Origin of the sequence: Enterovibrio nigricans DSM 22720, from assembly GCF_900167155.1 — a bacterium.
Lineage (GTDB): Bacteria > Pseudomonadota > Gammaproteobacteria > Enterobacterales > Vibrionaceae > Enterovibrio > Enterovibrio nigricans.
Window position 1 is genome coordinate 1 of record NZ_FUXU01000007.1, and the last position, 115343, is coordinate 115343.

At 46.9% G+C, this 115343-nt stretch carries 109 protein-coding genes, 1 tRNA gene and 2 pseudogenes (1 of these 112 running past the window's edge); 90 read left to right on the forward strand and 22 right to left on the reverse strand.

Annotation, left to right across the window (positions count from 1 at the left end):
• Window positions 1-236 (reverse strand): annotated as a pseudogene (locus B5D35_RS04185) (IS4 family transposase); the annotation flags it as partial.
• A 106-nt stretch (window positions 237-342) separates the two neighbouring features.
• Window positions 343-780, reverse strand: coding sequence for a hypothetical protein (locus B5D35_RS04190; protein WP_078751341.1), 438 nt, complete (start codon window positions 778-780; stop codon window positions 343-345).
• Between the two features lie 105 nt (window positions 781-885).
• Between B5D35_RS04190 and B5D35_RS04195 the strand changes: the two are divergent.
• From B5D35_RS04195 to B5D35_RS04205, 3 genes and pseudogenes are all read left to right on the forward strand, one after another.
• Window positions 886-1314: pseudogene (locus tag B5D35_RS04195) on the forward strand (BRCT domain-containing protein); the annotation flags it as partial.
• Between the two features lie 531 nt (window positions 1315-1845).
• The gene (locus B5D35_RS04200; RefSeq protein WP_078751342.1) at window positions 1846-2850 is read left to right on the forward strand and encodes a porin; all 1005 of its coding nucleotides are present in this window, start codon (window positions 1846-1848) and stop codon (window positions 2848-2850) included.
• Between the two features lie 69 nt (window positions 2851-2919).
• The gene (locus B5D35_RS04205) at window positions 2920-3654 is read left to right on the forward strand and encodes a YccT family protein (RefSeq protein WP_078751343.1); all 735 of its coding nucleotides are present in this window, start codon (window positions 2920-2922) and stop codon (window positions 3652-3654) included.
• A 62-nt stretch (window positions 3655-3716) separates the two neighbouring features.
• Here B5D35_RS04205 and B5D35_RS04210 read toward each other — a convergent pair whose 3' ends face one another.
• Window positions 3717-3929, reverse strand: a complete 213-nt coding sequence (locus B5D35_RS04210) for a hypothetical protein (protein ID WP_078751344.1) — start codon at window positions 3927-3929, stop codon at window positions 3717-3719.
• A gap of 253 nt (window positions 3930-4182) precedes the next feature.
• Between B5D35_RS04210 and gltX the strand changes: the two genes are divergently transcribed.
• On the forward strand, window positions 4183-5604 hold the full coding sequence (gltX, locus tag B5D35_RS04215) for a glutamate--tRNA ligase (protein WP_078751345.1): 1422 nt from the start codon (window positions 4183-4185) through the stop codon (window positions 5602-5604).
• Between the two features lie 448 nt (window positions 5605-6052).
• Entirely contained in the window at window positions 6053-7144 is a 1092-nt protein-coding gene (locus B5D35_RS04220; protein ID WP_078751346.1) for a porin, read from the forward strand.
• Between the two features lie 540 nt (window positions 7145-7684).
• On the opposite strand, the gene B5D35_RS04225 is transcribed toward B5D35_RS04220, so the two are convergent.
• Window positions 7685-7760, reverse strand: a tRNA-Arg gene (locus B5D35_RS04225).
• 71 nt (window positions 7761-7831) lie between these two features.
• Entirely contained in the window at window positions 7832-8965 is a 1134-nt protein-coding gene (locus tag B5D35_RS04230; RefSeq protein ID WP_078751347.1) for a flagella assembly protein FlgT, read from the reverse strand.
• A 209-nt stretch (window positions 8966-9174) separates the two neighbouring features.
• Between B5D35_RS04230 and B5D35_RS04235 the strand changes: the two genes are divergently transcribed.
• Window positions 9175-9810 carry a FlgO family outer membrane protein gene (locus tag B5D35_RS04235; RefSeq protein ID WP_078751348.1) on the forward strand — a complete coding sequence of 212 codons (636 nt, stop codon included), beginning with the start codon at window positions 9175-9177 and terminating at the stop codon, window positions 9808-9810.
• Window positions 9811-9825: 15 nt separating this feature from the next.
• Window positions 9826-10254, forward strand: a complete 429-nt coding sequence (locus B5D35_RS04240; protein WP_078751349.1) for an LPP20 family lipoprotein — start codon at window positions 9826-9828, stop codon at window positions 10252-10254.
• Between the two features lie 77 nt (window positions 10255-10331).
• Here the strand turns inward: B5D35_RS04240 and B5D35_RS04245 are convergent, their stop codons facing one another.
• From B5D35_RS04245 to flgA, 3 genes are all read right to left on the reverse strand, one after another.
• Window positions 10332-10757 (reverse strand): flagella synthesis protein FlgN, encoded by a 426-nt coding sequence (locus B5D35_RS04245; RefSeq protein ID WP_078751350.1) that lies wholly within the window; start codon window positions 10755-10757, stop codon window positions 10332-10334.
• A gap of 6 nt (window positions 10758-10763) precedes the next feature.
• Window positions 10764-11081 carry a flagellar biosynthesis anti-sigma factor FlgM gene (flgM, locus tag B5D35_RS04250; protein WP_078751351.1) on the reverse strand — a complete coding sequence of 106 codons (318 nt, stop codon included), beginning with the start codon at window positions 11079-11081 and terminating at the stop codon, window positions 10764-10766.
• 86 nt (window positions 11082-11167) lie between these two features.
• Window positions 11168-11866, reverse strand: a complete 699-nt coding sequence (flgA, locus tag B5D35_RS04255; RefSeq protein ID WP_078751352.1) for a flagellar basal body P-ring formation chaperone FlgA — start codon at window positions 11864-11866, stop codon at window positions 11168-11170.
• 129 nt (window positions 11867-11995) lie between these two features.
• On the opposite strand from flgA, the gene B5D35_RS04260 reads away from it, so the two are divergent.
• The 14 genes from B5D35_RS04260 (at window position 11996) to flgL (ending at window position 25255) form a co-directional block, all read left to right on the forward strand.
• Window positions 11996-12931 (forward strand): chemotaxis protein CheV, encoded by a 936-nt coding sequence (locus B5D35_RS04260; protein ID WP_078751353.1) that lies wholly within the window; start codon window positions 11996-11998, stop codon window positions 12929-12931.
• A gap of 3 nt (window positions 12932-12934) precedes the next feature.
• Window positions 12935-13762: a CheR family methyltransferase gene (locus B5D35_RS04265; protein ID WP_078751354.1), complete on the forward strand. Its 828-nt coding sequence runs from the start codon at window positions 12935-12937 to the stop codon at window positions 13760-13762.
• Between the two features lie 199 nt (window positions 13763-13961).
• Complete coding sequence (gene flgB, locus B5D35_RS04270; RefSeq protein WP_078751355.1) at window positions 13962-14360, forward strand: flagellar basal body rod protein FlgB; 399 nt, start codon at window positions 13962-13964, stop codon at window positions 14358-14360.
• Window positions 14360-14776, forward strand: a complete 417-nt coding sequence (gene flgC / locus B5D35_RS04275; RefSeq protein WP_078751356.1) for a flagellar basal body rod protein FlgC — start codon at window positions 14360-14362, stop codon at window positions 14774-14776. Before flgB ends, flgC begins: the two co-directional genes overlap by 1 nt.
• Window positions 14777-14803: 27 nt before the next feature.
• Window positions 14804-15547, forward strand: coding sequence for a flagellar hook assembly protein FlgD (locus B5D35_RS04280; RefSeq protein ID WP_425291230.1), 744 nt, complete (start codon window positions 14804-14806; stop codon window positions 15545-15547).
• A gap of 21 nt (window positions 15548-15568) precedes the next feature.
• Complete coding sequence (gene flgE, locus B5D35_RS04285) at window positions 15569-16879, forward strand: flagellar hook protein FlgE (RefSeq protein ID WP_078751358.1); 1311 nt, start codon at window positions 15569-15571, stop codon at window positions 16877-16879.
• Window positions 16880-17060: 181 nt separating this feature from the next.
• Window positions 17061-17810 carry a flagellar basal body rod protein FlgF gene (locus B5D35_RS04290; protein WP_078751359.1) on the forward strand — a complete coding sequence of 250 codons (750 nt, stop codon included), beginning with the start codon at window positions 17061-17063 and terminating at the stop codon, window positions 17808-17810.
• Between the two features lie 16 nt (window positions 17811-17826).
• The gene (flgG, locus tag B5D35_RS04295) at window positions 17827-18615 is read left to right on the forward strand and encodes a flagellar basal-body rod protein FlgG (RefSeq protein WP_078751360.1); all 789 of its coding nucleotides are present in this window, start codon (window positions 17827-17829) and stop codon (window positions 18613-18615) included.
• 15 nt (window positions 18616-18630) lie between these two features.
• Window positions 18631-19416 carry a flagellar basal body L-ring protein FlgH gene (gene flgH / locus B5D35_RS04300; RefSeq protein ID WP_078751361.1) on the forward strand — a complete coding sequence of 262 codons (786 nt, stop codon included), beginning with the start codon at window positions 18631-18633 and terminating at the stop codon, window positions 19414-19416.
• Window positions 19417-19444: 28 nt separating this feature from the next.
• Window positions 19445-20536, forward strand: coding sequence for a flagellar basal body P-ring protein FlgI (locus B5D35_RS04305; RefSeq protein ID WP_078751362.1), 1092 nt, complete (start codon window positions 19445-19447; stop codon window positions 20534-20536).
• 3 nt (window positions 20537-20539) lie between these two features.
• Window positions 20540-21496, forward strand: a complete 957-nt coding sequence (flgJ, locus tag B5D35_RS04310) for a flagellar assembly peptidoglycan hydrolase FlgJ (protein ID WP_078751363.1) — start codon at window positions 20540-20542, stop codon at window positions 21494-21496.
• A 54-nt stretch (window positions 21497-21550) separates the two neighbouring features.
• Entirely contained in the window at window positions 21551-22009 is a 459-nt protein-coding gene (locus tag B5D35_RS04315) for a hypothetical protein (RefSeq protein WP_078751364.1), read from the forward strand.
• A gap of 162 nt (window positions 22010-22171) precedes the next feature.
• The gene (flgK, locus tag B5D35_RS04320) at window positions 22172-24049 is read left to right on the forward strand and encodes a flagellar hook-associated protein FlgK (protein WP_078751365.1); all 1878 of its coding nucleotides are present in this window, start codon (window positions 22172-22174) and stop codon (window positions 24047-24049) included.
• Between the two features lie 12 nt (window positions 24050-24061).
• Window positions 24062-25255, forward strand: coding sequence for a flagellar hook-associated protein FlgL (flgL, locus tag B5D35_RS04325; protein ID WP_078751366.1), 1194 nt, complete (start codon window positions 24062-24064; stop codon window positions 25253-25255).
• A gap of 44 nt (window positions 25256-25299) precedes the next feature.
• Here flgL and B5D35_RS04330 read toward each other — a convergent pair whose 3' ends face one another.
• On the reverse strand, window positions 25300-26175 hold the full coding sequence (locus B5D35_RS04330; protein WP_244556506.1) for an AraC family transcriptional regulator: 876 nt from the start codon (window positions 26173-26175) through the stop codon (window positions 25300-25302).
• Between the two features lie 204 nt (window positions 26176-26379).
• Between B5D35_RS04330 and B5D35_RS24760 the strand changes: the two genes are divergently transcribed.
• Together B5D35_RS24760 and B5D35_RS24765 are read left to right on the forward strand one after the other, a co-directional pair.
• Window positions 26380-26877 (forward strand): MFS transporter, encoded by a 498-nt coding sequence (locus B5D35_RS24760; RefSeq protein WP_244556503.1) that lies wholly within the window; start codon window positions 26380-26382, stop codon window positions 26875-26877.
• A complete protein-coding gene (locus B5D35_RS24765; RefSeq protein ID WP_244556504.1) occupies window positions 26843-27595 on the forward strand; it encodes an MFS transporter in 753 nt (250 codons plus the stop codon). Before B5D35_RS24760 ends, B5D35_RS24765 begins: the two co-directional genes overlap by 35 nt.
• 74 nt (window positions 27596-27669) lie before the next feature.
• Here B5D35_RS24765 and B5D35_RS04340 read toward each other — a convergent pair whose 3' ends face one another.
• On the reverse strand, window positions 27670-29769 hold the full coding sequence (locus B5D35_RS04340; protein WP_078751368.1) for a tetratricopeptide repeat protein: 2100 nt from the start codon (window positions 29767-29769) through the stop codon (window positions 27670-27672).
• Between the two features lie 465 nt (window positions 29770-30234).
• Between B5D35_RS04340 and B5D35_RS04345 the strand changes: the two genes are divergently transcribed.
• The 36 genes from B5D35_RS04345 to B5D35_RS04520 all read left to right on the forward strand — a co-directional run bounded on the left by B5D35_RS04345 (window position 30235) and on the right by B5D35_RS04520 (window position 66462).
• A complete protein-coding gene (locus B5D35_RS04345; protein WP_078751369.1) occupies window positions 30235-31377 on the forward strand; it encodes a flagellin in 1143 nt (380 codons plus the stop codon).
• 374 nt (window positions 31378-31751) lie between these two features.
• Entirely contained in the window at window positions 31752-32891 is a 1140-nt protein-coding gene (locus B5D35_RS04350) for a flagellin (protein WP_078751370.1), read from the forward strand.
• Between the two features lie 67 nt (window positions 32892-32958).
• Complete coding sequence (locus B5D35_RS04355; RefSeq protein ID WP_078751371.1) at window positions 32959-33381, forward strand: flagellar protein FlaG; 423 nt, start codon at window positions 32959-32961, stop codon at window positions 33379-33381.
• A 16-nt stretch (window positions 33382-33397) separates the two neighbouring features.
• Window positions 33398-34765 carry a flagellar filament capping protein FliD gene (gene fliD, locus B5D35_RS04360; RefSeq protein WP_078751372.1) on the forward strand — a complete coding sequence of 456 codons (1368 nt, stop codon included), beginning with the start codon at window positions 33398-33400 and terminating at the stop codon, window positions 34763-34765.
• Window positions 34766-34774: 9 nt separating this feature from the next.
• The gene (locus tag B5D35_RS04365; protein WP_078751373.1) at window positions 34775-35065 is read left to right on the forward strand and encodes a hypothetical protein; all 291 of its coding nucleotides are present in this window, start codon (window positions 34775-34777) and stop codon (window positions 35063-35065) included.
• 12 nt (window positions 35066-35077) lie between these two features.
• Window positions 35078-35482 (forward strand): flagellar export chaperone FliS, encoded by a 405-nt coding sequence (fliS, locus tag B5D35_RS04370; RefSeq protein WP_078751374.1) that lies wholly within the window; start codon window positions 35078-35080, stop codon window positions 35480-35482.
• A gap of 171 nt (window positions 35483-35653) precedes the next feature.
• Entirely contained in the window at window positions 35654-37129 is a 1476-nt protein-coding gene (locus B5D35_RS04375; protein ID WP_078751375.1) for a sigma-54 dependent transcriptional regulator, read from the forward strand.
• A gap of 162 nt (window positions 37130-37291) precedes the next feature.
• Window positions 37292-38338: a sensor histidine kinase gene (locus B5D35_RS04380; RefSeq protein WP_078751376.1), complete on the forward strand. Its 1047-nt coding sequence runs from the start codon at window positions 37292-37294 to the stop codon at window positions 38336-38338.
• Window positions 38338-39741, forward strand: a complete 1404-nt coding sequence (locus tag B5D35_RS04385) for a sigma-54-dependent transcriptional regulator (protein WP_078751377.1) — start codon at window positions 38338-38340, stop codon at window positions 39739-39741. Before B5D35_RS04380 ends, B5D35_RS04385 begins: the two co-directional genes overlap by 1 nt.
• Window positions 39742-39945: 204 nt before the next feature.
• Window positions 39946-40257 (forward strand): flagellar hook-basal body complex protein FliE, encoded by a 312-nt coding sequence (gene fliE, locus B5D35_RS04390; RefSeq protein ID WP_078751378.1) that lies wholly within the window; start codon window positions 39946-39948, stop codon window positions 40255-40257.
• A gap of 15 nt (window positions 40258-40272) precedes the next feature.
• The gene (gene fliF, locus B5D35_RS04395; RefSeq protein WP_078751379.1) at window positions 40273-42030 is read left to right on the forward strand and encodes a flagellar basal-body MS-ring/collar protein FliF; all 1758 of its coding nucleotides are present in this window, start codon (window positions 40273-40275) and stop codon (window positions 42028-42030) included.
• A complete protein-coding gene (fliG, locus tag B5D35_RS04400) occupies window positions 42023-43063 on the forward strand; it encodes a flagellar motor switch protein FliG (protein ID WP_078751380.1) in 1041 nt (346 codons plus the stop codon). Before fliF ends, fliG begins: the two co-directional genes overlap by 8 nt.
• A gap of 46 nt (window positions 43064-43109) precedes the next feature.
• On the forward strand, window positions 43110-44126 hold the full coding sequence (fliH, locus tag B5D35_RS04405; RefSeq protein ID WP_078751381.1) for a flagellar assembly protein FliH: 1017 nt from the start codon (window positions 43110-43112) through the stop codon (window positions 44124-44126).
• Complete coding sequence (gene fliI / locus B5D35_RS04410) at window positions 44110-45426, forward strand: flagellar protein export ATPase FliI (protein ID WP_078751382.1); 1317 nt, start codon at window positions 44110-44112, stop codon at window positions 45424-45426. The genes fliH and fliI overlap by 17 nt, the downstream gene beginning before the upstream one ends.
• 7 nt (window positions 45427-45433) lie before the next feature.
• Window positions 45434-45883 (forward strand): flagellar export protein FliJ, encoded by a 450-nt coding sequence (fliJ, locus tag B5D35_RS04415; RefSeq protein ID WP_078751383.1) that lies wholly within the window; start codon window positions 45434-45436, stop codon window positions 45881-45883.
• Between the two features lie 357 nt (window positions 45884-46240).
• Entirely contained in the window at window positions 46241-48151 is a 1911-nt protein-coding gene (locus tag B5D35_RS04420) for a flagellar hook-length control protein FliK (RefSeq protein ID WP_078751384.1), read from the forward strand.
• A 62-nt stretch (window positions 48152-48213) separates the two neighbouring features.
• Window positions 48214-48711 (forward strand): flagellar basal body-associated protein FliL, encoded by a 498-nt coding sequence (fliL, locus tag B5D35_RS04425; protein WP_078751385.1) that lies wholly within the window; start codon window positions 48214-48216, stop codon window positions 48709-48711.
• Window positions 48712-48718: 7 nt separating this feature from the next.
• The gene (gene fliM / locus B5D35_RS04430; RefSeq protein ID WP_078751386.1) at window positions 48719-49792 is read left to right on the forward strand and encodes a flagellar motor switch protein FliM; all 1074 of its coding nucleotides are present in this window, start codon (window positions 48719-48721) and stop codon (window positions 49790-49792) included.
• A gap of 21 nt (window positions 49793-49813) precedes the next feature.
• Window positions 49814-50203 (forward strand): flagellar motor switch protein FliN, encoded by a 390-nt coding sequence (gene fliN, locus B5D35_RS04435; protein ID WP_078751387.1) that lies wholly within the window; start codon window positions 49814-49816, stop codon window positions 50201-50203.
• Between the two features lie 115 nt (window positions 50204-50318).
• Window positions 50319-50711, forward strand: a complete 393-nt coding sequence (gene fliO / locus B5D35_RS04440; protein WP_078751453.1) for a flagellar biosynthetic protein FliO — start codon at window positions 50319-50321, stop codon at window positions 50709-50711.
• Window positions 50701-51534 carry a flagellar type III secretion system pore protein FliP gene (gene fliP, locus B5D35_RS04445; RefSeq protein ID WP_078751452.1) on the forward strand — a complete coding sequence of 278 codons (834 nt, stop codon included), beginning with the start codon at window positions 50701-50703 and terminating at the stop codon, window positions 51532-51534. Before fliO ends, fliP begins: the two co-directional genes overlap by 11 nt.
• A gap of 9 nt (window positions 51535-51543) precedes the next feature.
• Window positions 51544-51813, forward strand: coding sequence for a flagellar biosynthesis protein FliQ (gene fliQ, locus B5D35_RS04450; RefSeq protein ID WP_078751388.1), 270 nt, complete (start codon window positions 51544-51546; stop codon window positions 51811-51813).
• Between the two features lie 14 nt (window positions 51814-51827).
• A complete protein-coding gene (gene fliR / locus B5D35_RS04455; protein WP_078751389.1) occupies window positions 51828-52625 on the forward strand; it encodes a flagellar biosynthetic protein FliR in 798 nt (265 codons plus the stop codon).
• The gene (flhB, locus tag B5D35_RS04460; RefSeq protein WP_078751390.1) at window positions 52625-53758 is read left to right on the forward strand and encodes a flagellar biosynthesis protein FlhB; all 1134 of its coding nucleotides are present in this window, start codon (window positions 52625-52627) and stop codon (window positions 53756-53758) included. The genes fliR and flhB overlap by 1 nt, the downstream gene beginning before the upstream one ends.
• Before the next feature lie 104 nt (window positions 53759-53862).
• Window positions 53863-55968, forward strand: coding sequence for a flagellar biosynthesis protein FlhA (gene flhA / locus B5D35_RS04465; RefSeq protein ID WP_078751391.1), 2106 nt, complete (start codon window positions 53863-53865; stop codon window positions 55966-55968).
• Window positions 55969-55999: 31 nt separating this feature from the next.
• Window positions 56000-57631, forward strand: coding sequence for a flagellar biosynthesis GTPase FlhF (gene flhF, locus B5D35_RS04470; RefSeq protein WP_078751392.1), 1632 nt, complete (start codon window positions 56000-56002; stop codon window positions 57629-57631).
• Complete coding sequence (locus B5D35_RS04475) at window positions 57624-58511, forward strand: MinD/ParA family protein (RefSeq protein ID WP_078751393.1); 888 nt, start codon at window positions 57624-57626, stop codon at window positions 58509-58511. The genes flhF and B5D35_RS04475 overlap by 8 nt, the downstream gene beginning before the upstream one ends.
• The gene (locus B5D35_RS04480) at window positions 58504-59226 is read left to right on the forward strand and encodes an RNA polymerase sigma factor FliA (protein WP_078751394.1); all 723 of its coding nucleotides are present in this window, start codon (window positions 58504-58506) and stop codon (window positions 59224-59226) included. The genes B5D35_RS04475 and B5D35_RS04480 overlap by 8 nt, the downstream gene beginning before the upstream one ends.
• A 49-nt stretch (window positions 59227-59275) precedes the next feature.
• Window positions 59276-59644: a chemotaxis response regulator CheY gene (gene cheY, locus B5D35_RS04485; protein ID WP_078751395.1), complete on the forward strand. Its 369-nt coding sequence runs from the start codon at window positions 59276-59278 to the stop codon at window positions 59642-59644.
• 35 nt (window positions 59645-59679) lie between these two features.
• Window positions 59680-60402 carry a protein phosphatase CheZ gene (locus tag B5D35_RS04490; RefSeq protein ID WP_078751396.1) on the forward strand — a complete coding sequence of 241 codons (723 nt, stop codon included), beginning with the start codon at window positions 59680-59682 and terminating at the stop codon, window positions 60400-60402.
• Window positions 60403-60411: 9 nt separating this feature from the next.
• On the forward strand, window positions 60412-62559 hold the full coding sequence (locus B5D35_RS04495; protein WP_078751397.1) for a chemotaxis protein CheA: 2148 nt from the start codon (window positions 60412-60414) through the stop codon (window positions 62557-62559).
• Between the two features lie 15 nt (window positions 62560-62574).
• Entirely contained in the window at window positions 62575-63714 is a 1140-nt protein-coding gene (locus tag B5D35_RS04500; protein WP_078751398.1) for a protein-glutamate methylesterase/protein-glutamine glutaminase, read from the forward strand.
• 9 nt (window positions 63715-63723) lie between these two features.
• Window positions 63724-64503, forward strand: coding sequence for a ParA family protein (locus B5D35_RS04505; RefSeq protein WP_078751399.1), 780 nt, complete (start codon window positions 63724-63726; stop codon window positions 64501-64503).
• Window positions 64493-65524 carry a chemotaxis protein CheW gene (locus B5D35_RS04510; protein ID WP_078751400.1) on the forward strand — a complete coding sequence of 344 codons (1032 nt, stop codon included), beginning with the start codon at window positions 64493-64495 and terminating at the stop codon, window positions 65522-65524. Before B5D35_RS04505 ends, B5D35_RS04510 begins: the two co-directional genes overlap by 11 nt.
• A gap of 24 nt (window positions 65525-65548) precedes the next feature.
• The gene (locus B5D35_RS04515; protein WP_078751401.1) at window positions 65549-66037 is read left to right on the forward strand and encodes a chemotaxis protein CheW; all 489 of its coding nucleotides are present in this window, start codon (window positions 65549-65551) and stop codon (window positions 66035-66037) included.
• A complete protein-coding gene (locus tag B5D35_RS04520) occupies window positions 66037-66462 on the forward strand; it encodes a DUF2802 domain-containing protein (RefSeq protein ID WP_078751402.1) in 426 nt (141 codons plus the stop codon). Before B5D35_RS04515 ends, B5D35_RS04520 begins: the two co-directional genes overlap by 1 nt.
• A 16-nt stretch (window positions 66463-66478) precedes the next feature.
• Here the strand turns inward: B5D35_RS04520 and B5D35_RS04525 are convergent, their stop codons facing one another.
• Window positions 66479-66772 (reverse strand): EscU/YscU/HrcU family type III secretion system export apparatus switch protein, encoded by a 294-nt coding sequence (locus tag B5D35_RS04525; RefSeq protein WP_078751403.1) that lies wholly within the window; start codon window positions 66770-66772, stop codon window positions 66479-66481.
• Entirely contained in the window at window positions 66769-67536 is a 768-nt protein-coding gene (locus B5D35_RS04530; protein WP_078751404.1) for a flagellar hook-length control protein FliK, read from the reverse strand. The genes B5D35_RS04525 and B5D35_RS04530 overlap by 4 nt, the downstream gene beginning before the upstream one ends.
• A gap of 122 nt (window positions 67537-67658) precedes the next feature.
• Here B5D35_RS04530 and ccmA point away from each other — a divergent pair, with 122 nt between their 5' ends.
• From ccmA to B5D35_RS04580, 10 genes are all read left to right on the forward strand, one after another.
• The gene (gene ccmA / locus B5D35_RS04535; RefSeq protein ID WP_078751405.1) at window positions 67659-68273 is read left to right on the forward strand and encodes a cytochrome c biogenesis heme-transporting ATPase CcmA; all 615 of its coding nucleotides are present in this window, start codon (window positions 67659-67661) and stop codon (window positions 68271-68273) included.
• A complete protein-coding gene (gene ccmB, locus B5D35_RS04540) occupies window positions 68273-68941 on the forward strand; it encodes a heme exporter protein CcmB (RefSeq protein WP_078751406.1) in 669 nt (222 codons plus the stop codon). The genes ccmA and ccmB overlap by 1 nt, the downstream gene beginning before the upstream one ends.
• Window positions 68942-68972: 31 nt before the next feature.
• Entirely contained in the window at window positions 68973-69710 is a 738-nt protein-coding gene (locus tag B5D35_RS04545; protein WP_078751407.1) for a heme ABC transporter permease, read from the forward strand.
• Window positions 69711-69712: 2 nt separating this feature from the next.
• Window positions 69713-69919: a heme exporter protein CcmD gene (gene ccmD, locus B5D35_RS04550; RefSeq protein WP_078751408.1), complete on the forward strand. Its 207-nt coding sequence runs from the start codon at window positions 69713-69715 to the stop codon at window positions 69917-69919.
• Entirely contained in the window at window positions 69916-70398 is a 483-nt protein-coding gene (gene ccmE / locus B5D35_RS04555) for a cytochrome c maturation protein CcmE (RefSeq protein WP_078751409.1), read from the forward strand. Before ccmD ends, ccmE begins: the two co-directional genes overlap by 4 nt.
• Window positions 70398-72374, forward strand: a complete 1977-nt coding sequence (locus B5D35_RS04560) for a heme lyase CcmF/NrfE family subunit (RefSeq protein WP_078751410.1) — start codon at window positions 70398-70400, stop codon at window positions 72372-72374. The genes ccmE and B5D35_RS04560 overlap by 1 nt, the downstream gene beginning before the upstream one ends.
• Window positions 72375-72376: 2 nt before the next feature.
• On the forward strand, window positions 72377-72934 hold the full coding sequence (locus tag B5D35_RS04565) for a DsbE family thiol:disulfide interchange protein (protein WP_078751411.1): 558 nt from the start codon (window positions 72377-72379) through the stop codon (window positions 72932-72934).
• Window positions 72934-73428 carry a cytochrome c-type biogenesis protein gene (locus B5D35_RS04570; protein WP_078751454.1) on the forward strand — a complete coding sequence of 165 codons (495 nt, stop codon included), beginning with the start codon at window positions 72934-72936 and terminating at the stop codon, window positions 73426-73428. Before B5D35_RS04565 ends, B5D35_RS04570 begins: the two co-directional genes overlap by 1 nt.
• Complete coding sequence (gene ccmI, locus B5D35_RS04575; RefSeq protein WP_078751412.1) at window positions 73425-74639, forward strand: c-type cytochrome biogenesis protein CcmI; 1215 nt, start codon at window positions 73425-73427, stop codon at window positions 74637-74639. The genes B5D35_RS04570 and ccmI overlap by 4 nt, the downstream gene beginning before the upstream one ends.
• A gap of 74 nt (window positions 74640-74713) precedes the next feature.
• Window positions 74714-75502, forward strand: coding sequence for an MlaA family lipoprotein (locus tag B5D35_RS04580; protein ID WP_078751413.1), 789 nt, complete (start codon window positions 74714-74716; stop codon window positions 75500-75502).
• Window positions 75503-75576: 74 nt separating this feature from the next.
• Here the strand turns inward: B5D35_RS04580 and B5D35_RS04585 are convergent, their stop codons facing one another.
• The 4 genes from B5D35_RS04585 to B5D35_RS04600 all read right to left on the reverse strand — a co-directional run bounded on the left by B5D35_RS04585 (window position 75577) and on the right by B5D35_RS04600 (window position 79973).
• Window positions 75577-76875 (reverse strand): outer membrane protein transport protein, encoded by a 1299-nt coding sequence (locus tag B5D35_RS04585; protein ID WP_078751414.1) that lies wholly within the window; start codon window positions 76873-76875, stop codon window positions 75577-75579.
• A 323-nt stretch (window positions 76876-77198) separates the two neighbouring features.
• On the reverse strand, window positions 77199-78467 hold the full coding sequence (locus B5D35_RS04590) for an outer membrane protein transport protein (protein WP_078751415.1): 1269 nt from the start codon (window positions 78465-78467) through the stop codon (window positions 77199-77201).
• Window positions 78468-78688: 221 nt separating this feature from the next.
• Entirely contained in the window at window positions 78689-79411 is a 723-nt protein-coding gene (locus tag B5D35_RS04595) for a DUF3379 family protein (protein WP_078751416.1), read from the reverse strand.
• Complete coding sequence (locus B5D35_RS04600; protein ID WP_078751417.1) at window positions 79398-79973, reverse strand: sigma-70 family RNA polymerase sigma factor; 576 nt, start codon at window positions 79971-79973, stop codon at window positions 79398-79400. Before B5D35_RS04600 ends, B5D35_RS04595 begins: the two co-directional genes overlap by 14 nt.
• 705 nt (window positions 79974-80678) lie before the next feature.
• Here B5D35_RS04600 and fadI point away from each other — a divergent pair.
• Window positions 80679-81989 (forward strand): acetyl-CoA C-acyltransferase FadI, encoded by a 1311-nt coding sequence (gene fadI, locus B5D35_RS04605; protein WP_078751418.1) that lies wholly within the window; start codon window positions 80679-80681, stop codon window positions 81987-81989.
• Window positions 81989-84112, forward strand: coding sequence for a fatty acid oxidation complex subunit alpha FadJ (fadJ, locus tag B5D35_RS04610; RefSeq protein WP_078751419.1), 2124 nt, complete (start codon window positions 81989-81991; stop codon window positions 84110-84112). Before fadI ends, fadJ begins: the two co-directional genes overlap by 1 nt.
• A 115-nt stretch (window positions 84113-84227) precedes the next feature.
• On the opposite strand, the gene B5D35_RS04615 is transcribed toward fadJ, so the two are convergent.
• A complete protein-coding gene (locus B5D35_RS04615; protein ID WP_078751420.1) occupies window positions 84228-86999 on the reverse strand; it encodes an insulinase family protein in 2772 nt (923 codons plus the stop codon).
• 135 nt (window positions 87000-87134) lie between these two features.
• On the opposite strand from B5D35_RS04615, the gene sixA reads away from it, so the two are divergent.
• On the forward strand, window positions 87135-87626 hold the full coding sequence (sixA, locus tag B5D35_RS04620) for a phosphohistidine phosphatase SixA (RefSeq protein WP_078751421.1): 492 nt from the start codon (window positions 87135-87137) through the stop codon (window positions 87624-87626).
• A gap of 95 nt (window positions 87627-87721) precedes the next feature.
• On the opposite strand, the gene smrB is transcribed toward sixA, so the two are convergent.
• Entirely contained in the window at window positions 87722-88252 is a 531-nt protein-coding gene (gene smrB, locus B5D35_RS04625; RefSeq protein WP_078751422.1) for an endonuclease SmrB, read from the reverse strand.
• A gap of 133 nt (window positions 88253-88385) precedes the next feature.
• Here smrB and prmB point away from each other — a divergent pair, with 133 nt between their 5' ends.
• Window positions 88386-89318 (forward strand): 50S ribosomal protein L3 N(5)-glutamine methyltransferase, encoded by a 933-nt coding sequence (gene prmB / locus B5D35_RS04630; RefSeq protein WP_078751455.1) that lies wholly within the window; start codon window positions 88386-88388, stop codon window positions 89316-89318.
• Window positions 89319-89558: 240 nt separating this feature from the next.
• Complete coding sequence (gene aroC / locus B5D35_RS04635; protein WP_078751423.1) at window positions 89559-90644, forward strand: chorismate synthase; 1086 nt, start codon at window positions 89559-89561, stop codon at window positions 90642-90644.
• Window positions 90645-90722: 78 nt separating this feature from the next.
• Here aroC and B5D35_RS04640 read toward each other — a convergent pair whose 3' ends face one another.
• Window positions 90723-91373, reverse strand: coding sequence for a trimeric intracellular cation channel family protein (locus tag B5D35_RS04640; protein ID WP_078751424.1), 651 nt, complete (start codon window positions 91371-91373; stop codon window positions 90723-90725).
• 224 nt (window positions 91374-91597) lie between these two features.
• On the opposite strand from B5D35_RS04640, the gene B5D35_RS04645 reads away from it, so the two are divergent.
• Both B5D35_RS04645 and B5D35_RS04650 read left to right on the forward strand, forming a co-directional pair.
• Window positions 91598-92125: an elongation factor P hydroxylase gene (locus B5D35_RS04645; RefSeq protein ID WP_078751456.1), complete on the forward strand. Its 528-nt coding sequence runs from the start codon at window positions 91598-91600 to the stop codon at window positions 92123-92125.
• Between the two features lie 9 nt (window positions 92126-92134).
• On the forward strand, window positions 92135-92401 hold the full coding sequence (locus tag B5D35_RS04650) for a YfcL family protein (protein ID WP_078751425.1): 267 nt from the start codon (window positions 92135-92137) through the stop codon (window positions 92399-92401).
• Between the two features lie 57 nt (window positions 92402-92458).
• Here the strand turns inward: B5D35_RS04650 and mnmC are convergent, their stop codons facing one another.
• Complete coding sequence (gene mnmC / locus B5D35_RS04655; protein WP_078751426.1) at window positions 92459-94462, reverse strand: bifunctional tRNA (5-methylaminomethyl-2-thiouridine)(34)-methyltransferase MnmC2/FAD-dependent 5-carboxymethylaminomethyl-2-thiouridine(34) oxidoreductase MnmC1; 2004 nt, start codon at window positions 94460-94462, stop codon at window positions 92459-92461.
• 206 nt (window positions 94463-94668) lie between these two features.
• Between mnmC and fabB the strand changes: the two genes are divergently transcribed.
• The 10 genes from fabB to purF all read left to right on the forward strand — a co-directional run bounded on the left by fabB (window position 94669) and on the right by purF (window position 108766).
• Window positions 94669-95880: a beta-ketoacyl-ACP synthase I gene (fabB, locus tag B5D35_RS04660; RefSeq protein ID WP_078751427.1), complete on the forward strand. Its 1212-nt coding sequence runs from the start codon at window positions 94669-94671 to the stop codon at window positions 95878-95880.
• A gap of 207 nt (window positions 95881-96087) precedes the next feature.
• Window positions 96088-97227, forward strand: coding sequence for a 4-phosphoerythronate dehydrogenase (locus tag B5D35_RS04665; protein ID WP_078751428.1), 1140 nt, complete (start codon window positions 96088-96090; stop codon window positions 97225-97227).
• A 2-nt stretch (window positions 97228-97229) separates the two neighbouring features.
• Window positions 97230-98255 (forward strand): aspartate-semialdehyde dehydrogenase, encoded by a 1026-nt coding sequence (locus tag B5D35_RS04670; RefSeq protein ID WP_078751429.1) that lies wholly within the window; start codon window positions 97230-97232, stop codon window positions 98253-98255.
• A 197-nt stretch (window positions 98256-98452) separates the two neighbouring features.
• Entirely contained in the window at window positions 98453-102577 is a 4125-nt protein-coding gene (locus B5D35_RS04675; protein WP_078751430.1) for a FimV/HubP family polar landmark protein, read from the forward strand.
• A 159-nt stretch (window positions 102578-102736) separates the two neighbouring features.
• A complete protein-coding gene (gene truA, locus B5D35_RS04680) occupies window positions 102737-103525 on the forward strand; it encodes a tRNA pseudouridine(38-40) synthase TruA (protein ID WP_078751431.1) in 789 nt (262 codons plus the stop codon).
• 246 nt (window positions 103526-103771) lie between these two features.
• Window positions 103772-104698, forward strand: coding sequence for an acetyl-CoA carboxylase, carboxyltransferase subunit beta (accD, locus tag B5D35_RS04685; RefSeq protein ID WP_078751432.1), 927 nt, complete (start codon window positions 103772-103774; stop codon window positions 104696-104698).
• Window positions 104699-104793: 95 nt separating this feature from the next.
• A complete protein-coding gene (folC, locus tag B5D35_RS04690; RefSeq protein WP_078751433.1) occupies window positions 104794-106062 on the forward strand; it encodes a bifunctional tetrahydrofolate synthase/dihydrofolate synthase in 1269 nt (422 codons plus the stop codon).
• Window positions 106063-106064: 2 nt separating this feature from the next.
• Window positions 106065-106607: an SPOR domain-containing protein gene (locus B5D35_RS04695; protein WP_078751434.1), complete on the forward strand. Its 543-nt coding sequence runs from the start codon at window positions 106065-106067 to the stop codon at window positions 106605-106607.
• A 63-nt stretch (window positions 106608-106670) separates the two neighbouring features.
• Complete coding sequence (cvpA, locus tag B5D35_RS04700; protein ID WP_078751435.1) at window positions 106671-107162, forward strand: colicin V production protein; 492 nt, start codon at window positions 106671-106673, stop codon at window positions 107160-107162.
• Window positions 107163-107248: 86 nt separating this feature from the next.
• On the forward strand, window positions 107249-108766 hold the full coding sequence (gene purF / locus B5D35_RS04705) for an amidophosphoribosyltransferase (protein ID WP_078751436.1): 1518 nt from the start codon (window positions 107249-107251) through the stop codon (window positions 108764-108766).
• Between the two features lie 41 nt (window positions 108767-108807).
• Here purF and B5D35_RS04710 read toward each other — a convergent pair whose 3' ends face one another.
• Both B5D35_RS04710 and B5D35_RS04715 read right to left on the reverse strand, forming a co-directional pair.
• Window positions 108808-109407, reverse strand: coding sequence for a Yip1 family protein (locus B5D35_RS04710; protein WP_078751437.1), 600 nt, complete (start codon window positions 109405-109407; stop codon window positions 108808-108810).
• Window positions 109408-109586: 179 nt separating this feature from the next.
• Entirely contained in the window at window positions 109587-110477 is an 891-nt protein-coding gene (locus tag B5D35_RS04715; RefSeq protein ID WP_078751438.1) for a LysR family transcriptional regulator, read from the reverse strand.
• Between the two features lie 308 nt (window positions 110478-110785).
• On the opposite strand from B5D35_RS04715, the gene B5D35_RS04720 reads away from it, so the two are divergent.
• From B5D35_RS04720 to B5D35_RS04735, 4 genes are all read left to right on the forward strand, one after another.
• Window positions 110786-111841, forward strand: a complete 1056-nt coding sequence (locus tag B5D35_RS04720) for a response regulator (RefSeq protein WP_078751439.1) — start codon at window positions 110786-110788, stop codon at window positions 111839-111841.
• Between the two features lie 221 nt (window positions 111842-112062).
• Window positions 112063-112560, forward strand: a complete 498-nt coding sequence (rfaH, locus tag B5D35_RS04725) for a transcription/translation regulatory transformer protein RfaH (RefSeq protein ID WP_078751440.1) — start codon at window positions 112063-112065, stop codon at window positions 112558-112560.
• A gap of 275 nt (window positions 112561-112835) precedes the next feature.
• Window positions 112836-114074: a glycosyltransferase family 4 protein gene (locus B5D35_RS04730; RefSeq protein WP_078751441.1), complete on the forward strand. Its 1239-nt coding sequence runs from the start codon at window positions 112836-112838 to the stop codon at window positions 114072-114074.
• A 2-nt stretch (window positions 114075-114076) separates the two neighbouring features.
• A protein-coding gene (locus B5D35_RS04735) for a glycosyltransferase family protein (protein ID WP_078751442.1) crosses the window boundary here: on the forward strand, window positions 114077-115343 show its 5' portion. It continues 593 nt past the right edge of the window; only the first 1267 of its 1860 coding nucleotides appear in the window; the start codon lies at window positions 114077-114079; its stop codon lies beyond the right edge, outside the window.

Genomic DNA, 115343 nt, shown 5'->3' on the forward strand with positions numbered 1-115343 from the left:
TTATAGATATCGTCTTTTTCACGATGCAATTGCGTATTGCCAAGCAAACGGTCGACACGCTTGATGGCATGTTTAGCGGTGGTAATGACGTTCAGAGAGCGGCCAAGTTTAGTGAGCGTAAGGTCCGCCCCATCGAGTGAGGATTGCGTCGCAAGTATCAGAGAGTGAAGCCGTTTTTTATGAATAGTGGGACACTGATTTTGTAGAGTATCTTGTAGAATTTGAATATCGCGCATCGTTCATCCCTTTTGGTGGAATGTGGTTTTTGGCGAAATTCATTAGATCAAAAGGGTCGGTGCGCGTCTTTCTCATTGTTTAGAAAAGGAATTTTGAGGGGATTCGCTAGGTTTCTAGTAACTGGATAATTTGTTTTCGAGGAATTGGTAGAGTTCCAGTAACAGCGACTTTCAAGTTTTTTAAGTCGAAGGTTTCTAAAATCTCATCAAGTGTAGCAACTTCAAACGACTCTTCATCAGGAAGGAATTGCTGGGGCGCCGTTGGGGGAGCTTTCTTTCCCAGCTTACCTAATTTCCACTCTAAAAGGCTTTGCTTTATATGATCTATATCCCCTAATTTCGACTCTTCTCCTTTGCTGGTGAAAATAGTCCAATCTGCTCCTATGTAGCATATGTTGCCATAACGAGTATCTATAGCCCTGATTGAGATGCCGTTTTTTGATAGCCCTAATGGAACCACATCCCGAGGGCCGCTGTTTGACCGAGGGTTATCTACTGTTAGGTAATCTCCTGGACTTATTCTCAACATATCAAAAACGTTCATCTGATATACCCTTTGATTTGACCATTTTGGGTCAGAACCTTGAAATAAAACATTGGATAAACAATACAATACTTCGTATTTCGGAACTTGAATCTTCTTCTCAAAGCGAACCACTTCTTTACCTTTGAGGCAATCCGAGAAGCAACAGAAGAACAGCTTATCGAGGTACAAGATGTAGGCGTTATCGTTGCGAAGCACGTTGCTTCTTTCTTCAGTGAGGCGCACAACGTAGAAGTTATTGATGCGCTATTAGCCTGCGGCATTCACTGGGCAGCAATCGAGCAAAAAGATGAGAACGAGCCTCAGCCGCTGGCGGGAAAAACCGTTGTGCTTACGGGGACGCTTTCGCAAATGCCAAGAAATGATGCAAAAGCAGCACTTCAAGCATTAGGCGCGAAAGTAACGGGTAGCGTTTCAGCAAAGACGGACTTATTGATTGCCGGTGAAGCCGCAGGTTCTAAACTGGCTAAAGCGCAGGAGCTGGGTATCGATATTTTGGATGAAGAAGGGATGATTGCACTCCTAAAACGATAGATTATCCATAGAGTTCTAAATAAAAGCGTCGACGTTAAGTCGGCGCTTTTTTACATCTATAGTAAGTGGTTTGCGAGCCATCTCTAATAATTCTCGATTAAAAATTAGATGCCTATATCGTCGTTATTTTGCGTATGGAAGATAGAGTTGTTTGATGTGATGACGATCTCACTCGCTATTTTTTTGAGATTTCCAATGCGATGTCGGCGTGCAACATTATGTTTTTTATGAATTTATGTTTTTATTTTTACATAAAAACATAAATTAGCGATCTCGATCACGAACAATAATGGAACTTTGCACCGAGTCATATTTTTTTAATAGCAAATAAAGTTCTCATTGATGTTTTTTTATGTAGAAGTAGGCTGGGACATGTCGATTGAGGGAGAGTTCAATCGGTTTTAATAAATATCTAAAGCAATGAAGTCTAAATTGTTTTGGAGTTTCGAATCATCGGGCATCGTTTTCGGCGGCCAACCATTAAAGCGGTGTACGAACATTCTGAAAAATCCCTTTTAGGAGTTATTTTCCATGGAAAAAATGTTTAAACGTTCAGTATTGGGTGCAGCTGTAGCTCTTGCAGCTGTTGCAGGTAGTGCAAACGCAGCTATCGAGCTTGCTGGCGAAAACGTAGTACTTTACGGACAAGCTGCTGGTGCAATCATCGCAACTGACCCACAAGGTGAAGGCAAAGATGGCGTAATCGCAACAGACATCGAGTCTCGTTTTGGTTTCCGCGGTCGTGTTGAATTTGATAACTTTGCACCTGATTTTGTATGGCAGATGGAAGCTGGCAACGCGAACAGCGACGGCGGTAGCCTTGGTCAGCGTGACACTTACCTAGGTTTTGATTTTGACGGCGTTGGTTCGTTCAAATACGGTCGTCAGTTGGTAGCAGCATACAATTATGTTGACTGGCCACACACTAACCCAGGTCTGGGTGACGTGTTTGATAACACTTGGGGTGCAGGTAATGACACTGGCGCTTCTTTCGAAGGCCGTGCTAACAACGTTCTGCGTTTCGATTCTGCTTCTTTCAGCGGCTTCAACTTCCAAGCAACTTTGAGCGGTATGGGTTCAACCACTGACGCGCTGGTAACCAGTGTTGCAGGTTCTTACTCTCAATCTCTGTTCAGCGTACACGCTGGTTACTACAGCCAAGACAAGTACAAGGCTGATGGTGTCGATGCAGGTGATGCGTCTTACTACATCGTTGGTGGTAGTGTGTTCTTGGGTGACCTGACTGTGACTGCGGGTTACAAAAAGCAAGACAATGGTCTGACAAATGTTGACCAAGCGACTTACTCGTTCACTGCTGCGTACAATGTTGCTGACAATGTATTCGTGAAAGCGGGTTACGCGAAAGCTGCTGAGACTACTGGCCAAGACAACGATGACGTAGCAATGACTGCACGTGTTGGCTACTTGCTACCAAGCGCTGTTCTGTACTTCGATGTGCGTGACTACGATGTTGATGGCGCAACGAAAACAGATGACGTGACCAAGTTCATCTTTGGTACAGAATACTACTTCTAAGCCTTAATGCAGATGTAGTACTATTGAAGCGAGTGTCTCCGGACGCTCGCTTTTTTCATGGAGGACTATATGAAACGTATTTTGAAATCACTGTTTATCTTTTTTGGGTTCTTGCCATTGTTTGCACATGCTGCTGTAGATGTGAAACTGAGTACTGATGTTGAAGCTATAGTTGTAAATGGTGAGGAATTGCCACTTTCAGTGATGAGTAAAACACGTTTCTCTTTACCAAACGGCGTGAATCAAATTGTTGTTCGTGTATCTAAACTTGTTCAAACGGGTGGGTCAGAGTGGGACAAGTTCAAATCGGATCCTCTCGTACTTACATTTAATGTTAGTGATACTTCACTGGAAATCCGTCCGACGAAAAAAATCGCTGCTGAAAGAGAAATTGGCGATTTTAAAAAGAACCCTTCATTTGTGCTTTTAGCTAGTAACGGCAAAGAAATTCAAGCTAACCATATGCTTTTGCCTAAAGGCAAAGGATTGTTGCGCGATTATCAAGATGATATCGATGCGTTTAACAGAGCACACGGTATCGAGTTTAAAAAAGCGGAAGATGTGGAAGTGGTAACCAAGCCATTAGCCATTCCAACGAATGCTTCGTCTGTGGCAGTGCCTGTGGCTGTTACGCCGGAAGTGACGATAAGCCCTGTTAAAGCCGTCCTGTCGGTACCAGCAACTGAAAAAGTTAAAGTATCTTCTGGCAACTCAATGATTCTTATGCAGGCAGATTTTTTGCGAATGAGTATCGAAGAGCAACAGCAGTTTCTTCAATGGGCGGTAGAAAACGTTCGCTCATAACGTGTTAGAAAATAAAGGGCTCCAATTTTTGAAGCCCTTTATTTTGCGTTAATTTTATCCATTTACCACTGTTGCCCTACGTTGGGATCAAACGTACCGCCGTTGAATTTACAAATCATGCTTGGAATATAGTCTTTTGTACCGTTTGGGTAGTCACACATAACTAATGGACCCGCTTGCGTTGCACTGCCACTGTTGTTTCCATCTGCATTTGCAGAAAAGCTTATAACGGACGCGAAACTTACTGCTGCCACTAAAGCGATTAGCTTTTTCATCGTAACTCTCCTAGCTGTTTGTTATATGTTTCACGAATATGTTAGGACTTTTTTACAATTCTCGATGAAAAATAAGATTTAGATCCTAATTATGATACCAATCACCGGGTACTTTCAGGGGGGGTATCCAGCGTCTTGCTGCACCTCGAAAGCCATTGAATGATTGTTCAACGCCTCGTCAACGCATACAATACCCCCTTTCTCGGAGCTCAATCCGTGTCCTTAGAACTTTGCTGAACGTTATAGGATTAACATGACAGTTAAAACACGTTTTGCACCAAGCCCAACTGGCTTCTTGCATGTAGGTGGTGCCCGCACGGCACTGTATTCTAGGCTATACGCTAAACACACTGGCGGTGAATTTGTACTTCGAATTGAAGATACGGATATAGAACGCTCTACCCAAGAAGCTATTGATGCAATCATCGAGGGTATGGAGTGGCTTGGCCTGGATTGGGATGAAGGTCCTTACTACCAGACTAAGCGCTTTGACCGTTACAACGAAGTTGTTGACCAGCTTTTGGCGGAAGATAAAGCGTACAAATGTTACGCACCAAAAGAACTGCTCGACGAAATTCGTGAAGAGCAAATGGCGATGGGCGTTAAGCCTCGTTATGATGCAAATCATCCACGCATTATTGAAGCTAACAGCAACGTAGCAGAAGATGCACCGTTCTGTATTCGCTTCCGCAATCCGAAAGAAGGCTCTGTTGTTTTCAATGACTATGTGCGTGGTTGCATCGAATTTTCAAACAGCGAACTGGATGATTTGATCATTCGCCGTACGGACGGTAGCCCAACGTATAATTTCTGTGTGGTTATCGATGATATCGACATGGGTATTACCCAGGTTGTTCGCGGTGAAGACCATATCAATAATACACCTCGCCAGATCAACATCTACAAAGCATTAGGCGCAAACACTCCTGAATTTGCACACTGTTCAATGATCTTGGGTGACGATGGTGCAAAACTGTCTAAGCGCCATGGCGCAGTCAGTGTGATGCAATATCGTGATGAGGGCTATTTACCACAGGCGCTATTGAACTACTTAGTGCGCTTGGGTTGGTCCCATGGCGATCAGGAAATTTTCTCGATGGAAGAAATGATTGATTTGTTCCGTCTAGAATCAATTTCAAAATCTGCGTCCGCATTTAATACTGACAAGTTGCTTTGGCTGAACAACCATTACATCAAGACGGCTGAGCCAGAATATGTGGCAAAGTATCTCCAGTGGCATATGAATGCAAAAGAGATTTCACTCGACAATGGTCCTGCGCTTACCGAAGTGATCAAACTCGTTGGTGAACGTTGCAACACCTTGGTTGAACTTGCAGAACAAAGCCGTTACTTCTATCTAGACTTTGAAGAGTTCGAAGCAGGTGCAGCGAAGAAGCATCTTCGTCCTGTCGCGAAAGAAGCACTTGAACTGGCCAAAGCAAAAGTAGAAGCGGTTGAAGAATGGTCCACAGAAAATCTTCACACTGTCATTGCTGATGTTTGTGCTGAGCTTGAGCTTGGTATGGGTAAGGTTGGTATGCCGCTGCGCGTAGCGATTACTGGTCAAGGTCAGTCACCTTCCGTTGATGCAGTGATGCAACTTGTGGGCAAAGAACGTGTCATCAAGCGTATCGAACTTGCTCTCGACTATATTGCGAAACGCGAAGCGCAATAAGTAAAACCACATTGTGACTAAGCCCCGATATCGTTCGGGGTTTTTTTGCTCTATTGTCCCTAATTGAATAACCAATCAATAATAAACTGCGATTTACTTCACTATCCTGCCTCCCTAATTACCTCGGATTGGCTTTTGTGTTTTTTGTATTGTCATTTAATCGTGAGGTGTATCACTCGTGTGATGATAAATATGATATTTAGAACATTTTTTTGTATTTGATGGGTTATAACTGATTGTATTTAAAGGGTTAATAATATTTTAGATGCTAATTTTGAACTAATTCAAACTTCGTTCAGTTGTGGATTTTTTTTTTATCGATACGAATTAAGCTGCACAGCGTTGATAGTTTAAATCAATACAAAAACACCGATGTCGTTTGCTTTCGGCGGCCAACTTAAAGCAAGCGAAACTCTCTATCGGTTTAAACATTTTTAAGGAGTTTTCCATGGACAAGACTTTTAGACGTTCTCTTCTAGGCGCAGCAGTAGCAATGGCTGCTGTGTCTGGTTCTGCTAATGCAGCAATCGAGCTGGCTGGCGAAGCGGTACAAATTTACGGACAAGCGGCAGCTTCTTACCAATTCTGGGACCCAGCTGGCACCGGTAAAGAGCAGAGTGCTGGTGTTGAAGTTGAATCACGTATCGGCTTCCGTGGCGTAGTTGAGTTTGACAACTTTGCTCCAAACTTCGTATGGCAAATCGAATCTGGTAACGCGAACAACCGTGACAGCGGTACTGACCCTTGGAACAAATACCACGGTATCCTAGGCGGCCGTGACACTTACGTAGGTTTCCAATTTGAAGATGTAGGTACAGTTACTTTTGGTCGTCGCACTATCGCTGTATACGACTATGTTGACTGGCCACACACTAACCCAGGTCTAGGTAACGTATTCGATTGGAACAATGCTATCGGTGCTGACTACGAAACACGTGCAGACAACGTATTGCGTTTTGACTCGGCAAACTTTGGTGGTTTCAACTTCCAAGCAACCTTAAGCGGCATGGGTGCAGACACTGAGCAAGCAGTTGTTTCTGTTGCTGGTTCTTATACTGGTAGCAACTTCAGCGTCCACGGTGGTCACTATGCTCAAGGTGGTTGGACTGAGACTACTGAAGACTCTTACAAGTTTGATACAGAAACTGGTGAAAAAGAGTTGGTTGAAGGCGAAACAGCCAAAAAAGGTGACGTTAGTTACAGCTTGATCGGTGGTAGCGTATGGTTCGGTAAAGCAACCTTTACTGCTGGCTATAAGATGATGGATAACGATCGTGACAACACGTCTCAAAACGCGCTGTCTGTGACTGCAGCTTACTGGTTGAACGACCAATGGTTGGCGAAAGTAGGTTACGCACAATCAATGGATTCTAACGCTAGCGATAAAGATGACACCTCAACTGCGATGAGCGCACGTCTGCTGTACTCTCTGCCAAGCATGGTTATCTACTTCGACGCTCGTAACTACGAAATGTTGAACGACAAAGACCACGCTGACAGCGGTACACGCTTCATGCTGGGTACAGAGTACTACTTCTAATCTTTATTTAGATAAAAGTGACTCAAACAGAAGCGAGCCCTTAGGGCTCGCTTTTTCTTTTGCGTGAAACAAAAAATTATACGCATCAATGAAGCGAGAACACTGTGTGCATTAACAAACGGTTACCACTGGTTACCCCAATTTCGAACGAAAGTTCCACCGTTGTGAGAGCAAATAACGGAAGGGATGTAATTCGTGGAGCCGTCTGAGTAAGTGCATACTACCAATGGACCTGATTGCGTTACCATTTCCATCAGCATTGGCGCTAAATCCAATAAGAGACAGCAAGCATATTATTGCTGCAGATGACACATACCTTTTCATTGAACCTCTCCTAACTGTTTATTTTGTTTGGTGCACAATTAGATTAGGAAACCTTTACATTTTTTGTCGTGAAATAAGATCTACATCTCATAATTGAGGTGATTTACGGTTTGTTTCAAGGATTGCTATTGTAGGCAAGGCAAGAGGCTTAGGGGGAGAAGTGCTTGTGATGTTTTTAGCTCGATGAATGAGAGTGATTTAATACTTGTAAAAATATGGCGCTCCCACAGGGACTCGAACCCCGATCGATCGCTTAGGAGGCGACTGCTCTATCCTGTTGAGCTATGGGAGCAAAGGATGTTTTTGTAACACCCAGATGCTTAGTATACCGAATGAATAGAATAGGTTAAGAATAAAGTGACGTTATTGTGTTCCTTTGGTTGTTAAATCACCAATTTGAATGCTGGAGGCGAGTTCAACGGGTGCAACAGTAAACTCCGCAGAGCTTTCGTAAACACGACTTACTGTCAGCAACATCTCGCTTTTTTTCAATTGAGTGCGTAAAACACCAAATTGGTCAGTAAACGAAGCGTTATGCCATAGCGACAGTTCATCTCCGTGCTTCACGCCATGAATGCGCCCTGCATTGATCTGACCCTGTTGACCGTTGATAGAGATTATTTCAGGGGTCGACGCGCGGCAAGACAGGTTGCTTTCTAGGTCTAGAAGGATATTTCTACTTACACGTTGCGCCATTTCACCGTAGGGCGAGGTCCAAAAACGTGCGGTTTTTGTATCCACTTTACTGTGACGTTCAAAAGGCCAGGCGGCAATGTCTCGATAGCTGTTTTGATAGATAACCTCACCAGACTTTCCATCAATCACATCGACGGATAGCGCAAGCTGTCTATTAGTTTCGTCATCTTTGAATCGTTTTTCATCGATTGTTGCACTCATGTCAGTGATTGATCCAACCAGAACAAATTGTGCACCGGCATCTTCTGCAATCATTGTCGCAACTTCTGGAGAAGAGGGGGATACATGGTGTGGAGTGATCCCTTGTGCAACAAAGCTTTGTGCTTGGGTTTCAAATTGGCGTTGTAAGAGCACCGTAAAATCATCACCAAATTGAAAAACGCCACCAAGAGCAGCATGCTGAGGAGAGACAATATCAAATCGGCTCATCAGCAACCCTTTTTTGTATTGATTTATGTGGCAAGCTTTTGCCGAAGGGTAAATATCGATACGGGCAGTCAATTTCATGACGCCGCCTCTTTCTTTTGTGTCGATGATCTGAATATGCCTGATCTCGTTACCACTGAATTGATAATCGGTGCGCGGCGTTTTTAGGTAAGGGCGAATGTCTGCCAGACCGCCAATATCAGCCCCTGAGTATTTTAGTGCTTGAAAAATTGCATCTTCTAAAGCTCTATCTCTCGCTTGTTCTGCATTTTTTAAAACGGTGCTTGTTCCCGTCACCTCATACCACGCAGCCTGCGTCGACGTTGCTGCCAGCAGCAATCCTGTTGCGAGAGGGGTAAGAAATCTTTTACTCATAAGGCCCGTTTCCAATAATAGGTATAAAAATTGCTAGACCGATATACATCGCATAGAAAGCGGCAACGTGGTTAGCAGATACGGCAATTGTATGACCATGCTGATGCAAATAATGTTCCTAAAATTTGGAAAGATAAAGGTCTGATTAGGCGTTTGATTTTATAATGCTCGACCTAAATGACTGTGAACGTGCCCGGAGCCAGACAATAATGAAAAACTGGATAGTTATATTAATGAGTCTAGTAACCGCTTCCTGCGCTTATAACCCAATTTATAACGGCAAGGAGCCGTATTCGGGAAGCCAGTTTCTGTTGCAGCAAACACCTCGGCACACGCTAGATTATTTTCTTGATGGTCTTGCCGACGAACTGCTTGAAACCAACAACTACTTAACAGCACGAACCCCCATGGCCGTTGTGTCCTTCGTTGATGTTGAAGAGATGGATGAAACCAATTGGTTAGGCAATACAGTCACAGAAGGCATGATCTACCAGATGCAGCGTCGCGGATTCACTGTCATCGATTTTAAAAATACAGGTTCGATTCGCGTGACGAAGGAAGGGGACTTTACCCTCAGCCGCGATTGGAAAGAACTGCACCCAGAGCAGCAAATTGACTACGTACTGACTGGCACCATGCTCCGCCAAGGCGGTGGTGTGCTTGTCAATGCGCGTATAGTGGGCATGCGATCTCGCGTTGTTGTCGCTTCATCGCAAGGATTTTTGCCAGCGGACAGAATTGGCCGCGACATTGACACGCTAAGAAAAGTACGCATTGAAGATGGCGTTATCATTCGTGGTGACAAGCGCAAGCATTCGCTAGAGACGGTCATCCTTAAACCTTAATAGAACGGAGTTAACATGAAAATTTGGCTAACAACTGCATTGTTATTGGTGCTTACCGCTTGCCAGCCACTGATAACTATCCGTTCTGATGAATTGCTTACAGCTGTTGGGACCGCATCAATTAGTGCCCAGCGTGGAGACACGCAAGAAGAGAAACAATTTCGCGCTATGCGCGCATCAAAACTTGAAGCGTACAAAGAGCTGTCTGAGCAAGTGTATGGTATTCGTGTTAGTGGTTTGACAGAAGTTGATGACCAAAGCCTTGGCAATGACAGAACGCATGGTGCCTCTGACGGTATTATTCGTGCGGCCGAAGTGGTTTCAAGTTACAAAGTAGGTGACAGTTATGTGACTGAAATGGAGCTTAACCTGCGTAAAATGAATAAGATGAAAGAATATGGTGAATCCCACAACGTGCCATCAGACACCTCAATCATCTTCTAGTACCATTTGAACAGTGTCAAAAGTACCAACAAAAAAGCTGCCAATTTGGCAGCTTTTCGTTTTGTTTGGGGTCTCAATCAGGCTTTTACGTTAGTGCCGAGGGTTCGACTTCCGGATGCCTGTCCGTCGCTGTCATAGGTAAGTTCATTCTTACCTGCCGCTTCCTGGAAGAGGTTACGAAGTTTGTGCATGCTGAGGTGGGCGCGTTGAAGAGCGACACCATTACTGTCATTTAGAGAATGGCACTGTTCGAGCGTTTGTTTGATTTTATTTATTTGCTCTTTTACGTCATTCGTTGGCGATGCCAATTCACTGCACCGAGCCAGCTGCGCATCAGTGAGCTGGATGCGTTGAATGGTCGAAAGCTTTTTCTTCGCGCAGGATTCGATATTCGCAGCTTTGCGCGTTGCGATTGCCGTCGTTTCGCTTTCCATTACTTCCAGCAGCTCCATCACGTTCTCGGATTGAGCTTGAAGCAGTTGTTCAAACGTTGGCGTAAACATCAATAATTACTTAAGTCCACGAAGTTCATCTTCGTGTTTGAGTATGTTAGATGCCAAGCGATCAGCATCAACTTTATAAGAGCCATTCGCGATAGCTTCTTTGATCGCGGCAACTTTTGCGCTATCAAAATGTGCTTCACTGGCCATTTGTTGATTCATCGCGCCAATAGCACGACTTTGATCACTTAAAGAAAATGCATCACCACGGTGATTACGCACTTCGCCTGAACCGTTTGATTCAACGGGTGTATTTTGTGATTTGCTTTGGTTGCTTCTGCTCGTGTTTAACGGCTGACCAGAACGCAAATGATCGATACTTGCCATAACTAAGCCTTAATATCTGTCCGAACCTTCTGTTGCTCACAGTATCGGCAGCACATATGTGAACTTTAGCACTAAATTTCACTAAATCAGAATTTCACGTCTACACGTCCAACTGCTGTGATTGTAGCATCTACGATTCGGTTGGATTTACTGTTGCGAACCTTAATTTGCTCACCGAGAGCACCGTCACTCAATGCACTGCCTTTTGTAATGATATTCAATCCTGAACCTGAAGCCGTAATAATGACTTCATCATTGCGGCAGACCATACAAATATCGTTTCCCTGAACGGGCTCACCCATACCGACATTTCGCTTGATTCGGGATCCAACAATGATATCGGCATTCGTGTAGGTTTGCCCTCGTTGAAAACGCGCTTCGACCAATTGAATAATCAAATCATCGTTCGTCAGCGTGACACCACGATCGAGCGGTCTTTTGGCCACAATGATCGGTGTGAGCAATTTAATTTGGACCGGAACGTAGACCTGCCAATCATCTTCTTCACAGCGAATCATAACTGTTACGCTTTTGTTGAGAGACTGGCGCCCAGGAACCGTTGTTCTTAAGTCTGAAGGGCAGTTTGATAGCACGAGGCGGGAATCTAAATGGCCCGCCTGAACCTCGAGTTTCCCCTGTTCTGGCGCGGTAATCAGCGTTTCGACGAAACTTTCGGCAGCATCTTTTACTGCTTGGAGTTGATTTGCTGGAGCAGCGGCTATAATTGAGCTAAAGCCACTGACAAGTGTGCCGATAATGAAGCAAGCTAATCTTTGATAACACATAAGTCACAGAATGGTTAGTGAAAGTTAATATAGCTGCAGTGTTCTATCAATTCGCATGCCAGAATAGCGACTTGCGCAAATGTTTGCTGCAATACGATAACAAAAACAGGGCAATATGGAGTTTATCTTATGTCTGGGATTCTTGATACGGTCAATCAGCGTACGCAACTTGTCGGCCAAAACCGTCTAGAGCTATTGACCTTTCGTTTGATGCGTAGGCAACGCTACGGCATCAACGTGTTTAAAGTAAAGGAAGTGCTCCAGTGTCCAAAGCTGACCTCCATGCCCAACTTGCACCCACTTGTAAAGGGGGTTGCTCATATTCGTGGTCAGACAGTGTCTGTTATCGACATGAGTTTGGCGACAGGCGGAATGCCGATTAATGACCCTGAAAATCGCTTCATCATCATTTCTGAATTTAACCGTTCCACACAAGGTTTTTTGGTGGGGTCGGTAGAGCGCATTGTGAATATGCACTGGGAAGCCATTTTACCGCCACCAGAAGGCACGGGCAGTTCAAACTATTTGACGGCGGTGACGGAGATTGACGGCGAGCTGGTTGAAATTCTTGATGTGGAAAAGATTCTTAACGAAATCTCGCCAGTTAATGAAGAGATCAGTGAAGAAGTGTTGGCGCAAAAACCTGTGGTGGAAGAAGGCAGTTCGGCACCTAATGTCGTGTTGGTTGCTGATGACTCCAGTGTCGCCCGTCGACAGGTCAAACGTGCTGTTGAAACGATCGGCTACGACGTTATTCTTGCGTACGATGGTCGTGATGCATTGAACAAGCTTCAAGAGATGGTGGCAGAAGGCGATATTTACGACAGACTTGCGTTGGTGATTTCAGATATCGAAATGCCAGAAATGGATGGTTACACCTTAACCACTGAAATCAAAAAGGATGCGAATCTCAAAGATCTTCATGTAGTATTACACTCATCCCTCAGTGGGGTATTCAATGAAGCGATGGTTCAGCGTGTAGGTGCTGATGCATTTATTCCGAAATTCGATCCTGATGAATTGAGCGCAGCAGTCATCAAAGCGGTACAAGGCCAAGAAAGCTAATCAATGACAAATATAGCCATAACAGATCAAGAATATCGCGACTTTTGTAAGTATCTGGAAGCGAAGTGTGGAATCGTTCTTGGCGATAGCAAGCAATATCTCGTTAGAAGCCGGTTAAGCCCGTTGTTGACGCGGTTCAGTCTGTCATCTATGACTGAGCTGTTTCAACTTGTATTGTCTAATCGCAACCGAGATTTGGCGGTTGCGGCTATTGATGCAATGACGACAAATGAAACCTTGTGGTTTAGAGACGGGTACCCGTTTGAAGTCTTAGCGAATCGACTTCTCCCTGAATTGGCTGAGTCAAAGCGCCCTATTAAGATCTGGTCTGCAGCGAGCTCTTCTGGTCAAGAACCGTACTCAATGGCTATGACGATTCAAGAAGTTCATACCAAAAAGCCGGGAATGCTAGGGAATGTCTCGATTACGGCGACTGATATTTCGTCGACCATGCTCGAAAATTGCCGTGCAGGTGTGTATGACAATTTGGCATTAAGCCGTGGTTTGTCTCCAGAGCGCAAAAGACAGTTCTTTGAAGATGTCGGTGATGGCCGGATGAAAATCAAAGATCCTCTCAAACGCATGGTGACATTCAAGCCTCAGAATTTGATGGACAGCTATGGCATGTTGGGTAAGTTCGACATTATTTTTTGTCGCAACGTGTTGATTTATTTCTCACCAGAGATGAAGTCGAAAGTCCTCAATCAGATGGCTGGTAGCCTTAATCCCGGTGGTTACTTGTTGCTTGGCGCGTCAGAGTCATTGACGGGTTTGACAGATCGCTTTGAAATGATCCGTTGTAATCCAGGCATCATATACAAACTGAAATAAACACCATCGTGATGAGAAAAAGCGGCACAGAAGTTGCTGCTTTTTTTATGTTTGTACCTTTCTGTAAGCGTGATGATGGTTCGTCTGTTTGCTATGAAAATGAGTAATTACATTGGCATACGATTGAAATGTGGCATGCTTGATAAAGTTGGCATCTATATTGCAAATTCTGAGTTAGTGAATTTTAGGAGGTTGCCAGATGGCGATATCGTTCGACAAAGCATTGGGTGTACACCAACACACTGTTGGCGTACGTTCACAGCGCGCTGAGACCTTGGCGAGTAACTTAGCCAATGCCAACACGCCAGGGTATAAAGCCCAAGATGTTGACTTCGAGCGTGCGCTTCAAGCGGCAACTTCAGGGGCAAAAATTGGCCTTAGCAGAACCGATGGGCGGCACATAGATGCCTCCTCACAGGTGAATGGCCAGAAAATGTATCGTATCCCCAACCAGCCAGATACCGGCGATGGCAATACTGTTGATGCGCAAGTGGAGCGTAACCTGTTCATGCAAAACGCCCTTGAGTATCAGGCATCATTAGATTTTCTGGGTTCTAAGTTCAAGAACTTGTCCAAAGCTTTGAAAGGGGGTAACTGATGAGTCTGTTTAACGTCTTTAATGTTACTGGTTCTGCCATGAGTGCTGAGTCAGTAAGACTCAACACCACATCCAGTAACTTGGCGAACGCGAATTCCGTCAGTAGCTCAGCGGCTGAAACGTATAAAGCGCGCCACCCTGTCTTTGCTGCTGAGTTAAATAAAGCAACGTCACAAAACGGTTCAAGTGTACCGGTTCGCGTGGCGGGTATTGTTGAAAGCCAAAAGCCACTGCGTGCGGAGTACAACCCCGAACACCCAATGGCGAATGCTGAAGGTTATATCTTCAAACCGAATGTCAACGTGATGGAAGAGATGGCTAACATGATTTCAGCCTCCCGTTCCTATCAAACCAACGTAGAAGTGGCAGAAGCGAGCAAGCAGATGCTCATGCGCACGCTACAAATGGGCGAGTAAAGGTAGGAGACCGGCGTTATGAATCCTATAGATGGAGCGGGTGGCGTAGGTAGCGGAAGCTACATGGACCAGCTCAAAGCGTTACAAGAAAAACAACGCACAGAACGCGGTGATACCGGGGAGAAAGTGACGGGACAGGTTGACCTGAACCAAGAAGACTTTCTGTCATTGCTCACCAAGCAGTTAGCGAACCAGGACCCTTTTAAACCCGTAGATAACGAGCAGATGATTGCGCAGATGGCCTCGTTTGCAACGGTTGACGGCATTGGAAAGATGAATGAGCAATTTGGCTCTTTGAATGCAGCGATGACGTCCAGTCAGGCACTTCAGGCATCGTCACTCGTGGGTCAAGATGTGCTAGTACCTGGCAATGAAGGGTTTAAATCTGCCATGGGTGGCGTTGCCGCGATGGCGAAGTTACCTCAAGCTTTGAATGACGTTGTTGTCCGAGTTCAAAATGATCGCGGTGAGTTGCTACGTACCTTCAGTCTTGGTGCAAAGTCTCCCGGTGATCATCGCGTTGAGTGGGACGGAAAAGACGACAATGGCAACCTTCTGCCGGAAGGCACTTACTCAATGAACGTAAGCGGCAATGTAAACGGTAAATCCCAGGACTTTGAACTGTCGACGTATGCAAATGTAAACAGTGTTCTTCTTGGGAATGGTGACGGAAATGTGATGCTGAATATCGCGGGCTACACGTCGCCAATCAAGCTGTCTGAAGTGCTTGAAGTCGGCAAAGCCAACATTGGCGATGTAAGCCAGAGCTAAAAAGATTAAGGAGTTCCAGCAATGTCATCATTAAATATCGCATTGAGCGGCCTAGCTGCCGCTCAAAAAGACATGAACACCACCAGTAACAACATTGCGAACGCCAACACTTTTGGTTTTAAAGAGTCGCGAGCAGAATTCGGTGATGTCTATTCAGCATCGATTTTTTCCAACGCGAAAACCACAACAGGTAGTGGTGTGCAAACGTCCATTGTGGCGCAGCAATTCCATGAAGGCTCCAGTATCTATACCAATAACCCTCTTGATTTACGTATCAGTGGTAACGGTTACTTTGCTGTAGCAAACGACAACCTGGCGACACAAAATAATGCATTGACGCGAAACGGTGCATTCCATCTTGATAAGAACAACAATATTGTTAACTCTGAAGGTCAATTCCTTCTGGGTTACAACGTTGACACAGAGACACTTCAAGTCGGTTCGTTTGAACCTAAAGCGTTGAATGTGCCAGATCAGTTTGGTCAGCCTCGCGCGTCTGAGAACATAGACATAGGTCTGAACCTGCCTGCAGGTGGTGCTGAAAAAGACCCTGCGCTGTTTAATCCAGAAGACCCTGACACCTATAACAAAGCAACGTCAGCGACCATTTTTGACTCACTGGGTCAGCCATACAAACTGACGACTTACTATGTTAAAGACAACGTGACGCCAAACAAGTGGGCGGTCTACTACACGGCGACCGATCCAACTGGCGAGAAACCATTGAGCCTGACTGGCGGTGAATTTACCAATGCTACAGGCCAAGTAGGTCATGCTGTTGAGTTTAATTCTGATGGCTCCGTCAATTCAGTGAATGGTGGAGCACCTATCCAGACTGTCGAGTTCGGCCCGAATGGCGCGGGATTGGAAATGAACGGTGCTGATGGTTCGCAGGCCCTGACTATCAACTTTGAAGAGCCTACGCAATATGCTTCACCGTTTGAAATGCGCAAGTTTGCGGAAGATGGTGCAACAACGGGTTATTTGGCAAAAGTTGATATCGACTCGAAAGGCACCATCATGGCGACCTACAGTAACGGTGAAAACGTCGCACTTGGACGCGTCGCTATGGTACGTGTTTCCAACCAACAGGGCTTATCTCAAGCAGGTAATACTCAATGGAAAGTAACGCAGAACTCTGGCGAAGCGGTTTGGGGTGAAGCGATGCAGGGTGCTTTTGGTAAGGTAAAAAGCGGTACCATTGAGCAATCTAACATTGATATGACTCAAGAGCTGGTTGACCTTATTACTGCACAGCGCAACTTCCAAGCTAACTCGCGTTCATTGGAAGTAGGTAACCAGATGCAACAGACGATTCTTCAGATTCGTTAATTTCTGTGCATTCCGCTTTCATTGCCGCTCATCTTTTGGGCGGCAATTCATTTCCCAATCTGATTCTCACCTCTCTGCTATGATTGCTCATCTATTGAGCTAACTCTCTGTTAAATCAAAATTTAGCCAATTGGCATTCTTCTTGCTTAATACTTAGCATAAGCGACAGGAGAACGTCTTAATGGATCGCGCATTATTTCTCGCCATGAGTGGCGCAAAGCAAGATATGCAAGCCTTGCAATTACGAGCTAACAACTTGGCTAACGTAAGTACCACGGGCTTTCGTGCTGATTTAGAGCAAGCCAGAGCCATGCAGGCCTACGGTGAAGGTTTGCCGACGCGCGTGTTCAATATGACTGAACGCCCAGGGCATAGCTTTGCACAAGGTTCGACCATTACTACAGGTCGAGAGCTGGACGTTGCCGTGAAAAGTGACGGTTGGTTGGCGGTTTTAGACGGGACAGGCCAAGAAGGCTATACCCGTGTTGGTAATTTGAAAGTCGATCAGACAGGTTTACTGCAAAACGGCCACGGTCATTTGATCTTGGGCGAAGGTGGCGCACCAATTTTCCTGCCTCTTCCTGTTTCGAAAATTGAAATTGGTACGGACGGCACTGTCTCCGTGTTGCCACAAGGCGCTCCACCCGATGCGATGGAAGAAATAGATCGCATCAAATTGGTTCGCCCAAACAACCAAGATTTATTTAAAGATAAGAACGGTGTGTTTAAACCGATTAACCCTGGGACTGCCTATGAGGCAGATGCAGGTGTCACCCTTCTTACTGGCGCACTTGAAGGCAGTAACGTGAATGCAATTGGCGAAATGACAGGCCTGATTGATCTGCAGCGTCACTTCGAAATGCAAGTCAAACTAATGAAAACCGCAGAAGAGATGGATCAAGCATCCAGTTCTCTGCTGCGTATGGGTTAATTAAGAGGGATTAATCATGCATCCAGCTTTGTGGGTAAGTAAAACCGGCCTTGATGCCCAGCAAACCAATATTTCGACCATCTCGAACAACCTTGCGAATGCTTCCACGGTGGGCTTTAAGAAATCGCGTGCGGTATTTGAAGATTTGTTTTATCAAAACATCAACCAGCCGGGTGGTCAGTCATCGCAAAACACAGAATTGCCAAGTGGCTTGATGCTAGGTGCTGGTTCTAAAGTGGTTGCGACGCAACGCGTTCATACCAACGGTAACGCTCAGACGACTAATAATGCACTCGATCTGATGATCGAAGGCGACGGTTTTTTCCAAGTGTTATTGCCGGACGGAAATATTGGTTATCAGCGTAATGGTCAGTTCACACTGAATGATGAAGGTGTGCTTGTGACGACGGGCGCGGGTTATCCGGTTGAACCTGAAATTGTCGTGCCGCCTGATGCTATTCAAGTCACCATAGGTACGGATGGTGAAGTGTCCGCGCGCCTTCGTGGTCAGACAGCAAACGCTATCTTGGGTCAGCTTACGACCGTCGATTTTATTAACCCAGGTGGCCTTGAGCCTATCGGGCAGAACCTTTATTTACCAACTGGTGCAAGCGGTGACCCGCAAGAAGGTGTGCCAGGTCTTGATGGTTTGGGAAGTATTCGTCAATCAATGCTGGAAACCTCCAACGTTAACGTAACAGAAGAGCTGGTTAACATGATTGAAGCGCAGCGAGTTTACGAAATGAACTCCAAAGTGATTTCGTCTGTCGATCAGATGTTGAGTTACGTGAACCAAAACCTATAAGGGAGTAGCACGCGGATGAAAAAAATACTGCTAACAGGTCTGTTGTTGGCAACCATTTCGGGTTGCTCTATGTTGAGCCCAGAAGACCTGTTGCCTCAAGATGAAATCGTGCAGGGCACCACGGACACCGATGCGGTTGAAGGTTCAACAGATCGGGGCAGTGAAGGGCTAATTGGCCTGTTACGTCAGCGTGAAGATGCTATTGCAGGCGATCCTAACTGGACACCGCTTCATCCGACCTCTCAGCCAGAGCATTATGCGACAGCAACAGGCTCCCTATTTAGTGTTTCACAAGCGCAAGATTTGTATGACGACACCAAGCCAAGAGGCATTGGTGATATCGTCACTGTCTTGCTAGAAGAAAAGACACAAGCCAAAAAAAGCGCAAGCAGTGACGCGAATAAATCCAGTGACCTGAGTATGGACCCGATGGAAATGGGCGGTCAGGAAGTAACGATTGGTGAGTCAAACCTATCTTATGCAGCAAGTCACGATAACAAAACCAGTGGCTCAACCAGTGCAGACCAAAGCAACAGCATCAGCGGTTCTATTTCAGTTGAAGTGGTTGATGTGTTGGCAAACGGTAACTTGATGATCCGTGGTGAGAAGTGGCTAACCCTGAATACGGGTGACGAGTATATTCGCCTAAGTGGCACGATTCGTCCGGATGACATCAGCCAAGAGAATACGGTTGCGTCTACGCGTATCTCTAACGCACGAATTCAATACTCTGGTACTGGAGATCGTCAAGATACTCAAGATCAGGGATGGTTGGCACGATTCTTTAATGTCGTCCTTTAACGCGTATTAACGTTGCCGGAGATTTGACGTGAAGCATTGGCTAACGCTGTTTTTTATTGCCTTGGTAGCAAGCCCTGTGGCACAAGCAGCCCGAATTAAAGATGTATCGGAAGTTGCAGGTGTGCGCAGCAACCAGTTAGTGGGGTATGGGCTTGTTGTGGGTCTTGCCGGTACGGGTGAAAGTACACCCTTTACCGATCAAAGCTTTAACGCCATGCTGAAAAATTTTGGCATTCAATTGCCGCCAGGCACGAAGCCAAAGACAAAGAATGTCGCCGCTGTTGCAGTAAGTGCAGAACTTCCGCCGTTTTCAAAGCAGGGTCAAAAAATTGACGTCACGGTTTCGTCAATTGGTTCGGCAAAGAGCCTTCGTGGTGGAACCCTCGTTCAGACGTTTATGAAAGGTCTGGACGGCAAAACGTATGCGGTTGCTCAGGGTAACCTGATTGTTGGCGGCTTCAGTGCAGAAGGTGCTGATGGTTCGTCTATCGTTGGTAATACACCAACTGTCGGACGTATTACCAACGGAGCAACGGTTGAACAAGAAGTCCCCAGCCCGTTTGGGCGTGGCGACCACATTACCTTCAACCTGTTTGAGTCTGATTTCACGACTGCCCAGCGATTGGCTGACTCGATCAACAGCTTTCTTGGCCCGAACACGGCGTCTGCGCTTGATGCAACGTCTGTGCGTGTTCGTGCACCGCGCGACCTTTCTCAGCGTGTGGCATTTCTTTCTACCGTTGAAAACCTAGAGTTTGTGCCCGCTGATGCAGCTGCAAAAATTATTGTGAATAGCCGTACTGGCACCATTGTTGTGGGACAGAATGTGAGGCTGCGTCCTGCGGCTATCACGCACGGTGGCATGACAGTGACCATTAATGAAAATCCTCAGGTAAGCCAACCGGGCGCATTCTCGGGTGGTGAAACCGTTGTGGTGCCAGATTCTGGTGTTGAAGTGAAAGAAGAAGATGGGCGCATGTTTCACTTCAGGCCAGGGGTGACCTTGGACGATCTTGTTCGCGCGGTAAATGGAGTCGGTGCCGCACCTTCAGATCTCATGGCTATCTTGCAAGCGCTAAAGCAAGCTGGCGCGATCGATGGCCAACTGATAGTGATATAAGCCATGAAAGCACCGATTGATACCGGATTCATACATGATCTTAGCCGATTGGATCTACTGCGTCAGAAAGCGACAGGTGGAGAGCAATCAGACGATGCGATGCGTGCAGCCGCAGAGCAATTTGAAGCACTGTTCACGCAAATGCTATTCAAGTCTATGCGACAGGCAAATGAAGCATTTGAGTCGGAGCTAATTGATAACCGCACGTCCAAGTTTTATGAACAGATGGCAGATGAGCAATTATCCAGTGCGTTATCACGTGAGGGTTCTTTAGGGTTAGCAGATCTTATTGTGCAGCAGTTCAAAGGGCCACAAAACAGTGAGCCGATGGACGTGGCAGAAAGCGCGGCCAGTCACGGTGTTAAATTGGGTCAATTGGCACCGCTCAGTACTTCTGATCATGCCTCAGTGTTACCGGAAATGAAAAACGTGGCGGCGATGCCCATTGATGGACAGCGTACGCCTGAGCCAATGCCTCCAAAAGCGGCGCCGTTTGAATCACCGGACGAATTTGTAACTCGCTTAACACCTTATGCGAAAAAAGCCGCGAGAAGCCTAGGTACGGATCCTGCTCTTTTGATCGCCCAGGCCGCACTTGAAACGGGCTGGGGTAAAAAGGTGATTGCTAATGCGAGAGGCAGCAGTCATAACTTATTCAACATTAAAGCAGACCCGCGTTGGGACGGAAGCAAGGTAGCGACGCAAACCTTAGAATTCTATGAAGATATTCCGGTGCAGGAAATGGCATCATTTCGTGCCTATGCTTCCTATGAGGACAGCTTTGATGATTATGTCCGCTTTTTAAATCAAAACCCTCGCTATGCGACGGCCTTGCAACAGACAGCACAACCTGAGCAGTTTGTTAGCGGACTACAGCAAGCAGGATATGCAACTGACCCACAATACGCGAATAAAGTCATGAGCATATTTGGGCGAGTTAAAGGATTGATGGAGCCGTAAGTTTGTTGTGTGTTGGTTAGCTTTGGGCTTTGTATTACGCGTAGGTGGAATAAAATGGCAGAGCAACCCAATCAAGTCTCATCACAAGACACAGATCCGAAAATCAATCCGACAGGAAACATCAAGGGGTCTATTTACAATGACCCTTTTATCCGATCCTTCCTCGAAAAAGTCCCCAAGGATATTGCGAGTAGTTTTACCGAGTCGCAACTGCTACAACTTAAACTGATGTTTGGAACACGGGCAAAAGCGCAGCATATCGTCGATATTCGAACTGTGATGGGCAGTTTTAGCTGGAGCTATTATTTTGTGTTCTTGCTGGGTCGTAACCGTCGAGATTTGACCCGGGCGGAACAGAGAATGGCTTATGCAGGAAAAGTGTTCTTTTTATTACTGGGGAGTTTAGTGCTTTTCTCCGTCGCCATTATCTCTCTGTATTTGGTGAAATCTTTCCTAGGCATCGATCTCTTGCCACATTTCTCATTCGGTCTTTGGACATGGTTGTCGGAGTAACGGCAATCACTTGCCTATATCAAGCAGGCGCCCAAGCACGCTGTGTGTGATTTCATCAAAACACATTGAAAAACAACATAAAACCTCTATGGCACGATTCTTGTATCACTAAATTCAATAATTACGTTTAAACAGTGATGCAGAGTTGCACACGGGGGCAGAATGGGGTTTGATCTGCTGACGCTCGGTTCTCAGGGCGTTCTGACAGCACAGCGGCAACTGAATACAACGGGTCACAATATTTCAAATGTGAACACTGAAGGCTACAGCCGTCAGTCCGTTGAACAGCGCGCCAACGACTCCGCCTATTGGTCTGCGAACCAATGGGGCCACGGTGTGCATGCGGCATCTGTTCGCCGCAACTACGACAAATTTGCGGTCAATGAATTCAACATTGCCACTTCAGCATTGTCTCACTCGCAAACACGTAATAGCCAACTCACCATGCTCGACGACATGATGTCGCACTCAGCAAAAAAAATTCCTGAGAACATGAACGAATTTTACGGTGCGGTAAAAGGCTTGACCGATAGCCCAAGCGACATGGGGGCGCGTAAGGTTGTATTGGAAAAGTCGCGCATGGTGGCAGCGGGTCTTAATGACATCAATACTATGCTCCAAGCGCAAGAAGCAGACACCACCGTAGAGATTGACGCCACGCTGACCAGAATGAATGACATCGGTCGTGAGATCGTCGACATTCATAAAGCCCTGCTGAAAAGCCAAGCGGTAGACAATGATTTACTGGATAGGCATCAACGTCTTATTAATGAGCTGTCTGAATTTACTCAAGTGAGCATCAACCAACGTGATGATGGTCTTTATAACGTCATCATAGGCAGTGGTCATAACCTTGTTTCAGGTCTTAGCTCCAGTGAGTTAAAGACAGTTCCCGGTGTGCCAGATCATCAAAAGCGTCGTTTGGCGCTGGTGGAAGGGAAAACCCTAAAGCCGATCGATAACGCGGACATTCGCGGCAGATTGGGAGCGATGTTTGAATACCGTGACAGTACGTTGGGTCAGGCACGCGATGAATTAGGTCGACTGTCTGCTGGCTTTGCGTTGTCAATTAACGAATTGCAATCGCAAGGTTTTGATTTGGCGGGAAACGTTGGAACAGATATTTTTGTCGATTTTAACAGTGATAAAATTGCGGCAGACCGTGTCATTACCAGTCCGGATTCTACCGCTGATCTGAAAGTTTATATTGATGACTTATCTAAGCTGAAAATTGGCGACTATCAACTCAAATTTGACGGAAGCCAATACACGCTGGTGGATCCTGAGAAAAAAATGGTTGCAGTGACGCCATCAGGAACGCCGCCTTCAATCTCGCATGATGGACTTAGAATTCAAGTTGATGCAGGTTTAGCGGCAGGCGAGCGCGTTATTCTCCGTCCGGTTCGACAGGCTGCAGGTCAAATTGCGGTCACGATGGAAGATCCAGCAAAAATCGCCGCACAGAGCTATGTCAGTTCAAAATCAGTGTTAACTGGCGAAGGGAACCTGAAAGTACTGCAGTCGGGCGCGCAAGACGAATTTCAGGTAGCCATCTCTCCGGATGCTTCTCAATTTGCCGTGTTGGACATGAAGGGCAATATTCTTCTAGCTCCGCAAGCTTATCCGCCTAGTGTGCCAGTGAGTGTTAACGGTACTGTGTTTGAGTTAAGCGGTGGTGCAGCCCATGAAGATATATTTGCGGTGAGTTTAAAGCCGGCAGATGGTGAAAACGGTAACCTCATACGAATGCAAAAACTGCAAACAATGAAGCTGATGGACGGTGGCCGTTCCAGTCTCATTGATGTGTATGAAGGGCTAAATACCGACCTTGGTGTGCAAAAAGCGTCTTATGTTCGACTTGAAGACGTGAGTCGTGTTGAGCATGATGCGGCCGCCGGACGTGTGGCGGAAATTTCTGGGGTAAACCTGGATGAAGAAGCGGCCAATATGATGAAGTTTCAACAGGCCTACATGGCGTCATCGCGCATTATGACCGCGGCAAACGAAACCTTTGAAACTCTGCTAAATGCAACCCGATAAAGGATCTGAGTGATGATTAGCCGTATTGCCAGTTTTCACAATTACCAGTCAGTGTCCAATGACCTGATGCGTCAGCAGGTGAAGTTGCAGGACAACCAAGACCAACTTGCGACGGGAAAACGTGTATTGACCTCAGGGGATGATCCTGTGTCGTCAATTTACATCCAAAACTTCCGCCAGCAAGACAAGCAACTTGATCAATACATTGATTCGATTACGTTGGCGCGTAACCGTCAGACGCGTGCGGAAATCGCGGTTGATGATGCCGAGCAGTTGATCGACAGCGCCAAGCGAAAAAGCATGGAAATGATCAATGGTTCGTTGTCAGAAGATGACCGAACAGCCCACCGCCAAGATATGAAGGGCTTGTACGATAACTTCATGAATCTAGTGAATGCCAAAGATGAATCAGGCAATTTCTTGTTCTCTGGAACCCAATCCAGTAAGCAGCCATTTTATCGCGACAGTGCGCTGAATGTTCGCTATGCCGGTGATAGTTATCACCGAACGGCGCAGGTGGCACCTTCAGTAGAAGTGCAAACGAGCGACCCGGGCGATCAGGTTTTTATGGAGATCGAAAATCCATTTGGTGACTATCAACCCGATTACGACTTGCAAGACGGCTCCTTGCTCCTCATGGCACAGGCGACCAACACCAATAATGCCGATGCATCAGATTATGCTGTCAGCTTTAACGTTGATAATAATGGCCAGACGCAATACGAGCTGTCACAAAACGGTACCGTGGTGAGCACGGGTGTTTACGACCCACAAACGGGCGTGCAGTTTGGTACCTTAAGTGTGAGTTTTGAGGGCGAGATGATGGACGGCGATCGCATTGCGCTGGAGCGTCAAGATACCTTTAATGTGTTTGAAACGTTTAAAAACGGTATCGACTTGTCGCACGAAAGCATTTTCAATGCCTCGGCTACAGCGGAATTGCATCAAGTGACTGAGCAATTTTCTGCCGCCTTCAAGCACCTCAACAAAGCCCGCTCAGAGGTGGGTACGCGCTTAACCACGCTGGATCGTCAAGAAAGCATGCATCGTGATTTTAAGCTTGTGCTGAATCGTTCGCTCGGGACGATGGAAGATCTGGATTATTCGACCGCGGTTATCGACATGAACGAAAACATGTTGGCGTTACAAGCCTCTCAGCAAGCCTTCGCGAAAACCAAAGATCTGAGTCTGTTTAACTACATCTAAGTCTGGAGGAAGGGCAGATTTGTACTTTGCCCTCCTTTCCCCGCCTACCCAAACAATTGCCGAAACGCCGTTGGCGTCATGTTTTTAGCCGCTTTGAATTGCCGGTTAAAATTCGAGAGATTGCTGAATCCTACCCGTTCAGACACAACAGAAACGGGCGTTTTTGAGCGGATGAGCATCTCGCTCGCCTTACCCAGTCGATAGCGTTTTAGGTGTTCAGAACAGCTGTTTGAAAAGTGCTTTTCGAACATGCGGTACACGGAGCTCTCACTCATATGCAGATGCCGACAAATGTGTTGCACAGTGATGGCTTCGTTGTAATGTTCGGCGATAAATTGCTGCGCTTTTTCCAGCTTATCTAATATCGGGGTGTCTTTCGCGACATACAGGCAGTACGGCCGAGATGTCAGGCTTTTGGCATTCTTATCTTCGCTAAGCAGTAAAAGAATCTCGATAACACGCAGAAATTGTGCCGATGGCTTAAGCTGGCAGGCCCCGTTCATGAGAGTGAAAAGTTGCCGAGCAGTAGACGGCGAAAGCTTCAGCCCTTTATGGGCTCTGAGAAGTAAATCGCTGACGGAAGAAAGGGCAGGGACACTGTCGATCACTGTATGCAGCCAGTCCTGATCGAGCCACATAATATGGGAACTGCTTGCTTTGTCTTTCGTTGCGATAGAACTGCCTGTCAGCATGTGCGGGATACCAGAACCAATTAAGTAGGCGGTTTGGTCTGTAATATCGCCTACGTAATCATCCATGATGAGTTTTCCGGCACTGACACAGTGCGGATCAATGTAAATAACGAGCTCAATCTCATTGTGATAGTGCCAGTTGCAGTGAACAAAATCCTTCGAATGGTCACAATGGTAGTCTGCGAAATGCCAATTAGGGCTAACATTTTTGTCTATCCTCTCAATCATCGGCTTCACGGTAAACCTCCAAATGTCTTGTTTGAAACCCTATTTTTACACAGGATGTCAGAAGCTTGGTAGAAAATGACTGAATAGTATTAGTGGTTGCCCGATGCGCATCACACAAAACGAGATTTAGTTTTTACACTTCTCTCAATGAAATCTGAAGACCATTCAGGCCTGAGAGTGAAGCCTGATAATAGGGTGAGAGAAATGAAAAACTACTGGAATTTTTTAATCCAAAAAGAGCCCTTGTTTTACTTACTTGTCTGTTTATTTGCAGGGCTGGGAAGCGGTTTCTTTATGCCGTTATTAAGTCTTTTTGTGATTGACGGACTCGGCGCGTCGCCGTCTCAAATGGGCGTTTACCTTGCACTTTCTGTTGTTAGTGGCGTCTTTGTTTCTCAACTGTTGGCCACACTGTCAGATTATGGGTGGGAGCGTCGTCGTATTATTGCCCTCTCGCAGGGCGCATTTATTGTGACAATGCTGCTGTTTGTTTTTATCCGTAGCTACTATCTTGCACTGCTGGTCACTATTTTTGTTTTCAGTATATCTTCTGCTGCACTGTCGCAAACCTTTGCATTGGGACGAGAGTATGCGGATAGGGGGCTGAAAGAAAATCTTGTCTTTGATGCGTGCCATGATGTCTCTTGCGTGGGTGATTGGCCCTCCAATGGCATTTATCGTCAAGGACATGGTGGGTTTTAACGGCGCTTTTCTTTTTGCTGCTGCGGTTATGTCAGTGTCGGTGATCCTGGTTCTTAATATTTCGTCATCCTCAGAAAAAAATATCGAGAAGAAAACGGAGACACAAGAACTGGAGGTGAAAAAACCGTGGAGAAAGATTGCCGGTGTGCCGCTTTATCTGGGGTCTGTCCTTATGCTGTTCTGGGCTAACAGTATGTATGTAATCTCAATTCCACTCTATGTCACAAAAGAGCTGGGGCTTGCTGACCCTATTGCCGGCCAGTTACTGGGGCTAGCCGCGTTGCTAGAAATTCCAATCATGGTACTTGCAGGATTGTGGGCGGCAAAAATTGCGCCTCAAAAGTTGATGGTACTGAGTGCGACAGTCGCATGCCTGTTCTATGTACTGCTTTTTAATGCTGATGAGCTGTGGCAAATGTACGTACTGCAATTATTAAATGGTTTTGCTGTGGGGATCAGTGCCAGCTTGGGGATGGTGGTTATTCAAGACAAGATGCCGAATCAGATTGGTGTTGCCACTACATTGTTTAATAACAGTATTATGGTCGCCAGTTTGATGTCAGGACTGGCTGTTGGATTGATTGCTGAGTACATTAACTACCACTCCGTGATGATCGCGATGATGTTTGCGGGTACCGTTGCGCTGATGTTGTTGACCCTGTCATTGCGACGGGAAAGGTCGAGCGAAACCGCTCATCTTGCGGTAGAACGTTCATAAGAAAAGGCCAGCATTCGCTGGCCTTTTGCTGGAGAGACATACAATCCACAGCTGTAGACTGTATGGGCATTACATTACAGCTGATACTTTATGTTTGTCGCCATTGCTTCGAGCAACGGATATTTGTTCTCCATCATAGGTGGATAGAAATACCCAATTTCTTTTTTATTACTGAGTTCGCGAGGTTTGGTGTAATCGGATTCGTTGGTGCCAGCGAAATAGACGTGGCAAGGTGTACCGACAGCCGTGGTTAGTCGGTGAACGGCTGTGCCCGCCGTGATCACCGTATCCAGCTCAGCGATAACGGCGGCAGTGCCACAAAAATCATCACGGAGATCCAAACCGTCTAATTGAAGTATGCGAATACCGGTTAGCTTCGACATTTTGTCCAATTCTTTTTTGCATTCCCCGTACTGCAGATTAATAAAAACTGCATCCGGCAATTGTTTGAGCAAGTGCGCTGTTTCATCCGCAATTAAATAGTGCATGTTTCGTGATGCGGCAGCTAAGCCGCTTCGCCAGCATATGCCAATTAAAGGCTTACCTGGATTGGCGGCACGCACTTCATCCAGTTCCGATTTCCAATGCTGTTTGTGGGCGTCAGGTGTCGCAATGTAGCCAGTACGGTAAACATGTCGACCATATTCGCGATAACACAAGGCGGCAAGGCTGCCTCCGGCAATCCAAGAGTTGGCTTCATTGAGCACAGATTCTGGGATTTGAATATCTTGATGGTCTGAACGTGTGATAGGAATGGTTATCGCATCAGGGAACGAGGTATTCACCAGGGTTTCCAAACGAGGGTCACACGCCACGTAGGTTTTTTGACAGTTGTTCAGAACAATGTCGAGGTTGTGAAGGTAAAGCAGTTCGTCACCCACACCCTGCTCAGGCATCACCAACACAATGTCGTTTTTAGGCCTGTTGAGATCCCATTGAGGAATGTCACCTCGGTATTTCAAGCGCTTGCCGCTTTCAATTCCCAGTTCATTGGTACGGTAGTATTCATCCCATTCTTCAAGCGAGCGATAGACAAAGCTTGAGTTAAAGCCGGAATCGACATCATCAGGATATTGCGCCATGTAGGCTTCAAGTAGGGCTTTTGCTTCTCGGGCTTCACCTTTATACCAAAGCACTTCCGCCAGATAACGAGACAAGTCAAGCTTGCTTTTATTTTTTGCAATCTCGGTCGCCGACATGATGAGACGCTGACATTCTTTGATCGCTTCAGGCGTAAAGTTATGTCGAGATTTTAGTAGGTTAAAACTTGCATTGGCCAAGCGATAGCGAATGTCTGCATCATTTGGGAATTGGCGAATGTATTCTTTCGCTCTGCGATACGCTTCGAGCCATTTTTCTTCTTTTAAATAGCTAAGCAGCATCAGGCGGCAAAGAATCGGCTCTTCTGGCCACTGTTTCATCGAAAACTGACAATGCTCTCTGGCTGCGCGGTAATCTTCGATTTTGATTGCCGTGTGGCAAAGCAGAACCCAAATTTCTTTATTCGGTAATGCTTGGTCCGTTGCGCGGGCCAATGTTTGATAGGCCAATGCATGCTTGTCTTCTTGAATGTGTAAACGTGCCAGACCCAATAACGCCTCTGGAACATCGCCAGCAACACTAATGACAGCTTGATAAAGTTGCTTGCCTTGGTCGATGTTATTTGAGGCCACCATTTGTTTGGCAAGATCGAGCGTTTCTTGTACTTCACTGCTTAATGCACTGTTTTTATGTTCTTGGCTTGCTGCTTTGTACTTTGCCGTTCGGCGGCTTTCGCCCAATTTGCCGGATGCAGCGGTAACCTGTTGCCGCATGGTTAGAAGCTCTTGATGGGTAGGTGCAACGGCCAACAGGCTATCAATGATTTCAAGCGCTTCATTGTTGACGCCATATTGCGTCAGGATACTGGCCTTATCAAAAAGCAGAGAGGCGTTGCCGGGCTCCATCATCAGTGCATTGTCTAACTTGGCAATTGCCGCTTGCCATATGCCATCTTCTGCATCCATGACGGCAAGCACCTGCAGTACCGGCACAGCATTAGGTGCATGAGAAAGGATTTGCTCGAAAACCTCACGCGCCTCTTTTTTCTTTTGGTGCTGATAGAGAGAGATACCGTGCTCAAATGCCTGCTCTAATGTCATTGCATTTTCATTCGTCGGTGAGGGATTGGTCATAAAGAATCCGTTTTAAGTGGTGGCGTAAAGTTTGCTGTCAAATATCGCTGGAAAGCCAGCAAATACCGTGCCGCAATGCAGGATTACCGCATAGTTAGAGTCCCCCTCATTACAGCTTATCGGCAGACATTTTGTTTTATTTACCGTGCATCTCTCTAATTTTTGAGAACTAATGCTATGTTTAGGAATAGGTACGGTTCAGAGGATCCGATTTGCCGTCTTAAACAGCAATGTGGTGTTTTTTTTGCCGCTCTTGAAATCACCACTGCGCGTTAATGAGTTAACTTATTGTAATTAAACAAAAATAAAAATTGGCACGCTAATTGTATATATCTGGGCATGAGGTATCAGCAATATTAGATACTGACCCTGATAACGAACTGAAGGCTGGTCCCGCTTCGCAATCGGACATGTTTGTCGCGGGTAGGCTGTTTCGCAAAAACGCGAAAGTCAAAGGAGAGCAAAATGGGTGTAACAGTTAACACCAACGTGTCTGCGATGACTGCGCAGCGTTACCTGAACAAGTCGACAAACGATCTCAATACGTCGATGGAACGCTTGTCGTCTGGTAGTCGGATCAACAGCGCAAAAGACGATGCTGCTGGTCTACAGATCTCTAACCGACTCATTGCCCAAACGCGTGGTCTTGATGTCGCGATGCGTAATGCGAACGACGGTATTTCCATCGCACAGACTGCTGAAGGTGCAATGCAGGAATCCACCAATATCCTGCAACGTATGCGAGACCTGTCGCTTCAATCTGCGAACGGTGCAAATGGTCCTGGCGAGCGTGTGGCAATCCAAGAGGAAGTGGCTGCACTGCAAGACGAATTAAACCGTATTGCTGAAACGACAGCATTTGGTGGTCGTCGTCTTCTGAATGGATCGTTTGGTGAGGCTGCTTTCCAAATCGGTGCTGACTCGGGTGAAGCGATCATCATGGGTTTGACCAGTATTCGTGCCGATGATTTCCGCATGGGCGGTAAAGAGTTCGTTGGTACGGCGCAAATGTCAGCGTCATGGGAAGTGTCATCGGGTGCATCTACGTTAGGCATTCAGTTCGTAAACAAAGATGGTCAGACCGTCAATGTTGATATTGCTGCGAAAGCGGGTGACGACATCGAAGAACTGGCCACTTACATTAATGGTCAGTCTGACGAAGAAGTGACAGCATCAGTCACTGAAGACGGTCAATTGCAGGTGTTTGTTGCAGAAAACCGACTGGCAAGTAATGTTACCTTCTCTGGTGCCTTGGCGACCTCATTGGGAATTGTTTCAGGTGCCGGTGCAGACGTGACTGCTCAAGACATCAATGTGAGCGATGTTGGTGGTGCACAAATGGCGGTGGGTGTTATTGACTCTGCCATGCAGTACATCGATAGCCAGCGTGCTGATCTCGGTGCGAAGCAAAACCGACTGAGCCATACCATCAGTAACCTGTCGAACATCCAGGAAAATGTCTCCGCGTCTAATAGTCGAATTCGTGATACCGACTTTGCGAAAGAGACGACGGAACTTACGAAAGGTCAGATCTTGCAACAAGCAAGTACGTCGATATTGGCTCAGGCAAAACAGTTGCCACAATCAGCACTTAACTTGCTTCAGTAACCGATTAAAATATCGAAGAAAAGCGGCAACTCATTGCCGCTTTTTTTATGTTTGGAATTCCCCACGAACATCGCCGTTCTTCCTGTTTGGTCTCGCTTTTAAATACGTAGATATTTTTCAGGTCTCTCCCAATGAGGGCTTTTCGAAAGAAAAATGTCATTTCTCCCTAAAGTTTTTCTTTTCTAAGACGAAAACTACTCATAGCGCCTTGTAGCAACAGCAAAATTTTCAGTGAATTATGCGCTGTAAAAAAACGGGAAAAAAGTTGTAAAGGTTTTCCCAAAACTGCCGTTACATGGGTTGTGAGAGATTAATAACTGGTTTTCCCTGGTTTGCTGGGCGGAAGCCGGACTTAGTACCAAAGGAGAATAGTTATGGCTATTACAGTAAACACTAACGTGCCTGCAATGACCGCTCAGCGCTACCTAAACAGTTCAACGGATTCTTTGAATGCGTCGATGGAGCGTCTGTCTTCAGGCTTCCGCATTAACAGCGCAAAGGATGATGCAGCGGGTCTGCAAATCTCGAACCGCTTGATTTCACAAAGCCGTGGTCTGGACGTTGCAGTACGTAACGCAAACGACGGTATCTCAATGTCACAAACTGCTGAAGGTGCGATGGAAGAATCCACTAACATCCTACAGCGTATGCGTGACCTGTCTCTGCAATCAGCGAATGGTGCGAATGGCGACCAAGAGCGTGTGGCAATTCAAGAAGAAGTTGTTGCACTGCAAGACGAACTGAACCGTATCGCAGAAACCACCTCATTCGGTGGTGCAAAACTGCTGAATGGTTCATTTGGCACCAAAGCATTCCAAATCGGTGCGGATGCGGGTGAAGCCGTCATGATGGAATTCAAAAACATCCGTGCTGACGAAACCCAAATGGGTGGTGCAACCTATAAAGCCTCTGTAGCGGCAAGCCGTGATATGGCTGCATGGACTGCAACTGCTGGTGCGTCACTGGACATCAAAGTGGTTGATGCGGATGGTAACTCTCTTGACCTAAACATTGCAGCTAAAGGCGGGGATGATGTAGAAGAAGTTGCGACTTACATTAACGGTCAAGCGGATGGCAAAGTCTCAGCGTCTGTTACTGAAGACGGTGAATTGCAAGTTGTTGCCGCATCGGGTTCAACCGTAACGTTCGCAGGTGCGCTGGCAAACTCTCTGGGTATTGCGGGTGCAACCAAAGTTGATGAAACCATTCAAAACGTTGATGTAGGTACCGTGGGTGGTGCACAGAAAGCGGTTGGTTTGATTGATAACGCCATGCAGTACATCGACTCTCACCGTGCAGAGTTGGGTGCGAAGCAGAACCGTCTGAGCCACGCGATTGCGAACTTGGATAACGTTAACGAGAACGTTACAGCGTCTAATAGCCGAATCCGCGATGTGGATTTTGCGAAAGAGACGACTCAGTTCACTAAATCTCAGATCCTACAGCAGTCTGGTACGTCTATACTTGCACAAGCGAAGCAAGCACCGTCAGCTGCACTGAGCCTGTTAGGTTAATAGAGAATTAGCCATGTGACGGTGAGCTTGCCCCTCACCGTCAACAGCTAACAGGAGGTGAACAACAATGGACATAACATCCGTTTCAACGTCATCCCTGTCTCAAGTGACTCCACAGCCAGGCACGAAAGTTGCTAGCAGTAATCGTTCTGTGGAGGGGACTCAACCCGAAATCACACACCAGCAACGGATGGCAGAGAATGTTGAAAAGCTGTCTCAGCGTCGAGTAGAACAAGCGAATAGCTTGGACAATTCGAGAAAGATACAGCAAGAACAGCTCGAAGTGCTGGTGGAACGACTAGATGAGTTTGTGTCTACCTTTAACAAAGGCTTATCATTTCGACTCGACGAGGAATCAGGAAGAAATGTTGTTACTGTTTATGAAATGAGCAGTGGTGATATTATCCGCCAGATCCCAGAGAAAGAAATGCTTGAGCTAGCACAGCAATTGTCTCTTCATTCGAGGGGGCTTGTTGTAGAAAAGGTATAACTGAGGTGAAGATAACATGGGTTTGAGTGCAACGGGCCTTGGCAGTGGCATGGATATTACTTCCATGGTCAATAAAATTGTTGAGGCTGAGCGTGCGCCCAAGCAGGAGCGTATCGTTAAGAACATGAATGATGTTGAAACTAACATCAGTGCTTACGGTAGACTCAAAACTTCCCTCAATACGATGAAAGATCTGATGTATGACTTTCGTCGTGACAATACCTTCGCGGCGCGGAGTACGGTTTCCAGCAATGAAGAAACCGTCTCTGCATCCGCTACCCATCTTGCCGCAACTGGCGTTTATTCCATTGATGTTCAGCAACTAGCCCAGTCACACAAACTGGTTTCAGAAGGCTTAGATGCCGATGAAGACTTTGGTGCGGGACAAATTACGCTGAGCCTCGGCAGCCGATCTGCCACTATAGATATCGAAGCAGATAAAAGTTCGCTTCTTGATATCGTTCGTACGATCAATAGCAACCCGTCCAACCCTGGCGTGCAAGCCTCTGTGATCAATGATGACAGCGGGGCACGATTGATCCTAAGTGGTGACAAAACGGGTGAAAAGAATCAAATTAGTATTGGCGTCACAGCCTTGCCTGGGAGCCCGTTAGAGGCTCTTGCCTACGATCCTGTCAGCCCAACTAACAATATGAATGAAATGCAGGTGGCAAAAGATGCCCGCATTTTGATTGATGGGCTGGCCTCAGTATCGAGTGATTCCAATTCATTTTCTGACGCGATTCGTGGTGTAGATATCTCGGTATCAAAGCTGACGACGGCAGAATCTGGCCCAATTACGATCAAGGTTGATGAAGACCGAGACGCGGTCAAAGGGGCGTTAGAAGAGTTTGTCGATGCTTACAATGCGTTTTATCAAGTTATCAAAGCATTGTCTAAGTATGACCCTGATACCCAGCAAGGTGGCCCACTGATTGGCGACACCGTTATTCGATCCGCTGTCAGTCAAATGCGTACCTTGTTTTCCACCCCTATTGAAGGTGCATCTGATTCACTGAAAACTTTGAGTGAATTAGGGGTGGCAACCACGATGGAAGGTCGACTGGAAATTAACTACTCCTTGCTGGATAAGCAATTAAAGCAAAACTTCTCTGCTTTGGAAGGCTTCTTTGGTGGCAACCAAGGGTTTGCACGAAAAATTGAAGAAACGGTTCAAAACTTCACCGGGGCTGGTGGGGCTATTCGAAATAGAGAGTCGAGCCTCGGCGACCAGAAAATGCGATTGCAAGACGAGCAAGAGAAGCTGGATCGAAGAATGGAAGACATAGAAAATCGGACATTGAAACAATTCTCTGCGATGGATAATGCAATGGCAGAAATGCAATCTCAGTTGGCTTCCATGATGAACATCATGCCGGGTTAAAGTGTTCAAATGTCAAACCTTGCGGCGCTTCAGCATATAGATGAACAATTGTTAACCGTCCTGAACCATGATGATGTTAATCTTGATGATATGGCACGGTTATTGAATGCAAGAAAGGAATGTCTGGCAGAGATCACGAATTTGCCGGAGAAGCCTGAACAAGAGGCGTGGTCTGTTGCAATGCAGCGAACCACACAGCTTGTCAATTTGATCAAAAATCATCGTGATCGTACTGCAGCTCAGGCCAGCCAACTTATAAAAGGGCGTAAGTCAGTGCAAATTTATAAAAAATTCGAGTAGGTGAGGAAAGGTATGAGAGGGTCACTTCAGGCCTACAAAAAAGTGTCGGTCGATAGCCAATTGTCTGCTGCGTCACCGCACAAAGTGATTCAAATGCTGATGGCAGGGGCAATTGAACGCCTTATTCAAGGTAAAGCAGCTATGTTGCAAGGTGATATTGCCGTTAAAGGTGAGCGCTTGGGTAAGGCTTTGGATATTATTATCAGCCTAAGAACTTGCTTGTCGATGGAAGAGGGTGGTGAAATTGCAACCAATTTGGATGCATTGTATGACTTTATGATCCGACAAGTTACGATGGCAAATCGAGATAATCTTGATGCTCCTATCGATGATGTGATCGATATTTTGCGCGAAATTAAATCAGCGTGGGATCAAATACCCGCCGAATATCACAATATCACTCAAGCAGACGCATAATTCCCTTCAGGATTCACTACAATTTGATCTGTCTTGGCACCAGAGTCACAGCTTTATTGTGTCTCTGGTTGCTATATAACATTCAACTATTAGAATAGCTGGATTATTCTGTCGTCAGCGGTATGATTGCGTGGACGACAAAGATGGTTTTGGGGCAGATATATCTCACACATGCAAGGTTTAACGAAGATTCTTGTTATCGAGGATGATGAAAAGTTTCGTCACGACTTAGGCGTTATCTTGGAGTTTATTGGTGAGCAATACCTGCTATGTTCAACCATTGAGCTAAACGATTCGCATTGGAAGCAAGCAGAGGGGGCTTGTTTTCTCGGTAATATTCATTCACCCCAAAAACTGTCTCAGGTTCTTGATAGCCTGGCAATAAATAACCATATCCCGATTATTGCGCTGTCTAAACACAAAACAGAATTATCAGGTTTACCAAATTTTGTTGGTGAGCTTGAGTTTCCGTTAAATTATCCTCAACTGGCTGATGCACTTCGCCATTGTCAGGAGTTTTCGGGCAAGCGCGCTTTTAATATCCCGCAACTTAGTCGAAAAAACACGCTATTCCGAAGCATGGTTGGTCGCAGTGATGCAATTAGCGAAGTTCGTCATTTGATTGAACAAGTCGCAGGCACCGACGCAAGTGTTTTAATTCTCGGCGAATCTGGCACGGGTAAAGAAGTTGTCGCTCGAAATATTCACTATCATTCTCAGCGTGGAAAAGGGCCATTTGTTCCTGTTAACTGCGGTGCTATTCCTCCAGAACTTTTAGAAAGTGAATTGTTCGGTCACGAAAAAGGTGCGTTTACGGGAGCGATTTCTTCGAGAAAAGGCCGCTTTGAGCTTGCAGAGGGAGGCACACTATTTCTTGACGAAATAGGGGATATGCCTCAACCCATGCAGGTAAAGTTGTTGCGCGTGCTTCAAGAGCGAAGTTTTGAACGCGTGGGTGGTAACAAGACCATTCAAGCGAACGTTCGCGTGGTGGCGGCGACGCACCGTAACTTAGATGTGATGATCGAAAATGGTTCATTCCGTGAAGACCTGTTTTATCGATTAAACGTGTTTCCAATTGAAATGCCAGCACTGAGAGATCGCATCGAAGACACTCCGCTTCTTATTCAAGAGTTGATGGCGCGTTTAGAAGCCGAAGGCGGAAATCAGGTTCATCTGACACCTCGTGCAATATCTTCGCTGATGGAGCACGAATGGCCGGGTAACGTTCGTGAGCTTGCTAATCTCATTGAGCGTATGGTGATCCTGTACCCTGGACAAATGGTTGACGTTAATCGACTGCCAAAAAAATACCGCTACAGTGATATTCCAGAATTCCAACCTGAATGCTTCAATCAATATGAAGATGCTGAAGAGTTGGAACGTGAAGCATTGCATGCTGTGTTTGCGATGGACGATCATGAAGAGGATATGCCGGGATTCAGTAATCCGGCTGCGACAGGGCTTCCACCTGAAGGTGTTGATTTAAAAGCTATGTTGGCCGATTTAGAAGTTGACATGATTCGTCAGGCCCTTGAAGCGCAAATGGGTATTGTGGCACGCGCTGCTGATATGCTGGGCATGCGCCGAACCACGCTGGTCGAAAAGATGAGAAAGTACGGACTGAACAAAGAAGATGTCGCATAAATTCGTTGAATTGGTCTTGCAAAAAAAGCGAAGTCAAAAAAATGACTTCGCTTTTTTTATTGTGCAAACGCTTAACTTATTGAAATTAATTGGTTAATTGTTGGCACATTATCTGCTAATACTGATTTAGTATCGAATTGACTAGGTCATAAGTAAAAGATCATGGAAGCCAACGACTCTCCGCTGGGAACATTAGACCAACAGCTTCTCCGCTATAAACAAGTACTGGATGTGATGCCAGCTGGTGTTATCTTGCTGGATCCATATGGGAAAGTTGCAGAAGCTAATCCTGAAGCGTACCGCCTATTGGGGGAACCGCTGGAAAGCATTCGTTGGGTTGATGTGATTAACCGTGCGTTTTCCCCCAGAGAAGATGATGGTCACGAAGTGTCACTGCGTGATGGGCGGAAGGTAAAACTTGCGATCTCGGCGTCAGAGTCAGGTCAGCTTATTCTGATCACAGATATGACTGAAACACGTTTGCTTCAATCACGCGTCAGTGATCTTCAACGACTGTCTTCGCTTGGAAAAATGGTGGCATCGTTAGCGCATCAGGTACGTACTCCGTTATCGAGCGCCTTGCTTTATGCTGCAAATCTAGGGGCTCCTAACCTCAATCAGCCGACCAGACAGCGCTTTCAAATGAAGCTGGTGGACAGATTGCATGATCTTGAAAAACAAGTGAATGACATGCTGCTGTTTGCTAAAGGGGGAGACAACAAGGTTGTCGACAAATTCACATTAGAGCTTTTGTTGAATGAGTTTGAACCCATGGTTGAGGCCTTGGTGAACAGCCAAAACGTCGATTTCGAAATCAATTGTGATGATGAATCTCATACGTTACTTGGGAATGTGAATGCATTAGCGAGTGCGTTATCGAATTTGGTTTTTAATGCAATTCAGGTTTCTGGCAAAAACTGCAAAGTGGTCGTTGACGCGCGAGCGGTCGGAAATCAGCTCTTCCTGTCAGTGGCAGATAACGGCCCGGGTATCGCAGAAGAATTGCAAAGTAAGATATTAGAACCTTTCTTTACGACTCGTCAGCAAGGAACAGGGCTAGGGCTTGCAGTTGTACAAATGGTCAGTCATGCGCACAAGGGTCGATTGACGTTGCAGTCTAACTTGGGCCAAGGCGCGTGTTTTACTCTTAGTTTGCCACTGGCAAACAATCACGATGCTGTACGAGACAAGGTATCAGGAGAAGCATAATGAACCAGAGCAAAGTATTGATTGTTGAAGATGATGAAGGCTTGCGCGAAGCACTGGTCGACACTCTGGCATTGGCAGGTTACCAATGGGTAGAAGCCGACAGTGCAGAGCATGCATTGCTTATTTTAAAGAATGAATCTGTCGACATTGTTGTCTCTGATGTTCAGATGGCGGGTATGGATGGTCTCGGTCTGCTGAGAAACCTAAAACTACATTATCCTAAGTTACCGGTTCTATTGATGACGGCTTATGCCAATATTCAAGATGCCGTTGCAGCAATGAAAGACGGTGCGGTTGATTATATGGCTAAGCCATTCGCACCTGAAGTGTTGCTCAATATGATAAGCCGCTACGCGCCTGTTAAAACTGAAAACACCGACGCGGTTGTGGCTGATCCAAAAAGCAAAGCCCTTATTGCGCTGGCTGACAAAGTCTCAAAGACCGACGCCAATGTGATGATTCTTGGACCGAGTGGCTCGGGAAAAGAGGTGATGGCGAGACATATTCACCGCCAGTCTCTTCGCGTGGACGGCCCGTTTATCGCAATTAACTGCGCAGCTATTCCAGAGAACATGCTGGAAGCCACATTGTTTGGCTATGAGAAAGGTGCATTTACCGGGGCGGTACAAGCCTGTCCGGGTAAGTTCGAACAAGCGCAGGGTGGCACCATTCTTCTCGATGAAATCAGTGAGATGGAATTATCACTGCAGGCGAAGCTGCTTCGCGTACTTCAAGAACGTGAAGTTGAACGCTTGGGCAGCCGTAAGAGCATTAAATTGGATGTGCGAGTATTGGCTACCAGTAACCGCGACCTTCGCCAGTATGTCGAACAAGGGAATTTCAGAGAGGATCTTTATTACCGCTTGAATGTTTTCCCTATTTCCTGGCTACCGCTATGTGAGAGACCTGGAGATATCATTCCTTTAGCGACACATTTGCTTCAGCGTCACTGCAGTAAAATGGGCCATGGTACGCCGGTATTAGAAGAATCTGCCGCTCAAAAGCTGCTTCAATATGCTTGGCCGGGCAATGTGCGCGAACTGGACAATGTGATGCAACGAGCATTGATACTTTGCCAGCAAGGAACGATTTCGGCAGGTGACATATTGCTTGAAGGATTAGATTGGCAGGATGCAGGTAGCCTGCAATCGTTGGTCTCACTCAGTGAGGTGGTGACGCCACAAATTCAACCTCAAGCGATCCCAGCTAAAACATCCAACGCTGCGTCGTCTGAAAGCTTGGGTGGCGAGTTACGTGAGCAGGAGTTTACCATTATTCTCGACACCATTCGCGCCTGTGAAGGACGACGAAAGGATGTCGCGGAGCGTTTGGGCATTAGCCCACGAACCTTGCGTTATAAACTCGCTAAAATGCGTGACGCGGGTATCGATATTCCCCAATAACCAATCTCCCCACCTTTACCGCATATTGTGTGATGGCCCAGAGAATTCGAGTCATCGCTTAATTGACATTGTTGGTATTAGGCTGCTTTTTAGGGCGTTAGTGCGTTATAATTATTGGCTTGCTAATTGCGTAAATAGTAATCAAATAGGCGTTTAAGCCAGAAATGGCGCGAGTTGCCAAAGTTTTGACAGTGAGGACGACCCATGAAAATTAATGGCATGCAGCATGAAATGCAGGCGATGGCTCTGGAAGCCCAGAGCACAGCACGTGCGGCAACGGGACAGCAAGTGTCTCAAGATTTTGGCGAACTCCTGTCCAGCGCAATGAATACAGTCAATGGATTACAGAAAACATCTGGTGATTTACAAACCCGTTTTGATCAGGGCGATCGAAGCGTAAGTTTGTCGGATGTGATGATTGCACGTAACAAATCCAGCGTTGCCTTTGAAGCGACAATTCAAACGCGTAATAAGCTGGTAGAAGCGTACAAAGAATTAATGAACATGCCGGTTTAATGTAGGTACTAGCTCGTGGCTGAAGACACTGATAACACGCAACTAGCCTTAGCCGACAATGCGTCGGGCCTGCCTGTTGCGTCGGATGGCGGAATGTCCGATCCTGACATGATGGAAAGAGATATAACACCGTCATCAGGGCTATTGGGCGGCATGGATGTTGCGCGTCAGGTCATACTCGTAGCAGCGGTTGCCATTTGTGTATCCCTTCTTGCGCTGCTTTTTGTCTGGGTCCAAGAGCCGGAAATGCGTCCATTGGGCACATACGAAACGGAAGAGTTAATCCCCGTTCTCGATCACTTGGACCAACAAAAAATCGAATACGCACTTGATGGCAATACCATCAGAGTGCCCGTCAAAGAATACTCCACGATCAAGCTTAATCTCAGCCGAGCCGGTTTGAACTCCGCGCGTGAAGAAGGTGATGACATCCTTCTGGAAGATATGGGCTTTGGCGTTTCTCAACAACTTGAACGTGAAAGACTAAAACTCAGTCGTGAACGTCAACTCGCTGCTGCGATTGAAAAAATTCGCGCAGTCAGCAAAGCCCGTGTTCTGCTGGCCATGCCAAAACAAAGTGTGTTTGTTCGCCATAATCAAGAGGCCTCCGCGACCGTATTTTTAACCGTAAGGGGAAATACTCAGCTTGGTCAGGAAGAAGTGGACTCTATCGTTGATATGGTGGCATCTGCCGTACCGAGCCTGAAACCTTCTCGCGTGACGGTGACGGATCAACATGGCCGGCTTTTGAGCTCGGGCAATGAAGACCCAATGACGTCTCAACGCCGAAAAGAGTACGACTTAGAACGTAAGCAAGAACAGGCGCTGAGAGAAAAAATTGACTCAATCTTGATCCCCGTTCTTGGTTTAGGGAATTACACCGCACAAGTTGATATCACGATGGACTTCAGTGCGATAGAAGAGACACGCAAGCGGTTTGATCCGGCAACGTCATCAACGCGAAGTGAATACACCCGCGAAAATTACAACAACACCGATTACGTGGCAGGCGTTCCTGGTGCGCTGAGTAACCAGCCACCTGTCGATTCGGCGATTCCTGAAGATATCCAAGATCTAAAAAATGGCGGTGCAGGCGACAAAGGTTCACTCAGCCGTGAAGCGACGCGTAACTATGAGTTGGATACAACGATCAGCCATCGTCGAGCACAAACGGGGACAGTCGCCCGTCAAACGGTTTCTGTTGCCGTGGATTACATCGCAGGTGTCAATCCTGAATCCGGCGAAATGGTGAGAACACCTGTCGGTGAGGCGGAACTTCAAAAAATACGCCGTTTGCTTATCGGTGGTGTTGGCTACTCCGAAATGCGTGGAGACATATTGGACGTGGTCTCAGTGGCCTTTGTTGAGCCAGAAGTTGATGCCATCGGCGAAGTGCCAATTTGGGAACATCCTAACTTCAACGACTGGGTTCGTTGGCTTGCAGCGGCACTGGTTGTCATTGTGGTGGTGTTTGCCTTGATTAAACCTGCGTTGTCAAAACTGCTCAATCCACACAAAGACGACGACGCACTTCTGGGACCCAATGGCGAGATGATGGGGCCAGATGGCCTACCGCTCAGTCCTGACGATGACATAGGCCTGATTGGTGCAGAGTTGGATGGTTCGAGTAATTTCTCGATGAGTTCATCAAACCTCAACCTCCCAGATCTCCATAAAGATGAAGACCTGTTGAAAGCAGTGCGTGCACTGGTCGCAAATGAACCTGACCTAGCGGCTCAGGTAGTGAAAAGCTGGGTAAGTGAAGATGGCTAAAGACGACGAAAACAAACCAGGTGCTGAGTATGACATTAGCCAACTGTCGGGTATTGATAAAGCGGCTATTTTGCTGCTTAGCCTGACAGAGCAGGATGCAGCTAGCATAATCCGCCACTTAGAACCAAAGCAGGTTCAAAAAGTCGGTGGTGCGATGACCCAGATGGCAGATTTGAATCAAGAAAAAGTGGCCGCAGTGCATCGCAGTTTTCTGGAAGATATTCAGAAATTCACGGCCATTGGTATGGGCAGTGAAGACTTTGTTCGAAACGCGCTTATCGCCGCACTTGGTGAAGATAAAGCGACCAACCTTGTTGATCAAATCCTGCTGGGCAGTGGCTCGAAAGGTCTCGATTCACTCAAATGGATGGATCCGCGCCAGGTGGCATCTATCATCATCAATGAGCACCCTCAGATCCAGACCATCGTTCTGTCCTACTTGGAACCAGAACAGTCCGCCGAAATTCTGACGCAGTTTGCCGAGCGTGATGCACTCGATTTGGTGATGCGTATTGCGAACCTAGAAGAAGTACAACCTGCTGCATTGCATGAGCTAAATGAAATCATGGAGAAACAGTTTGCGGGTCAGGCGGGTGCACAAGCCGCGAAGATTGGTGGCTTGAAAGCGGCTGCAGACATCATGAACTACATGGACAATGCACTGGAATCTGCGCTGATGGAGCAGATTGGTCAAAACGACGAAGAGATGGCGTCCCAGATTCAGGATCTTATGTTTGTTTTCGACAACCTTGCGGAAGTCGACGACCGTGGTATTCAGGCTATTCTCAAAGATGTTCCTCAAGAGGCACTTCAACGAGCACTTAAAGGCGCGGAAGAAGGACTTCGAGACAAAATTTTCAGAAATATGTCCAAGCGTGCAGCAGAAATGCTGCAAGACGATTTGGAAGCGATGGGGCCTATTCGCGTTTCCGATGTGGAGGCAGCCCAGAAAGAAATTTTGTCTGTTGCTCGACGATTGGCCGATTCTGGCGAAATCATGCTGAGCAGTGGTGGTGCGGACGAGTTCCTCTAACCATGACAGATGTTAAACCCATTGCAACAATGTTGAAGGTAGTAGCATGACTCTTGACCGTCGACGCGGATATATTCGTACCAGTGAACAACCGGACGATGTTCTAGAGCGTTGGGAGCTGCCTAGTTATGCGGGTGGAAAGCCACAGCCGAAAGATACCGCACTCAACTATGACCCAAGTTGGGAGCCGCCCGAGCTTGAAGAACCAGAAGTTGAGCCTGAGTTAGACCTTTCAATGCTGACGGCAGAGGTGCTTGAAGAGATCAGGCAATCTGCTTATGAAGAAGGCCATGAAGAAGGGCGTGAAGCAGGTTTTGACGAAGGTAAAACCTCGGGGCTGGAGCAAGGCAAAATTGAAGGCCTTGAAGCTGGAAAAGCCGAAGGATTTGAACAAGGTTTAGCTGACGGTCAGAAACTGGTTGAAGAGCGTTGTCGTCACCTTGATGTGATGTTGACCAAACTCGCTTTCCCTATTCACCAAGTCGACCATCACGTTCAACAACAAGTGGTTGAACTGGTGATGCATCTTGCGAAATCAGTCATCCAAACCGAAGTGATGACAAATGCACAAGTGATCCTCAATACGCTGCGTGAAGCTGTGAATGCGCTCCCTATCGCAGGACGTCAGGTGACAATCTACCTGCACCCTGATGATATGGAGATTGTCACTTCAGCACACAGTGTGGAATCGCTGCGTGATCGCGAATGGCGTTTGATTGCTGAGCCCTCACTTAATCGTGGTGATATTCAAGTTGCCTGCGGTGACTCAGTTGTTGATTATCGCATTGAAGATCGAATTGCTCAGGCATTAAGCCGCTTTGCAGGCCAAAACCTGAGTCGTGAGCCAGAGCTCGCTGAAAATGAGCCGGGTGCTGATGTCTTGTTAGGCCCAGATATGGTCGTGACTGACGAAGTGGCTGGCGACAACCCGTCTACGCCTGCAGAGCCAGCTGAAAGCAATGTGTCGTCACAGGACGCCATATCATCAGACGATGACGCTTCTGACGCGTCCGACGTTTCCGGAGCGCACAACATGGAAGGCGAAAATGGCCAGCCTGTCTGAGAGACTGAGTGCGCTGTCCACTGAAAACCTGAGTGTACGCCCTGTCGCGTCAGGGAAACTCGTTCGCGTTGTTGGATTAACCTTGGAAGCTATCGGCTGCCGCGCACCTATCGGTAGCCTTTGCACCGTGGAAACACTAAACGGCAGCATTGAAGCGGAAGTGGTCGGTTTCTCAGGTGAAACACTCTACCTCATGCCAAGTGAGCAAATCTCTGGCGTGTTACCGGGGGCCCGTGTGACACCGCTATCCGGTGAGCAGGGCGTCCCTGTTGGACTCGAACTTCTCGGTCGCGTGATTGACGGCGTGGGTAACCCGTTGGATGGTTTGGGTGACATTTTTACCGGACAGACGGCTTCCTTTACCCCCGCGGCAATAAACCCGCTTTCCCGAAAACCTATCGATACACCACTGGATGTAGGCATTAAGGCCATAAACGGTTTATTGACCGTGGGCAAAGGTCAGCGTATTGGTTTATTTGCAGGTTCGGGTGTTGGTAAGTCTGTCACCCTCGGCATGATGACGCGAGGCACAACGGCTCAAGTTGTTGTCGTTGGTTTGATAGGCGAGCGTGGTCGAGAAGTTAAAGAATTTATTGATGAAATCCTTGGCAAGGAAGGGCGTGCGCGATCGGTTGTCATTGCCGCTCCTGCAGATGCTTCACCCTTGATGCGACTTAAGGGTTGTCAGACAGCCTTGACCATTGCTGAGTACTTCAGAGATCAGGGGCTCGATGTTCTGCTGTTGATGGACTCATTGACGCGTTTTGCACAAGCGCAGCGAGAGATAGCGCTTTCGGTAGGTGAGCCGCCTGCAACAAAAGGTTACCCGCCTTCTGTTTTTGCTAAATTGCCCGCATTGGTTGAACGTGCAGGTAATGGTGCTGAAGGGAAAGGGTCGATAACGGCGTTCTTCACTGTGTTGACTGAGGGTGACGATCTGCAAGATCCGATTGCGGATGCAGCACGTGCTATTTTGGATGGTCATATCGTCTTATCACGAAAAATGGCGGATGCAGGGCACTATCCTGCGATAGATGTTGAACGCTCTGTCAGCCGTGTTATGCCAAACATTGTGGACGATGAGCATATGCTAATGTCGCGTGCAGTGCGGCAAATTCTCTCCGTTTGTCGTAAAAATCAGGATTTGGTATCAATTGGCGCTTATAAGCCTGGTACTGATCAATCCATAGACCAAGCCTTTACCTTGAAACCACGCATCGATGGCTATTTGCAGCAAGGTATGAAAGAAGTCGTGCCTTACGGTATGTGCGTCAACATGCTCCGCTCAACGCTACAGTAGGTGAATTATGTCTAGTAACGCAATGAACCTGCTACTTGAACAGGCGACAAATACCGAGCACAAAGCGCATTTAGCGCTGGTTGCTGCGCAGCAAGAGCTTCAAGGCTACTACATTCAGGTAGAGCAAATTGAGCAGTATCGCCTTGACTACTTTCGCCAAATGTCTGACCGCGGACAGGCGGGTTTAAGTGCGAGCAGCTACGGTCACCTCAATCGATTCATCGTTCAATTAGATGAAACGCTGGCAAGACAACGCCAGGCGGCAATAGATTTTGAAGACAATGTCGAACGTTGCCGAGAGCATTGGATGCAATGTCGCCAGCATACTCGTTCTCTCGAATGGCTCATTGAAAAGCGAGAGAAAGAAGCGAGAATGCGGGCTGACCGTCTTGAGCAAAAGCAGATGGATGAGTTCGCAATGTTGAGTTTTTCCCGCCAAAAACGCGAACAATTCTAGGGTCTGTTTATCTTTGGTGAAGATTTTTGCAGCAGTTTGTGGGGGACGTTATGCAAGGCAGAGGCTTTGATGTGTAGCTGGCCTACATGAGAAGCCGATAACGCAGGAGAAAGTCCTCACAAACGCTGCCCGAAGGGTTCTGCTAAAAGCGCTTTATGCTTTGTTGAGGTGTATTTGCGTAGAATAACTAGGCGGCACACACCTCGCCGCGCCTAAAACGCTTTTCGCGAGAACAAAATTTAACCACCAAAGATAAAAAGACCCCAGTTTGGCCTGATAATTGCTTTACACTTTGTAACGAGCAGGTAGCTATGGCTGCTTACGCAGAAACGACAAAGTATTCGAAGCAGGATCACTATGAATCAAACCAGTTTCATACTCTCCGGTATATCCAGTAACAAAGCGGCCGTTGGCGAAGCCAAAAGTGCTGTTTCTCAAGATGTTACTGATATGGAAGGTGAAGGTTTCTTCGCTAAACTGACACAGTTTGTTTCTGGTGATACTGAAGCCGTTGAAGGTAAACAAGACATTTCACTTGAAAACGTTGAAAGTCACGACGTGTTGAATGAGGTGCTGGTTAGTGGGGCGAGCGCTTCTGACGGAACAGACGTCGAAAACTTGGCACTTGAGAGTGAAGATATTGACACAGAGGTGTCTGAATCTGCTGAAGTAAAGACAGATAAAGCGGCTTTGTCTGAAGAGGCAGCATTAAATCTAAAGAATACTGATGCCGTTGCTGATCCCGAGAAGGGGACGACGGAAAGACAATGGGTCGCCAAACAAGATGGCGAGGCATTGCTACATCGACTTAATGAAGCAAACCGCGTATTAAAACCTCAATCATCGACTGAAGGGGAGTCTACCTCTGACGCCAAAGGGGCCGTTACCTCGGTCGGCAAAAGCTTGCCGTTGAGTGTTGCCGAAAGTGTACCTAACGTGCAAGAAAGTAATCTGGCAATAGCAGCCACAGACGCAGCGTCGAGCCAATCGGCACCAGATAATACGTTGGTGAATCCACTGTCCGTTGCAGAAGTAAAAGCTGTGCTTGCAAGCGAAGGAATTGATGTCGATGCGTTGTCTACCCAAGAATTAGAAGCGATCGCGGTCCGGGTATTGGAAAAAGATGTGTCCGCTTCAGTGAGTGGTACACCGAATGACGAATTGCAACTCGCATCAGGCGTCGCGAATAGACCTGAACTGGCCAAGGTTACTGCTGCGGAAAGTGTTATAGAGCCTGACGCTGAATTGTTAGCCGGTTCAGCCGAAGCCAGCCGAGTATTAAGCGGCGCTGTCGCGACTCAAGTCGCGGCGACAACCCCTGATGTGAAAGACGCAAATATTGTCGCTAAATCTGGGAATGAGCCACTAACGCAGTCTCAGCAAGAGGCGTTGCTTCGCGCTCAATTGGCCGCGCAAGCGACAAGTTCTGCGGAAAAAATCACGGGTGAGACCGCAGAGCTGCATGCTCGAAGTGTTGCGTCTCAGACACAAAATGGCTTGACCCAAACAGCGTCTGCTGTACAAGCGGCGGTGAACCCACAACTGCAGAATCAAACACCGGCATCAGCGTTTGCTGCGATTCCATGGACACCTGCCGTCGTGCAAAACAATGCTGAACCGCAATTGGCAGCCAGCAGTGCGGTACTCGAAGCGGGTGCTGCATTGCAAATGACCGAAGCGACTCAAGCTAAACCAGACATCAAGGCTGAGCACTTAGCGCAGCAATTGGCGACGAGCTTTGGTAATCAAAGCTCGACAACCGCAGCACGACTTGACAATGCAGTAGCTCAAACACCATTGCAATTAAGCCAAAGTCAGACTGATGACGCGGCCAGTGCGTTACAAGAGCGCGTTAACATGATGATGTCGAAAAACTTAAAGCATGTTGATATCCGCTTAGATCCGCCAGAGCTTGGTCGAATGCAAATTAAGTTGTCGATGAATCAAGACCAGGCATCAGTGCAGTTTACCGTTTCAAACCAAGCGGCAAGAGACATGGTTGAGCAAACGTTACCAAGGCTGCGTGAAATGATGCAGCAACAGGGTCTTCAACTGGCGCAATCTTCCGTTCAGCAGCAAGATGCGGGTGGCAGGCAGGCGTTTGCAGGAAATCAATCTCAGCAAGGTGATAACCAAAGCGGACAAGGTGGTCAAGACGGGTCATCTCGGCTTGGTCGAAATGACAGTGACCATGATATGGATGGTTCTTCAATCAATCGTGAGCTTTACGTCAATACATCAAAGGATCGTGTCGACTATTATGCTTAGTGTAGCGATCATGCTACAGGCGTTTTTAAATAGACATTAAATTTACGGTACCGAGGATTATCATGGCAGATGAAGATATTGAAGCAGGTGGTGGCGGCGGTAAGAAAAAGCTTATCATCATTATTGTGGCTGCTCTTCTGCTATTAGGTGGTGGAGCGGGCGCTTTTTTATTTTTGATGGGCGGAGACAGTGGCGGAAAAGACGATATCGTCATTGAAGAAGAAGTAGAGCCAGTCAATCTCCAAGCGATTTATGTCACGTTACCACAGCCCTTCGTGTTTAATGTAACGGGTGATTCGCAGCAACGCTTGGTTCAAGTTAAAGTGCAGTTGATGGTGCGTGGGGATTCAAATGAATCTCTGGCAAAGCAGAATTTACCGCTTGTTGAGCATAGTTTGCTGACAACATTTGGGGCTGCCACCGTTGAGCAGCTCAGAACGCCACAAGGACAGGTGGAAATACGTAAACAAGCAGCTGACACTGTTCAAACTGCGATGGAAAAAGTCACCGGCAAAACTGTGGTTGAGCGGGTGTTATTTACTGGCTTTGTAATGCAATAGGTGCAATGTGACCGACCTACTCAGTCAAGACGAAATTGATGCTCTCCTTCATGGTGTAGATGATGTCGATGATGATGAACCCGAATCGGGTAGCGGCGGGGATGTAGCTTCCGCCTCGAATTTCGATTTTTCATCTCAAGACCGCATCGTACGTGGGCGAATGCCTACGCTGGAGCTGATTAATGAGCGTTTTGCGCGTCATATGCGTATCAGCTTATTTAATATGTTACGTAAAACCGCTGAAGTCTCTATCAACGGTGTACAAATGGTGAAATTTGGTGAATACCAAAACACCCTGTTTGTCCCTACGAGTTTGAATATGGTGCGGTTTCGTCCATTAAAAGGCACGTCACTCGTAACAATGGAAGCACGATTAGTCTTTATTCTTGTGGAAAACTTCTTTGGCGGTGATGGCCGTTTTCATGCTCGAATCGAAGGGCGTGAATTCACGCCAACAGAGCGACGTGTCATTCAAATACTGCTTAAGCTCGTGTTTGAAGATTACAAGGATGCGTGGGCACCGGTGATGAAGGTCGAGTTCGAATATCTCGACTCTGAAGTGAACCCGGCGATGGCAAACATCGTAAGCCCGACAGAAGTTATCGTCGTTAGCTCATTCCACATCGAATTAGATGGCGGCGGCGGCGATTTTCACGTCGTCATGCCTTACTCGATGGTTGAGCCGATTCGTGAATTGCTCGATGCGGGTATCCAAAGCGACAAAATGGATACCGACCTTCGCTGGTCTAAAGCACTGCAAGATGAGGTAATGGATGTAGAAGTGAAGCTGACGGCCAAACTTTTAGATACAACCCTGTCTCTTCGCGACATGATGGAACTTCAGGTGGGTGATGTCATTCCCGTAAAAATGCCGGATGCGTGTACTGTCTTCGTGGAAGATCTGCCGACATTCAGAGGGAAGATGGGACAAGCGAACGACAACCTCGCGATCAAAATTAGTGAAAAACTGAAACGCCCAGAAGTGGCGAAAAGCGACATCGTACTGCTAGAAGAGGAAGACGATTTCTTCGCTCTGGAAAACCTTGAAGAAAAGGGCAGTGACAACGATGAAAAAAACTGACAAACGATCTGGTGAACAATCATGAGTGACGTAGAAGACGATTGGGCTGCAGCACTGGCTGAACAAGCCGAAGTTGAAGGTGGTGATGACGTACAAACAGCACCGCTAGACGAGCTTGTCGATGAAGCTCCACCGATGAATGCCGACGAGATACGTAAACTGGATGCCATTTTAGATATTCCAGTGACTATCTCGATGGAAGTTGGACGTACAAATATCAATATTCGTAACCTGTTGCAATTGAACCAAGGTTCTGTCGTAGAGCTAGACAGGTTGGCGGGTGAATCGCTGGATGTATTGGTAAACGGCACGCTCATCGCGCATGGTGAAGTGGTTGTGGTCAATGACAAGTTCGGGATACGCCTGACGGATGTGATCAGCCAAACTGAACGTATTAAAAAGTTGCGTTAATCACACGGATTTAATGGTCAAAAAAGCACATCCAAAAGGGTGTGCTTTTTTTCGGCCTGAATTTTGCTTAACAGAGAAAATTACCTCTATTTTCTGGCTGAAGAAGAAGACCCGAATGGCTTTCCCGCGACTTGCTCTGATTGGACTGATTTACGCACCGAGTGCTTTCGCCGCTGCGCCTGATGGTGAAAGCTTAGCAACGACCTTTGTCGCATTGCTGTTTGTCATTGGCCTTATTTTTGCGTTGGCGTGGTTGCTAAAACGAATGCAAGTTCCCTCTATGATGGGCTCTAAATCTGGGCTGAAGGTGATTAGTCAGTTACCTCTTGGGCAAAAAGAGCGAGTGGTTGTGCTTGATGTTAACGGTGAGCAAGTATTGGTGGGCGTCACCGCGAACCAAATCACCTTGATAAAAAGCCTCGATAAGCCAATGGAGACATCCGCACCGACGACATCGTCGTTTTCTTCTCAACTCAACCAGATTCTGAAAAAAAATGATGCGTCTTAATTCTGTCAGTGCCATTTTTTTGGCACTTTGCTGTTTTTTCGTCACGCCGTTTGCATTTGCAGAGAATGAACCCGCACCTGCCTCTGAAAGTGTTACAGAAACCCTGATCAATAACGCAGGGGAAGCATCAATGATGCAAGCGAGAAACGGCAGTGGTATTCCGGCATTGACCATGACGGTCAACCCCGATGGTAGCGAAGACTACTCCGTGACGCTGCAAATATTAGCGATGATGACCGCATTGGGATTCTTGCCTGCGATTGTCATCCTAATGACCTCATTCACCCGGATTGTGGTGGTGATGTCTATTTTGCGGCAAGCCATGGGTTTGCAACAAACACCGTCAAACCAAGTGATTATTGGCATCGCTATGTTTCTGACATTTTTCATTATGTCTCCAGTGATCGATCGAATGAATGTCACTGCGGTTCAGCCGTATCTCAACGAAGAGATATCTTCACGAGAAGCATTTGATCGCGTTCAGGTGCCTTTGCGTGAATTCATGTTGCAGCAAACGCGTGTCAAAGATTTGGAAACCTTTGTGAATATGTCAGGTTCGAATGCGACTGACCCTGAGTTGGTACCGATGACGGTGCTGATACCTGCATTCATAACCTCGGAGCTAAAAACGGCGTTCCAGATAGGTTTTATGTTGTTCTTGCCGTTTTTGATTATCGACTTGGTTGTGGCCTCTGTTCTGATGGCGATGGGTATGATGATGCTATCTCCGATGATTGTATCGTTACCCTTTAAACTCATGTTATTTGTGCTGGTGGATGGCTGGAATCTTATTCTGTCGACACTTGCAGGCAGTTTTGGGTAGGAGTAAGTCATGGCACCTGAGGCGTTTGTCGAGCTATTCCAAGATGCGCTCTATCTCATATTGGTCATGGTCTCGGCCATTATTATTCCAGGCTTGATCGTGGGTCTGATAGTGGCGGTTTTTCAGGCCGCTACCTCTATCAACGAACAAACATTGAGCTTTTTACCCCGTTTGATTGCGACCTTAATTGCGTTAATGGTGTTTGGGCACTGGATGACGCGTATGCTGATGGAGTATTTCTTTCGCTTAGTAGAAGAAATACCGATGCTGCTGTATTGAGGCAACGAGAGTCGATGGAATACCCCGCAGACATTATCCTCGATTGGATGGCACAGTTTTTTTGGCCGTTGACGCGGATATCATCAATGATGATGACGATGACATTCTTCGGTGCCCGATTTGTGCCCGTCCGAGTGAGATTGTATTTATCATTGGCAATCACGTTTGCTGTGATGCCTGCGTTGCCTCAAGTTCCCTCGTCCGTCGAACTGTTGTCTTATGGTGGTTTTGTTGTGTTGGCACAACAAATCATCATTGGTATCGCCATGGGGACGGTCACACAGTTTGTGATGCAAACGTTCGTCCTGTTGGGCCAGATCATCGGTATGCAATCGAGCTTAGGCTTTGCCTCCATGGTTGACCCTGCAAATGGTCAGAACACGCCGCTTCTTGGTCAATTCTATCTCTTTGTAGCCACCATGCTGTTTCTCGCGACCGATGGTCATCTCCAAATGTTGAATCTGGTTGTGATGAGTTTTAAAAGTTTGCCTGTCGGCGAAACGCTTCAAGCTGCCGATTATCGGTTACTGGCCAGTTGGTTCGGCATTATGTTCAGCGTTGCTTTGGGGATGGCCCTGGCTGGGATCATTGCACTTCTTGTCGTGAATATGTCTTTTGGCGTAATGACGCGTGCAGCGCCACAGTTAAATATTTTCTCTCTGGGCTTTTCTTTTGCGTTGCTGGTTGGCCTGTTGATCAGTATGTACTTGCTGAGTGGTATTTTGCCCCACTATCTCAATCACTGGGAAACTGGGGTAGATACAATCTGTGACCTTATCCGTCTCGACTGCACTGTAGGTGGAGGTGCCTGATGGCAGAGAACGACGGACAAGAACGCACAGAAGAAGCCACACCCCGAAGGCGGGAGCAGGCGCGGGAAAAAGGTCAGGTACCGCGCTCAAGAGAATTGGCATCTGTTGCTGTACTGGTTATCGGTGCGGTTTCTCTGATGTGGTTTGGCGAAGGTTTAGGCGTTGCGTTGATGGAAATTATGCGCAAATTTTTCACGCTTACTCGCGAAGAGATCTTTGACGTGACAACACTTGGGCTTATTGTCTATGGTGCAATATTCCATATCGCCTGGCCTTTAACTTTGGTGTTAAGCATGCTCTTTGTGGCTGGCTTAATTGGTGCGTCAGCACTTGGTGGCGTGTCATTTTCGTGGGAAGCTGCACGTCCAAAGCTATCTAAAATGAGCCCACTACAAGGCTTCAAACGCATGTTTGGCAAGCAAAGTTGGGTTGAGCTGATCAAATCCATATTAAAGGTCGCACTGGTATCTGGCGTGGCATTTTATTTGATGTGGGCGAGTGTAGAAGATTTCTTCCAGCTTAATATCGAGACCTTCCCGACTAACCTCTACCATGCGTTAGATATCTTGCTTAACTTTGTCTTATTGATATGTTGTTCGTTGCTGGTGGTCGTGGCAATTGATGTGCCATTTCAGATTTGGCAGCACAATGAACAGCTGAAAATGACCAAGCAAGAGATCAAGGATGAATACAAAGAAACAGAAGGTAAGCCGGAAGTAAAAGGGCGTATTCGGATGCTGCAACGTGAAATGGCGCAGCGACGTATGATGTCCGAAGTGCCGTCAGCTGACGTTATCATCACCAACCCGGAACACTATTCCGTGGCGTTGCGTTATGACAGCAAAATCGACAGGGCACCGATTGTGGTGGCGAAAGGAACAGACTTTCTTGCGTTAAAAATTCGAGAAATCGCCGCAGAGAATGACATCACGATTGTGCCAGCTCCACCGCTGGCGCGTGCTGTCTATTTCAGTACGGAACTTGAGCAACAAATTCCTGACGGTTTATTTGCTGCCGTTGCGCAGTTGCTCGCATACGTCTTCCAGCTTAAGCAATATAAATCAGGCAGAGGCCGTAAGCCGAAATCACTGGCTGATCAACAATTACCCATACCGTCAGAATTACGTCACTAACCTGGTGTGAGCTTCACAATTCATTGAAATAAAATGCTATTTTTTTTGGTTTGTTTTTTGCATGATGCTTCGTCATTATTCAGAGAAACGACCCAATATTACTCATGAAGCTCTCTTTGCCGTTTTACGACAAGGTACAGGATAAACTCCCGTTTAAGCGTGGTGGCTCCTTCCCTGCGATTGGCGCACCGTTATTGGTGTTGTCTACGTTGGCGATGGTCATTTTGCCAATGCCGGCAATCCTGCTTGACCTGATGTTTTCTTTTAACATTGCCTTGTCATTGGTCGTGCTTCTGGTAACTGTTTACACCCGTAGACCGCTTGATTTCGCCGCATTCCCAACTGTTCTTCTGATCGCCACCCTGATGCGTCTTGCCTTGAACGTAGCGTCAACCCGAGTGGTTCTGCTACATGGCCATGAGGGGCCGGGAGCCGCGGGTGAAGTGATTGAAGCATTTGGCTCGGTTGTTATTGGTGGAAACTACGCAGTGGGTCTGGTGGTCTTCCTGATTTTAATGATCATTAACTTCATGGTTGTTACCAAAGGTGCGGGCCGTATCTCTGAGGTGAGTGCGCGTTTTACCCTTGATGCGTTGCCAGGTAAGCAGATGGCGATTGATGCAGACTTAAATGCTGGATTGATTAATCAAGATCAAGCGCGTACGCGCCGTCAGGAAGTGACGAAAGAAGCTGATTTCTACGGTTCAATGGACGGTGCTTCCAAGTTCGTAAAAGGGGATGCGATAGCAGGTATCTTGATTCTGGTTATCAACATTGTTGGTGGTCTGATCATTGGTATGATGCAACATGGTCTCAATTTCTCTGATGCCATTGAAATTTATACGCTTCTTACCATCGGTGATGGTTTGGTCGCACAAATTCCATCGCTGTTGTTGTCGATTGGCGCTGCCATGATGGTGACCCGTCAAAATACGGATGAAGACATGGGGCAGCAGCTGGTTTTCCAGCTAGTCGAAAACCCTAAAGCTTTGATTATCTCCACCGGTATTTTGGTTGTTATGGGTATTGTTCCTGGCATGCCACACATTCCATTCCTTACACTTGCAGCGATTTGTGGTGGTTTTGCTTATTGGAAAACCAAACAACTTGAAAAAGCAAAAGTGGCAGCCGAAGAAACACCGCAACAAGAGCTGGCGCCGCCTAAACCTAAAGAACTCTCATGGGATGATGTGCAGCCTGTTGATGTGATTGGTCTGGAAGTGGGATATCGATTGATTCCCATGGTTGATCGAGACCAAGGCGGTGAGCTGCTCGATCGTGTGAAAGGGGTGCGTAAAAAACTATCACAAGATTTTGGCTTCTTGGTACCTCCCGTTCATATTCGAGATAATTTAGAGCTACCTCCAAACAGTTATCGCATCACCTTAATGGGTGTTGCTGTGGGCGAAGCTGACATTCGTCCTGACAAAGAACTGGCGATCAACCCTGGTCAGGTTTTTGGCCCGATAGACGGTGAGCCTACCGTTGACCCAGCTTTCGGACTAGAAGCCGTGTGGATAGACAAATCGCAGCGTGAGCATGCACAAGCACTGGGATATACCGTGGTTGACTCAGCAACGGTATTGGCGACACACCTAAGCCAGATGCTCACGAACAACGCTGAGCGTCTGCTTGGCCATGAAGAAGCGCAAAACCTCATTGATATGCTGGCAAAACAAGCACCGCGTTTGGTCGAGGGGCTAATCCCTGACTTAGTGTCTTTGGGCGTGGTCGTGAAAGTGATGCAAAACCTGCTTAATGAAGCGATTCCAATCCGTGATGTTCGAACCATTATTCAGACACTGTCTGAGTATGCACCGAAGAGTCAAGATCCCGACATTCTAACGGCGGCTGTCCGTATTTCGCTTAAGCGTTTAATCGTTCAAGAAATCAACGGTATAGCACCTGAGCTACCGGTGATTACGCTGGTGCCAGAATTGGAACAGATATTGCATAAAACTATGCAGGCATCGGGTGGTGAATCGACAGGTATTGAGCCTGGATTAGCAGAACGATTACAGCAAAGTTTGTCAGAAGCAACACAACAGCAAGAGTTGCAAGGTGAACCTGCCGTTCTACTAACGTCTGGCGTGTTGCGTTCAACGTTGGCCAAGTTCGTGAAGAACACGATCCCATCGTTGCGTGTCCTGTCTTATCAGGAAGTACCAGATGAAAAACAAATAAGAATTGTAAGAGCAGTTGGCAACTGATGCTAAGCATCAGTAAATCAGGACAACGATTTTGAAGATAAAACGATTTTTTGCAAAAGACATGCGTACCGCGCTTGCCGAAGTGAAAGAAGCACTCGGCTCCGACGCGGTGATCATGTCCAACAAAAAAGTGACCGGTGGTGTCGAAATCGTGGCTGCAGTGGACACGGAAGCGCCAACCCGTGACCTGCGAAAAGAAGCCGCTCGCACTCAGGTTGCTCAAAGTATGGAGCGCGCTCAGCAGACGCGCCGCTTGGCTGAAGACAAAGTGCATTTACGCCGAGATATCAGCAAAGAGGCCGCGCGCAAACCACTTGGAAGCGCATTGGGAAGTAAGTTCTCTAGTCTTCTTGATCGTTACCAGACGCAGCTCACTGACACCGATAAAAATCCTGAGCCGGAAGCGGACTCTTTGACTGCGTTGCTTGCACGCCAAAATGAAGCGCGTCGCCGACAGTCAGAATCATCATATGGCGCGTCGCCAAAGCCGTCCCCTCGTCAAAATACCAACAGCGTAAACGGTCAGGGCTATAGCCGTGCGCAGACAAACAATCAGCAGCAAGCTAAAAGCCAAGAGCTGGATCGGTTGTATCGTCAAAAATGTGACGAATTACAGCGAAGCGATGAGCGACTGAACGGTCGCCAAGAGAATCGTCACGAGCGTAAAGAAAATCGTCTAGACAGCACGCGGTTTGAATCCAGAAAGCCAGCCTCTCGCCAACCCGATGAAATCGAAGCGATGCGCAAAGAAATGGCAAGTATTCGTAGCTTGTTGGAACATCAGCTTTCTGGCTTGATGTGGCAAGAAGTTGAGCGTAAAGAACCGCTTAGAGCAATGCTGATTAAGCGTTTAGAGAGACTAGGTCTGTCGCCAGTATTGGCTGATCAATTGGCGGGCTATATCCCCGAAGAGACGCCTCCCAATGAAGCGTGGTCAGAATTGCTTCAACTGCTCGCAGACCAGGTGATTACCTCTAGCGAAAATTTATTAGAAACCGGTGGGGTCATTGCGTTATTGGGGCCTACGGGCGTGGGGAAAACCACGACCATCGCAAAACTTGCAGCCCGAGCAGCGATGGATTTCGGATCGGAAGAAATTGCGTTAGTCACAACTGACACCTTCCGCATTGGTGCCCACGAACAGCTCGCAACCTACGGAAGAATCTTAGGTTGCCCAGTAAAAGTTGCTAAAGATGCTGAGGCTCTTGCCGATATTCTGTATCAGTTACGTCATCGTCGACTGATACTGTTGGATACCGCCGGCATGGGGCAGCGGGATCTTAGGCTATCAGAACAACTAGATACTCTGATTCAAAGCAGTGGTTCCCACATTCGGAGCCTTCTCGTGTTGCCCGCCACTTCACAACGTCGCGTGTTACAAGAGACCATTGACCACTTTCGACGTATCCCTCTATCGGGTTGCGTATTAACGAAATTGGATGAATCCCTCAGTCTTGGGGAACTATTGAGCGTGACCATCGAAAACGCCCTTCCTGTGACGTATTTAGCGGATGGACAGCGAGTGCCAGAAGACATTCGTCAAGCCAGCGGCCGCTATTTGGTCAACAGAGCAAGTGAACTGATGGATCAAGATTCAGAGCAGCAAAACCATTTCTGGAGTCATGATGTACCAGAGTCGAATGCGGCGGACTTTTATGATTGAGACAACCATGCATGATCAAGCAAGCGGCCTCCGCCGCCTGACAAACCCGACTCGCACAAAAGTAATAACCGTCACTGGTGGTAAGGGCGGTGTAGGTAAAACCAATATTACATTGGGCATTGCAGCCGCCATGGCCAAACAAGGCAAAAAGGTGATGGTGCTAGATGCTGATTTAGGTTTGGCCAATGTCGATGTGCTGTTGGGTTTACGCGTAGGAAAAAATTTAAGCCATGTGATGCAGGGCGAGTGCGATTTGAAGGACATCATTGTTGAAGGTCCTCATGGCATGAGAATTATTCCTGCTTCGTCTGGTATGCGCGGAATGACAGAGCTGTCTCCAGCCCAACATGCCGGCCTTATCCGTGCGTTTGGTACGCTGGAAGAAGATGTTGACGTGTTGCTTGTCGATACGGCCGCAGGTATTTCTGACATGGTGCTAAGTTTTTCTCGCGCAGCGCAAGACGTCGTAATTGTGGTGTGTGATGAGCCAACTTCCATCACTGATGCATACGCTCTGATCAAGCTTTTAAGCCGTGAACACGGCGTTACACGCTTCAAAGTCGTTGCAAATATGGTCAGGAGTTACCGCGAGGGTCGAGATTTATTCACAAAATTAACGCGGGTAACAGAAAGATTTTTAAATGCTAATCTAGAATTAGTAGCATGTGTCCCATTAGATGAACGTGTGCGTCAATCTGTGAAGAAGCAAAGAGTGGTGATAGATGCGTTTCCAAAGGCTCCTGCAGCACTCGCTTTAAACGCATTGGCAAACAAAGCTCTCACGTGGCCAGTGCCAAGAAATCCAGGTGGGCATTTAGAGTTCTTTGTTGAACGATTACTTGTCCGAGACGAAGCGACGGGGGATTACCTCGGTGAATAGGACGCTCACCTACAACAGGAGTGGCGCATCGACCGAAACAGTGTTTGAGCAATATTCGACGTTAGTTAAGCGTATTGCTCATCATTTGATTTCTCGTCTGCCCCCAAATGTTCAGGTAGAAGATCTTATTCAAGCAGGCATGATTGGTTTGCTTGAAGCACAGCAAAACTATGATCCATCGAAAGGGGCAAGTTTTGAAACCTATGCGGGTATCCGTATACGTGGTGCAATGCTAGATGACATTCGTAAAGGCGATTGGGTGCCACGATCGGTACACAAAAATAATCGTCAGATTAGTGAAGTTATCTCGCAACTAGAAGGCGAGTTAGGTAGAGAGCCTAACGACAAAGAAATTGCGAAACGCCTGGGCATGAGCCTAGAACAATACTATCAAGCACAAAACGACATTAACGCCGGTCGTTTGATAGGCATCGAAGACTTGGGTGTTTCAGAGGATGCTTTCATAACAGAAAGTCATCGTGACGAAAATCTTCCCTTTGAGGAAGTCGCCGAAGATAGCTTTAAGGTTCAATTGGCCACTGCTATCCGAGGTCTTCCTGAAAGAGAGGCTTTGGTTCTCTCTCTCTACTACGATGAGGAACTTAACCTCAAAGAGATAGGGGCCATTATCGGGGTCAGTGAATCCCGAGTTTGCCAGATTCAAAATCAGGCAATGCAGCGGTTACGGACCAAGTTATCGGCTTGGTCAAAGTAAGTTTTTAAAATTATAAGGGACCTCACCGGAGGCAACTTTGGACACAAACATGAAAATCCTCATTGTTGATGATTTCTCAACAATGCGCCGTATCGTTAAAAACCTCCTTCGTGATCTGGGTTTCAACAATACCGTTGAAGCAGATGACGGCCTGACAGCACTGCCAATCCTCAAGAAAGGCGGTATTGATTTCGTCGTTACTGACTGGAACATGCCTGGAATGCAGGGTATTGATCTGCTTAAGACAATCCGTGCAGACGATGAACTGAAGCACTTGCCCGTGCTGATGATCACGGCGGAAGCAAAGCGTGAGCAGATCGTTGAAGCTGCGCAGGCTGGTGTGAATGGTTACATTGTGAAGCCATTTACTGCTGCGACGCTGAAAGAAAAGCTGGATAAGATTTTCGAACGCATGTGATTTACTTCTTCGCGCAGTGAAGGACTATTAAAACGATGATAACACTCGACCAAGCTAAAGAATTGGTCAGTTTGCTCGAAGAAGGGAATCAGGGTGGCGCGGAGGAACTGTTGGTTAAAATCACCAGTGATTCGCGCAATCCACTCTTCAATAAAGTAGGAAAACTGACCCGGCAACTGCACGATTCACTCGTTCATTTCCGTTTGGATCCTCGTGTCAGTGATTTGGCAACTAGCGAAATCCCAGATGCGAAAGATCGCTTGAATTTTGTTATGGAAAAAACGGAGCTTGCTGCAAACCGCACAATGGATGCTGTTGAAGCAACGCTACCGATTGCCGATAACTTACAAGAATGTCTGGCTCAAGTTCGTCCGCAATGGAATAACTTGATGGGTGGTAAGATTGACATTGAGGGCTTCAAGCAGCTTTGTCATCTGATTGACGAGTTGTTGACGCAAGTCGAAGGTGATACCACCAAACTTCAAGGGCAGCTAACAGAAATTTTGATGGCCCAAGATTTCCAAGACCTCACCGGTCAGGTAATCCGACGTGTTATCGAGTTAGTCCAAGAAGTTGAAAAGCAGCTGGTAGAAATCCTCACAGCATTCGGTTTGGATGAAGACCAACAACAAGAAACAGAACAACAAACTGGTATCGAGGCCGAAGGTCCAGTCGTGACTGAAGAAAAGCGTCAAGAAAAACAAGTGATGCAAAGTCAGGACGATGTGGACGATTTGCTTTCCAGCCTTGGTTTTTAGGGGTGAGTTATGAGCTTTGAAATGGATGAAGAAATCCTGCAGGACTTTTTGATCGAAGCAGGTGAAATTCTGGAGTTGTTGTCTGAGCAATTGGTTGATCTGGAGAAAACACCAGACGACCGTGATTTGCTCAACGCGATCTTCCGTGGATTCCACACGGTTAAAGGTGGTGCGGGATTTTTATCACTCTCTGAGTTAGTTGATACGTGTCATGGTGCGGAAAACGTTTTCGATAACCTTCGAAATGGCGGTCGTGAATTAACATCTGAGGTGATGGATACCATCCTTCAAGCACTCGATACTGTAAACGCGCAATTTGCGTGCGTTCAGGAGCGTGAAGCTGCGACTGCCGCTGAACCTGCTTTGTTGGAAGCGCTGCATCGATACAGCAGCCCAGCAAGTGCGGATGAAGTTGCAGAGGCCGTAGCACCTGAACCCGAGCCAGAACCAGAACCTGAGCCAGAAATCGTTCCTGAACCGAGTTCTGATGGTGGCGAGGCGATTGCAGGTGACTCTGTTGACGACATTACTGACGATGAATTTGATCGCCTTTTGGATCAACTTCATGGTTCTGGTAATGGTCCGGGTGCATCAAATGCAGCACCTTCGTCTCCGGCAACGCCAGCGACTGACAGCGGTGATATCACCGATGATGAATTTGAAAAATTACTCGATGATTTGCATGGTTCAGGCAAAGGCCCGAATTTGAATGGAGATGCGGCAACGCCTCCACCTCAAAATGCATCGGTAGAAAGTCCTAGTGGTGATGAAATCACGGACGACGAATTTGAAAAACTGTTGGATGACCTTCATGGCAAGGGTAAGAGTCCTATAAACAACAGCCCTGCCACGCCAGCTCCAGCTGCGCCTAAACCTGCACCAGCTCCAAAACCGGCTCCTGCGCCAAAAGCAGAAGCACCTGCAGCGAAACCTCCGGCTCCCGTTGCAAAGCCACCTGCTAAATCTGAAGAGAAAAAGACGCCAGTTCCACAAGCTGAGCAGACGGTTCGTGTTAACACGTCAACGCTCGATACCATCATGAATATGGTGGGTGAACTGGTACTTGTTCGTAACCGTTTGGTGAGCTTAGGTGCAAGCAGCGATGACGAGAACATGGCAAAAGCTGTGACTAACCTCGACGTCGTAACGGCGGATTTGCAAGGTGCTGTTATGCAAACGCGCATGCAGCCTATCAAGAAAGTATTTGGTCGTTTCCCGCGCGTTGTTCGTGACTTGGCGCGAAGCTTGAAAAAAGACATCGTGCTGGAAATGCGTGGTGAAGAAACCGATCTAGATAAAAACTTGGTTGAAGCGCTTGCCGATCCAATGGTCCACTTGGTGCGTAACTCGGTTGACCATGGTATCGAAATGCCTGACGTTCGTGAGAGCAAAGGTAAACCGCGTACCGGTACGGTAACTTTGGCGGCGTCTCAAGAAGGTGATCATATTCTTCTTACCATCGAAGATGATGGTGGCGGTATGGATGCGGAAAAACTTCGTAGCATTGCGATTGACCGTGGTGTTCTGGATGCAGATGCTGCGGCGCGCTTAACGGATACTGAAGCATTTAATCTGATTTTCGCCCCAGGTTTTTCTACGAAGACTGAGATTTCAGATATCTCTGGCCGTGGTGTTGGGATGGACGTTGTTAAAACCGCCATCACACAGCTTAACGGTACGATCTCTATTGACTCGGAGCTAGGTCGCGGCACCATTATTTCAATCAAGGTACCTTTGACGTTAGCAATTCTACCTACCTTGATGGTTGGTGTGGGCAACAACCCGTTTGCGTTCCCGTTGTCTAATGTGAATGAAATTATCAGTCTTGACCTATCTAGAACCAATACGGTCGATGGGCAACTGACGCTGATTGTTCGTGACAAGGCAATACCATTGTTCTACATGCAAGATTGGCTATGTCCAGGGCGTGGAACTACCAACAGAGATAGTGGACACGTGGTGATTGTTCAAATGGGTCACCAGCCAGTTGCATTTGTCGTGGATTCATTGATTGGGCAAGAAGAAGTGGTAATCAAGCCTCTGGATGAGTTGTTGCAAGGCACGCCTGGGATGGCGGGTGCGACAATCACCAGTGATGGTCACATCGCGTTGATACTTGATGTGCCAAACCTGCTGAAGCGTTATGCAGGCCGATAATTAAAAAGGAATAACATGGCAGTGAAAGTTTTGGTGGTGGATGATTCCAGTTTTTTCCGCCGCCGAGTTAGTGAAATTATTAACGGGGATCCTCGCCTTCAAGTTATTGACTGTGCAGTCAATGGTAAAGAGGCGGTTGAAAAGGCTGCTCAACTCAAGCCAGACGTTATTACGATGGATATTGAAATGCCGGTGATGGATGGTATTACTGCGGTTCGTGAGATCATGCAGTCAAATCCTACACCGATTTTGATGTTTTCCTCGTTGACGCATGACGGGGCAAAAGCCACGCTTGATGCCTTGGATGCGGGGGCTCTCGACTTCCTGCCAAAGAAATTTGAGGACATTGCTCGTAACCGTGATGAAGCAATTGTACTGCTTCAACAACGTGTCAGTGAAATTGCACGAAAACGCGCATTTATGCGTCGACCAGCGGTTGCGCCTGTGAGTGCAGGGGCAACCACGTCTGCACCAGTGCAACGTGCTCCGGTGCGGGCTTTGGCTGGTGGCTCCGCGACTGCGACAGCGCCTGCTCCGCGTGCGCCTTCAACGGCAACGCGATTTAAAGCCAGTGGTAAGCGATACCAATTGGTAGCTATTGGCACGTCAACTGGCGGTCCCGTGGCTCTCCAGAAAGTACTTTGTGCATTACCTGCAAACTTTCCGTTACCCATTTTGTTGATTCAACATATGCCGTCTACATTCACTTCAGCATTTGCTCAACGTTTGAATGGGCTATGCAAAATTTCGGTGAAAGAAGCTGAAGATGGCGAACCGTTGAAAGCGGGTGCCGCCTATTTGGCTCCCGGTGGGATGCAGATGATGATCGATGGACGCGCAGGGGCGACCCGTGTGAAAATTATTGATGGTGGCGATCGTATGAATTACAAGCCTTGTGTCGATGTGACATTTGGCTCTGCTGCCAACATTTATGGCGACAAAGTGTTGTCAATGGTACTAACCGGAATGGGTGCTGATGGTCGTGATGGTGCGAGGTTGCTGAAACAACATGGCTCCACTGTATGGGCGCAAGACGAAGAAAGCTGCGTTGTATATGGTATGCCTCAGGCTGTTGCTAAAGCAGGTATTTCCACCGAAGACCTTCCACTTGACCGTATCTCTGAGCGCATTCTTGTAGAGCTCAATCTGGTATAAGGAGCGGCTGTGATAGTCTGGAGCATTGCAAACCAGAAAGGGGGCGTGGGTAAAACAACCACGACGATAACCCTCGCTGGGCTTCTCAGTGAAAAGAATAAGCGTGTTTTATTGATCGACACCGATCCCCACGCATCGCTGACAACCTATCTGAATTACGATTCAGAGAAACTGTCACACACGCTCTTTGATTTATTTCAGCTTCAGACCATCAACCGTGACACGGTTAAGCCACTTATTATTAAAACCGAACATAAAAATTTGGACTTGTTGCCGTCTCATATGTCTTTAGCGACATTGGATCGCGCAATGGGGAATCGAGGTGGTATGGGGCTGATGTTGAAAAAAACATTGGCTTGCCTTGAAGGTGAGTACGACTATGCGCTGATCGATTGTCCGCCCATCTTGGGCGTGATGATGGTGAACGCGTTAGCGGCAAGTAACCGAATTCTTATTCCGGTTCAAACAGAGTTCCTCGCCATGAAAGGTTTGGAACGTATGGTACGTACACTGCAAATAATGCAAAAATCCCGAAGCTCCGCTTTTAAGGTTTGCATTATTCCCACTATGTATGACAAACGCACTAGAGCCTCGCTTGAAACGTTGCAAGAACTCAAAGTGCGTTATCCCGATCAGGTATGGACATCAGCAGTGCCTATTGATACTAAATTTCGTGATGCGAGCTTAAAGCATATGCCGCCGTCGTATTACGCTAAAAATTGTCGTGGCGTCTTTGCCTATAAAACGCTGCTCTCTTACCTGGAGCGACTCGAACAGGATGAAAGATAGCCGTGCCGTGTCCAGTGTTCAGGCACTGGATGATTACTTTGATGCTTTGTTGGATGAAGACACTCATTCACAATGGGCAGAAAAAGATGCTGAGCCCAAATTGGCGGAAGCAGCAATTGATGCTGCGCCTAAATTACAAGCTATATCTATTGAACCCGCAGATAAATTTTGCGGTGCAACGCTGACGAAAGAGCAGCGCGATTTATCATCCGTTGAAATGTTACTTAGCCAGTTACAACTGGATGAAGAGATGGAAGTTGAAGTGGTGGACATCACTGAAACTGACATTGAAGTGGTCACAGACACAGACACAGACACAGACACAGACACAGACACCGTTGTAGATGTTCAAACTGAGGAAGAAACTCAGGTTGAAACAGAAGTATACGAGTCTACTGTTGTTGAGGAAGTAGCAACCGCGACACTTGAAACCGAGGTCTATGTTGAGGAGACAGTATCAGTCGATGACGAACATTTTGTCGACACGGTCATTGAACCGAATACTGATACTGAGATAGAAACCGAAGCAGAGAGCGAAGAAGAAACGGCTCCTGTGTGGAAAAATATCGTGCCAGAGCACGGTTTTCAGGTGCTATTTTTTGAATCTTTCGGTGTGACATACGCTGTGCCGCTTGCGGAATTAGGCGGTATACATAGGTTAGAAGAGTGTAACCATCTTATTGGTCGCCCTAATTGGTATTTAGGTTTGCAGACCGAACGTGATCAGCAATTGGATGTTGTTGATACGGCAAAATGGGTGATGCCAGAAAAAATAACAGATAACAGCCATCGCGACGGCTATAGTTATATTGTGCTTTTGGGTGACAGCAAATGGGGCTTGGCTTGCAACGCTCTACAAGGGACAGAATCACTCAATGGCGAACAAGTGCGATGGCGTGAGCAAGCGGGTAAACGACCTTGGTTAGCTGGATTGGTGAAGCAGAGAATGTGTGCACTTATCCATGTCGAGGCGTTGATTACCATGCTTAATCAAGGTATTGATGCCAATGCGTTGGCGTAGCACAGCACGTAAAGAGGAAAATAAATGTCTCAGGTAGCTGAAGTCCAAAAAGAAAACGTTAATGACGAGGTCCTGCAGTGGGTGACCTTCCAGCTGGAAGACGAAACCTATGGCATTAATGTCATGCAGGTGCGAGAAGTATTGCGCTATACCGAAATTGCCCCAGTACCCGGTGCGCCGGACTACGTACTTGGCATCATTAACCTTCGCGGTAATGTTGTCACGGTAATTGATACGCGCTCTCGCTTCGGTCTGATGCAAGGCGATGTATCCGATAACACGCGTGTTATCGTTATTGAAGCTGAATCTCAAGTGATTGGCATCATGGTAGATAGCGTTGCTGAAGTGGTATATCTCAAAACCTCTGAGATAGATACCACGCCGAGCGTTGGTACAGATGAAAGTGCGAAGTTTATTCAAGGTGTAAGCAACCGAAACGGTAACCTACTGATTCTGGTTGATTTGAATAAACTCCTGTCAGACGAAGAATGGTCAGACATGGGCATGCTGTAATGCTCGAGAGCGTGTTGTATTGGCTGCCGTTCGGGATAAGTTTGACCGTTGCGGCAATTGCCATGCTGTTGTGGCGACGCGAAAAAAAAACATTAGCGCAGCTTGAAGCAAAATGTCAGGCCATGGAGTTGTTATTGAAAAATGCACGACAACAACATGAAAGCCTAAGTAAACAATTTAATGAGTTGCGTGCAGGTTCGATAGGCATGAGTCAAAAGCTTGCTGAACTTTCCCATCGTTTCGATGATTTGATGGAAAAGCAAAATGAGCTAGAGATGCATGATCAAGATGGAAAGCTCTATTCTCGTGCCAGTAAAATGGTGGAGCTAGGAGCCGACATCAACGAACTGATGGAAGAGTGCGATCTTCCAAAAGCGGAAGCGGAATTATTGCTCAGTATCAGAAAGCAGCGAATGATGCGCTGATACGCGGGCGTTTCCGTTAAACCGTATGATTAACGACAGACCCTTCCCATCCCGGAGGGGTTTTTCCGTCTAAGTACCAAGCGTAGGCGATCAACTCTGCGATTATCAGGTAAAGGGCCTCTGGGATTTCATCGCCGACTTCCAACGCAGACAGCCACTGCATCAGGGTTTCATCGCTATGAATGAGACCTCCCTGTTTCTCCATCTCTTCTATCAGTTTATCCGCGAGTGCTTCATATCCCTTTGCTGACACATGCGGTGCATTTACGCCGTCATACTTTAACGCAACGGCACTTTTCACTTTTTTCATACTTGAATATCCAGCCCTTTGTTTATGGTTAGTTCTGGGGAAGAAGCCGTTGTTGCAATATCGCAAGAAGTGATATTGATGCTGTGTTTTACCAACTGTCTCTCAAGTACAGGTAAGGTTTTCTCTAGTTGTTCCTTTAAGCTCTCAGAGTCTGTTGTAAAGCTTAAGTCTAACGCTTGGTCCTCTAATTCTGCGGTTGCCACTAACTGTCGATTGTTTGACATCGTTAAATTTACGCTAATGCTCCAACGAGATTTTTTCCGCTTTTTTGGGGTCTTGTTCTTAACGGATACGTCAACTTTGAATTGTTCAGATTGTCCAAAACAAAAAATCCAATTGTAATCACCTGGCTTACTCGGGGATTCCTGAAACCGTTGTTCGGCGAGAAGCTGAATCGCCGCCTTAAGAGATGCGTTTTCGTCGGTGTTTGATAACTGGTTGATGGTTTTTAGGCCATCTAAAAGTGCTTTGTCGGGTTGCCGCTCTGCAAGCCATTTTGCCGTCAGTTGAGGGTCGCTTGGTACCACAAGCTTATTGAGCAATGCCAGTAGTGGAGAGGTTTGCCCTTGTTGATGAGCAATACGGAAAAGAGACGGGAACACGTTGATAATCTGTAAAAGCTGAGATAATTGCGAAAATTGTTTGCCTGCCAGTGAACTGTTTGATGCATCTGCAGGTCCGAGTTTGACCATCTCTTTCAAAGCACTGTTTTGGATGAGAGATAACGTTAATACGTTGATGTTGCCTGTATTATCTATTTTCATATTTACTCACAATTATTAACGCGTCTCATGTAACAGCAAACTCTCGTAACTAACAGTACCACGAGCCTCTATGATATTATCGGGCGAAATTTTCATTACTTTATCTGGAAACCAGATTTCTCATGCTTGAAGTGCGTCAACTCAGCTGTATTCGTGATGAGCGGGTATTGTTTGAAGACCTCAATTTTACGATTTCGTCTGGCGATCTCGTTCAAATTGAAGGTCCGAATGGAGCAGGAAAAACAACCCTTTTACGCATTATAGCGGGGTTGGGGTTGGCGGAGTCAGGCGACGTCATGTGGCATGGGCAGAATGTAAATCGTGCGAGAGAAGACTTCTATAGTGACTTACTCTTTTTAGGCCACAGTACCGGAGTCAAGCGAGAGCTAACAGCATACGAAAACCTTGCCTTTTACCAAAAAATGCATGGGAACGCTGACAAAGACAAATTATGGGATGCATTGGCCCGCGTTGGCCTAGCCGGTAGAGAAGATGTCGCTGCGGCACAATTGTCTGCGGGTCAGAACCGGCGGGTAGCCTTAGCAAGGCTGTGGATCAGTGAGGCTAAACTATGGGTGCTGGATGAGCCATTGACAGCCATCGATAAACAAGGCGTGAAGGTATTGGAAAACCTGTTTCAGCAACATGTAGATAATGGTGGGATGGTGCTCTTTACCACGCACCAGGATATGTTCGTCGACAACGCGAATTTACGCCGTATTAAGTTGGGGGCGTAATGGGTACCGCTACTTTTTCGATGATCCAACGCGAGCTTCTTATCGCCTATCGTAGGCAATCTGACATGATGAACCCTCTTTGGTTTTTCATTATTGTCATCACGCTGTTTCCTTTGGGCGTTGGACCTGGACCAAACCTGTTGGCGGAGATTGCGCCGGGGATTATCTGGGTTGCAGCGCTACTTGCCGCGGTGGTTTCGTTAGAGCGTTTATTTCGAGATGATTTCGCGGACGGCTCATTGGAGCAAATGCTGTTAATGCCAGAACCTTTGTCTGTTTTGGTTTTTGCGAAAATTGTCGCGCATTGGCTGTTAACTGGGTTGCCGTTACTGATCATTAGCCCGTTGTTAGCTGTATTGCTTTCATTAGATTGGGAAGCGTACAAAGCGGTTGTATTAACCTTGTTGCTGGGTACACCAACGCTGAGTTTTTTAGGGTCAATTGGTGTCGCATTGACAGTAGGGTTGAGAAAAGGCGGCGTATTGCTAAGCCTTCTGGTTCTACCTTTATTTATTCCGGTTTTAATCTTCGCAACATCAGCGATAGATATGGCCGCAAGTGGTTTTGCGATCAATGGGCAGTTAGCGATTTTAGGCGCACTGCTGGTTGGATCGGCAACGTTGTCTCCTTTCGCAGTGTCTGCAGCACTGAGAGTCAGCGTGCAATGATGTTTAATTTTAACTAAGAGCGATATTTGCAATGTGGAAGTGGCTTCATCCTTATGCTAAGCCTGAGGCAACCTATCAGCTGTGTAATAAACTGCTGCCTTGGTTCGCTATCTTGGCGTTAGCGTCTTTAATCACAGGGACGGTTTGGGGGTTAGCGTTTGCGCCTTCTGATTACCAGCAAGGAGATAGCTTTAGAATCATTTATATCCATGTTCCCGCGGCTATTTGGTCCATGGGCGCCTACATGTCCATGGCAATTGCTGCTTTCATTGGTTTGGTTTGGCAGATAAAAACGTCTGATTGGGCTGCTGCGGCAATGGCACCTGTTGGTGCAGTCTTTACCTTTATCGCACTGGTAACTGGCGCCATTTGGGGTAAACCGATGTGGGGCGCTTGGTGGGTATGGGATGCACGTTTAACGTCAGAACTCATTTTGCTGTTCCTGTATCTGGGTGTCATTGCACTTTACAACGCGTTTGATGATGAGCGTACAGCAGGCAGAGCTGCAGGTATTTTGGCCCTAGTGGGTGTTATTAACCTCCCTATTATTCATTTCTCAGTGGAGTGGTGGAATACCCTGCATCAAGGCGCAACGATCACGAAGTTTGCTAAACCGTCGATCGCGAATGACATGCTTTGGCCATTGCTATTGAACATTCTGGGTTTTGCGCTGTTCTTTGGCACATTGACCTTGCTGGGATTGAAAAACAAAATTCTGCAACGTGAAGCCCATCGTCCTTGGGTACGTGAATTGGTGGAGCGAGCATAAAAATGCATTTTTCTTCTTTTCCTGAATTTCTAGCAATGGGTGGTTATGGCTCTTATGTTTGGTGGGCCTTTGGTATTACCTTAGTGTCGATGCTTTGGTTAGTGGTGTCCGCGCTTTTAACCCGTCGAAAACTCTTCCAAGAGATAAAGAATAAAGTAGCCCGAGAGCAGCGAATTAAAAAAGCTGAAAATATGGAGAACACGTTATGAATCCAAGACGCAAGAAACGACTAGGGCTCGCGTTAGCTCTGTTGTTTGGTGTAGGCGCCACACTGGGTTTGGTGTTATACGCACTGAACCAAAATATGGATTTGTTCTACACCCCAACTGAATTAGTGAATGGTAAGCCAGACGGCTCTAAGCCAGAAGTTGGTCAGCGCCTGAGAATCGGTGGTATGGTTGTGGCAGATTCTGTCCATCGTGACCCTGAATCGTTGAAAGTCACGTTTAAAGTGGCAGACATTGGTCCGCAGGTAACGGTGGAATTTGACGGCATTCTTCCGGATCTATTTCGTGAAGGACAAGGTATCGTTGCTCAAGGTGAGCTGATTGATGCGACTACAGTGCGTGCTCATGAAGTGCTGGCAAAGCATGATGAAGAATACATGCCACCTGAAGTTGCTGAAGCAATGAGTAAGGAGCACACGCCGCTTGAATACACTGAACAGCAAAAACAGGGTAGTTACTAATGATTGCTGAACTGGGGCACTTTGCTCTGATTATCTCTCTTGGTTTCTCCGTGCTGCTGAGCATTTATCCGCTTTGGGGTGCTCAAATCGGAAACCAAGCTATGATGCGCTCCGCGCGTCCGCTCTCCATCGGCATGTTCTTGATGATACTGCTGTCATTCATCGCGTTGAGCTGGGCGTTTTACGCCAATGATTTCACCGTCTCCTACGTGGCAAGTAACTCAAACAGTGCACTGCCTTGGTATTATCGACTGACTGCTGTTTGGGGCGCTCATGAAGGGTCACTGCTGCTTTGGGTGTTGATCCAAGCTGGCTGGACGGTTGCTGTTGCGGTATTTAGCCGTGGTATGCCGTTAGAGTCCGTTGCTCGCGTACTTGCCGTTATGGGGATGATAGGTGTTGGCTTCTTGCTGTTTATCATCCTGACGTCAAACCCGTTTGAGCGCACTTTGCCTTACTTCCCTGTTGATGGTCGAGATCTTAATCCTCTTCTTCAAGATCCCGGACTGATTGTTCATCCGCCAATGCTCTATATGGGCTATGTTGGTTTCTCTGTCGCATTTGCATTCGCTATTGCGTCTTTGATGGCTGGACGCTTGGATACTGCGTGGGCGCGTTGGTCTCGCCCTTGGACAATAGCCGCTTGGGTATTTCTTACAATTGGTATCGCACTGGGCTCTTGGTGGGCGTACTACGAGCTTGGCTGGGGCGGTTGGTGGTTCTGGGATCCCGTAGAAAACGCCTCTTTCATGCCTTGGTTGGCAGGTACAGCGCTGATGCACTCGTTAGCGGTTACTGAGAAGCGTGGCACGTTTAAAGCGTGGACCGTACTGCTGGCGATTTCTGCTTTCTCTTTGAGTTTGTTAGGTACTTTCCTCGTCCGTTCGGGGGTACTGGTTTCTGTGCATGCGTTTGCATCAGACCCGACACGTGGTTTGTTCATTCTGGCGTTCCTGGTTGCGGTAATCGGCGGCTCTTTGCTGCTGTATGCGCTACGTGCGTCTGAAGTGCGTGTTCGTGGTAACTTTGAATTAGTCTCTCGTGAAAACGCGCTGCTGGCGAATAATCTTCTGCTGGTGGCTGCGCTGATTGTTGTTCTGTTGGGAACATTGTTGCCATTGGTTCACAAGCAATTGGGCTTAGGCTCGGTGTCTATTGGTGAACCGTTCTTCAACCTGTTGTTTACGTGGTTGTCTGTTCCCTTTGTTTTCTTACTGGGTATTGGTCCGTTGATCCGCTGGAAACGTGACAATCTGGGTAAAGTGAAAAAAGAACTGATTTCGAGTGGCGTAGTTTCAGTGGTTCTGGGTGTTGCGCTAGTGTGGTTCTTCACTGACACCTTTATGCCACTGGCCGCATTGGGTGCCGTGATGGGCCTTTGGGTCATTATTACGCAATCTATCGAAGTGTATCAGCGTGCTACGCATCGCCATGATTTTGTAACTGGATTGGGTAAACTGGGTCGCAGTCACTGGGCAATGGTGTTAGGACACATTGGTTTAGCTGTTTCGATTCTGGGTATTGCCATGGTGCAAAACTATGACATCGAACGTGATGTGAAAATGGCACCGGGCGAGCGTATTGTATTGCAAGGCTACGAGTTCCATTTTGCAGGCGTTCGCGACAAAGATGGCCCTAACTACGATGGTTACATCGCTGATTTTGACATTTATCGCAACAACAAACGCGTGAATACACTGCATGCCGAAAAACGTTTTTATAACGTTCAACGCTCCATGATGACAGAAGCAGCTATCGACCGTGGTATCACGCGAGACCTCTATGTCGCGATGGGCGAACGATTGTCGGATGGTTCATGGGCTGTACGTATTTACTACAAACCATTCATTCGTTGGATTTGGTTAGGTGCAGTGTTTATGTCTATTGGTGGTTTGCTTGCGATGTCTGATAAGCGTTACCGTTTCCGTCAAAAATCGAAGTCGGTGGAGTCTGCCGAACCTGTGAAGGAGGTTTAAAGGTGAAAAAACCTTTACTCTTCGTGCCGTTAGTACTGTTTATGGCACTGGTTGCTGTTTTCTTTGTACAGCTAGGTAAAAACGCAGAAGGCGATGACCCAACTAAGTTGGAATCGGTATTAGTTGGTAAACAGGTGCCCGAGTTTCGTCTGGAAGACTTAACCGAAGCTGGCAAGCTTTATGACCAGAGCATTTTTCGTGGTCAGCCATTGTTGCTTAACGTTTGGGCGACTTGGTGTCCAACCTGTTATGCCGAGCATACGTATCTAAATGAACTGGCTGCCAGTGGCGTCAAAATCATCGGTCTGAACTACAAAGACGACCGCGTAAAAGCGATTGGCTGGTTGAACAATTTGGGCAATCCATACCTGATTAGCTTGTTCGACGGTAATGGCATGCTGGGTTTAGATCTGGGTGTATATGGGGCGCCTGAAACATTTCTTATCGATGCCAATGGTGTGATTCGCTACCGCCACGCAGGTGATGTTAACGATCGTAATTGGAATGATACGTTGCGTCCGATTTATGATCAGATGATGGCGGAGGCAAAGCAAGAATGATGAAGCGATTCTATTTAGCCACGCTTTTGGCTTTATGCGCCGCTTTTACGGCGACAGCAGCCATCGAAGTCTATGAGTTTGACTCACCCGCTCAGGAAGAAGCATTTAATAAACTGGGTAAAGAACTTCGATGCCCGAAATGCCAGAACAATAACATTGCCGATTCAAATGCAGGCCTTGCGCAAGACCTTCGTCTGAAAGTCTATGAAATGCTAAAAGACGGTAAGAATGAAGACGAGATTGTGGACTACATGATTGCCCGCTACGGCAACTTTGTGACCTATGATCCACCCTTGTCTGCATCGACGCTCATCTTGTGGGTGGGACCGCTGTTGTTCGTCATCATTGGATTTACGGTTTTGGTGGCACGCAGCCGAAACCCCAAGGCGGCGGAACAAAGAGCAGCTTTAGACGGTGAAGAGCAAGCGCGCTTGGCAGCACTGCTTGGTGAAGATGATGTCACTAACGAAAAAAATAAGGACAACAACGGATGAGTGAAATGTGGTTCTGGCTGGTGACAGCCTTAATGGTTCTCGCGTCTGTTGCTGTGTTTGTTGTGCCAATTCTTCGCGGTAAAGCGCAGGATGAAGCAGCAAGCCGAGACGAACTGAATAAAGCGTTCTTCCGCGATCGTATGGCTGAACTGGACGAAGAAGCGGAAGAAGGCCTTGTTGATAACCAAAAAGAACTGGCGGTAGAGCTTCAGCAATCTCTGCTTGATGACATCCCGGACAGTGCTAAAACTGTATCGAGTAACAAGGTATCTCCAGTGGTACTCGTACCCGGTGTGCTCGTGCTCATCTTTTTGAGTTATGGCTTATATGGCGTCATGGGAAATCAGCATAATGTGACAGAGTGGCAGGATGTTTCCTCCCGTTTGCCGGAGCTGTCTTCACGACTGATGTCTGACAGTGAAGAGCCGATGACAGATAAGGAAATGAATGATCTAACCTTGTCGCTGCGTACCAAGCTTCATCAAACGCCTGATGATGCGATGGGATGGCTACTGCTGGGACGTATTGGTCTAGCGAATCGTGATGTTCAAACGGCTGAAGGCGCGATGGCGAAAGCGTACGACCTTCTTCCAAATGATACAGATATCAAGCTGGGATATGCTCAGACATTAATGCTCACTGGCGATGAAGCGAACGTAGCGAATGCACGTAATCTCCTACGTGACGTGATTCGCGAAGACCATGCGAATCTTCAAGCCTTTTCTTTGTTGGCGTTTGAAGCATTTGAGCGTGGTGCTTATGAGGAAGCGATTGCTGCATGGTCAACCATGAAGCAGCTGCTGCCAGCCAACGATCCTCGTGTCAGTATGCTCGATCGCAGCATTGAACGCGCACAGGCGCATGTTGGTGCTGTTCCTGGTCAATCGGTGTCGGTCAATATTCAGCTAGAAGACGGCGTTAAATTACCTGAGCAGGGTGTATTGATTGTTTCAGTTCATTCGGCAGATGGGGCACCGATGCCAGTTGCAGCGAAGCGTCTTCCTTTGAGTCGCTTCCCTCTTGAAGTTGAACTGACTGACGTCGATAGCATGATCCCAGAGCGTCTGCTGTCTTCTCTGCCAGAAGTTATCGTGAAAGCGCGTATTGATAATGATGGTAACGTGATGACTAAAGATGGCGACTGGTTTGGTGAAACATCCCCATTTAAGATGGGTGGTGCATCACAGATCGTGATTAACCAACAGTATTAAGTGTTTTATACTTTGGGTAAATGGATAAGGCTGGAGGATTCCAGCCTTCTTTTTAGTTAGGAACGAATATCGGTATGTGGAAAGAGCTAGTCATTGCAGTCGGACTTGTTATTGGACTTAGTGGGTGTGCGCAAACTCCTGAAGAAACAGTAGATGATGCAGAAACGAATGCCGAACTTGGTATTGAGCACCCGAGCGACCCGTTTGAAGGCTTCAATCGAGAGATGTGGGCCATCAACTACGACTATCTTGACCCATATATTGCACGTCCAGTATCCATCGCGTATGTCAATTATGTTCCCAGCTTTGCCCGTACCGGTATCTCTAACTTTATCAGCAACCTTGAAGAACCAGCGAGCGTGGTGAATAGCCTTGTCATGTTAGAAGGTGAGGCGGCATTAACACATTTTAACCGTTTCTGGATCAATACCGTGTTTGGTGTGGCAGGTTTGATAGACATTGCATCGGCAGCAGATATTCAAAAACTGGATGAGCGTCAATTTGGTGATGCGATGGGGTATTACGATATTGGTCAAGGACCGTATTTCATGATCCCTGTCTATGGCCCATTGACAGTGCGTGAAGGCGTAGGTGATATGGTTGATGATCTTTATCCGCCACTTTCACTGCTGACGTTACCGCAATCCATATTGAAGTGGGCGTTTGATGGTATGGAAAGCCGCGCAGCGCTCGTCCCGCAAGAAGCGATTCTTGACAATTCTCCTGATCCCTATGCGTTTACACGCGATGCTTACCTTCAGAATAAAGCGTTTCGGGCACAGGGCAGTGATGCCGTAATAGAAGATGATCATGATGAAGATGAGTTTGATGACGCCTTGCTCGATGAGATAGACGATTATTAGCGACGAATCGCAGACGATAAAAAACGCCACCCTTTGGGTGGCGTTTTCGATTCTATCTAAAACGAGATAACCTTTTAGAAGCGGTACGTAGCTTGTACACCTGCCAGCCACACATTACCGGTCGTCTGGCCTTTGAAAGGACCGCCAAACGGTACAGACGCGTTGTCAGAGTCGATACCCGGGCGAGGCTCTTGAACATTCGCGTCTTTCGCGTGGACGTATGTGATACCTGTATCTAGCGTCAAGTTTTTAGAGTACTGGTAACCTGCACCAACGCTGAACCATAGGCGATCAGTTTCTGGAATAGTTATTGTACGGTTTGCGTCGCTGACAGCAGAGGTGTCGTATGCTACGCCAGTACGAAACTCTACTTTTTCATTTACTGAGTAAGTTGCACCTACTGCAAAACGGTAGTTGTCTTCCCAGTTTTCTTGCTTAACCAACTGCGTTGGTACTTTAAGCGAAGGAATATTGGCTTCCAGTTTTTCGAACGTGCTCCAATCTGTCCAGTTAACGCTCGCGTGAACAGCCAGTTTATCAGTCAGTTGATGGAAGCTGGCGATTTCAGCTGTTGCTGGAAGTGTTAGTTCCATGCTGCCGCCATAGTTCACCATATTAAAAATGTTCTTGTTACCGCTGTATAGGTTAAATGCCAAGCCTTTAGCGTGACCTTCTAGGTTCAAATCAACTTCAGAGCGGTAGTTAAAACCAATGCGGTTATCTTCGTTGATTTGCCAAGCAGCACCCGCCTGCCAACCGAAACTGGTGTCGTCACCTTCCATGTACTTCAGGGTCATGCCATTGGTTAGCTTGCCAGAGCTTTTGGCTCCAATGCTGCCTTCACCCAATACAAGGCGCACGCCACCACCCACAGAGAATTTTTCGTTAATGAGGTAGGCGATATTTGGGTTAATTTCCATGGTCATTACAGACGCTTCGTTGCCAAACTGCGTGCCTCTAAAGCTGTCATCCAGTTTAGTGTGCATGCCGAAGTTAGAGCTTAGTGCGAGACCCAAGTAAACCTTGTCATTCAATTGGTGTGACAGGTAGAAATTAGGTACTACAGCTGAATCTGCGAAGTCTTTCGAACTGGTAGCTTCACCCGTAGTAGTAATCATACCGTCAACATCTACATTTGGATCAACGTAGATCATACCCGTCGACACTTGGGTACCAGAAAGGTAGGTCAACATGGCTGGGTTGCGAAATTGTGCGGCGGCATTGTCTGCCATTGCGGCTTCACCCGCGTAGGCGCGGCCAAGGCCTGTTGCAGAGTATTCTGCCAATTGGAATCCAGCTGCGTTTACAGTGGTAGAAGAGAGAGAGCCAAGGGCCGCAGCAATCGCCAGTGGTAAATATTTATTCTTGTTCATAGTCATTTGATTGAGTTTTTGGAGCCGTATAGGGTACTGAGCAAAAACTCTAAATCAAAATTGATACACGACACACAAACTTATTTAGTTGTATGTATCGTAAAATCTATATTAGGTAGTCATATACACCATATAAGTGCGTGCTATTTACACGTGTAAGCTGAGTTTCAGCGAACACGTGTAATAAAATACCCGCCGAGATCTATCCATTTGTTCGCTGAAACGAGCCGGGTTTATGGGCTTTCATAGAATATGGTTGGAAATTCAGCGAACAAAAAAGGGAGCTTTAAGCTCCCTTTTCGGACTGTAAACAGACGTAGTGATTAGAAGGTGCGGCTGTACTGCAGACCCATTAGGATAGCATTCGCTTGGGTAGTCGCAGTAACAGATGACAGGTCTTTGCCTCCCAACGGGTTAGGTGTAGTTTCAGATACTGAAACTTCTTTGCCCATCAGGTAAGTAAAGCCGAAGTCGATAGACGACTTCTGATCCAGATGGTAGGTCAAACCTGCAGATAGCCACTGGCGATCTGAGTCTGGTACAGAAATTGAAGTGCGCTGATCTTGTGCACTGGTGTCATACATATAGCCAGCACGTAGCGTCCAGTCATTGTTCAGGTAGTAGGTACCACCAATACTGTAGTGCCAACCATCCTGCCAGCCGTAATCTTTGTTGTATTCGCCAGTTAGCACTGAATCTTGTAGGTTGTTAAAACCAATTTGGTCGAATGCGCCCCAACCGATGTATTGGACGCTGTAGTGAACCGCAAATTTGGTGTCTTTAATTTTGTGGTAACCAGAGAATTCTGCGATATCTGGTAGCGGTAGCGTGATGGTTTGGCCTTTGTCGTCTTCTGCTTCGAATTCTGGGCTGTAACGGTAAGAGAAGCCAAAACGGTTGTTTTCGTCCAGTTCGAATACGGTACCTACGTTGAAACCAATAGCTGTGCCAGTTGCGCCATCAACGTTTAGAAGATCTTTACCACCGACTAGCCCAACTTTGTTACTAGCGGTGCGTTTCATTGTGCCTTGACCGTAAATTAGGTCTAGACCTGCACCAAAGCTCCATTGATCATTCAGACGGTAAGAGCCTGCAACGCCAAGGTTGAAGCTCATAACATCGGTCAAGCCACCAAATTCAGATGCAACGTAATCGTCTGAAAATTCAGTTTTCGTACCGAAGTTTGAATAGGCGTTGATGCCTACGGCAAATTTTTCGTTCAGCGGCATAATAAAGTGAACATTTGGTGCAATGGAGGTGCCGCCGACATCGTCGGTATCTGCTACAGAGGTTTTAGCTGCACCGACCCACTCACATGCGGTACCGCAATATTCTGCATCTTTTACGTCGATCATTGTGGTGATGCTTTCAAAACCGATAGAGAATGCTTTCTCGTCGAACAGTGCCATTGCAGCAGGGTTACGCGCCATAACTGCAGCGTTATCAGCGATAACTGCGTCACCAGCAAACGCACGACCGATACCTGTCGCCGATTGGGCATTTAACTGAAAGCCAGCAGCCAGTGCTGACGTGGAGCTCGCTGCAACAGCAATCGCCACTGCTGAACGAATAAACAGACGCTTCTTATTCATAATGTGAATTAATCCGATTGATTTTCTAATATTTATTTATTTTTTAGTGCTTTTCGAAAAGCTGGCCGGATTCTATTGTGAAGGTAGTTAATTGGAAATCTGACCAGTTACAACACACCGTCCCGAAAATGCAACAAGATGCGTCAATTAGGCGTAATTTAAAGGAAAAAAAACAGGGAACGTAAGTTCCCTGCCAAATTGTAATGAAATATGTCTTTGGGCTAGGCTTTCTGGTTGAGATGTTTTGTTAGTTCTTTTGCTAACGGCATGATGCTTGATCCTTCTTTACCCACCACAATCACGCTGCTGTTATTGGCAGGCAGCGAAACCGCTTCCATGTTGCCATCTGTGTATTTTTCCATTGCAGGGGAGCGCTGGGGCACGACGAAAACAGTAAAGTCTTCGCCACTCTCTGATTGCAATACCATATGCACAGCATGGCGGTCATCAAAGCTGCAATGATTTAAATACGACACTTGGCCGGGTAATGCACCGTTGAACGTTTCCCCGAGCGGAGATAGTTTGGCATTAACCTGTTGGATCGTTGCACCCTCAAAAATATCCTGCGTAAAACCGTGCTCATTGTAATAGTGTTGTAGTGCAATCTGTCCCAGATTTTGATTTGTCGTACCAGTAGGTAGGGTCTGCCAGTTAAACTGCCCAAGCATAATGCCAAAAACAAAGGCGACAGAAGCGGCAATGGCCAAATGGAATTTAGGCTTGCGGTTTTCACGGATCACATCGCTGGTTTGTTTAAACAGTATTTTATCAACAAGATCATCGGGCACATCGATGCGAAGAGCCTGATCTATCATGGCATCCATCTGCTCTAATTCAGCAGCGAGTTTTTGATTCGCGGATGATTCAAGCTTCGCGGCGGAAATTTCCGGGTCTCTGTCTTGAGGATCCGCCAGTAGACGGCGGCGAAATTCAAGCTCGTCCATTTTGCGCTCCCCTTTGAGGTTGAGTTTGATTGTCCATATATTCTTTTAGTTGGTTTCTGGCCCTAAACAATCTTGTCATTACGGTGTTCTTGTTTAGGTCAAGGATCTCTGCAATTTCTTCGCCGCTAAAACCTGCGACCACTTGAAGTACCAAGGGCTCTCGGTATTCAGGTGCTAGACGCATGATTTGCTTGTGAAGCCATTGCTGTTCGACCGAGGCTTCTTCACTAGGCTGGGTAGTGTCAGCGACCTGATGGTCATCAATATCCACCAATTCGAGTTGTTTACGTTCAAATCGGCGTGCATTTTCTCGGCGAAGTATGGTGATTAGCCATGCTTTCGCTGCATTATCATCTTGAAGGCTATCAAGCGAACGCCATGCACGCAGACAGGTTTCCTGCACCAAATCTTCTGCAACGTGCTGATCTTTTGTCAGCCAGTAAGCATACCGATAAAGGTCTCTGTGCCAGGCTCTCACGAGCGCTTCGTATCGTCTTTGTTTCTCCATATTATTAGAGACCTGAGACGTTGAGGTTTTCTTTCCAAAAAAATTTAAAACCATTCCGCTCTTCCTGAAAGTCTGGCTTTCTAATGTTAGTTACACATGTATATGCTGTTACTTATCATGATGAGTAACAAGGTGAAAATGCGCAAATAACGCGGTATTACAATCGCATTTTTATCGATGAGACAAAGTGCAAAACAGCGAAGTAACGCAACAATATTCATATTAATTTAGTCAAATCACTGCATATGAGTACTGTTTCTCTTCGATTCTCCTTAACTTCAGAAGAATCGGACATAAAATTGATCTGCTTCAAAAATGCATCGCCTTCAATGGGTATAGTAGGCACTGTCATCTGGTGGAGCGCCCATTCAGTTTGTTGGTTTACCAAACTGTTTGAGAACGACACCGTGTTGAGCAAGATGACAAACTTCCTTTTTGAAGGCTGACTTTACTTTCTCCTCAGGTTTTATAACCTGATTTGCAATTGGCTTTATGTTAATTGAATTAAATACGTAATTGCTTTCCACATACGTTACCACACCCATTCGGTGTGGTTTTTTTTTGTGTGAAATTTGTCAAGCTAACCTTCTACCTCGCTTCGCTAATATGTTAGTCGATGACTTAACCCTCCCAATCAATGTCTAAAAGTGTCGGTATGGTCAATTTTTGTTTTTGATAATTGATTAAAACGATCGTTTTAATTTGATAACAAATTAGCTACACTTCCCTGGTCTGACCTCTAACATGCAAGGAGCAGCAATGAACTCTCCCCAAAACCTGACAACCCGTCAGGGAGAACGCATCGCCATCGTCGCAGGATTGCGTACACCTTTCGCCCGACAGTCAACTGTGTATGCCGATGTGCCTGCTGTCGATCTTGGGAAAATGGTGGTAAGCGAAATGCTTAATCGAACGGCCATCGATCCGCAATTGATCGATCAACTTGTGTTTGGCCAAGTTGTGCAAATGCCTGAAGCACCAAATATTGCGCGTGAAATTGTGCTTGGCACGGGCATGAATATCCATACGGACGCTTACAGCGTGAGTCGAGCGTGTGCGACCAGTTTTCAATCCGTGGTCAATGTGACGGAAAGTATCATGGCTGGTGCGGTAGATGTCGGTATTGCGGGTGGAGCAGATTCTTCTTCTGTGCTGCCTATCGGCGTGTCCAAACAATTGGCAGCGACCTTGCTTGCATTGAGTAAAGCTAAGACGTTGAGTAAGCGTTTAAAGCTTTTGTCTACCCTATCTTTGAAGGACTTAGCTCCCGTACCTCCTGCGGTTGCAGAATACTCAACAGGTTTGAGTATGGGTCAAACGGCCGAGCAAATGGTCAAATCACATCATATCAGCCGTGAAGACCAAGATGCCTTGGCGCATCGTTCTCATCTATTCGCTGCGAAAGCGTGGGCTGATGGCTTGGTTAGAGAGGAAGTGATGACTGCTTTCCCTGAGCCGTATAAACAGTGGATTGATAAAGACAACAATGTTCGTGATGACTCGTCGATGGAAACGTATGCCAAACTTCGTCCTGCCTTTGACCGAAAACACGGTTCTGTCACCGCAGCAAACAGCACGCCTCTGACTGATGGTGCAGCGGCAGTGATGCTGATGCGAGAGGGGCGGGCGAAAGAACTGGGTCTCCTGCCTCTTGGATACATACGTTCTTATGCATTTGCCGCTATTCAGGTGGAGCAAGACATGCTGATGGGACCGTCATACGCAACACCGCTTGCGTTGGATCGAGCGGGCATCACGCTCAACGATTTAACACTGATTGATATGCATGAAGCGTTTGCCGCTCAAGCACTTGCTAATGTGAAAATGTTTGGCTCTAAAACATTTGCAGAGCAAAAGCTGGGTCGTAGCCGTGCAATCGGCGAGATCGATATGGACAAATTCAATGTTCTTGGCGGTTCGATTGCCTATGGGCATCCTTTTGCTGCGACGGGTGCACGTATGATCACCCAGACGCTAAATGAGCTTCGTCGCCGTGGCGGTGGTTTGGCATTGAACACAGCATGTGCTGCGGGTGGTCTTGGTGCGGCAATGATTTTGGAGGTGGAGTAATGAACGAGCAAACCAAACCTACGGGGTCAGTTTTTTCGCTTCGCCATGGCGATCATGGCATTGCATGGCTGAGTGTCGATGTACCTGGTGAGAGCATGAATACCCTGCAAGCCAGTTTTGTCGATGAAATTGGCGCCATTCTGACGGAGCTGGAAGGTAATAAAGACATTAAAGGCATGGTGCTGTACTCAGCGAAACCTGACAATTTTGTCGCAGGCGCTGATGTACGAATGCTAGATGCCTGTAAAACAGCAGCAGATGCTCAAGCTATCGCAGAAGCAGGCCAACAGCTATTTTCCCGTTTGGAAAAGCTGCCGTTTCACGTTGTAGCCGCGATTCATGGCCCGTGCTTAGGTGGGGGGCTAGAACTGGCTTTAGCCTGTCATAGCCGTGTCGCAACGGACGACGACAAAACGCGCATTGGTTTGCCTGAAGTACAATTGGGCCTGTTACCGGGCTCCGGTGGCACTCAACGGCTTCCGCGTTTGATTGGCGTAGCCGGGTCGCTGGATATGATCCTGACGGGTAAACAGCTTCGGGCCAAGAAAGCGAAGAAAATGGGTGTGGTTGATGATGTGGTTCCCCAATCCGTTTTACTGAAAATTGCAGAAGAATTGGCGGGTAAGAACAAGCCCAAACGTAAGGGCTCTTGGCAAAGCTGGGCGATGGGAGGGAATGCACTCGGGCGCAGCGTTGTGTTTGATCAGGCCGCGAAGAAAACCCATCAGAAAACCCGCGGTAACTATCCCGCTACTGCAGCGATTCTTGATGTCATTAAACATGGCTTGGACAAAGGCGTAGAGAAAGGATTGGCGCTTGAGGCGAAGTGCTTTGGTGAGCTAGTCATGACCCCAGAATCTGCGGCATTGCGGAGCTTGTTTTTTGCAACGACAGCCATAAAAAAAGATGCGGGTGCAGATGTCGAACCTGCGGACGTCACCGGTGTTGCTGTATTAGGCGGCGGACTGATGGGGGCGGGCATTGCCAATGTCACTGCAACGAAAGCGAACGTACCAGTGCGCGTGAAAGATGTCAGCAATGATGGGCTTCTAAACGCCATGAACTACAGCTATAAATTGCTGGAAAAAAAGCGTAAACGTCGCATTATTTCTAAAGCAGAGCTTCAGTCACAGATGGGCCGAATTAGTGGTTCGATGGATTACACTGGCATGAATCGCTGTAATGTTGTGGTCGAGGCGGTGTTCGAAGATTTATCACTGAAACACAGCATGGTCGCGGAAGTGGAAGAGGCACTGTCTGACACCACTATTTTTGCCACGAATACCTCATCGCTACCTATTCATCAGATAGCGGAAGGTGCAAAACGTCCTGAGAATATTGTTGGCCTGCACTACTTTAGTCCGGTAGATAAAATGCCGCTGGTGGAAGTGATCCCTCATGAAGGTACGTCGGAGAAAACGATAGCGACGGTAGTGAAGTTGGCTAAGAAGCAAGGGAAAACACCGATTGTTGTTGCTGATAAAGCGGGTTTTTACGTTAACCGCATTCTTGCGCCTTACATGAATGAAGCTGCCTCTACGTTATTGGCGGGTGAATCTGTCGAGCATATCGACAACGCGTTGCTTGATTTTGGTTTCCCCGTGGGGCCAGTCACCTTGTTAGATGAAGTTGGGATTGATATCGGTGCCAAAATCAGTCCCATTTTATTAAACGAACTGGGTGAACGTTTTCGCGCACCAGATATGTTTGATGTGATGCTTAATGATGGTCGAAAAGGGCGTAAAAGTGGCAAAGGATTCTTTACCTACAACGGTAAAAAGAAAGACGTCGATAAGCGTGTTTATAGCCTGTTAGGTGTGGAACTGAAAAATCAGCTATCCGGCCATGAGCTGGCGATACGCTGCGTGCTCATGATGCTAAATGAAGCCGCACGTTGTCTGGATGAAGGCGTGGTCAGATCTGCACGTGATGGCGATATTGGCGCTGTGTTTGGTATTGGTTTCCCGCCGTTTCTTGGTGGTCCTTTCCGCTACATGGACCAAATTGGAGTTAAGCGAGTCGTGGAATTGCTTGAACAACACGAGGCCAAATATGGCGACAGATTTGCTCCCTGTGATCGTTTAAAAGCCATGGCCGCAGAAGGCAAACCGTTTTACGAATAGCCTCTTTCGTTTCAATGACAAACCCGGCGATATCGCCGGGTTTTCTTTTTCTGAATGGTACATGCCTCACATGGTGTGGTGTTGTCGGGTGTTTATCGATCACGCCATTGGGTAATTACACCCTTTCCAACCGATTTCGTCGAAACTCTGCGACTGAGGTGATCTCATTGGTACCTTCCAATGTGCATTGATCTGGGTGTGCCAAACCACAGCTGTGCATCACTAGGCGATCTGATGTGCGCGGTTTGAGTTGTTCCACAACAAACCTCACCATATCAGCGCGATCCATTTTTTTAATGGCATCGGCCACTTTTTTGCGTTGTTCAAAGTGTGTGTCTTTGTTACCAATACTGATCCACAGGCGTTGGCCGCGCGCGCGCAAATTGGCATCTGGCTCTTCAATCTGAGCAATCAGTCCTTGCTTACTGGCTTGCCATTGTGCGTCATTAAGCTCCAATAACACTAAGAAAAACGCATTGAGAAAATCATCGATGGCCTCCATCAGCTTCGTGGGCCCAACCTGCGGGGATTGGACGTAGAAGATCAACCCAGGGTGGCGATTGAGAGGCATATTTCCGGAACCAACCATATAGCCCAACTGCTGCTTGGTGCGTAATTCATTGAAGAAAATGGCAGACATCAAATGTTGTGCAAAGGTATACATGGCTACATCTTGCGGCTCACTGGTGTGGCTTTGGTAGTAAACGAGAACCGCAGAATCTTGTTGATTGCTGTCTAAGTGATACGACGCACTGCCTGCATTGTGCAAAAGCACAAGAGGGCGTGTGGATTCTTGGTATCGCTGGTCATTGACACGAAGCGCATGTTTAATGGCCTCGGCAAGTTGCAATGTTTGTTGTTGCCAATTGCCGTACACAAACATTTCAACATGCAACTCAGACATCACGCGGTGTACAAAGTCTGGGAGCGCGGACACCTGTAGCGGCTCTAACGCTTTAATCAGTTGTTCGTAAGGTGGGTTGTTAGGCTGAAGGATACCCGTCATCGCATTGTACAAACGGCTGATGGGCTTATTCTGCGTGGCGTTTTTCCATCCGCGTAACAACTGCGTTTTTATGATATCGAAACGCTCAGGTTTGAAATCACGCGTTGCAAACTTCTCCAAAACCAAATCCAGCAGTAACGGAAGTTTCTCGTTAAATCCACTTAGCTTGAGGGTAACACCACCTTGATGGGCATAGAGGTTGTAGCTCAAGCCAGCGACTTCCGCTGGATAAGCGGTTTCGTTGATGGCTTCAAGCAGCATTTCCACACTGACACGTGTTTTCACTATGTTCTCAACTGAGGACACTGCGTGGGGGCTGTCGATGGCCACATAGATGACACCTTTTGGAACGCGAAAATCATTGTCTTGCAGGTGCCACAATCTGAACCCTGGTAACTCTTGGATGAGTTCTGGTTTTTGTTGCTCTGGCGATTCAAGTTGCGCCGGGTCAATCTCATAGCTGATGAACGGATTTTGGTCAGGCAGTGACAATGCGGGCGATGTCAGCGTCGAACGCCATTTTTCAAGCTGCTGAGGTGTAAAAGGCTTAACGCTATACGGCGTGTCATACCATTTGGCTTGCTTGTCATATTTACCGCCTTTGGCGATCAACGTTAGCCTGAGATTATCGGGGATCAGATACCCCAGCATTCTTCTGATCAGGCTTTCGTCAAAAGTCTGCATCATATAATCACCATAAAGTACATCATCCGCGTCATAGTGCTGCAAATTGAGAACGATATGGCTGACAGTATCTAAAGGTCTTGATGGCTCTTGATAACGAAAAGCCATTTCTTGAACAGCGCGTTTTTCAGCATATCGCCATTCCGCTAGTCCTTTATCTTTGATGAGATTAATGGCCTGAAAAATATAGGTGACAATGTTGTCTACTTTCGACAAGCCGAGTTCCGTTAATCCAACGCTTACTGTGAACTCACGGAAGTTAGAACCGCTGATCCCGCCCCCTGCAGACAGGTTGTTGATATACCCCTTGCCCTTGAGGAGCGACATGACACTACCTGAACCTTCGTAACCCAGAAGGTGGGCGATATAGGACAACGGTTTGATCTTATAGAACTCGTCGGTCGATGGCATGGCAAACGCAAGCGTTAGTTTTCGGATATCTTTGAGTGGTTCAATCGCAATAAACTGCTGTAATTGTGCTTTGTCGGTAAACGGTACGTCAGGGATAAAGAGTGGCAAATCGAGATTGGGGATAGCGTCGAATGCTTCCCGAGCCAGATCTTCTAAAGAATCTAGCGTAAAAGGCCCGATAATGGAGGCTGCCATTAAATTGGCGCTGTAGTGACGTTGATAAAAAGCGATCAATTCGTCACGGATTGCACTGCCAGCACGATCGTTTAAGGTCTCTGCACTACCAACCGAAAATTTGGAGAAGGGATGCGCGGGGTTGATGGTTTCTTTCTGAACCTGATAAATACGCCTGACATCATCTTGAAGCTTGAGTTTGTATTCTGAATCGACGGCATTGCGCTCTTTGTCGACCGCATCGGCATTAAATAGTGGGGCGGTAAAAAACTGGCTGAATCGGTCCAGAGCTTCTTCAAAATGCGTGTGCTGAATATCGAAGAAAAAGGTGGTGTTTTCAGTGCCAGTCCACGCGTTGTTGCTGCCGCCGTGTCGACTGATAAAGGATTGAAACTCACCAACCACAGGGTATTTCTCTGTGCCTAGGAAAAGCATGTGCTCTAGAAAGTGCGCTAAGCCTTCTCGCTCTGTGGGATCACAAAAATGGCCGACATTAACCGTTAACGCGGCAGCACTGCGTGGCGCGTGTGCGTCTTCAATGAGTAAGACGCGTAAGCCGTTGTCGAGAGTGAGGTGGCGATAACCACGATGGTCGTTAGGACTGATTTGCACAAAGCACCTCCAGTGATGAGGTCTTAATTATGACTTTCTAATGAAACTGAGGCAAACATCTGTGCGGTTTATCGTTCCAGAATGGGCGTTTCACTGGTAGCATTATTTAGAATTTATTAAATCAGCAGTATTCCTATGCGAATTTATATTATGCGCCATGGTGAGGCGCAGTCCTTTGCCGCCACGGACGAAGAACGCGCGTTAACTGAGCGTGGAGAGCAACAATCCATTGAAATGGCTCGTTGGCTAGCCAATGAGCTGCCTAACGGTCAGTTGGATTTGGTGCTGGTTAGCCCTTATCTCAGGGCGCAGCAGACGTGGCAAGGGTGTTCTACGGTGTTGCCTAAGGCAAAACGCGTACTGACGGAAGAAGGGATCACGCCATACGGAGACAGCGGGCAAGTTGCTACGTATTTGCGTGCGTTGACAGAGGTGGAGACACCTGCGTCTATCTTGCTGGTTTCGCATTTGCCTTTGGTGGGGTATCTCACGGCGGAATTTGCGCCGGATATGCAACCGCCGATGTTCCCTACATCCTCTATCTCCTGTGTCGATTTTGACCCTGAAAGCGGCGCGAGTGAGGTACTGTGGTTGAAAACGCCAGGCCAATTGGAAAACTGCGCATAATCGAGACGAAAAAACGCCCTGAATGAATGGGCGTTTTTCGTTTTAGTGCGTTGGTTTTGAGAGTGCTGCTTTTGAAAGGGCTGGTGTCGCTGCGATTATTTTTCGGGGATCTCAATCAGTACCAATAACGCGCCGTCACCGCCAAATTCCAGCGGGGCTTGGTGGAATGCCAAAACATCAGGGTGCTGAGCAAGCCAAAGAGGGGTTTTCTGCTTTAGAATGTGCTTGCCGATACCATGCATGACACAGGCACAGCTGATGTCTTCTTTTATACAGGCAGCGATAAGTGCACCTAACTCGCGTTTGGCTTCCATTTGTGTCATGCCGTGAAGATCCAAAAACATATCGGGTACATAAACACCACGGCGAAGGCGTTTCACTTCATACTTCGACACACCAGTACGCGCATATTGCGTAGGACCGCCTTCTTTCAATAACGGTTCAAACTCATCAGAGAAATAGAATGTATGGTCTCTGACGGCCGAGTCTGAAAGCTTCTTCTTTGATTGTTCTGTTGTCTGGCGTCTTGGCGGAGTTATGGTATCCTGCTGCAGTTTTTTAACGCCTTTCACCGCATCGCGGAACAATGAGAATTCATCGTCTGGGATCGGGGTATTCTTGCTCATAAGTCAATTCCAAATGCTGATAGCTGCATTGTACTCAAAATACGCGCAATGTCTCGCTGTCGGATTTGGAATTGACCTAAGCAGGTACGCCGAAAGCGATGCGCTGGGGTGGTTCAGGCTTTTGGAGGCCATTTTGGATAAGATTATAGTTGATGAAGTTGTCAACGAATTGCGTACGCTGCAAGACATGCTGCGTTGGACGGTAAGTCGCTTTAATGCGGCAGGATTGTTTTACGGTCACGAAACGGACAACGCGTGGGATGAAGCGGTACAACTGGTATTGCCTACTTTGTATCTTCCTATTGATGTACCTGCCGATGTTCGCGAATCTCGTCTGACAACCAGCGAACGTCATCGCATTGTTGAACGCGTAGTTCGCCGTATTAACGAGCGTACTCCAGTGGCTTACCTGACGAATAAAGCGTACTTCTGTGATTTGGAGTTCTATGTTGACGAACGTGTGTTGGTGCCTCGTTCTCCCATCGGTGAATTAATCCAAAATCAATTCAGCCCAATGCTGTCAGTTGAACCTCAGCGTATTATGGATTTGTGTACGGGCAGCGGTTGTATTGGTATTGCTTGTGCTTACGCATTCCCAGACGCCGAGGTGGATCTGGTCGATATTTCTACCGATGCGCTGGAAGTGGCGGAAATGAACATTCAAGAGCACGGTCTGGAGCAACAAGTTTTCCCTATCCGTTCTGATTTGTTCCGCGATTTGCCTAAAGACAAATACGATCTGATCGTGTCTAACCCACCTTATGTGGATGAAGAAGACATGAACTCTCTGCCTGACGAATTCCGTCACGAGCCTGAACTGGGCTTGGCAGCAGGCAGTGATGGCCTGAAGCTGATGCGCCGCATTATTGCGAATGCGCCAAACTACCTGACAGAGCAAGGTGTGTTGATCTGTGAAGTAGGTAATTCCATGATTCATGTTGATGAGCAGTATCCTGATCTGCCGCTCACGTGGTTGGAATTTGAAAATGGCGGTCACGGTGTTTTCATGATGACTTACCAAGACTTGGTGAGCGTTGCTGATGAGTTTTCAATCTACAAAGACTGACTCAAATAGCTGACTGAGACGAAAAGGCCGAAAATAATCATTTCGGCCTTTTTCATTTTTTCCGGCGCTATTTCGGTGATATTCACTGCATTCACTCTTTTACACAAAGAGTTGGAAAGCACTGCTTCAAAAAAATTTTGCTTCTTTCAGCTAGTTATGTTTCATTAACCTGATGCAGTTATGCCTGAAAGCCGATCTTCTTGGCATCACACAGGCAGCCAGTAAAAGACAGAGGAAGTAATGGCAGGCAACACAATAGGTCAGGTTTTTAGAGTTACCACCTTTGGTGAAAGTCATGGAGTGGCTTTAGGGTGTATTGTCGATGGATGTCCTCCGGGACTGGAAATTTCAGAAGCGGATTTGCAGGTGGATTTGGATCGTCGCCGTCCCGGTACATCAAAATACACCACACAGCGCCGCGAAGCAGATGAGGTTCGTTTCCTCTCTGGCGTGTTTGAGGGTAAAACCACCGGTACCTCAATTGGTTTGTTGATTGAAAATACAGATCAACGTTCACAAGACTATTCAAAAATTGCAGATCGCTTCCGCCCCGGTCATGCCGATTACACATATCACCAGAAATATGGTCACCGCGATTATCGTGGTGGTGGCCGCTCCTCTGCGCGTGAAACTGCAATGCGTGTTGCTGCAGGTGCTATCGCGAAAAAATACCTAAAACAGCAATTTGGTATAGAAGTTCGTTGCTATCTTTCTCAAATGGGTGATGTCTCTGTCGATTCCGTTGATTGGGACCAAGTCGAGCAAAACCCGTTCTTCTGCCCTGACGTCACTAAGCTTGAAGCGCTCGATGCGCTTATTCGTAACCTCAAAAAAGAGGGGGACTCCGTTGGTGCGAAATTGACGGTAGTCGCGAACAATGTGCCTGTTGGCTTGGGTGAACCAGTCTTTGACCGTTTAGATGCTGATATTGCGTATGCGCTGATGGGCATCAATGCCGTAAAAGGTGTTGAGATTGGTGATGGTTTTGATGTGGTAAATCAACGCGGCAGTGAACACCGTGACGAACTGACACCCTCGGGCTTTAAGTCTAACCATGCGGGTGGCATTTTGGGTGGCATTTCGTCGGGACAGGACATTGTTGCGCACCTTGCATTGAAACCCACCTCAAGTATTACTGTGCCTGGGGAAACGATCAATGTGGATGGTGAAACCGTGGATGTTGTCACCCGCGGCCGTCATGATCCCTGTGTGGGTATCCGCGCAGTGCCAATTGCTGAAGCGATGGTTGCAATCGTTCTGATGGATCATTTACTGCGTCACCGTGCACAAAATGCGGGTGTCGAGACATCAACACCAAAGATTTAAAGGTGGTGGTGTGCCAGAAAACGAAGAAAGGCCAGCAATACGCTGGCCTTTCTTTTTTTGAATTTATTTAGCAAGTGGTTATTTCACTTCGGCTTTTTTCGGTTGATCATCGGATTCGAAGTTAAACACTGGAAGGCTCCAGCCAAATCGAACCGCACTCATTCGAAACGTAAAACCAATGATTAGCGTCGAAATCGTAGCGTACGTTTCATTAACGCCAAATTGTTCACCATAGGTCATCAACGCCCAGTACATTCCGCCGGATAAGAAAGCCACAGAGGCGTAGAGTTCCTTGTGCAGCACCATAGGTTGACGGCGGCAGAGAAGGTCTCGCAGCAAGCCCCCGAAGATGCCAGTAACCAGTGCTGATACAACACAAATCAGCGGTGATAGCCCCATGTCCATCCCCACGCGGCAGCCGATGATGCTAAACGCGATAAGACCCAATGAATCAAGCCCAACAAACAGTTTATGGTTGCGGTGAACCCAAGATGCCATCCACGTCGTGACAATGCCTGCCACACAAACAATCACCAAATAGTGAGGGTTGGCAACCCAACCCAGAGGGTAATGTCCCAGTAAAATGTCGCGCACGGTCCCACCACCAATGGCGGTACAACTGGCCACTAACATGACGCCAAACCAGTCCATCTTTCTTCGACCAGCGGCCAGTGCGCCTGTCATGGCTTCAGCGGTAATGCCGATAATGTATAACGTGGACAACAACATGTTCTATTCAGTAACTTATGTGAGATTGACGAATTACTTGCGATTGTAAATGTGATAGAGGTCTCAAACCAATGAAAGGATGTGAGAACACCCATGAAATCAATTCATGCCTTGGGGCAGATAAATCGTCAACATCGGTGGTTTTTTCTGCGACAAGCCTCTGAATGATGGGTAAAATGCCACTCGACCCAATTTCTTGTTACCGAAATTTTACATTTATTCCCATGCACCACGACTATAACGATCTTATTTCTGTCTTTAATCAGACATTTATCAGTACTTTTAATACTGAGCTTCTGTTAGGTGGCGATGAGCCCATCTATTTACCTGCCGATGAAGAATTCGCGAGACATCGCATTATATTTGCGCGCGGCTTTTATGCTTCAGCCCTACATGAAGTGGCACACTGGTGCATTGCGGGCCCACAGCGTCGTCTTTTGGAAGACTATGGCTATTGGTATCAGCCAGACGGCCGCGATGAAACGACGCAAATGGAATTTGAAAAGGTAGAGATTAAACCGCAGGCAGTAGAGTGGATTCTGTCTGCAAGCTGTGGTTTTCGCTTTCAGGTTAGCTGCGATAACCTGAACGGTAATTTTGAGCCAGACCGCCCGGTATTTACCGCCAAAGTGCGTAAACAGGTTTTGGCTTATCTGGAAGGTGATATGCCCGAGCGGGCGAAATCCTATTCAGACGCCCTGAGAACGTTTTATAATCTGCCCCCTTTGACGGCAGCGAACTTTGACGCTTGAGAGAGACCTATGATCCAAGATTATGAAGAGAAAATCCTCGATTTTATCGATGCTATGGTAGAAACGGCATCGGATGATGAGTTGTTTGCAAGCGGTTATCTGCGAGGCCATATTTCATTGGCTGCAGCTGATTGTGAACAGGATGGCGTTGACGATGTAGGACTGCTGAGAGCGAGAGTGGACAGCAGCTTGAAAGAGAATGCGAACGAGCTGAACCCTGCTGACCAGGTGTTAGTGGCCAACTTCTGGTCATCGTTGCAAGATAAAGCAAACTGAAGAACATAAAAATAGGCACTGATCATCAGTGCCTATTTTCTTCATACCTTTCGATGATTATAGGGTTTTTCCCTTCAACAGCTTTCTCACCCACATACGTCCAGGGTGCAGGGCGTTAAGGACATCAACCGGCAGAGGCAGTGGGTCGCCACAGATCTGTGATGCCATTAGTTCACCTAGAATTGGCGCTGATGTCAGGCCGCGAGAGCCCAAAGCCAGCAGACTGTACATATTTGGGTAAACTGGAATATCTTCGGCATTTTCTTGATTGTGTTTCAAATCTGCATAAACCGTCGTGAGTTCATCGTAAACGCAGACATCACCCGCATACGGCAAGTGATCGCGGCTCGCGCAGCGAATTCCCACACGTCCTGCGCCATGGTCGGTATCAATCTCTTTTGGCCAATCCCCCGGAATACAGTCAATCAGGCGTTGTCTGTTTTCGACTTGGTCGTCCATGCGAAAATCAAAAGACACGTCATTTCGGCTGTACGTAGCGCCAATACAATGGGTGTTATTTTTCGGGTTAATGGGGGTTAGGTAGCCGTCATAGCAAAGGACGGTTTTCAGCGCTTTAAGTGTAGATGTGGTGTTGATATGGCTTACCTGTCCACGTACGGCATAAGCTGGAATATTTTCCGTTTGCTCAAATGTGGTGAATTTATGGCCATTGGCAATCACGACGGTGGTGTGTTCGAACGCATGGTTGTCAGAGCGCAATAGCCATGAATCGTCACTGCGTTCTATCGTCTTAATTTCGGTGTTGTAATGACAGGTTAGCAATCCGGTCTTTTCTGCTAGTGCTATCAAACCTTGGGTCAATTGTTGCGGGCAAAGCCAGCCACCCATCGGGTAAGAAACGCCGCCGTGACTGGTTTCGATGTTTGTCCTTTCAGCGATTTGTGCGGCGGTTAAGCCTTGAATAACATCATCAGGGAAACCGCCAGTCAGCATTTTCGCAAGTTTGTCAGCACTTTTATCATCCCAACCAAGTTGGGTGACGCCACACCAATCATGGTCAAAGTCGATATGTTCGGCGGCTTGCTCAACAAACTGACGAGAGAAAATAAACGCCGGTGCGAAGAAACGGGATAACGCATCGTTACTGCCGTTTAGGAGTGGATAAACGGCACCTTGGCGGTTTCCTGATGCGCCGAGTCCCGGTTTATCGTGCTCACAATAAAGACTGACGTGTTTTCCTCTGCGCACCAAAGATAACGCCAAGGTTGCACTGGCAACCCCACCGCCAACAATGGCGATATCATCTGCATTCTCAGATGCCTTGCGTTTATACCAAGGAGCTTGCTGCAAAGGTTGGTTGCGTTCGGTGATGGTGCCGACAATCATGTCACGTTTAGTGCCGAAGCCTTTGGCTTTTTTCATGTCAAAGCCAGCGTCAATCAATCCACGACGCACGAAACCTGCGGCAGTAAAGGTTGCAACCGTGCCGTTTTTTCTCGCCAGTCTCGCCATGCCGTCAAACAACTCTTGGCTCCACATCTCAGGGTTTTTGCTGGGTGCAAAACCGTCAAGAAACCAGCAGTCAACGATACCGTCATCAGAGCTCCATACTTGCGGCATAGAGTCCTTAATGTCGCCAAACCACAGGTCGAGGGTGATCATGCCTTCTGCCAAAATGATGCGGTGGCAGCCGGAAACTGCCGCGGGGTAGTGTTTTCTGAATTCCGCGGCGAACTCAGCCAATTCTGGCCAGGCCGCATGCGCTTTTTCTAGGTCACTGGCGGTAACAGGAAACTTCTCAAAGCTGATGAAATGCAGATGACGCGTCTTTGCTTCTGGGTTCTCTGCGCGAAAAGCGACAAACCATTGCCACACGGCAAGGAAATTAAGACCCGTCCCAAATCCTGTTTCGGCAATGACAAAGCGGTCTCGCTCGAAATTTTGCCAACGGGCAGGCAATTGATTCTGAGCAAGGAACACGTAGCGTGTTTCTTCTAAACCGTTAGCGTTTGAAAAATACACGTCGTCAAAGTTGTCTGATACGGGTGTACCCACATCGTTCCAATGGATTTGAGCGTGTTCAATGCGAGGAGTGGTCACGGGCCTTACCTTCAAGTGTTAACATCTGTTACGTTGCGCGGATTCTAACGTCAAAATCGGTGGAGATACAGAATCGTGCGGGATTTGGGGTGAGTAGATAACGGCGTGACCTAAATCTCAGCGTACAAGTGTACACAGGAAAGCTGACCACTTTACTGTTTTAAAACCGCTATTATCGTGGCGAACTCGAATTGTAGGAACAAAAGATGAAACGAGCCGTAATCACAGGTATGGGAATTGTTTCCAGCATCGGTAACAACGTTAAAGAAGTGCTGGAGTCGTTAAAGTCGGGTAAATCAGGGATTAGCTTTTCCCAACAATTCGCAGACATGAAGCTTCGTAGCAATGTCTGGGGTGATTTGAAGTTAAATCCAGCAGATCATATCGATCGCAAAAAGTTTCGTTTTATGGGCGATGCCGCAGGCTTCGCTTATCTGTCTATGGAACAGGCTATTGCTGATTCAGGCCTGACCGAAGACCAAGTTTCAAATGACCGCACTGGCCTAGTTGCCGGTTCTGGTGGCGCATCGTCTATTAATCAGGTTGCGGCGACTGATACATTGCGTGAAAAAGGCGTGAAGCGAGTGGGGCCGTATATGGTGCCACGTACCATGTCCTCCACGGTGTCAGCGTGTCTGGCAACACCGTTTAAAATTCGTGGTGTTAACTACACCATGAGTTCTGCATGTGCGACATCAGCACACTGTATTGGTCATGCAGTTGAACTTATTCAATTGGGTAAACAAGACGTGGTATTCGCCGGTGGTGGTGAAGAACTGGATTGGTCTCTGACCATGATGTTTGATGCCATGGGCGCACTGTCGACCAAATACAACGACAACCCAGAACAAGCGTCACGTACCTATGATGCGGACCGCGACGGTTTCGTAATCTCTGGTGGTGGCGGCATGATGGTTATCGAAGAGCTTGAACATGCATTGGCACGTGGCGCGAAAATCTACGGTGAAATCGTGGGTTATGGTGCAACCTCAGATGGCTATGACATGGTTGCACCATCAGGCGAAGGCGCGATCCGTTGTATGAGAATGGCAATGCAAGATGTTGATAGCATTGATTACATCAATACACATGGTACGTCGACGCCAGTTGGCGACGTGAAAGAGTTGGGTGCAATCCAAGAAGTCTTTGGCCACAACAGCCCAGCGATTTCTGCAACCAAAGCGATGACAGGTCACGCATTGGGTGCTGCTGGGGTTCACGAAGCGATTTACTCCACCATTATGCTGGAGAACAACTTCGTCGCACCGAGCATCAACATCGAAAACCTGGATGCGGCAGCAGAAGGGCTGGACATTGTAACGGAAACCCGTGAAGTGGAACTGAAGACTGTTATGTCGAACAGCTTTGGTTTTGGCGGTACCAACGCAACACTGGTTATCAAGAAATTCGAGGGATAAGCGTAAGGACATAAAGCCATTACCTGTCCCCAGAGTTTTCCGGGACGTTGGCTCAATGCCTACAACAGACGCGGGTTTAGATCGCTGAGAGCCGATCTCTACCTTTCAGATCCTGGATTTTACCCGGCTTCGGCCGGGTTTTTTCGTTTTAAGTCATCCAGAAAAACGTCACAATAGCCACATTGATAGTCGTGCAGAGAAAACAGCGTGAATATTCTGATTGATGAAAATATGCCGTATGCCGCTGACCTGTTCAGCAAATTGGGTACTGTAACGGCCAAGTCTGGACGAGATCTCACTCCGGATGACTTGGTCGATGTCGACGCCTTGATGATTCGTTCTGTGACCAAGGTGAATGAAGCGTTGCTGGCAAACGCTAATCGACTAAAATTCGTTGGTACTGCCACAGCGGGAACCGACCATGTTGATACTGAACTGCTTGCTAGCAAGGGAATTTACTTCACCGCAGCCCCCGGTTGTAACAAGGTGGGCGTGGCTGAATATGTCATCAGTGCGCTGCTTGTGCTGGGTCAACAGCAAGGCTTCGAACTGACAGATCGTAAAGTTGGTATCGTCGGGGCGGGGCAGGTCGGATCTTATCTCTCAACATGCTTGTCGGCATTAAATGTTCCTCACCTTCTTTGTGACCCACTGAAAGAAGCTGAAGGGGATAGCCGAGATTTCCATCCTCTAAATGTATTGCTTGCAGAATGTGATGTGATTTCTCTTCATACTCCGCTGACTAAACATGGTGAATATCCGACGTATCATCTTATAGGTTGTAAAGAGTTGGCTGCTTTGAAACCAAACGCAATTCTTATCAACGCAGCGCGTGGCCCAGTGGTTGACAACAACGCGCTGAAATCTGCTCTTTCCGACCCGCTATTAACCGCTGTGCTGGACGTGTTCGAATTCGAGCCGGAAGTGGATTTGGAGTTGCTGCCATTGCTGGCATTTGCCACACCACACGTTGCGGGTTACGGCTTGGAAGGTAAGGCGCGTGGTACAACCATGATTTATAACGCGTACTGTGACTTTCTAAAAAATGGTGAAGCGCATGTTGAAGCCGCATCTCTATTACCAACGGCACCAATCCCTCATGTGTCACTGAGCAAAAAGTGGGAATCCGCTGATCTGATGGCACTTTGTCAGCTTATCTATGATATTCGTCGTGATGATGCTGAGTTTCGCCGTGAGATGGCCGATCTCAATAATCAACGCGCAACCTTTGACCGCTTGCGTAAGAATTATTGGGACAGACGTGAGTACAGTGCGATTACAGTAGCGGGAGAGGCTGACTTTGGGGTAGAGTCGCTCGCTAAATTAGGTTTTACCGTAGAGGAATAATCATGACACAAGAATTTGATGTGGCTTACGATGTCGCTGTTTTAGGTGCAACTGGCACAGTTGGTCGTACCATTATAGAGGTGTTGGAAGAGCGTAAATTCCCAGTGCGCAACTTGCATTTGCTGGCGAGTGAGCGCAGTGCCGGTGAAACCATTCGTTTTAACGGCAAAAGTGTGCGCGTTAAAAACGTAGAAGATTTTGATTGGAGCCAAGTGCAGATTGCTTTGTTCTCAGCAGGTTCAGAAGCGTCTGAACGTTGGGCGCCAATTGCAGCAGATGAAGGTGTTGTGGTTATCGACAACACCTCTCGCTTCCGTTACGACTACGATGTTCCTCTTGTTGTGCCTGAAGTGAACCCAGAAGCGATTGCCGATTTTCGCAATCGCAATATCATTGCGAACCCGAACTGCTCAACCATCCAAATGCTGGTGGCATTGAAGCCAATTTATGATGCGGCGGGTATCGAACGTATCAACGTGGCAACGTACCAATCAGTGTCTGGCAGTGGTAAGAAAGGCGTAGACGAGTTAGCGGGTCAAACCGTGAAGCTGTTGAACAGCCAAGAAGCAGAGCCAAGCGCGTATAAAAAGCAGATCGCGTTTAACTGTCTGCCACATATCGATGATTTCATGGATAACGGCTACACCAAAGAAGAAATGAAAATGGTGTGGGAAACCCAGAAAATTCTGGCTGACGAGAACGTGGCAGTGAACCCTACCTGTGTGCGTGTGCCTGTGTTCTATGGTCATGCAGAAGCGGTGCATATTGAGTGTCAGCAGCCGATCGATGCAACAGAAGCGATGGACATTCTTTCTCGCACAGAAGGTGTAGAGGTTTACTACGGTGAAGACTACCCAACGCAAGTGAAAGAAGGCACGGGCAAAGATCACGTTATGGTTGGCCGCGTGCGTAATGATATCAGTCATCCCAATGGCCTGAACATGTGGATTGTGGCAGATAACGTTCGAAAGGGCGCTGCAACTAACTCTGTTCAAATCGCAGAAGTATTGATCCGCGATTATCTGTAAGAAATCCCTCTGAAAAATCGGCATCACGTGACGTGGTGCCGGTTCTTTGATCACAAAACACAGTTTTATCTCTTCACACTACAGTTTTCGGCTGGCCTTCCGATATAGTTAGGGAAATAACCAGTATTATCAGTTTCAGTACATTTTTGGTCTAAAAATTGCTGCGATTGAGAAAAGCCTATTTCTGCCATAGGGGAATGCGGGCAGTGTCTGACCCAAATTGTAACAACACCATGACGCGACATTTCTTTTCATCTTTTTCCAGCCGTCGAATCGGTAAAACGCTTGCCGTCTCTGCATTATTGCTGAGTCTTGCCGCGCCTTTTGCCGCACAATCGGCCATCCGCATTCTAGGTCCTCAAGATGAGTCACCGTCTCCAAATGCCGTGGAGCCTTTGTCTCAGTCGACACAACCAAGATCGACAGAAAACCGTCGCCAGGCCACTGGGCCAACGCGAGACTCTGACACCCTTTGGTCTATTGCAAGCGATTACAAGCCCAGCAATGCTGTCACGGTTTATCAAACCCTGGGGGCGATTTATCGGTTAAACCCGACGGCGTTTGAAGACAATAATATTCATGGTCTCATTCCCGGTAGTACCTTGCTACTGCCAACAGTGACAGAAATCCGACGTGAAAGAACGGATGATGTCGCTCAGCGTCTGCAAATTGACCAAGCGAGAAAAGATGCGCTGAGACGGGTGGATAACAGACCGCTGAGTCAACAAGTTACCGCTCCAACAGTGACACCAGCACCTCAGCCCGTACAACCCGTGGCGGCGACGCCTTCTGTGGTTGAAACCCCCGCGATAGTTGTGCCCGAGAAACCTGCGGAGCAAGGCGATGCCGCAGACGTTGCCATGATGAAAAAAGAGGCCATGGCGACAACTGGCGAAGGTATCGCGAAAGATGGTGCTGACATGACACCATCAAAACCAGATATGTCGGCAGTGCAAAGCCAAATCAATGAATCTGATCTGCAAATGGGCAAACTGGTTGAGAGCAACCATATCCTCAAGATTAGATTGGCAGAAGTACAAAACGAATTGGCTGCCCTCAAAGATCAAATGTCGGGTGATGAAGAACTCACAGAAGAAATACGTGAGTTTCTTGAGATCCAGCGTGCTCGCCAAGCACAGATGGAGATGAAAGAGCCAACGTTCATGGAGTCCTTGATCGCCAGTCCTCTCATGCTCGCAACTGTCGCTATTATCCCTGCATTGCTGATCATCGGTGCGGCCGCTTTCTTTATCATGCGTCGTCGTAAAGATGATGATGTGGAGGAGCCTGAGGGCATTGACAGCGAAATGCCAGATGACATGCCGGTTATCATGGTCCCTGAACCGGGGGATGATACGGATGAGTTGATTCTGGATGACGATGAACTTGAAGTGACCGAAGATACAGATGCTGATGATCTGTTCGGCGACGACAGTCTCTTTGATTCTGAATTGGATGATATCAACCTGTCTGATTCGTTGGAGCTTTCAGAAGAACCTGAAGATTCTGGGCTAGACCTAGATGCGGACACTGATTTTGGTGCAGAGACTGACCTCACTGCATCACTCGATGATGACTTTGATACATCGACTGAGCTGAATGTTGAAGCGAGCACTGACGGCGCAATCGGCCTTGAAGACATGGAGCGTGCGCTTGATGAAATGTCTGCATCGCCTGAAGAGTCAGAATTAAGCCCTGATGAAGCACTTGCAGCGATGTGGGAGCAATCTCTTGCTGGTGGCGACGACGAAGTTGATGATATTGATGCGCTGCTAAATGCTGAGCAGGGGGGAGAGGCAGAGGAAAAGGAGTCACTCCCTGAGGAACTCGTTGAAGAAACTGAGCCCGACACCAATGAAGCACTCTTTGACAGGGTGCTTGAAGATGAGCCAGAAGTTGATCTGACTCAGGACATCGATTTGTCCGATGATGACGATCTCCTGTCTGATATGGATATAGAAGAAAGCACCACAGAAGATGCAGCGGAAGATGTGTCAGATGACAGTGCGGCCATGTTAGATGAGTTGCTTGGTGAGGATTTTGATTTTAATGATGATGACTTCCTTAACGAAAAAGAGGAAGACGCGGATATTGGTGAAACTGACGCACTGTTGGATGAATTGTTTGATGGTGACGATCTGGATGAAGACGGTAATCCCGTCAAGCCTGTCTCAAACGATGATATCGATGATTTGTCTCTTGAAGCCCAGCAAGATGATGGCGACATTTCTGATACAGACGCCTTGCTCGATGAATTCTTAAATGATGATGACGAAGATCCTCTCAATGAGTCTGCATTGCTTGATGAATCAATTGATGATGACGATTTATTGGAAGATGTCATTGGTCAGCCAGAAGATGATGGTGAAGTCGACTTAGGTGAAACTGATGCGCTGTTGGATGATTTACTCGGCGACGATGGTGATGACGAAGACGCACTTCTCAATGACGTCGAAGATGAAGATCTTCTTGGTGAAGACTTATTGTCTCTTGATGACGAGCTACTGACCGATGAGTCGACCCAGAGCAAAGATGCAGACTTTGATGACTTACTTGATGAAAACGCTCAGCAAGATGAGTTGGATGAACTCGAAGGTCTACTAGACGAAACTGCAGATAGTGAGGCAGAACGAGACCTTGATACCGTCTCTTTGCAAGATGACGATGAAAATCTCGTTGAAGAAAGCACAGATCAGGACATGGCAGATCTGGAGTCGTTGTTCGATGAGCAACCGCTTGATGAAGAAGAGGCACCAGACGTCTCTGAGAACGAAATTGCGCTGTTGGATGAAGCGCTTGAAAGTGACGAGGCGTCGGCTCTTGACGATATATTGGGAGACGACCAGACAGCTTCCTTAGACGCGAATGATCCTGCACAAGAGGTTTCCACTGATGAAGAAATCAGTGAACAGGAAGTTGATGCTTCAAATGAAGAGATGGAGCTGCTTGATAGCCTTCTTGATGAAGACGCAGAGGAGCCGATCTCTTCAGATATTGAGCAAGCCTCTGAGCTTGAATTAGCGGAAGCGATTGAGCATGAACCAGAGCCTTTAGGGCAAGACGCTGAGCCAGATATTGCGGAAGAATTGTCGGCGTTTGTTAATGATGCTGAGAGCCTAGAAACAGAAGCGCTATCCCTCGAAAATGACGAGCAGTCTTTTAATGAAGCATTAGATGCGGAAGAAGACCATTTTGATATTTCATCGCTTCCTGAATACGACGAAGAAGCCGCGTTAGCGGATATCGACCTCGAACCAGCACCTATCGAAGAGAGCGATAACTACGAAGATGATGATTCTGATGAACCGATAGATTTCAATAATCTTCCAGAATATACAGAGGAAGATGCAGCTGCCGACTTTGATGTTCAATCAAGTAGTGCCGCTGAAACAGAGATTCCACAAGCAGAGGCGGCTTCTGAAGACGTTGTTAGCGAAGAAGCTGTTTCGGAAAAGGCTGTTACAGAAGAACCTGTTACGGAAGAAGAAACGGCATCAGAAGCTACCTTCACCGCAACCGAGCCGAATACGCTGGCGTTTCCAAAAGTGGATGAAATCAGCCTAGATGATCTTGGCGAGTTTGATGAAGCTCATGCACTTGATGCCGCAATGGAAGAACAACGTGAGCTTGAGGAAGGCATTCCTGAAAGTGAACGTTCGCGCTTTACGCAGGAGTCACCGCCTCATTCTGCTGGCTATAGAGCCATGGAGCTGGATGATATCGCGGATCTTGAAGATGACGCGCATCAGGTTGCGGGTCTTAATATGGATGCGCTTCTGTCAGATCCGTTGGATGATGAGCAATTTGGACTGGGTGACTTTGAAACAGAAGACCTAGATATTCCCGATGATGAAAGCGGCATCTGGAGTGCGGAAATTGAGCCCGAACCCGAACTGGAAAGTGAGGATTGGTCAGAGCAGCCTGAAGTGTTGGGCAACGACGTAAAATCAATGGAACTTGAAGCGGACCTTGAAGGTTTGCTAGAAGATGCCGAAAGTGAGCTGATCGAAGCGTCGAGGTCTGATAAAAACTACATCAGCATTGAAGAGTTGATGAAAGATGACGGCACGTTACAAGAAGATCCAGATTCGTTAAAAATGGATTTAGATGTCGGCTTGGAAGATTTCCCAGATGTACTGAGTGACATCCAGCATGCAGACGTTGATAGCAGTGGCGAAACAGCGATGCAAATGGACTTGGCGAAGGCTTATCTCGAAATGAATGATGTCGATGGTGCATTACAACTGCTAGAAAAAGTCATGCAAGGTGATGACGCCCATCTCAAAGACGAAGCGAGAAAGCTGATTGAGAATCTCAACTAGTACAAAGCAGATAAAGTGGCGGGTTTAACCCGCCATTTTTTTGGCCTTATCTTTTGTCATGAAAGTGTGGATTGCTTTGGAAACCTGCACCTTCTCACCTTTTGAGTATATAATGCGCCGCTTTATATCACCGCGTAAGTAAAAGACAGAGACGAGAAAATGAGAATTGCCCTGGGTGTTGAATATGATGGATCGCAGTATTACGGCTGGCAAAGACAGCGTGAAGTACCCAGCGTACAGGAACATCTCGAAAAGGCCCTGTCTAAAATTGCCACTCAGCCAATAGAAGTGCAATGCGCGGGTCGTACAGATGCGGGTGTGCATGGTACAGGGCAGGTTGTTCACTTTGATGTTGCGTGTTCTCGCCCTCTTAGAGCCTGGACCATGGGCGTTAACACTCACCTTCCAGATAACATTGCCGTACGTTGGGCGAAAGAAGTCCCCGAAGAATTCCACGCGCGTTTCTCCGCTAAGGCCCGTCGCTACCGCTACGTGATTTACAACAACAATCTTCGCCCTGGCATTTTGCGTAACGGCATTAGCCACTACCACGGAGAATTGGACGAGAACCTGATGCACGAGGCGGGGCAGTATTTACTGGGTGAAAACGATTTTACCTCTTTTCGTGCGGCACAATGCCAGTCGAATTCGCCTTGGCGAAATATTCATCATTTAAATGTGACTCGACAAGGGCGTTTTGTGATCATTGATATCAAAGCTAATGCGTTTGTGCATCACATGGTGAGAAATATCACGGGAAGTTTGATTGCAGTGGGTAGTAAAGAGCAAAAGCCTGAATGGGTGAAGTGGTTATTGGAAGCCAAAGACCGCAACCAGGCTGCTGCAACGGCGAAAGCAGAAGGTCTCTACCTCGTTGAAGTGGACTACCCAGCTGAGTTTGATTTGCCATCTTCACCTGTTGGACCGCTGTTCCTACCCGACGCGTAACTCTAGTTTATACAGAGCTAGGTTTATACAGATCTAGATTTATACAGAACGGTTTGGAGCCATTAACTTGTGAAGTAAATGCGGCAAACAATAGGTAGTACCAGTTTTTTGTCCAAAGTCTTTACCAGTTGTGTTTTAATCTTCCGTTGAATTCGTAGATATTTAGGCCACTTGCCTTTGCAATGTCACCAAAGTCCTTGGTGAAGCATGAAAAATAGGCAAGTGCTCCAATAGAAAAGGTCGTTCATGAGCTGGCTTGAAAAAATTCTGACAAAAAGCAACATCGGTTCTTCACGTAAAGCCTCTATTCCTGAAGGTGTGTGGACGAAGTGTTCGTCCTGTGAACAGGTGCTTTATCACGCTGAACTTGAGCGTAACCTCCATGTGTGTCCTAAGTGCGACCATCATATGCGTATGAGTGCGCGTAAACGCCTTGAAACCTTCCTTGATGAAGGCGATCGCGTTGAATTGGGTGGCGAGCTTGAGCCAAAAGATTTACTCAAATTCCGCGATTCTAAAAAATACAAAGATCGTTTGTCTTCAGCGCAAAAGGCGAGCGGTGAGAAAGACGCACTGGTTGTTATGAAAGGCGAGCTCCTAGGCATGCCTGTTGTTACTTGTGCTTTTGAGTTTTCATTCATGGGCGGCTCAATGGGTGCGGTCGTGGGTGCGCGTTTTGTGCGTGCGGTTGATGCTGCGATGGAAAACAATTGTGGTCTGGTATGTTTTTCTGCAAGTGGTGGCGCACGTATGCAAGAGGCGTTGACGTCTCTGATGCAAATGGCAAAAACCAGTGCAGCGCTTGAGCGTTTGTCTGCGAAAGGCCTACCGTTTATTTCCGTCATGACGGATCCAACATTTGGTGGTGTAACGGCAAGCTTTGCTATGCTCGGCGATATTAATGTTGGTGAGCCCAAAGCGCTGATCGGTTTTGCAGGGCAGCGTGTTATCGAGCAGACGGTGCGTGAGAAGTTGCCAGAAGGCTTCCAACGTAGCGAATTCCTGCTGGAACACGGCGCCATTGATATGATCGTTGACCGTCGTGAACTGCGTCAGCGTTTGGGCGGATTGCTGGCGAAGATGACCAATCACGAGTCACCATTGGTGGTGTCCGTTGATAAACCGCTGGAAGGTGAAGTGATTGAAGCTGAGCCAGTGGACAGTAACGAGTAATTGATTCCACCTCGTCACAGTAAAAGAGCGCCTTATGGCGCTCTTTGTCTTTTAGCTGATATGATTAAAGCATTACTTGCTACAGTAGACTACTGATGTCAGAACAAATTTTACCCACAGCACAATCACCATTGTCTGAGTGGTTGAGCTATTTAGAAATCCTTCACACGAGTGCGATTGATCTGGGTTTGGATCGTATCTCACACGTTGCTCAAAAAGGTCAATTGACCAAGCCTGCGCCGAAAGTCATAACCGTTGCTGGCACCAATGGAAAAGGTTCTACCTGTGCCATTATTGAAGCCATTTTGCTGAAAGCGGGCTATAAAACCGGTGTGTACAGTTCGCCTCACCTTATTCGCTATAACGAACGCGTAAGAATCAACGGCAAAGAACTGGATGATGAGCGCCACTCTGAAGCGTTTGCCGCTATTGAGGCATTGCGCGGAGAGACCAGTCTCAGTTTATTTGAGTTCGGCACATTGGCGGCACTTTGGTTGTTTCTCGATAACCAAGTCGATGTGGTTATCCTCGAAGTAGGTTTAGGTGGGCGTTTAGATGCCACAAATATTGCGGATCATGACGTATCAGTGATCACCAGCCTTGCTATTGACCACGTTGATTGGCTTGGCGATGACATTGAAGTTATCGGCTTTGAGAAAGCCGGTATTTTCCGTTCAGGTAAGCCAGCGGTATGCGGGCAGCCTGAGCCACCTGCGAGCGTGTCTGCGCATGCTGACGATATTGGGGCGGAACTTCATCAAGTGGGTTATCAATTTGATTACCAGCGAGATGGCGACGTTTGGCATTGGCAATGTGGTGCCTTTGATTTGCGAGATTTACCCGTACCGGGTCTTCCGCTTCCCAATGCCGCCACCGCCTTGATGGCGTTAGGGCTATCAGAGCTTGACGTGACAGATGAGCATATCGTTGATGGGCTTGCGAATGTGAAGCTCGCGGGTCGTATGCAAAGAGTGTTCGAGTCGCCGTTTGTCTTACTAGATGTGGCGCACAATCCGCATTCTGCCGCCTATCTTTCCCAACAAATTGAAGCGATAAAAAATGCATCCGGCGCAAAAGTACATGCGGTTGTAGCCATGCTTCATGATAAGGATATTACGGCCACGCTTGAACAAATGAAAAGTGTCGTGGACTATTGGTATCCTGCCTCGCTGAAGGGGCCTCGTGCTGCTGATTGGCAGACATTAGCCAAATCATTGCCTGAGGGCGTACAAGGGCACGCAACGCCTAGCGACGCGTTTGAAAGCGCGAAAGCCGCGATTGCTTGGGATGGTGATATGATCATCGTGTTTGGTTCATTTTATACAGTAGGCGAAATCGCCGACCGTTTCTCTCAGTCGGAGTAATTGTGGCAACTCAATTTCAAAACCGTCTAGTCGGGACGCTAATTTTGGTCTCATTAGGCATCATTTTCATTCCAGACGTGTTTGACGGGAAAAAGGCGCACTATCAGGAGAACTTTGAAGCAATTCCACTGCATGAAGAGTTTGATGAAAGTGTGATGAACGAATCTGTCAAAATGCCCGAAGAGGCAGATTCATTTATGCCTCAAGACCCCGTTATGGTTACCGTGACGAATGATGACGCCGATGTTGCTGAACCTGTGGTGGCGAAAGTGCAAGCACCGAAAGAAGGGTATCAAGATTCAGCGTGGGTAATTCGCTTAGGTACATTTCGTAATTTAGACAATGCAGAGAACCTAGTAGCGACGCTACGCAGCAAAGGTTACCCCGCTCAACTTTTGCCCAGAGATGTTAAAGAGGGCGAGCTCGCCAGAGTAGAAGTTGGCCCTGATGTGTCAAAAGACAAGCTTGCGTCAATGACTGCAGATTTGGAGTCTTTGACCGGATTAAAAGGCCAACTGCTCAGATTTAACCCATTAAACCCATAAGAAAACGTTTGCGTCGTCATTTTTTCTGTTAAAATGCGCGCGATTCGCTCAGATGATTAGAAGATGAATTGGATAGATTACGTCATTATTGGAGTGATCAGCTTCTCAGCTGTGATTAGCTTGGTCCGTGGATTTGTGAAAGAAGCACTGTCGTTGGTGATTTGGTTCGGCGCATTTTTCGTCGCCAGTAATTTTTACCCTCAACTTGCCGCTTACTTCACCAACATTCAGGACGAAATGATTCGAAACGGTGCGGCAATCGCCGTGCTGTTTATAGCGACTTTGATCGTTGGTGCTGTTGTGAACTACGTTATTGGACAATTGGTTCAAAAAACGGGCTTGTCGGGTACGGATCGCGTACTTGGCATTGTGTTCGGGGGAATTCGAGGGGTGCTGATTGTTGCCGCTGTATTATTCTTCCTGGATGCATTTACCGGTTTTTCCAGCAGCCCCGAGTGGAAACAATCACAATTAATCCCTAAATTTGGGGTAGTGATTGAATGGTTTTTCTCGTATTTGGAGCAGAGCTCCAGCTTCTTACCCAAGGTGATATAACGACGGTCAGGTGCTGTCGACGCGGCACCTGAAAACCTAGTTAGCTGTCCCTAGGGAACACTCTAGCTTTACAAGGAACAGCATACATGTGTGGGATTGTTGGGATTGTGGGTGAAACCCCGGTTAATCAGTCGATTTACGATGCATTGACAGTGCTTCAGCATCGTGGACAGGATGCTGCGGGGATCGTGACTATTGATAACAACCGCTTTCGCTTGAGAAAAGCAAACGGATTGGTAAAAGATGTTTTCCAACTTAAGCACATGCAACGCTTGCAAGGAACGGTTGGTGTTGGCCATGTACGCTATCCAACCGCAGGCAGCTCCAGTGCCTCTGAAGCGCAGCCTTTTTATGTAAACTCACCTTATGGCATCACGTTAGCGCACAACGGTAACCTGACCAATGCAAATCAATTGCGTGAATCGCTTTTTGCACACGATCGCCGCCACCTGAACACTACGTCAGACTCCGAAATACTGTTGAATGTTCTGGCTCACCAGATTGATAAAGCGACATCCCATCCTTTGACGCAAGATGACGTGTTTAGCGCTGTGCGCGAAGTACATTGCCAAGTATCAGGTGCCTATGCGGTTGTTGCGATGATCATAGGGCATGGTCTGATTGCTTTCCGTGACCCTGACGGTATTCGCCCATTGTGTTTAGGCAAACGAGAAGTCAATGGACGCACGGAATACATGGTGGCATCAGAATCCGTTGCTCTTGATGCTGTTGGTTTTGACTTTATGCGTGATGTGTCGCCTGGTGAGGCAGTCTATATTACGTTTGAAGGTGAGTTATTTACCCGCCAATGTTCTGATTCACCGTCACTGTCGCCGTGTATCTTTGAATTTGTTTATTTTGCCCGTCCTGACTCCTTCATTGACAAAATTTCGGTCTATGCAGCGCGAATCAACATGGGCAAGAAACTGGGGGCAAAAATCAAACGTGAATGGGAAGACCTCGATATTGATGTTGTTATCCCAATCCCAGAAACGTCGTGCGACATCGCGTTAGAGATTGCTCAGGTTCTCGATAAACCGTATCGACAAGGGTTTGTGAAAAACCGCTATGTAGGGCGTACCTTTATCATGCCGGGTCAGCAACAACGCCGTAAATCGGTTCGCCGAAAGTTGAATGCCATCCGTTCGGAATTTAAAGACAAATCGGTATTACTGGTAGATGATTCGATTGTTCGTGGAACGACGTCTGAGCAAATTATTGAGATGGCGCGAGACGCTGGTGCCAAGCGCGTCTATATGGCGTCTGCCGCACCGGAAATTCGTTTCCCGAATGTATATGGTATTGATATGCCAAGTGCCAATGAACTGATTGCGCATGGGCGAGAAGTGGATGAGATAAACAATATCATCGGCGCTGACGGTCTGATTTTCCAGGATTTAGCAGACTTAGAAGATGCGGTAAGAGAGGGGAATACTGATATTCAGCAATTCGAAAGTTCAGTATTCAGCGGTCATTATGTCACCAGTGACATTGACCAATCATACCTCGATTACATTGCCAGCTTGCGAAATGACGAAACCAAAGCGGTGAAAGAGCAGCAGCAAGAATTGGTGAGTCTCGAAATTTACAACGAAGAAAACTAAAAAAAGCGCGGCAACAGCCGCGCTTTTTCATTCACGTTAGTTTAGTTCACAAACATGGGTCCGAAACCAACATTCCACATAATAACTGTGCTTGCTAGGATGGCGACGAGCAATACCAACCCGCACGTAACCACCGAACTGGCATAGATAAAGCCACGCTCTTCGGGAATATGCATAATGATCGGAACACCTGTGTAAAGTAGGTATACCGAATAGGCGATCCCAGCAAGGCCCACTAACATAACAAACCAAACCACAGGATAAAGCGCCGAGAGTCCAACCATGAATATGGGAGTTACTGTATAAGCGGCCAATTCGAGTGCTTGTGTATAGGTAGGTTCAGAACCAAAGGTGCGGCTCATCCATAGTGTTAGATAAGCGAGCGCCATAACACCCGTGATCAGCGCAAAATACATGGCAAAGGCAATAATGAGTGCACTTTGCTCAGTAAGGAATATTGGGTCGCCAACACCAATTCGCCAGCCAATATGAACACTTGAATAATACGCACATAGCGGTGGGATGAGCGCCATAATTGCGGCATGAGCGAGGCTTTCAACCGTCCCTTCATGACGGTCGTAAATGTTCTTCCATTCTTCTTTTGGATGGGTATAAAGGCCCCACAAATGTCCCAGAATCATAGTCGCTCCTTCAGGCAGCTTGTTACGTATCGCGTGAATCGCTCAAGTCGGTTGAGAGACATTTTGCGTTTACATATATATAACAATTAGCCGTTGAAGGAACGCTTAGCAAGTTTTAGGGAGTAAAACTTAGTCTATTTTTTAATAACTTATCGAATCTGGGACACTTGAGATCTTAATCACGATTTTGATGTTCTCGACTGAAAAAATGACAGCGAGAATTCGATAAATGCACGAAGTTTTTCTGGCTGATGAGTTTTGTCTCGGTACATTAGGTAAATATCACGAGGGTTTGACGTCCAATCTTTAAGCACGTGCTCAAGATCGCCACTTTCAAGATCTTGCTGAACCAACACGTCAGGAATAAGAGCAACACCTAAACCGTCTTTTGCAGCAACACGAATGACGCGTAACTCAGATGCTTCAAAGCGACCTTGTTGTGACACGCAAAGTTGTTGCCCTTTATCATCATTCAAACGCCAGCGCATCAAAGGCCAACCTTTCAATAAATCATGGTGTGGAAGATCGCCAGCATCACGAAGTGGCGGACGGTTTTTCAAGTAGCAAGGACTCGCGACTAGAATATCGCGAACAGAATGAAGTTTTCGCGCGATGAGCGAAGAATCTCGCTGAGGACCGATACGAATGAATGCATGGCGGTCATCGTTGTTTTGCTGATCCACGTCATTCGACAGAGCCAAGTCAAGGCGAATGTCTGGGTATTTCTTCAAGAAAGCAGTGAACATAGGCTGAAGAAGCTTCATTGCTATGTTCGATGGGGCACTGATACGTAACACGCCGGACGTGCCTTTGCAGCTCTCTGTCAAATCGTCAGCTGTATCTATGAGTTGCTCTAAGAGTGGTTTACAGCGTTCGAAAAATGCTTGGCCCGCCTCTGTGACAGACAGTTTTCTTGCGTCGCGATGTAACAGTCGAATTTGGATGTCTTCCTCAAGAGCTTGAATTCTGCGTGTGAGTGTCGCAACGGGAATGCCTGTTTTTTTTGAGGCTAGTGTGTAGCTGCCATGTTCTACGATAAGCCTGAACAGGTTTAAATCATCTAGTTTCATAAAATTTCAGTTTCATGCGATGGCCTTCACTAAAGGGCCGGGAAGTATGTATTTCAATTTAACAAGTGCTACTTTTCGTTGTCTCATATCAATAAAGCGTGTAACGAGTAAGGACTACTATCGTTATAGTCTAGCTTACACAATTTAAAAATTGACGTGATACAGAAGGTTAGAGCCTTGCAATGTGGAAAAGTGGTTCAGGGTACCACGATTAGTGGTAAAGCCAACTATCCTATATACAGAGTTTAAATGCGTTGTAGAGTTCATGCAGGCTGTCCAACTAGCAATGCAAACGGGAGTGCAAGACAGTGTTATCAGGAAAAGAAGTCCTCATTGTTGAAGATGATCCGGTTTTTATCCGTATTATCGCAGGTTTCCTTCGTAAGGAGGGGTGCACTGTCCGCGAAGCAGAGAATGGGTTGGATGGTTTAAAAGCGTTGAGAGAGGGCATTCCTGATCTTCTGATTAGTGATTTGTCGATGCCAGTAATGACGGGATTAGAGTTTGTACAGGAAGTTAGTCTTGAGTACCCCATGCTTCCCGTGATCGTTATTTCTGGAACAGGAGGCATGTCAGATGTCGCTCAGGCTTTGCGGTTTGGTGTGAAGGATTTTCTCATCAAACCCATAGACGACATCATGGTAGTGCGTTCCGCTATCATATCTGTATTGGAAGAGTCTGAATCAGAAACCTGCAACGATACTGATTTCTCACAGCAATGGTTTAAAGTCGCACAAGGTAGTGAGCAACCACTAACAGAGGAACTACGTTGGCACTTAGATGATCTGCTCGATAACCCAGGCAATGCGAGAGATCTCTTGATGGGATTAATGCCAGAACAGGACTCAAGGCAAGGTGATTGGCGTTTATCGTATCACTCCCTGCAGTCAGCAGATTCCAATCCCGTTGTCCTTGACTACATGTGGATGATGGACGGAAAGATGGCGTTTTACATGGTAGATAGCGCATCAGCAGGCAAAAATGGCACAGCGACGACGTTAATGATTCGCGCATTCTTTAATGAATACCTTCGCACTCAAGATGCAGATAAGCGAGGGTTTATCCACCTTGTTCATCAAATAGAGCACGCAATCAAAAAATCCACTTATGCAAGCCCAATACGAGCAATGTTTGGCATACTCAATGCAGCCGACAATCAGCTTGACGTCTTGTCTACGGGGTTAAATGCGATTGTTGATGCAACGGGCAAGGCTATTATCGTAAAAAATGATCACCTCCTCGGGATAGATGCTGCATCAACAAGATTCCAATCCATTGATCTTTCAAGTGGCAGTGTGAGAGTGTCGCTCAGTGAGATTGGCTTGACCAGTTTTAGGTTAGATATTCAACGATTAAGTGCATAACTGATTGAGTGTTCTAAAGCCCTAAAGGCCGCCTTAAAATGGCGGTTTTTTCGTTTGTGCAACAAAAGCAATTGCAAATAAATAAAACATGATGAAGTGCAGACAAATTGTTCACTTGCCTGCACAGCTCTTGCTGCATGGTATCCAGCCTAATATACTCTTGAGTTGCTTCGCAAACACGATGCAAGAATTACTCTAGCTTTGAAATTGACGAGAATGACATGAATCCATGGTACCTGCTCTATTGTAAACGCAGCGAGCAACAACGCGCAGAGCAGCACTTAAAACGTCAAGGTGTCGATTGCTATTTCCCGCAAGTAACAGTAGAGAAAATCCGCCGTGGTAAACGTTCGAGTGAGCTTGAGCCTCTTTTCCCCAATTATGTATTCGCTTCTTTCGGAGCAGAAACGATCTCATTCACGACGGTGCGATCTACTCGGGGTGTTGTCGACTTTGTTCGACAAGGCGGCAAGCCGACCATCGTGCCTATAGACCTTATTACTAAGTTGATGTCTCACGAGGATAGTGATGAGCAGAGAAGTGCACTATCTGAAGTGTTCAAACCAGGCGACGAAATCGAAGTGCTTTCAGGGCAGTTCGAGGGAGCCGACGCGATTTATAAAGAAGCTGATGGGGAGCTTCGCTCGATCTTATTGATTAACTTGATTAGCCGTCAGGTTGAAGTTTCTACGGAAAACAAGACACTACGTAAGAAGTAGCGATACATACATTGGTGAAGTTGCGTATTTTAGGAACGAAACCTAAGGGCGGTAGCGTGTAAAAATTCTATCGAAATTACGTTTAGGCTTAATGCAATTTATGCTCATCTTTTAAGTTGCTAAAGCAAAAACCGAGTTGACAAGCAAGGGAACTTCTTAGTTTAGGTGCCATAGAAGACTTACTAATGGTTGCTATGCGTACAAGAGTCTGAGGCATCAAAACGTTTAAATACGATAAGTAAGTGAATTTAAACATTACATATAAGCTATAAAATATGACTATAAAAGTAACGCATGTAAACTCAGGTGACCTGATCGGAAGAAGGTTTAATGGTTATGATTTAAAGCCATACCTAGATCAATTAGGTGTGGAAACGAAACAGTTAGTCTACTGGAATAAGCAATCCGAAGCTGATTTTGTTAGTAAAGCATTTGACTACCCTGGAAGTAGACATATCACGCGTGGGCTGAATATAGTTGAAAATAGACTTTCCTTACACGCTAAACTGCATCCGCACTCATGGACGTTGCCGTATCACAAGGAAATAAAGTCAGCGGATATAGTCCATATGCATATTATCCATGATGGATATTTCAGCCTTGATGCATTGCCATATTTATCGAAAAGAAAGCCAGTTGTATGGACATGGCATGACCCATGGCCAATGACTGGACACTGCATCTATCCAATGACATGCGAAAAATGGAAGAAAGAATGCGGAGAGTGTCCAAGTCTTGATACCCCTTTTGCGATGAGGAAAGATAGAACAAACCAGCAGTATTTGTGGAAGAATAGAACTTATAGCAAGACAAAAGCTGAAATAGTTCTAGCGTCCAACTGGATGCTTGAGATGGCACAAAATTCGCCTTTCTCTGAATACTTTAACTTTACAGTTATTCCTTTCGGTCTGGACTTAGAAAAATATAAACCAAGAGATAAAAAAACAGCAAGAGAAAAACTAGGAGTTTTCTCTGATAGAACTGTGATTTTCATACGTGCTTCTTCAACGCCATTTAAAGGCCTTTCGGAGTTTATAAGTTCTGTTGAAAAAATATCTCCAGATATCAAGTTATGCATAATATCTCTCCAGGAAACAGGGCACTTTGACCAGTTTATAGGTAAGCATCAAATTATAGAATTTGGATGGTCGAACGACGAAGAACTATTGCTCAATGCTTACGCAGCATGTGACTTCTTTGCGATGCCATCAATGGCTGAAGCTTTTGGGTTAATGGCGATTGAAGCGATGGCATGTGCTAGACCAGTGTTATCATTTGATTCTACGTCTCTACACAATGTTACATTTGCGCCTGATGCGGGTATATCCGTACCTATTGGCGATACACAAGCACTCGCTGAAGCGATAAATCACCTATCCACAAATAAAATTGAATGTGAAGAACGAGGTAAGTTGTCTCGTCAGTTAGCAGAAAAGCATTACGATATAGCGCGTCAGGCGCAACTTAGCTATGAGTTATATGATCGAGTTCTGAAAAAATCACAGGTCAGCTAAAAATGAAAACTTTACTTTTATCAGATATACCGCCTTGTGAGAATTTAACAGCGGGCCTAGTGCTTTCAGCGATGGTTAGGTTTATTCCAAAAAATGAAATATGCTTCTATATAGTTTCAAACCCATCGGTTGAAATTAAGCTGAATCCAGAATTCGCTAATATACCAATGAAAATTGAAACGAAGCCAAATGAGAATTGGGGTTTTCTCCCACAACGCCGACTTTTTAAAAAAGTATCAAGTTTAGTCTCTTACGTTTCTGAGACTATTCTAGAAAAAACAGTAATAGAACGAAAGATTGAAGATGCCATCGCATTCGGAAAAGAACAAAATGTAGACCGCGTTTGGGCCGTATTGCAAGGTCAAACAACAATTCGAATGGCAAAAGCAGTTGCTGATGGATTGGGGGTCCCTTTGCATTCCCATGTATGGGATCCATTTAGTTGGTGGGCTAGTGCGCATTGTTTGGATGGGAAAACCACAAGGAAAGTACAAGCAAAATTTGATGAAGCAATAGCAACTAGTCAATATGTTGGGACTGCTTCTGAACCTATGGCTGAATTGTTTAAGAACGAATTTGGGTCCAAGGCAGTTCCAGTAATCGCTTCGCATTCAGAAACACTTTCAAAGCAACCATTACCATCAATTGATAACAATGACAGCTTAATAATTGGGATGGCAGGGCAATTTTATGCGTCTGCTGAGTGGGAGTGTTTACTCAAAGCACTGACACTATCCAATTGGCAGGTTTCGGGACGAAGTGTAAAACTGATTGTCCTAGGACCGCAAAAGCCCCCGGGTGATTACTGTTCTTCCAACGTAAAGTACTTGGGATGGAAATCTCAGGAGGATGCATCCGTAATACTTTCTCATTGTGATGTACTTTATTGTCCATACCCGTTTGATGGAAAGCTAGAAGAAGTCTCGAAGTACAGTTTCCCAAGTAAACTAGTGCTGTACCTTGCGGCTGGTAAACCAATTCTATTTCACGGACCATCATATTCATCACCAAAGAGATATATTGAAGAGAATCAATGTGGTGTCTGTGCATCTTCGTTGCTGCCGTCTGCTATTTACAATGAAATAGAACGATTGGTAAACGATAAGTCCTTATATAGTAAAGCGACTATTAATGCACAAAAATCTTTCTTGAAAGACTTTACGCTTGAATCACTGAGAAAGAATGTTTCAACGTTTCTTTCATGCAATACAGTCACTGATGAAAGTGAATATGGTCAACATTTTCGTGATAGAGATACTAAAGAATTTA

Excerpts from the sequence above, each read along its gene's own strand:
- flgA (WP_078751352.1), bottom strand. The coding sequence starts at position 11,866 with ATGTGTTATCAAAGATTAGCTTGCTTCATTATCGGCACACTTGTCAGT.
- B5D35_RS04220 (WP_078751346.1), top strand. The coding sequence starts at position 6,053 with ATGGACAAGACTTTTAGACGTTCTCTTCTAGGCGCAGCAGTAGCAATG.
- B5D35_RS04200 (WP_078751342.1), top strand. The coding sequence starts at position 1,846 with ATGGAAAAAATGTTTAAACGTTCAGTATTGGGTGCAGCTGTAGCTCTT.
- B5D35_RS04230 (WP_078751347.1), bottom strand. The coding sequence starts at position 8,965 with ATGAGTAAAAGATTTCTTACCCCTCTCGCAACAGGATTGCTGCTGGCA.
- fliI (WP_078751382.1), top strand. The coding sequence starts at position 44,110 with ATGGCCAGCCTGTCTGAGAGACTGAGTGCGCTGTCCACTGAAAACCTG.
- B5D35_RS04590 (WP_078751415.1), bottom strand. The coding sequence starts at position 78,467 with ATGAATAAGAAGCGTCTGTTTATTCGTTCAGCAGTGGCGATTGCTGTT.
- flgC (WP_078751356.1), top strand. The coding sequence starts at position 14,360 with ATGAGTCTGTTTAACGTCTTTAATGTTACTGGTTCTGCCATGAGTGCT.
- B5D35_RS04500 (WP_078751398.1), top strand. The coding sequence starts at position 62,575 with ATGGCAGTGAAAGTTTTGGTGGTGGATGATTCCAGTTTTTTCCGCCGC.
- smrB (WP_078751422.1), bottom strand. The coding sequence starts at position 88,252 with ATGAGCAAGAATACCCCGATCCCAGACGATGAATTCTCATTGTTCCGC.
- fliG (WP_078751380.1), top strand. The coding sequence starts at position 42,023 with ATGGCTAAAGACGACGAAAACAAACCAGGTGCTGAGTATGACATTAGC.
- B5D35_RS04675 (WP_078751430.1), top strand. The coding sequence starts at position 98,453 with ATGCGGGCAGTGTCTGACCCAAATTGTAACAACACCATGACGCGACAT.
- fliJ (WP_078751383.1), top strand. The coding sequence starts at position 45,434 with ATGTCTAGTAACGCAATGAACCTGCTACTTGAACAGGCGACAAATACC.
- accD (WP_078751432.1), top strand. The coding sequence starts at position 103,772 with ATGAGCTGGCTTGAAAAAATTCTGACAAAAAGCAACATCGGTTCTTCA.
- flgG (WP_078751360.1), top strand. The coding sequence starts at position 17,827 with ATGCATCCAGCTTTGTGGGTAAGTAAAACCGGCCTTGATGCCCAGCAA.
- B5D35_RS04330 (WP_244556506.1), bottom strand. The coding sequence starts at position 26,175 with ATGATTGAGAGGATAGACAAAAATGTTAGCCCTAATTGGCATTTCGCA.
- fliR (WP_078751389.1), top strand. The coding sequence starts at position 51,828 with ATGGAATACCCCGCAGACATTATCCTCGATTGGATGGCACAGTTTTTT.
- B5D35_RS04710 (WP_078751437.1), bottom strand. The coding sequence starts at position 109,407 with ATGATTCTGGGACATTTGTGGGGCCTTTATACCCATCCAAAAGAAGAA.
- B5D35_RS04650 (WP_078751425.1), top strand. The coding sequence starts at position 92,135 with ATGATCCAAGATTATGAAGAGAAAATCCTCGATTTTATCGATGCTATG.
- fadI (WP_078751418.1), top strand. The coding sequence starts at position 80,679 with ATGAACTCTCCCCAAAACCTGACAACCCGTCAGGGAGAACGCATCGCC.
- B5D35_RS04580 (WP_078751413.1), top strand. The coding sequence starts at position 74,714 with ATGTGGAAAGAGCTAGTCATTGCAGTCGGACTTGTTATTGGACTTAGT.
- B5D35_RS04715 (WP_078751438.1), bottom strand. The coding sequence starts at position 110,477 with ATGAAACTAGATGATTTAAACCTGTTCAGGCTTATCGTAGAACATGGC.
- B5D35_RS04520 (WP_078751402.1), top strand. The coding sequence starts at position 66,037 with ATGCTCGAGAGCGTGTTGTATTGGCTGCCGTTCGGGATAAGTTTGACC.
- fliH (WP_078751381.1), top strand. The coding sequence starts at position 43,110 with ATGACTCTTGACCGTCGACGCGGATATATTCGTACCAGTGAACAACCG.
- cheY (WP_078751395.1), top strand. The coding sequence starts at position 59,276 with ATGAAAATCCTCATTGTTGATGATTTCTCAACAATGCGCCGTATCGTT.
- B5D35_RS04365 (WP_078751373.1), top strand. The coding sequence starts at position 34,775 with ATGTCAAACCTTGCGGCGCTTCAGCATATAGATGAACAATTGTTAACC.
- B5D35_RS04545 (WP_078751407.1), top strand. The coding sequence starts at position 68,973 with ATGTGGAAGTGGCTTCATCCTTATGCTAAGCCTGAGGCAACCTATCAG.
- fabB (WP_078751427.1), top strand. The coding sequence starts at position 94,669 with ATGAAACGAGCCGTAATCACAGGTATGGGAATTGTTTCCAGCATCGGT.
- B5D35_RS04240 (WP_078751349.1), top strand. The coding sequence starts at position 9,826 with ATGAAAATTTGGCTAACAACTGCATTGTTATTGGTGCTTACCGCTTGC.
- ccmD (WP_078751408.1), top strand. The coding sequence starts at position 69,713 with ATGCATTTTTCTTCTTTTCCTGAATTTCTAGCAATGGGTGGTTATGGC.
- B5D35_RS04265 (WP_078751354.1), top strand. The coding sequence starts at position 12,935 with ATGACAAATATAGCCATAACAGATCAAGAATATCGCGACTTTTGTAAG.
- B5D35_RS04640 (WP_078751424.1), bottom strand. The coding sequence starts at position 91,373 with ATGTTGTTGTCCACGTTATACATTATCGGCATTACCGCTGAAGCCATG.
- flhA (WP_078751391.1), top strand. The coding sequence starts at position 53,863 with ATGAAGCTCTCTTTGCCGTTTTACGACAAGGTACAGGATAAACTCCCG.
- fliO (WP_078751453.1), top strand. The coding sequence starts at position 50,319 with ATGGCTTTCCCGCGACTTGCTCTGATTGGACTGATTTACGCACCGAGT.
- purF (WP_078751436.1), top strand. The coding sequence starts at position 107,249 with ATGTGTGGGATTGTTGGGATTGTGGGTGAAACCCCGGTTAATCAGTCG.
- ccmE (WP_078751409.1), top strand. The coding sequence starts at position 69,916 with ATGAATCCAAGACGCAAGAAACGACTAGGGCTCGCGTTAGCTCTGTTG.
- B5D35_RS04190 (WP_078751341.1), bottom strand. The coding sequence starts at position 780 with ATGAACGTTTTTGATATGTTGAGAATAAGTCCAGGAGATTACCTAACA.
- B5D35_RS04645 (WP_078751456.1), top strand. The coding sequence starts at position 91,598 with ATGCACCACGACTATAACGATCTTATTTCTGTCTTTAATCAGACATTT.
- flgJ (WP_078751363.1), top strand. The coding sequence starts at position 20,540 with ATGAAAGCACCGATTGATACCGGATTCATACATGATCTTAGCCGATTG.
- ccmA (WP_078751405.1), top strand. The coding sequence starts at position 67,659 with ATGCTTGAAGTGCGTCAACTCAGCTGTATTCGTGATGAGCGGGTATTG.
- ccmI (WP_078751412.1), top strand. The coding sequence starts at position 73,425 with ATGAGTGAAATGTGGTTCTGGCTGGTGACAGCCTTAATGGTTCTCGCG.
- B5D35_RS04495 (WP_078751397.1), top strand. The coding sequence starts at position 60,412 with ATGAGCTTTGAAATGGATGAAGAAATCCTGCAGGACTTTTTGATCGAA.
- fliL (WP_078751385.1), top strand. The coding sequence starts at position 48,214 with ATGGCAGATGAAGATATTGAAGCAGGTGGTGGCGGCGGTAAGAAAAAG.
- B5D35_RS04350 (WP_078751370.1), top strand. The coding sequence starts at position 31,752 with ATGGCTATTACAGTAAACACTAACGTGCCTGCAATGACCGCTCAGCGC.
- B5D35_RS04210 (WP_078751344.1), bottom strand. The coding sequence starts at position 3,929 with ATGAAAAAGCTAATCGCTTTAGTGGCAGCAGTAAGTTTCGCGTCCGTT.
- B5D35_RS04595 (WP_078751416.1), bottom strand. The coding sequence starts at position 79,411 with ATGGACGAGCTTGAATTTCGCCGCCGTCTACTGGCGGATCCTCAAGAC.
- B5D35_RS24760 (WP_244556503.1), top strand. The coding sequence starts at position 26,380 with ATGAAAAACTACTGGAATTTTTTAATCCAAAAAGAGCCCTTGTTTTAC.
- B5D35_RS04355 (WP_078751371.1), top strand. The coding sequence starts at position 32,959 with ATGGACATAACATCCGTTTCAACGTCATCCCTGTCTCAAGTGACTCCA.
- aroC (WP_078751423.1), top strand. The coding sequence starts at position 89,559 with ATGGCAGGCAACACAATAGGTCAGGTTTTTAGAGTTACCACCTTTGGT.
- flgL (WP_078751366.1), top strand. The coding sequence starts at position 24,062 with ATGATTAGCCGTATTGCCAGTTTTCACAATTACCAGTCAGTGTCCAAT.
- fliQ (WP_078751388.1), top strand. The coding sequence starts at position 51,544 with ATGGCACCTGAGGCGTTTGTCGAGCTATTCCAAGATGCGCTCTATCTC.
- B5D35_RS04585 (WP_078751414.1), bottom strand. The coding sequence starts at position 76,875 with ATGAACAAGAATAAATATTTACCACTGGCGATTGCTGCGGCCCTTGGC.
- B5D35_RS04260 (WP_078751353.1), top strand. The coding sequence starts at position 11,996 with ATGTCTGGGATTCTTGATACGGTCAATCAGCGTACGCAACTTGTCGGC.
- B5D35_RS04730 (WP_078751441.1), top strand. The coding sequence starts at position 112,836 with ATGACTATAAAAGTAACGCATGTAAACTCAGGTGACCTGATCGGAAGA.
- B5D35_RS04600 (WP_078751417.1), bottom strand. The coding sequence starts at position 79,973 with ATGGTTTTAAATTTTTTTGGAAAGAAAACCTCAACGTCTCAGGTCTCT.
- B5D35_RS04570 (WP_078751454.1), top strand. The coding sequence starts at position 72,934 with ATGAAGCGATTCTATTTAGCCACGCTTTTGGCTTTATGCGCCGCTTTT.
- B5D35_RS04375 (WP_078751375.1), top strand. The coding sequence starts at position 35,654 with ATGCAAGGTTTAACGAAGATTCTTGTTATCGAGGATGATGAAAAGTTT.
- folC (WP_078751433.1), top strand. The coding sequence starts at position 104,794 with ATGTCAGAACAAATTTTACCCACAGCACAATCACCATTGTCTGAGTGG.
- B5D35_RS04245 (WP_078751350.1), bottom strand. The coding sequence starts at position 10,757 with ATGTTTACGCCAACGTTTGAACAACTGCTTCAAGCTCAATCCGAGAAC.
- B5D35_RS04530 (WP_078751404.1), bottom strand. The coding sequence starts at position 67,536 with ATGAAAATAGATAATACAGGCAACATCAACGTATTAACGTTATCTCTC.
- B5D35_RS04340 (WP_078751368.1), bottom strand. The coding sequence starts at position 29,769 with ATGACCAATCCCTCACCGACGAATGAAAATGCAATGACATTAGAGCAG.
- fliE (WP_078751378.1), top strand. The coding sequence starts at position 39,946 with ATGAAAATTAATGGCATGCAGCATGAAATGCAGGCGATGGCTCTGGAA.
- B5D35_RS04670 (WP_078751429.1), top strand. The coding sequence starts at position 97,230 with ATGACACAAGAATTTGATGTGGCTTACGATGTCGCTGTTTTAGGTGCA.
- B5D35_RS04235 (WP_078751348.1), top strand. The coding sequence starts at position 9,175 with ATGAAAAACTGGATAGTTATATTAATGAGTCTAGTAACCGCTTCCTGC.
- fliP (WP_078751452.1), top strand. The coding sequence starts at position 50,701 with ATGCGTCTTAATTCTGTCAGTGCCATTTTTTTGGCACTTTGCTGTTTT.
- B5D35_RS04525 (WP_078751403.1), bottom strand. The coding sequence starts at position 66,772 with ATGAAAAAAGTGAAAAGTGCCGTTGCGTTAAAGTATGACGGCGTAAAT.
- B5D35_RS04490 (WP_078751396.1), top strand. The coding sequence starts at position 59,680 with ATGATAACACTCGACCAAGCTAAAGAATTGGTCAGTTTGCTCGAAGAA.
- B5D35_RS24765 (WP_244556504.1), top strand. The coding sequence starts at position 26,843 with ATGGCATTTATCGTCAAGGACATGGTGGGTTTTAACGGCGCTTTTCTT.
- fliN (WP_078751387.1), top strand. The coding sequence starts at position 49,814 with ATGAGTGACGTAGAAGACGATTGGGCTGCAGCACTGGCTGAACAAGCC.
- B5D35_RS04510 (WP_078751400.1), top strand. The coding sequence starts at position 64,493 with ATGAAAGATAGCCGTGCCGTGTCCAGTGTTCAGGCACTGGATGATTAC.
- B5D35_RS04345 (WP_078751369.1), top strand. The coding sequence starts at position 30,235 with ATGGGTGTAACAGTTAACACCAACGTGTCTGCGATGACTGCGCAGCGT.
- sixA (WP_078751421.1), top strand. The coding sequence starts at position 87,135 with ATGCGAATTTATATTATGCGCCATGGTGAGGCGCAGTCCTTTGCCGCC.
- gltX (WP_078751345.1), top strand. The coding sequence starts at position 4,183 with ATGACAGTTAAAACACGTTTTGCACCAAGCCCAACTGGCTTCTTGCAT.
- flgK (WP_078751365.1), top strand. The coding sequence starts at position 22,172 with ATGGGGTTTGATCTGCTGACGCTCGGTTCTCAGGGCGTTCTGACAGCA.
- B5D35_RS04385 (WP_078751377.1), top strand. The coding sequence starts at position 38,338 with ATGAACCAGAGCAAAGTATTGATTGTTGAAGATGATGAAGGCTTGCGC.
- fadJ (WP_078751419.1), top strand. The coding sequence starts at position 81,989 with ATGAACGAGCAAACCAAACCTACGGGGTCAGTTTTTTCGCTTCGCCAT.
- fliS (WP_078751374.1), top strand. The coding sequence starts at position 35,078 with ATGAGAGGGTCACTTCAGGCCTACAAAAAAGTGTCGGTCGATAGCCAA.
- flhB (WP_078751390.1), top strand. The coding sequence starts at position 52,625 with ATGGCAGAGAACGACGGACAAGAACGCACAGAAGAAGCCACACCCCGA.
- B5D35_RS04315 (WP_078751364.1), top strand. The coding sequence starts at position 21,551 with ATGGCAGAGCAACCCAATCAAGTCTCATCACAAGACACAGATCCGAAA.
- truA (WP_078751431.1), top strand. The coding sequence starts at position 102,737 with ATGAGAATTGCCCTGGGTGTTGAATATGATGGATCGCAGTATTACGGC.
- B5D35_RS04560 (WP_078751410.1), top strand. The coding sequence starts at position 70,398 with ATGATTGCTGAACTGGGGCACTTTGCTCTGATTATCTCTCTTGGTTTC.
- ccmB (WP_078751406.1), top strand. The coding sequence starts at position 68,273 with ATGGGTACCGCTACTTTTTCGATGATCCAACGCGAGCTTCTTATCGCC.
- B5D35_RS04475 (WP_078751393.1), top strand. The coding sequence starts at position 57,624 with ATGATTGAGACAACCATGCATGATCAAGCAAGCGGCCTCCGCCGCCTG.
- B5D35_RS04205 (WP_078751343.1), top strand. The coding sequence starts at position 2,920 with ATGAAACGTATTTTGAAATCACTGTTTATCTTTTTTGGGTTCTTGCCA.
- B5D35_RS04380 (WP_078751376.1), top strand. The coding sequence starts at position 37,292 with ATGGAAGCCAACGACTCTCCGCTGGGAACATTAGACCAACAGCTTCTC.
- B5D35_RS04420 (WP_078751384.1), top strand. The coding sequence starts at position 46,241 with ATGAATCAAACCAGTTTCATACTCTCCGGTATATCCAGTAACAAAGCG.
- flgB (WP_078751355.1), top strand. The coding sequence starts at position 13,962 with ATGGCGATATCGTTCGACAAAGCATTGGGTGTACACCAACACACTGTT.
- B5D35_RS04290 (WP_078751359.1), top strand. The coding sequence starts at position 17,061 with ATGGATCGCGCATTATTTCTCGCCATGAGTGGCGCAAAGCAAGATATG.
- fliD (WP_078751372.1), top strand. The coding sequence starts at position 33,398 with ATGGGTTTGAGTGCAACGGGCCTTGGCAGTGGCATGGATATTACTTCC.
- flgM (WP_078751351.1), bottom strand. The coding sequence starts at position 11,081 with ATGGCAAGTATCGATCATTTGCGTTCTGGTCAGCCGTTAAACACGAGC.
- cvpA (WP_078751435.1), top strand. The coding sequence starts at position 106,671 with ATGAATTGGATAGATTACGTCATTATTGGAGTGATCAGCTTCTCAGCT.
- flgE (WP_078751358.1), top strand. The coding sequence starts at position 15,569 with ATGTCATCATTAAATATCGCATTGAGCGGCCTAGCTGCCGCTCAAAAA.
- rfaH (WP_078751440.1), top strand. The coding sequence starts at position 112,063 with ATGAATCCATGGTACCTGCTCTATTGTAAACGCAGCGAGCAACAACGC.
- B5D35_RS04515 (WP_078751401.1), top strand. The coding sequence starts at position 65,549 with ATGTCTCAGGTAGCTGAAGTCCAAAAAGAAAACGTTAATGACGAGGTC.
- flgH (WP_078751361.1), top strand. The coding sequence starts at position 18,631 with ATGAAAAAAATACTGCTAACAGGTCTGTTGTTGGCAACCATTTCGGGT.